This is a genomic window from Streptomyces sp. NPDC046977 (genome assembly GCF_040644455.1).
GTDB lineage: Bacteria > Actinomycetota > Actinomycetes > Streptomycetales > Streptomycetaceae > Actinacidiphila.
This window is the reverse complement of sequence record NZ_JBEYWO010000021.1, coordinates 1-115,343: the sequence shown is the minus strand read 5'-3', so window position 1 is coordinate 115,343 and position 115,343 is coordinate 1. Positions and strand designations below refer to the sequence as shown.

92 protein-coding genes, 2 tRNA genes and 1 pseudogene (1 of these 95 running past the window's edge) are annotated in these 115,343 nt (G+C 72.3%); 37 read left to right on the top strand and 58 right to left on the bottom strand.

Annotated elements, in window-relative coordinates; all coding sequences use genetic code 11:
* Nucleotides 1-906: the 3' portion of an SGNH/GDSL hydrolase family protein gene (locus tag ABZ883_RS28255; protein WP_360911035.1), read on the top strand. 144 nt of this gene lie to the left of the window's left edge; the window shows 906 of its 1,050 coding nt (coding positions 145-1,050); its start codon lies beyond the left edge, outside the window; it ends in the stop codon at nucleotides 904-906.
* A 33-nt stretch (nucleotides 907-939) separates the two neighbouring features.
* Here ABZ883_RS28255 and ABZ883_RS28250 read toward each other — a convergent pair whose 3' ends face one another.
* Nucleotides 940-1,350, bottom strand: a complete 411-nt coding sequence (locus tag ABZ883_RS28250) for a VOC family protein (RefSeq protein ID WP_360910910.1) — start codon at nucleotides 1,348-1,350, stop codon at nucleotides 940-942.
* A 22-nt stretch (nucleotides 1,351-1,372) separates the two neighbouring features.
* A complete protein-coding gene (locus ABZ883_RS28245) occupies nucleotides 1,373-1,789 on the bottom strand; it encodes a helix-turn-helix transcriptional regulator (protein ID WP_360910908.1) in 417 nt (138 codons plus the stop codon).
* 149 nt (nucleotides 1,790-1,938) lie between these two features.
* Between ABZ883_RS28245 and ABZ883_RS28240 the strand changes: the two genes are divergently transcribed.
* Both ABZ883_RS28240 and ABZ883_RS28235 read left to right on the top strand, forming a co-directional pair.
* Nucleotides 1,939-3,159 (top strand): acetyl-CoA C-acetyltransferase, encoded by a 1,221-nt coding sequence (locus ABZ883_RS28240; protein ID WP_360910906.1) that lies wholly within the window; start codon nucleotides 1,939-1,941, stop codon nucleotides 3,157-3,159.
* A gap of 229 nt (nucleotides 3,160-3,388) precedes the next feature.
* A complete protein-coding gene (locus ABZ883_RS28235) occupies nucleotides 3,389-4,198 on the top strand; it encodes a hypothetical protein (protein WP_360911033.1) in 810 nt (269 codons plus the stop codon).
* A 13-nt stretch (nucleotides 4,199-4,211) separates the two neighbouring features.
* On the opposite strand, the gene ABZ883_RS28230 is transcribed toward ABZ883_RS28235, so the two are convergent.
* Nucleotides 4,212-4,535, bottom strand: a complete 324-nt coding sequence (locus tag ABZ883_RS28230) for a hypothetical protein (protein WP_360910904.1) — start codon at nucleotides 4,533-4,535, stop codon at nucleotides 4,212-4,214.
* A 106-nt stretch (nucleotides 4,536-4,641) separates the two neighbouring features.
* Here ABZ883_RS28230 and ABZ883_RS28225 point away from each other — a divergent pair, with 106 nt between their 5' ends.
* On the top strand, nucleotides 4,642-4,872 hold the full coding sequence (locus tag ABZ883_RS28225) for a DUF4287 domain-containing protein (RefSeq protein WP_360910902.1): 231 nt from the start codon (nucleotides 4,642-4,644) through the stop codon (nucleotides 4,870-4,872).
* Nucleotides 4,873-4,961: 89 nt separating this feature from the next.
* On the opposite strand, the gene ABZ883_RS28220 is transcribed toward ABZ883_RS28225, so the two are convergent.
* The 8 genes from ABZ883_RS28220 to ABZ883_RS28185 all read right to left on the bottom strand — a co-directional run bounded on the left by ABZ883_RS28220 (nucleotide 4,962) and on the right by ABZ883_RS28185 (nucleotide 16,845).
* On the bottom strand, nucleotides 4,962-5,819 hold the full coding sequence (locus ABZ883_RS28220) for a Bax inhibitor-1/YccA family protein (protein ID WP_360910900.1): 858 nt from the start codon (nucleotides 5,817-5,819) through the stop codon (nucleotides 4,962-4,964).
* Between the two features lie 250 nt (nucleotides 5,820-6,069).
* Nucleotides 6,070-7,356 (bottom strand): alkaline phosphatase, encoded by a 1,287-nt coding sequence (locus tag ABZ883_RS28215; RefSeq protein ID WP_360910899.1) that lies wholly within the window; start codon nucleotides 7,354-7,356, stop codon nucleotides 6,070-6,072.
* 307 nt (nucleotides 7,357-7,663) lie between these two features.
* Nucleotides 7,664-9,826: a VCBS repeat-containing protein gene (locus ABZ883_RS28210; protein WP_360910897.1), complete on the bottom strand. Its 2,163-nt coding sequence runs from the start codon at nucleotides 9,824-9,826 to the stop codon at nucleotides 7,664-7,666.
* An 81-nt stretch (nucleotides 9,827-9,907) separates the two neighbouring features.
* Nucleotides 9,908-10,963: an NlpC/P60 family protein gene (locus ABZ883_RS28205; protein WP_360910896.1), complete on the bottom strand. Its 1,056-nt coding sequence runs from the start codon at nucleotides 10,961-10,963 to the stop codon at nucleotides 9,908-9,910.
* A 34-nt stretch (nucleotides 10,964-10,997) separates the two neighbouring features.
* The gene (locus tag ABZ883_RS28200) at nucleotides 10,998-11,480 is read right to left on the bottom strand and encodes a poly-gamma-glutamate biosynthesis protein PgsC/CapC (RefSeq protein WP_360910894.1); all 483 of its coding nucleotides are present in this window, start codon (nucleotides 11,478-11,480) and stop codon (nucleotides 10,998-11,000) included.
* Nucleotides 11,477-13,066, bottom strand: coding sequence for a poly-gamma-glutamate synthase PgsB (gene pgsB, locus ABZ883_RS28195; protein ID WP_360910892.1), 1,590 nt, complete (start codon nucleotides 13,064-13,066; stop codon nucleotides 11,477-11,479). Before pgsB ends, ABZ883_RS28200 begins: the two co-directional genes overlap by 4 nt.
* 6 nt (nucleotides 13,067-13,072) lie before the next feature.
* Nucleotides 13,073-15,385 (bottom strand): HAMP domain-containing protein, encoded by a 2,313-nt coding sequence (locus tag ABZ883_RS28190; protein WP_360911031.1) that lies wholly within the window; start codon nucleotides 15,383-15,385, stop codon nucleotides 13,073-13,075.
* Nucleotides 15,386-15,642: 257 nt separating this feature from the next.
* Nucleotides 15,643-16,845 carry a CapA family protein gene (locus ABZ883_RS28185; RefSeq protein WP_360910890.1) on the bottom strand — a complete coding sequence of 401 codons (1,203 nt, stop codon included), beginning with the start codon at nucleotides 16,843-16,845 and terminating at the stop codon, nucleotides 15,643-15,645.
* Between the two features lie 62 nt (nucleotides 16,846-16,907).
* Between ABZ883_RS28185 and ABZ883_RS28180 the strand changes: the two genes are divergently transcribed.
* The 3 genes from ABZ883_RS28180 to ABZ883_RS28170 all read left to right on the top strand — a co-directional run bounded on the left by ABZ883_RS28180 (nucleotide 16,908) and on the right by ABZ883_RS28170 (nucleotide 21,682).
* A complete protein-coding gene (locus ABZ883_RS28180; protein ID WP_360910888.1) occupies nucleotides 16,908-17,837 on the top strand; it encodes a hypothetical protein in 930 nt (309 codons plus the stop codon).
* Between the two features lie 390 nt (nucleotides 17,838-18,227).
* Nucleotides 18,228-19,922, top strand: coding sequence for an LCP family protein (locus ABZ883_RS28175; protein ID WP_360910886.1), 1,695 nt, complete (start codon nucleotides 18,228-18,230; stop codon nucleotides 19,920-19,922).
* Nucleotides 19,919-21,682 carry an LCP family protein gene (locus tag ABZ883_RS28170; RefSeq protein WP_360910884.1) on the top strand — a complete coding sequence of 588 codons (1,764 nt, stop codon included), beginning with the start codon at nucleotides 19,919-19,921 and terminating at the stop codon, nucleotides 21,680-21,682. Before ABZ883_RS28175 ends, ABZ883_RS28170 begins: the two co-directional genes overlap by 4 nt.
* A 117-nt stretch (nucleotides 21,683-21,799) precedes the next feature.
* On the opposite strand, the gene ABZ883_RS28165 is transcribed toward ABZ883_RS28170, so the two are convergent.
* Together ABZ883_RS28165 and ABZ883_RS28160 are read right to left on the bottom strand one after the other, a co-directional pair.
* Nucleotides 21,800-22,495, bottom strand: coding sequence for a type 1 glutamine amidotransferase domain-containing protein (locus ABZ883_RS28165; protein WP_360910882.1), 696 nt, complete (start codon nucleotides 22,493-22,495; stop codon nucleotides 21,800-21,802).
* A 433-nt stretch (nucleotides 22,496-22,928) separates the two neighbouring features.
* Nucleotides 22,929-23,014: transfer RNA gene (locus ABZ883_RS28160), tRNA-Leu, on the bottom strand.
* A gap of 400 nt (nucleotides 23,015-23,414) precedes the next feature.
* Here ABZ883_RS28160 and ABZ883_RS28155 point away from each other — a divergent pair.
* On the top strand, nucleotides 23,415-24,155 hold the full coding sequence (locus tag ABZ883_RS28155; protein WP_360911029.1) for an ABC transporter ATP-binding protein: 741 nt from the start codon (nucleotides 23,415-23,417) through the stop codon (nucleotides 24,153-24,155).
* A 41-nt stretch (nucleotides 24,156-24,196) separates the two neighbouring features.
* Nucleotides 24,197-26,698, top strand: a complete 2,502-nt coding sequence (locus tag ABZ883_RS28150) for an FtsX-like permease family protein (protein WP_360910880.1) — start codon at nucleotides 24,197-24,199, stop codon at nucleotides 26,696-26,698.
* Nucleotides 26,699-26,756: 58 nt separating this feature from the next.
* Here the strand turns inward: ABZ883_RS28150 and ABZ883_RS28145 are convergent, their stop codons facing one another.
* From ABZ883_RS28145 to ABZ883_RS28065, 17 genes and pseudogenes are all read right to left on the bottom strand, one after another.
* Complete coding sequence (locus ABZ883_RS28145) at nucleotides 26,757-28,082, bottom strand: class I SAM-dependent methyltransferase (RefSeq protein WP_360910878.1); 1,326 nt, start codon at nucleotides 28,080-28,082, stop codon at nucleotides 26,757-26,759.
* A gap of 218 nt (nucleotides 28,083-28,300) precedes the next feature.
* Entirely contained in the window at nucleotides 28,301-29,674 is a 1,374-nt protein-coding gene (locus ABZ883_RS28140) for an NAD(P)/FAD-dependent oxidoreductase (RefSeq protein WP_360910876.1), read from the bottom strand.
* A 364-nt stretch (nucleotides 29,675-30,038) separates the two neighbouring features.
* Nucleotides 30,039-30,980, bottom strand: coding sequence for a Ppx/GppA phosphatase family protein (locus tag ABZ883_RS28135; protein WP_360910874.1), 942 nt, complete (start codon nucleotides 30,978-30,980; stop codon nucleotides 30,039-30,041).
* Nucleotides 30,977-31,513 carry a DUF501 domain-containing protein gene (locus ABZ883_RS28130; protein ID WP_360910872.1) on the bottom strand — a complete coding sequence of 179 codons (537 nt, stop codon included), beginning with the start codon at nucleotides 31,511-31,513 and terminating at the stop codon, nucleotides 30,977-30,979. The genes ABZ883_RS28135 and ABZ883_RS28130 overlap by 4 nt, the downstream gene beginning before the upstream one ends.
* A 17-nt stretch (nucleotides 31,514-31,530) precedes the next feature.
* Complete coding sequence (locus tag ABZ883_RS28125; protein WP_360910870.1) at nucleotides 31,531-32,046, bottom strand: septum formation initiator family protein; 516 nt, start codon at nucleotides 32,044-32,046, stop codon at nucleotides 31,531-31,533.
* 121 nt (nucleotides 32,047-32,167) lie between these two features.
* Nucleotides 32,168-33,448 (bottom strand): phosphopyruvate hydratase, encoded by a 1,281-nt coding sequence (eno, locus tag ABZ883_RS28120; RefSeq protein ID WP_360910868.1) that lies wholly within the window; start codon nucleotides 33,446-33,448, stop codon nucleotides 32,168-32,170.
* Nucleotides 33,449-33,665: 217 nt separating this feature from the next.
* The gene (locus tag ABZ883_RS28115; RefSeq protein ID WP_360910866.1) at nucleotides 33,666-34,715 is read right to left on the bottom strand and encodes a transglycosylase family protein; all 1,050 of its coding nucleotides are present in this window, start codon (nucleotides 34,713-34,715) and stop codon (nucleotides 33,666-33,668) included.
* Nucleotides 34,716-34,831: 116 nt separating this feature from the next.
* A complete protein-coding gene (locus tag ABZ883_RS28110; RefSeq protein ID WP_360910864.1) occupies nucleotides 34,832-36,082 on the bottom strand; it encodes a cytochrome P450 in 1,251 nt (416 codons plus the stop codon).
* Nucleotides 36,075-36,776 (bottom strand): endonuclease V, encoded by a 702-nt coding sequence (locus ABZ883_RS28105; protein WP_360910861.1) that lies wholly within the window; start codon nucleotides 36,774-36,776, stop codon nucleotides 36,075-36,077. Before ABZ883_RS28105 ends, ABZ883_RS28110 begins: the two co-directional genes overlap by 8 nt.
* A 30-nt stretch (nucleotides 36,777-36,806) precedes the next feature.
* Nucleotides 36,807-37,289 carry a DUF6479 family protein gene (locus ABZ883_RS28100; RefSeq protein WP_360910860.1) on the bottom strand — a complete coding sequence of 161 codons (483 nt, stop codon included), beginning with the start codon at nucleotides 37,287-37,289 and terminating at the stop codon, nucleotides 36,807-36,809.
* A gap of 617 nt (nucleotides 37,290-37,906) precedes the next feature.
* Nucleotides 37,907-38,899 carry a nucleoside triphosphate pyrophosphohydrolase gene (locus ABZ883_RS28095; RefSeq protein ID WP_360910858.1) on the bottom strand — a complete coding sequence of 331 codons (993 nt, stop codon included), beginning with the start codon at nucleotides 38,897-38,899 and terminating at the stop codon, nucleotides 37,907-37,909.
* 29 nt (nucleotides 38,900-38,928) lie between these two features.
* Nucleotides 38,929-39,570, bottom strand: a complete 642-nt coding sequence (locus ABZ883_RS28090; RefSeq protein ID WP_360910856.1) for a SurA N-terminal domain-containing protein — start codon at nucleotides 39,568-39,570, stop codon at nucleotides 38,929-38,931.
* A gap of 116 nt (nucleotides 39,571-39,686) precedes the next feature.
* Complete coding sequence (locus ABZ883_RS28085) at nucleotides 39,687-39,881, bottom strand: excalibur calcium-binding domain-containing protein (protein ID WP_360911027.1); 195 nt, start codon at nucleotides 39,879-39,881, stop codon at nucleotides 39,687-39,689.
* A gap of 18 nt (nucleotides 39,882-39,899) precedes the next feature.
* A pseudogene (locus ABZ883_RS28080) lies at nucleotides 39,900-40,496 on the bottom strand (HNH endonuclease family protein); the annotation flags it as partial.
* Nucleotides 40,497-40,658: 162 nt separating this feature from the next.
* Nucleotides 40,659-41,492, bottom strand: a complete 834-nt coding sequence (locus ABZ883_RS28075) for a glycoside hydrolase domain-containing protein (protein ID WP_360910854.1) — start codon at nucleotides 41,490-41,492, stop codon at nucleotides 40,659-40,661.
* Nucleotides 41,493-41,610: 118 nt separating this feature from the next.
* On the bottom strand, nucleotides 41,611-43,356 hold the full coding sequence (locus ABZ883_RS28070) for an insulinase family protein (RefSeq protein ID WP_360910851.1): 1,746 nt from the start codon (nucleotides 43,354-43,356) through the stop codon (nucleotides 41,611-41,613).
* 27 nt (nucleotides 43,357-43,383) lie between these two features.
* Nucleotides 43,384-44,334 carry a hypothetical protein gene (locus tag ABZ883_RS28065; protein WP_360910849.1) on the bottom strand — a complete coding sequence of 317 codons (951 nt, stop codon included), beginning with the start codon at nucleotides 44,332-44,334 and terminating at the stop codon, nucleotides 43,384-43,386.
* A 181-nt stretch (nucleotides 44,335-44,515) separates the two neighbouring features.
* Between ABZ883_RS28065 and ABZ883_RS28060 the strand changes: the two genes are divergently transcribed.
* Complete coding sequence (locus ABZ883_RS28060; protein WP_360910847.1) at nucleotides 44,516-44,959, top strand: hypothetical protein; 444 nt, start codon at nucleotides 44,516-44,518, stop codon at nucleotides 44,957-44,959.
* A 22-nt stretch (nucleotides 44,960-44,981) separates the two neighbouring features.
* Here ABZ883_RS28060 and ABZ883_RS28055 read toward each other — a convergent pair whose 3' ends face one another.
* The gene (locus ABZ883_RS28055; protein ID WP_360910845.1) at nucleotides 44,982-45,722 is read right to left on the bottom strand and encodes a hypothetical protein; all 741 of its coding nucleotides are present in this window, start codon (nucleotides 45,720-45,722) and stop codon (nucleotides 44,982-44,984) included.
* Nucleotides 45,723-46,087: 365 nt separating this feature from the next.
* Here ABZ883_RS28055 and ABZ883_RS28050 point away from each other — a divergent pair, with 365 nt between their 5' ends.
* The 7 genes from ABZ883_RS28050 to ABZ883_RS28020 all read left to right on the top strand — a co-directional run bounded on the left by ABZ883_RS28050 (nucleotide 46,088) and on the right by ABZ883_RS28020 (nucleotide 56,387).
* On the top strand, nucleotides 46,088-48,109 hold the full coding sequence (locus ABZ883_RS28050; protein WP_360910843.1) for an N-6 DNA methylase: 2,022 nt from the start codon (nucleotides 46,088-46,090) through the stop codon (nucleotides 48,107-48,109).
* A gap of 97 nt (nucleotides 48,110-48,206) precedes the next feature.
* Entirely contained in the window at nucleotides 48,207-48,749 is a 543-nt protein-coding gene (locus tag ABZ883_RS28045) for a hypothetical protein (RefSeq protein ID WP_360910841.1), read from the top strand.
* On the top strand, nucleotides 48,746-50,284 hold the full coding sequence (locus ABZ883_RS28040) for a serine/threonine-protein kinase (RefSeq protein ID WP_360910839.1): 1,539 nt from the start codon (nucleotides 48,746-48,748) through the stop codon (nucleotides 50,282-50,284). Before ABZ883_RS28045 ends, ABZ883_RS28040 begins: the two co-directional genes overlap by 4 nt.
* A gap of 133 nt (nucleotides 50,285-50,417) precedes the next feature.
* Nucleotides 50,418-51,689 (top strand): hypothetical protein, encoded by a 1,272-nt coding sequence (locus ABZ883_RS28035; RefSeq protein WP_360910837.1) that lies wholly within the window; start codon nucleotides 50,418-50,420, stop codon nucleotides 51,687-51,689.
* A complete protein-coding gene (locus ABZ883_RS28030; protein ID WP_360910835.1) occupies nucleotides 51,686-53,902 on the top strand; it encodes a polysaccharide pyruvyl transferase family protein in 2,217 nt (738 codons plus the stop codon). The genes ABZ883_RS28035 and ABZ883_RS28030 overlap by 4 nt, the downstream gene beginning before the upstream one ends.
* A gap of 161 nt (nucleotides 53,903-54,063) precedes the next feature.
* A complete protein-coding gene (locus ABZ883_RS28025) occupies nucleotides 54,064-55,029 on the top strand; it encodes a glycosyltransferase family 2 protein (protein ID WP_360910833.1) in 966 nt (321 codons plus the stop codon).
* Between the two features lie 2 nt (nucleotides 55,030-55,031).
* On the top strand, nucleotides 55,032-56,387 hold the full coding sequence (locus ABZ883_RS28020; RefSeq protein WP_360910831.1) for a polysialyltransferase family glycosyltransferase: 1,356 nt from the start codon (nucleotides 55,032-55,034) through the stop codon (nucleotides 56,385-56,387).
* A gap of 67 nt (nucleotides 56,388-56,454) precedes the next feature.
* Here ABZ883_RS28020 and ABZ883_RS28015 read toward each other — a convergent pair whose 3' ends face one another.
* From ABZ883_RS28015 to ABZ883_RS28000, 4 genes are all read right to left on the bottom strand, one after another.
* On the bottom strand, nucleotides 56,455-57,540 hold the full coding sequence (locus tag ABZ883_RS28015) for an acyltransferase (RefSeq protein WP_360910829.1): 1,086 nt from the start codon (nucleotides 57,538-57,540) through the stop codon (nucleotides 56,455-56,457).
* A gap of 153 nt (nucleotides 57,541-57,693) precedes the next feature.
* The gene (mfd, locus tag ABZ883_RS28010) at nucleotides 57,694-61,242 is read right to left on the bottom strand and encodes a transcription-repair coupling factor (protein ID WP_360910827.1); all 3,549 of its coding nucleotides are present in this window, start codon (nucleotides 61,240-61,242) and stop codon (nucleotides 57,694-57,696) included.
* A gap of 639 nt (nucleotides 61,243-61,881) precedes the next feature.
* Complete coding sequence (locus tag ABZ883_RS28005; RefSeq protein ID WP_360910825.1) at nucleotides 61,882-64,461, bottom strand: FtsX-like permease family protein; 2,580 nt, start codon at nucleotides 64,459-64,461, stop codon at nucleotides 61,882-61,884.
* Nucleotides 64,458-65,246: an ABC transporter ATP-binding protein gene (locus ABZ883_RS28000; protein ID WP_360910823.1), complete on the bottom strand. Its 789-nt coding sequence runs from the start codon at nucleotides 65,244-65,246 to the stop codon at nucleotides 64,458-64,460. The genes ABZ883_RS28005 and ABZ883_RS28000 overlap by 4 nt, the downstream gene beginning before the upstream one ends.
* A gap of 372 nt (nucleotides 65,247-65,618) precedes the next feature.
* Here ABZ883_RS28000 and ABZ883_RS27995 point away from each other — a divergent pair, with 372 nt between their 5' ends.
* Nucleotides 65,619-67,094, top strand: coding sequence for an MFS transporter (locus ABZ883_RS27995; protein WP_360910821.1), 1,476 nt, complete (start codon nucleotides 65,619-65,621; stop codon nucleotides 67,092-67,094).
* 10 nt (nucleotides 67,095-67,104) lie between these two features.
* Here ABZ883_RS27995 and ABZ883_RS27990 read toward each other — a convergent pair whose 3' ends face one another.
* The 3 genes from ABZ883_RS27990 to ABZ883_RS27980 form a co-directional block, all read right to left on the bottom strand.
* Nucleotides 67,105-68,076 (bottom strand): cellulose-binding protein, encoded by a 972-nt coding sequence (locus ABZ883_RS27990; RefSeq protein ID WP_360910819.1) that lies wholly within the window; start codon nucleotides 68,074-68,076, stop codon nucleotides 67,105-67,107.
* 77 nt (nucleotides 68,077-68,153) lie between these two features.
* Nucleotides 68,154-70,361: an SUKH-4 family immunity protein gene (locus ABZ883_RS27985; RefSeq protein ID WP_360910817.1), complete on the bottom strand. Its 2,208-nt coding sequence runs from the start codon at nucleotides 70,359-70,361 to the stop codon at nucleotides 68,154-68,156.
* A gap of 7 nt (nucleotides 70,362-70,368) precedes the next feature.
* Nucleotides 70,369-71,364 (bottom strand): HNH endonuclease, encoded by a 996-nt coding sequence (locus ABZ883_RS27980; RefSeq protein WP_360910815.1) that lies wholly within the window; start codon nucleotides 71,362-71,364, stop codon nucleotides 70,369-70,371.
* A 400-nt stretch (nucleotides 71,365-71,764) separates the two neighbouring features.
* Between ABZ883_RS27980 and ABZ883_RS27975 the strand changes: the two genes are divergently transcribed.
* Both ABZ883_RS27975 and ABZ883_RS27970 read left to right on the top strand, forming a co-directional pair.
* Nucleotides 71,765-72,259: a YwqJ-related putative deaminase gene (locus tag ABZ883_RS27975; RefSeq protein ID WP_360910813.1), complete on the top strand. Its 495-nt coding sequence runs from the start codon at nucleotides 71,765-71,767 to the stop codon at nucleotides 72,257-72,259.
* A gap of 2 nt (nucleotides 72,260-72,261) precedes the next feature.
* The gene (locus ABZ883_RS27970; protein ID WP_360910811.1) at nucleotides 72,262-72,768 is read left to right on the top strand and encodes an SUKH-3 domain-containing protein; all 507 of its coding nucleotides are present in this window, start codon (nucleotides 72,262-72,264) and stop codon (nucleotides 72,766-72,768) included.
* Nucleotides 72,769-73,324: 556 nt separating this feature from the next.
* Here the strand turns inward: ABZ883_RS27970 and ABZ883_RS27965 are convergent.
* On the bottom strand, nucleotides 73,325-74,644 hold the full coding sequence (locus ABZ883_RS27965) for a histidine kinase (RefSeq protein WP_360910809.1): 1,320 nt from the start codon (nucleotides 74,642-74,644) through the stop codon (nucleotides 73,325-73,327).
* A 175-nt stretch (nucleotides 74,645-74,819) separates the two neighbouring features.
* On the opposite strand from ABZ883_RS27965, the gene ppc reads away from it, so the two are divergent.
* Nucleotides 74,820-77,543, top strand: coding sequence for a phosphoenolpyruvate carboxylase (ppc, locus tag ABZ883_RS27960; RefSeq protein ID WP_360910807.1), 2,724 nt, complete (start codon nucleotides 74,820-74,822; stop codon nucleotides 77,541-77,543).
* A gap of 75 nt (nucleotides 77,544-77,618) precedes the next feature.
* Here the strand turns inward: ppc and ABZ883_RS27955 are convergent, their stop codons facing one another.
* Both ABZ883_RS27955 and ABZ883_RS27950 read right to left on the bottom strand, forming a co-directional pair.
* Nucleotides 77,619-78,221, bottom strand: a complete 603-nt coding sequence (locus tag ABZ883_RS27955) for a TetR/AcrR family transcriptional regulator (protein WP_360911025.1) — start codon at nucleotides 78,219-78,221, stop codon at nucleotides 77,619-77,621.
* Nucleotides 78,222-78,300: 79 nt separating this feature from the next.
* The gene (locus ABZ883_RS27950) at nucleotides 78,301-79,290 is read right to left on the bottom strand and encodes a fatty acid desaturase (protein WP_360910805.1); all 990 of its coding nucleotides are present in this window, start codon (nucleotides 79,288-79,290) and stop codon (nucleotides 78,301-78,303) included.
* A gap of 246 nt (nucleotides 79,291-79,536) precedes the next feature.
* On the opposite strand from ABZ883_RS27950, the gene ABZ883_RS27945 reads away from it, so the two are divergent.
* The 6 genes from ABZ883_RS27945 to ABZ883_RS27920 all read left to right on the top strand — a co-directional run bounded on the left by ABZ883_RS27945 (nucleotide 79,537) and on the right by ABZ883_RS27920 (nucleotide 84,289).
* A tRNA-Gln gene (locus tag ABZ883_RS27945) sits at nucleotides 79,537-79,607 on the top strand.
* Between the two features lie 105 nt (nucleotides 79,608-79,712).
* Entirely contained in the window at nucleotides 79,713-81,152 is a 1,440-nt protein-coding gene (gene glmU / locus ABZ883_RS27940; RefSeq protein WP_360910802.1) for a bifunctional UDP-N-acetylglucosamine diphosphorylase/glucosamine-1-phosphate N-acetyltransferase GlmU, read from the top strand.
* Between the two features lie 139 nt (nucleotides 81,153-81,291).
* Nucleotides 81,292-82,269 carry a ribose-phosphate diphosphokinase gene (locus ABZ883_RS27935; protein ID WP_360910800.1) on the top strand — a complete coding sequence of 326 codons (978 nt, stop codon included), beginning with the start codon at nucleotides 81,292-81,294 and terminating at the stop codon, nucleotides 82,267-82,269.
* Between the two features lie 189 nt (nucleotides 82,270-82,458).
* Nucleotides 82,459-83,070 carry a 50S ribosomal protein L25/general stress protein Ctc gene (locus ABZ883_RS27930; RefSeq protein WP_360910798.1) on the top strand — a complete coding sequence of 204 codons (612 nt, stop codon included), beginning with the start codon at nucleotides 82,459-82,461 and terminating at the stop codon, nucleotides 83,068-83,070.
* Between the two features lie 86 nt (nucleotides 83,071-83,156).
* The gene (pth, locus tag ABZ883_RS27925) at nucleotides 83,157-83,744 is read left to right on the top strand and encodes an aminoacyl-tRNA hydrolase (protein WP_360910796.1); all 588 of its coding nucleotides are present in this window, start codon (nucleotides 83,157-83,159) and stop codon (nucleotides 83,742-83,744) included.
* A gap of 50 nt (nucleotides 83,745-83,794) precedes the next feature.
* Entirely contained in the window at nucleotides 83,795-84,289 is a 495-nt protein-coding gene (locus ABZ883_RS27920) for a hypothetical protein (protein ID WP_360910794.1), read from the top strand.
* 31 nt (nucleotides 84,290-84,320) lie between these two features.
* On the opposite strand, the gene ABZ883_RS27915 is transcribed toward ABZ883_RS27920, so the two are convergent.
* Nucleotides 84,321-84,686 carry a VOC family protein gene (locus ABZ883_RS27915; RefSeq protein ID WP_360911023.1) on the bottom strand — a complete coding sequence of 122 codons (366 nt, stop codon included), beginning with the start codon at nucleotides 84,684-84,686 and terminating at the stop codon, nucleotides 84,321-84,323.
* A gap of 5 nt (nucleotides 84,687-84,691) precedes the next feature.
* Nucleotides 84,692-85,513: a trans-aconitate 2-methyltransferase gene (locus tag ABZ883_RS27910; RefSeq protein ID WP_360910792.1), complete on the bottom strand. Its 822-nt coding sequence runs from the start codon at nucleotides 85,511-85,513 to the stop codon at nucleotides 84,692-84,694.
* Nucleotides 85,514-85,634: 121 nt separating this feature from the next.
* Between ABZ883_RS27910 and ABZ883_RS27905 the strand changes: the two genes are divergently transcribed.
* Both ABZ883_RS27905 and ABZ883_RS27900 read left to right on the top strand, forming a co-directional pair.
* Nucleotides 85,635-86,132 carry a MarR family transcriptional regulator gene (locus ABZ883_RS27905; protein WP_360910790.1) on the top strand — a complete coding sequence of 166 codons (498 nt, stop codon included), beginning with the start codon at nucleotides 85,635-85,637 and terminating at the stop codon, nucleotides 86,130-86,132.
* Nucleotides 86,133-86,372: 240 nt separating this feature from the next.
* Nucleotides 86,373-87,440, top strand: a complete 1,068-nt coding sequence (locus tag ABZ883_RS27900) for an SH3 domain-containing protein (RefSeq protein WP_360910788.1) — start codon at nucleotides 86,373-86,375, stop codon at nucleotides 87,438-87,440.
* 61 nt (nucleotides 87,441-87,501) lie between these two features.
* Here ABZ883_RS27900 and ABZ883_RS27895 read toward each other — a convergent pair whose 3' ends face one another.
* The 7 genes from ABZ883_RS27895 to ABZ883_RS27865 all read right to left on the bottom strand — a co-directional run bounded on the left by ABZ883_RS27895 (nucleotide 87,502) and on the right by ABZ883_RS27865 (nucleotide 96,901).
* Nucleotides 87,502-88,308 carry a response regulator transcription factor gene (locus tag ABZ883_RS27895; protein ID WP_360910786.1) on the bottom strand — a complete coding sequence of 269 codons (807 nt, stop codon included), beginning with the start codon at nucleotides 88,306-88,308 and terminating at the stop codon, nucleotides 87,502-87,504.
* Between the two features lie 298 nt (nucleotides 88,309-88,606).
* On the bottom strand, nucleotides 88,607-89,755 hold the full coding sequence (gene galK, locus ABZ883_RS27890) for a galactokinase (RefSeq protein WP_360910784.1): 1,149 nt from the start codon (nucleotides 89,753-89,755) through the stop codon (nucleotides 88,607-88,609).
* 7 nt (nucleotides 89,756-89,762) lie between these two features.
* Nucleotides 89,763-90,767 (bottom strand): UDP-glucose 4-epimerase GalE, encoded by a 1,005-nt coding sequence (gene galE, locus ABZ883_RS27885; RefSeq protein ID WP_360910782.1) that lies wholly within the window; start codon nucleotides 90,765-90,767, stop codon nucleotides 89,763-89,765.
* A gap of 82 nt (nucleotides 90,768-90,849) precedes the next feature.
* Complete coding sequence (gene galT, locus ABZ883_RS27880; protein WP_360910780.1) at nucleotides 90,850-91,896, bottom strand: galactose-1-phosphate uridylyltransferase; 1,047 nt, start codon at nucleotides 91,894-91,896, stop codon at nucleotides 90,850-90,852.
* A gap of 488 nt (nucleotides 91,897-92,384) precedes the next feature.
* Nucleotides 92,385-93,119, bottom strand: a complete 735-nt coding sequence (locus ABZ883_RS27875) for a LuxR C-terminal-related transcriptional regulator (RefSeq protein ID WP_360910778.1) — start codon at nucleotides 93,117-93,119, stop codon at nucleotides 92,385-92,387.
* A 283-nt stretch (nucleotides 93,120-93,402) separates the two neighbouring features.
* Complete coding sequence (locus ABZ883_RS27870; RefSeq protein WP_360910776.1) at nucleotides 93,403-94,974, bottom strand: PQQ-binding-like beta-propeller repeat protein; 1,572 nt, start codon at nucleotides 94,972-94,974, stop codon at nucleotides 93,403-93,405.
* Nucleotides 94,975-95,104: 130 nt separating this feature from the next.
* Nucleotides 95,105-96,901 carry an ABC-F family ATP-binding cassette domain-containing protein gene (locus ABZ883_RS27865; protein ID WP_360910774.1) on the bottom strand — a complete coding sequence of 599 codons (1,797 nt, stop codon included), beginning with the start codon at nucleotides 96,899-96,901 and terminating at the stop codon, nucleotides 95,105-95,107.
* 125 nt (nucleotides 96,902-97,026) lie between these two features.
* On the opposite strand from ABZ883_RS27865, the gene ABZ883_RS27860 reads away from it, so the two are divergent.
* Nucleotides 97,027-97,221 (top strand): hypothetical protein, encoded by a 195-nt coding sequence (locus ABZ883_RS27860; RefSeq protein WP_360910772.1) that lies wholly within the window; start codon nucleotides 97,027-97,029, stop codon nucleotides 97,219-97,221.
* A gap of 12 nt (nucleotides 97,222-97,233) precedes the next feature.
* Here ABZ883_RS27860 and ABZ883_RS27855 read toward each other — a convergent pair whose 3' ends face one another.
* The 7 genes from ABZ883_RS27855 to rsmI form a co-directional block, all read right to left on the bottom strand.
* Complete coding sequence (locus tag ABZ883_RS27855; protein WP_360910770.1) at nucleotides 97,234-98,553, bottom strand: acyltransferase; 1,320 nt, start codon at nucleotides 98,551-98,553, stop codon at nucleotides 97,234-97,236.
* A gap of 82 nt (nucleotides 98,554-98,635) precedes the next feature.
* A complete protein-coding gene (locus tag ABZ883_RS27850) occupies nucleotides 98,636-99,550 on the bottom strand; it encodes a 4-(cytidine 5'-diphospho)-2-C-methyl-D-erythritol kinase (RefSeq protein WP_360910768.1) in 915 nt (304 codons plus the stop codon).
* A gap of 64 nt (nucleotides 99,551-99,614) precedes the next feature.
* Entirely contained in the window at nucleotides 99,615-100,487 is an 873-nt protein-coding gene (gene rsmA / locus ABZ883_RS27845) for a 16S rRNA (adenine(1518)-N(6)/adenine(1519)-N(6))-dimethyltransferase RsmA (RefSeq protein WP_360910765.1), read from the bottom strand.
* A gap of 611 nt (nucleotides 100,488-101,098) precedes the next feature.
* On the bottom strand, nucleotides 101,099-102,286 hold the full coding sequence (locus ABZ883_RS27840) for a ubiquitin-like domain-containing protein (protein ID WP_360911021.1): 1,188 nt from the start codon (nucleotides 102,284-102,286) through the stop codon (nucleotides 101,099-101,101).
* 135 nt (nucleotides 102,287-102,421) lie between these two features.
* Entirely contained in the window at nucleotides 102,422-103,327 is a 906-nt protein-coding gene (locus ABZ883_RS27835; protein ID WP_360910763.1) for a TatD family hydrolase, read from the bottom strand.
* A 30-nt stretch (nucleotides 103,328-103,357) separates the two neighbouring features.
* Complete coding sequence (locus tag ABZ883_RS27830) at nucleotides 103,358-103,759, bottom strand: hypothetical protein (protein WP_360910761.1); 402 nt, start codon at nucleotides 103,757-103,759, stop codon at nucleotides 103,358-103,360.
* Nucleotides 103,760-103,949: 190 nt separating this feature from the next.
* Entirely contained in the window at nucleotides 103,950-104,840 is an 891-nt protein-coding gene (gene rsmI, locus ABZ883_RS27825) for a 16S rRNA (cytidine(1402)-2'-O)-methyltransferase (protein ID WP_360910758.1), read from the bottom strand.
* Between the two features lie 91 nt (nucleotides 104,841-104,931).
* Here rsmI and ABZ883_RS27820 point away from each other — a divergent pair, with 91 nt between their 5' ends.
* The gene (locus ABZ883_RS27820; protein ID WP_360910756.1) at nucleotides 104,932-106,647 is read left to right on the top strand and encodes a phospholipid carrier-dependent glycosyltransferase; all 1,716 of its coding nucleotides are present in this window, start codon (nucleotides 104,932-104,934) and stop codon (nucleotides 106,645-106,647) included.
* A 13-nt stretch (nucleotides 106,648-106,660) separates the two neighbouring features.
* On the opposite strand, the gene ABZ883_RS27815 is transcribed toward ABZ883_RS27820, so the two are convergent.
* Nucleotides 106,661-108,301 (bottom strand): S8 family peptidase, encoded by a 1,641-nt coding sequence (locus ABZ883_RS27815; RefSeq protein ID WP_360910754.1) that lies wholly within the window; start codon nucleotides 108,299-108,301, stop codon nucleotides 106,661-106,663.
* A gap of 242 nt (nucleotides 108,302-108,543) precedes the next feature.
* Here ABZ883_RS27815 and ABZ883_RS27810 point away from each other — a divergent pair, with 242 nt between their 5' ends.
* From ABZ883_RS27810 to ABZ883_RS27785, 6 genes are all read left to right on the top strand, one after another.
* Nucleotides 108,544-110,952 carry a SpoIIE family protein phosphatase gene (locus ABZ883_RS27810; protein ID WP_360910752.1) on the top strand — a complete coding sequence of 803 codons (2,409 nt, stop codon included), beginning with the start codon at nucleotides 108,544-108,546 and terminating at the stop codon, nucleotides 110,950-110,952.
* Nucleotides 110,953-111,085: 133 nt separating this feature from the next.
* Nucleotides 111,086-112,708 carry a penicillin-binding transpeptidase domain-containing protein gene (locus ABZ883_RS27805; protein ID WP_360910750.1) on the top strand — a complete coding sequence of 541 codons (1,623 nt, stop codon included), beginning with the start codon at nucleotides 111,086-111,088 and terminating at the stop codon, nucleotides 112,706-112,708.
* 42 nt (nucleotides 112,709-112,750) lie between these two features.
* Entirely contained in the window at nucleotides 112,751-113,236 is a 486-nt protein-coding gene (locus ABZ883_RS27800) for a YbaK/EbsC family protein (protein ID WP_360910748.1), read from the top strand.
* The gene (locus ABZ883_RS27795; protein ID WP_360910747.1) at nucleotides 113,233-114,075 is read left to right on the top strand and encodes a DMT family transporter; all 843 of its coding nucleotides are present in this window, start codon (nucleotides 113,233-113,235) and stop codon (nucleotides 114,073-114,075) included. Before ABZ883_RS27800 ends, ABZ883_RS27795 begins: the two co-directional genes overlap by 4 nt.
* Nucleotides 114,076-114,276: 201 nt before the next feature.
* Nucleotides 114,277-114,948 (top strand): DUF4097 family beta strand repeat-containing protein, encoded by a 672-nt coding sequence (locus ABZ883_RS27790; protein ID WP_360910745.1) that lies wholly within the window; start codon nucleotides 114,277-114,279, stop codon nucleotides 114,946-114,948.
* A gap of 15 nt (nucleotides 114,949-114,963) precedes the next feature.
* Nucleotides 114,964-115,343: ATP-binding cassette domain-containing protein (locus ABZ883_RS27785; RefSeq protein WP_360910743.1), on the top strand; the 380-nt coding region annotated here is incomplete at its 3' end.

The following is a 115,343-nucleotide window of genomic DNA, read 5'->3' as shown; positions in this document are numbered from 1 at the left end:
GGCGGCCACTACGGCGCCGCCTTCGCGCTGAGCAGCGGCGAACGGCCCATCGTGCTCGCCCTCACGGGTGATTCGACGGCGGCGGGCCAGGGTGTCCACCGGGCGAGCCAGACGATCGGGGCGCTGCTGGCGTCCGGGCTGGCCGCGGTGGCGGAACGGCCGGTGCGGCTGGTCAATGTGGCCAACCCCGGTGCGAAGTCCGACGACCTGGCCCGCCAGGTCGATCTGCTGCTGGCGCAGGACGCGGGCCCGCCGCCCGACCTGTGCGTGGTGATGATCGGCGCGAACGACGTGACGCGGCGGATGCCGCTGGCGGTCTCGGTGCGGATGCTGTCCGACGCGGTGGGGCGGCTGCGCGAGGCGGGCGTCGAGGTGATCGTGGGCACCTGTCCCGACCTCGGCTCGGTCGAGCCGGTCTACCAGCCGCTGCGCTGGATCGCCCGGCGCCTGAGCCGGCAGCTCGCCGCCGCGCAGACCATCGCGGTGGTCGGTGTCGGCGGCCGTACGGTGTCGCTGGGCGACCTGCTGGGCCCCGAGTTCGAGTCGCGGCCGCGCGAGATGTTCGGCCCGGACAACTACCACCCGTCGGCGGAGGGGTACGCGACAGCCGCCATGGCGATGCTGCCGACCCTCTGCGCGGCGCTCGGGCTGTGGCCCGAGGAGGACGAGCGTCCCGACGCCCGCCGCGGCGAGGGCTTCATGCCCGTCGCCCAGGCTGCCGCCGAGGCGGCCGGCGAGGCCGGCACCGAGGTCGCCGCCGCCTCCGGCAGCGTCTCCGGGCCCCGCGGCCGCTGGGCCCTCATCAAGCGCCGCCGTCGCCGCCGGCTGCCCGACACCACCGATCCCACGCTCGCCGCCGAGGCGGCCGAAGCCGCCGCGGCGGCGGCCGAGGCCGCCCAGAACTGACGCCCGCCCCGCGCGGGCGCCTCCCGGGGCGCCTCAGCGGGGCTGGTTGAAGCGCAGAAGGTTGCCCGAGGGGTCGCGGAAGGCGCAGTCGCGGACGCCGTAGGGCTGGTCCATGGGCTCCTGGAGGACCTCGGCGCCCGCGGCGCTGATGCGTTCGAAGGTCGCGTCGCAGTCGGGGGTGGTGAAGATGACGCCGCGGAGCATGCCCTTGGCCATCAGCTCGGACATGGCCTGCTTGTCGGCGGGCGAGGCGTTGGGATTGGCGAGCGGCGACTCCAGGACGATGGAGACGTCCGGCTGCGCCGGGGAGCCGACGGTGACCCAGCGCATGCCCTCGAAGCCGACGTCGTTGCGGACCTCCAGGCCCAGGACGTCGCGGTAGAAGGCGAGTGCCTTGTCGTGGTCGTCGACGGCGATGAAGCACTGTGAGAGCGAGATGTCCATGGCCCTCACGCTAGGGCCTGTCTCACGCCGAGGCGCTGCCCGCCGCCGGGTTCCTGACGGGGCGGGTGAACATCTTGGCCACGCACGCCGGGATCGGCGCGCCCTGCGCGTGGTCGCGGGCGCGGTAGGCGCTCGGGGTCTCGCCGACGAGTTCCGTGAAGCGGGAGCTGAAGGAGCCCAGCGAGGTGCAGCCGACGGCGAAGCAGACCTCGGTGACCGACAGGTCCCCGCGGCGCAGCAGCGCCTTGGCGCGCTCGATCCGGCGGGTCATGAGGTAGCTGTACGGCGTCTCGCCGAACGCGGCCCGGAAGCTGCGGGCGAAGTGGCCGGTCGACATCAGGGCCCCGCGGGCCAGTGCGGGGACGTCCAGGGGGTCGGCGTAGTCCCGGTCCATCGCGTCCCGCGCCTGCCGCAGCCGTACCAGGTCCTCGGAGTTCACCCCGACAGCATCGCATGCGCGCCGCGGGCTAAGCGGGCGCTCAGAAAGAGGCCCGGGTCACAGCGCACAAGACGTGACTGGGTGCTCTACGTACAGGTAACTTCCCCAGGAGTACAGCCGTTCCGACGCCGCCTCGACGAGGAGTCGCGATGCCCGAAGCCGTGATCGTCTCTGCCGCCCGCTCCCCCATCGGCCGGGCCGTGAAGGGGTCCATGAAGGACCTCCGCCCCGACGACCTCACCGCCACCATCATCCAGGCGGCGCTGGCCAAGGTCCCGCAGCTCGACCCGCGGGACATCGACGACCTGATGCTCGGCTGCGGTCTGCCCGGCGGCGAGCAGGGCCACAACCTGGGCCGGATCGTGGCCGTGCAGATGGGCATGGACCACCTGCCGGGCTGCACCGTGACCCGCTACTGCTCCTCCTCGCTGCAGACGACCCGGATGGCGCTGCACGCCATCAAGGCGGGCGAGGGCGACGTCTTCATCTCGGCGGGTGTCGAGACGGTGTCCCGCTTCGTCAAGGGCAGCTCCGACGGCATGCCCGGCACCCACAACCCGCACTTCGCGGAGGCCGAGGCACGTACCGCGGCCCGCGCCGAGCAGGGCGGCGGCGAGTGGCACGACCCGCGTGAGGACGGCCTGGTCCCGGACGCGTACATCGCGATGGGCCAGACCGCGGAGAACCTGGCCGCGCTGAAGGGCATCACCCGCGCCGAGCAGGACGAGTTCGGCGTGCGCTCGCAGAACCTGGCCGAGGAGGCCATCAAGAAGGGCTTCTGGGAGCGCGAGATCACGCCCGTGACGCTGCCCGACGGCACCGTGGTCTCCAAGGACGACGGCCCGCGCGCCGGCGTCACCCTGGAGGGCGTGCAGGGCCTGAAGCCGGTCTTCCGGCCCGACGGCACCGTCACCGCCGGCAACTGCTGCCCGCTGAACGACGGCGCGGCCGCGCTGGTCGTCATGAGCGACACCAAGGCCCGCGAGCTCGGCATCACCCCGCTCGCCCGCGTGGTGTCCACCGGTGTGTCCGCCCTGTCCCCGGAGATCATGGGCCACGGCCCGGTCGAGGCCTCCCGCCAGGCGCTCAAGCGGGCCGGGATGACCATCGGCGACATCGACCTGGTCGAGATGAACGAGGCCTTCGCCGCGCAGGTCATCCCGTCCTACCGGGACCTGGGCGTCGACATCGACCGCCTGAACGTCAACGGCGGCGCGATCGCGGTCGGCCACCCCTTCGGCATGACCGGCGCCCGCATCACCACGACGCTGATCAACTCGCTGCAGTGGCACGACAAGCAGTTCGGCCTGGAGACGATGTGCGTCGGCGGCGGCCAGGGCATGGCCATGGTCATCGAACGCCTGTCGTAATGCCTGTGTGCGTGTCCTAAGTCGCAATCGAACCGCCCCCGGGATGTGACCTTGCCCCGGGGGCGGTCGTTTGCCCAGGTCAGGAGTGCATCACTCGACCGGCTCAAGACTTTGGACCTGCCCATATCGTGACGTTCCGCACTGCAAAGGCCATGGATTTGAGTGCACAGTGGTGTGTACAGGGGGCCAGGCTCGGGAAAGCACAGTCGGGAGTACGCCAGTGAGCGCCATGTTCCTCGTCCTGCTGACGGGTGCGGCAACCGCCGTGGCCGCCGGCTCCGCCGCGCTGTTCGCCACGCGCGGCGTTCGTCGTGACGTCGCCGCCCTGCGCGCGGACCTGGCGGCGGCCACGGCCGCACATGCCGCCGTGCCGGCCGCGCGCGCGGCCGCGGAGACCCCCGGCGTCGAGGCCATACGCACCGCTGTCGCGGACGCCCTCGCCGACGAGCGCGAGCGGGAGCTCGCCGAGGCGCGGGCCTTCTGGGCAGCCCAGGAGGCACCCCTGGCCTACGGCGCCGGCGAGGCGGGCGACGCCGTCGCCGACGCCCAGCTCGACGTCCAGATCTTCGGCGGCACCGGCGCCGCCCCGGGCACCGCGGGCTCGGACTACGAGGTCCTGCCGTACGGCCCGTTCCTGCCCCGCCAGGCGGACCTGACCGGGCTGGAGCCCGGCCCCGTCGGCCCGGTGCCCTTCCGGCACCCCTCCGACCCGGACTTCGCCGTCCCGGCCCCGGTCGTGGCCAACCAGGAGCAGACCGCCGAGCGCCTCGGCGAACTCGCCGACCTGCGGATGCCGCTGGCCGACGTACGCCCCGGCCCGCTCGGCACGCTGGACGTGTACGTCTTCGCCGACGGCACCACGCTCTGCATGACCCCGGGCGACCGCGAGACCGCGGACCGGCTCTGCGACGCCCTGGACCGCGGCGAGTCCCCGGTCCTGCTGGGCGGCTCCGCGGTGGCCGGCGGCTACGCGCTCACCTTCACCTTCGGCGAGGAGTCGGTGTACGTCCTGGCCGACCGGGTGGTCGCCTCCCTCTGACCGGGACAAGCCGCTACAGGCCGCAGCGCGAGGCCGTGTCCCGGATCAGGGACACGGCCTCGTCGCGTACCGCGGCCAGGTCAGGGTGCGGCTCCAGCGCCGCGGCCAGTTCGTGGGCGGCCACCGCGATCTGGTCGCCGACGGCGAAGACGCCGTCGTCCGGCATCAGCAGCGGTTCCCGCCCGGGGAACTCGATCCGCTGCGCCCGCACGGCCAGTTCCCGGGCCAGCGCGAGTCCCGCGGCCGCCACCTCGCCGCGCAGTCTGCTCTGCGGCAGGGAGCGGTAACGTCCGGCCAGGGCCCCGGCGGTCTCACGAAGCGTCGTACAGTCCAGCACGGCCGGGAGCCTACCGGTACGTACACAGAACCGACGCGTCGCACTGTTGCCATCGGGAGAAGCCTCAGGCACGGTGGGGTGACCGGAACGCATACCGGAGGCGCCGATGTCCCAGACCTTCTCTGAAGAGACCCACCGGAACCTGCTCTCCCACATCCCCCACTGCACCGGCCGCGAGATCGGCGAATGGCTTCGCACGGTCGACGAGGGCCCCGCCTTCCTCCGCTTCGACGAGAAAGTCAGCTGGCTCCGCAGCGAGCACGAGCTGTCCTACGGGCACGCCAAGGCGATCGTCCACGAGTACGACCTGAGGCGCGCCGCCCGGAGGCTCGGCTAGCGGCCTCCCCGCGCATGCGAACGGGCCCCGAAAGGCATTGCCTCCGGGGCCCGTTGAATGCCCGCCCGGCCGGACGGGCGTCGTTCGCGTCAGTCGTCGCCGCGCAGGATGGCGATGAGGCGCAGCAGCTCCAGGTAGATCCAGATGAGGGAGAGGGTCAGGCCGAAGGCCGCCCACCACGCCTCGTTGGCCGGGGCGCCGTAGCGCACGCCGTCCTCGATCTCCTTGAAGTTGAGCGAGAGGAAGAAGGCGCCGAGCAGCACGCCGATGACGCCGACCGCGATGCCGAGGCCGCCGCTGCGCAGGCCCAGCCCGTCACCGCCGCCGATCGCGGCGGCGATCAGGTTGATGACGATCAGGATGAGGAAGCCGACGGCGATCCCCATACCGATGCGGTAGTAACGCCGGGTGACCCGGATGAGCCGGGTGCGGTACGCCACGAGCATGCCGGCGAAGACCGCCATGGTGCCCAGCACCGCCTGCACGGGGGCGCCGCTCCAGACCGTGTTGTACATCTCGCTGATGATGCCGAGCGCGATGCCCTCGAACGCCGCGTAGCCCAGGATGAGGCCCGGGACCGGACGGCGCTTGAACATCTGGATCACATAGAGGACGAAGGCCACCAGGCCGGCGCCGCCCGCGAGGGTCCAGCTGCCCGGGCTGACCGGCAGGACGAACCACGCCAGCAGCGCGCCGACCACGACCGTGCCCAGGGTGATCGCCGTCTTGGAGACGACGTCGTCCATCGTCATCCGCCCGGTCTGCACCGGGGCGGCGGGCGGGGCCTGGTAGGTCGCCGTGTCGTACGGGTTGGTCCCGGCGTACGGGTTCCCGCCCGCGTACGGGCTGCCCTGCGGCTGCGTCTGCGGCTGCGCACCGCCGAAGCCCGCGTAACCCTCCCCGCGGGAGAACCCCCGCCGGGAGAAGACCGGGTTGCTGCTCCTCATCTGTCACTCCTCCATGCCGTGCGATACGGCTTCGCACCCAGAGTAATGGCATGGCAAAGCGGGCGGTCTAGTCCTCAAGGAGGATCTTCTTCCGTTCTTCACCCCGATGCCGCTCTGGGGGACGGGCCGGACGGGTGAACCGCGCGCCGCGACGACAGCGGAGCCCCGGGGCGTGATCGCCCCGGGGCTCCGGTGGGGGCGCGTCAGCGCGTCAGCGCGTCAGCGCGTCAGCCGCCCGGGTGCGCGTCGCTCAGCGGCGCGTCAGGGCCTGGCGCAGCACGTCGTAGACGTAGGTGTTGGCGTGCTTGCCGGTGAAGCGGTCGGACAGCGGGCCGGCCGCGGTCACGGGCACGTCCACACCGGTGTGACCGGAGGTGGTCCAGTCCATGTAGAAGGTCTTCTCGCTGCCGCGGATGCTGAACGGACCGTCCTCGGCGGAGATGGCGTCGCCGGACTCGTCGGCGGCGTCGGCCTCCTCGACGGCCAGGCCGCCGGTCTCGTGGTCGCCGGTGACGACCAGCAGGGTGTCGGAGTGGGTGGCGACGTACGCACGGGCCACGGCCACGGCCTTCTCCAGCTCCTGCATGGACTGCAGGGTGCGGGTGGCGTTGTTGGAGTGCGCGAACTCGTCGGTGCCCTCCTCCTCGACCATGAGGAAGAAGCCCTTCTTGTTCTTGTCCAGCGTGCTCAGGGCCTTGCTGGTCATCGTGGACAGACCGACGACCGGGCTGTACACGTCGCCCTGGCCCTCGGGACGCTGCTGGAACATCTCCTCGTTGGCGAAGAGGCCGAGCAGCTTGCCGCCCTTGGCGCGGCTGAGCTGGTCCGCGCTGCTGACGTAGGAGTAACCGGCCTTCTGGGCCTTCTTGATGAGGTCGCCCTTGGTGCCCTTGCTCGCCTCGGACGTGTCCTCGGCGGGCTTGTCCTTGAACGCGCCGGCGTTGCTCGCGGGCAGCCACCAGTCCTCGCCACCGCCCAGGATGACGTCGGGCTTGCTGACCTCGATGTACTGGCGCGCGATCTCGTCCTGCGCCGAACGGTTGGCGGTGTTCGAGAAGAACGCCGCCGGCGAGGCGTCGGTGACCTGCGCGGTGGTGACCAGGCCGGTGGCCTTGCCGGCCGCCTTGGCCTGCTGGCCGAGGGTGGCCAGCGGGTTGCCGTCCACGTCGACGCTGATCGCGCCGTTGTAGGTCTTCTCACCCGTGGCCCACGCGGTCGCCGCGGCGGCCGAGTCGGTGATGACGGCCTTCGGGTCGTCCGGCTCGGTGGTCAGCTGGCCCGAGACGGGGAGCTTGTCCATGGCGAGCTGGCCGTTCAGGCCCGTGAAGTGCAGGCGGGCGGCCTGGCGCAGGGCCGGGCCCATGCCGTCGCCGTTGATGAAGATGACGTTCTTGGCGGTCGGGGTCTTGGCCTTCGCCTGCGGCGCCGTGGCGGAAGCGCCCAGCGTCGGGTTGACCACCATCGTCACGACCGCGGCGGCTATGGCCGCGACTGCGGGAGCGGCGAACCGCCGGGCCCTACGAGCATCCAGGGACACAACGTCCTCCGTTGTAGTTCTTGCCCATTACTTGACCGCGACCATAGGAGTCCCGGGGGGAAGATTGACCAAGGGAACATGTCCAGTGCGCAACGGAACCTTCAGGTAACGGTAAAGACGCACGTCGCACTTGTCCGTACAGGTCGCAAAGCGACGTCAGTCGGACGGCGCGCACCGCCCTGCTCCTCAAGGGCTTTTGAGGCGGATCCGGAGCCGCGGCCGAACCGGCTGCGCGCAGTGAAAACGCGCGAACCGGCGGGGGCGTCGTCGCGACGCCCCCGCCGGTTCGTGATGCGCGGTCGCCCGGTCAGGCGAGGGAGGCCCAGCTCTTCCAGTACGTCGCGTCCCCGGCCTGGACCCGGTTCTTGAAGGTGCCGGTCCCCGTACCCGCGTTGAGCCACAGCTTGTTCGAAGTGTCGCGGGACACAAGGTCGTTGCGGCCGTCGCCGTTGAAGTCCCCGGCGCCGATGACGTCCTTGTAGGTGCCGCCCCAGGCCTTGAACAGCAGGACGCGGTCCTTGAGGGTGCCTCCGCGGACCCCGGTGTAGCGGTAGAGGTTGCCGGACTTGTCGAGGGCGAGCACGTCGCCGATGCCGTCGCCGGTCAGGTCGCCGGCCCCGATGACGCGCTTGTAGGCCCTCCAGTCCGAGCGGATCCGCTTGCGCGCCAGGAACCCGTCGGTGCCGTTGTGCGCGTAGAGGTACAGGTCGCCGGTGGCAGCGTCGCGGGCCAGCAGGTCCGGGCGGCCGTCGCCGGTCTGGTCGCCGCTGGAGAGCAGCGTGTCGTAGCCGCTCCAGTTCTGCGCCAGACGCCGGTACGCCGAGTCGGGCGCGGGCAGTCCACCGCACACGAGCGTGTAGAGGCGGGCCTCACCGCCGGGCATCCGTACGACGAGGTCGTTGCAGCGGTCGCCGTCGAAGTCGCCGAAGGGGACGGCCCTGGTGCTGTCCGCCCAGCCACCCGTCTGGTAGGTGCGGACCGGGTTGGTCGCGTCCTGGGTGAACTGGTTCATCATGCCGCTGGCGCTGAGGCCCACGATGTCGGAACGGGTGGTGTCGGCGTAGTCGTGCCACTTCGGCAACGCCCTGGTCGCCGTGGTCGCGGTGAACGCCGAGCGCTTGGAGCCGTCGTCGGCCGACTGCGTCCAGACCGCCGCCGGCAGGCCGTGGTCGTCGGTCGCGACCCGGCCCGCGCTGGTTGTCCCGTTCTGCTGGGTGTTGAGGGTGACGGGCTTCGACGCGGCGCCGCCCGCCAGGGTCTGCGTGACGAAGTCGCGGCGGACCGTGCGGCTCGATTCGAATCGCCGCTGCGTGTAGGTGACGACGACCTGGCCGTTCGCGGTCTGCGTGGCGCTGACCGAGTCGGGCTCGGCATAGGGGGTCAGCCGCTGCGGGGCGCCCCACGTGGAGCGGGACGCGAGACGGGTGGCGACGTACGGACCGCCGACGGCGGTGACATCGCCGTTCGGGGCCGTCAGCAGCTCCGCGGGGGTCGAGGAGTCCGCGCCGATCCCGATGGGCTGGGCCTGGCCCCAGTCCTTGGCTCCGGCGGGCTTGCGCGCGTAGCCGCCGTGGGAGAGCAGGTGGAATCCGCCCTGCGGATGGGCGGCCAGCGTGACGTGCCGGGGCTGCGCGCCCAGCTGCGGCAGGGCGCGCGGCGCGGTCCAGGAGGCGGCACCGGCAGGCTTCTCCAGGAACCTGTAGTACCACTGGTACGCCGTCGGGTCGTCGTCGACGCCGTCGCCCCGGTAGGAGCTGTCGCCGCCCCAGATCAGGGCCTGGGAACCGTCGGCGGCCACGGCCAGGCGCAGGTCCCGGAGTACGTAGTCGTAGGTGTTGTCCGGGCGGACGATCGGGTCCGGGAGCCGGTCGAGGGTCACCGGAGCGGACCAGGCCCCGCGCGCGGCGGACCGCTCCACGACGGTCAGCCTGCGCTCGGTGTCCATCCAGGCCACGACCTGGCGGCCCGCCGCGCCGGCGGCGATCGTGAGGGGAGTGGAGGACTGCTCGAATCCACGGGTCGCCGGCGTACCCGTCGCGACGTCCTCGGTGGCGGCGAAGGCGGTGGCGTCGGGAGCCAGCCGGGACATCCGCAGTGCGCTGTGCACGCCGTCCGCGGCCGCCGTCCACCACAGGAGGGCGACGGCACCGTCGTCCGTACGCCGCAGGACCGCGCCGGGCGCGGCCGCGGCCGATCGCCAGGTGGTACCGCCCGCGGCCCTGACCGCCAGCACCGTCCCGCCGTTCTGCGTGAACAGCCCCACGAGGGTGCCGTTGCGGGCCGACTTCAGGTCGATCACCTTGGTGACGCCGGGCAGTTCCTTCGGGGCGGCCCACGGGCCGATCCCGGCAGGGACGGCGGCGGCCGCCGTGGTCTGTGCCGTCGCCGTCGCCGTGACCGGCACGCCGGCGGCCAGCACGAGCACGGGAATGAGCGCGCTCTTCAGGAGCGCGCGGGTACGCATGGTCATGTGAATGCCCCCCCGGGCTTCGTGTGTCCGAACGTGATGCGATGCGGACGGCCGCGGTACCGCGGCCGTCCGACGTGGCCGTCAAAGACGCTTGGCGCTCCGCAGCAACTGGGCGTAGAAGCCATTGCCGTCGATGCGGGACGCGCCGCCCTTGTCGCCCATGGTCGGCCCGTTGACCTCTTTCCGGCTCGAGACGAAGACCCGGTGGCCGTCGGTGTCCAGGCCGAGGTAGAGGGCGACGTGGTCGATGTGGTCGCCGGTGCGGTGGTCCATCTTGAAGAACAGCAGGTCGCCCGGCTGGAGGACGTCGATGTTGTCCGGCCGGACGTACCAGGGCGCGGGGCCCTGGATCTTGATGATGTCGACACCGACCTTGGAACGGGCCATGCCGTTGGCACTGCGGGGCAGCCCGTCCCCGAGCGTGTTGGTGGCCATCAGCGGGTACCGGCCGCGGTAGCCCCACACCATGCGCATGAAGCCGGAGCAGTCCAGCGACCGCAGGCGCTCCGGGTGCGCGGGCATCGTGGTGCCGTCGCGGAACGTGTACGACTGGCCGAGGTAGTCGTAGAAGTCGTTCTGCTCAAGGCGGTCCACGCCGTCTTCCTTGAACGGACCGAAGAAGGCGTCACCGGCGTACTGGAGTCCCTCGGAGTCCTTCTTGACCGGCGCGCCCTCCACGTACTGGAAGGCGAACGCGAAGATGTCGTCCTCCTTGCTCCCGTAGAACTCCTTGAACCAGTCCTTGAACCACTGCTCCTTCTCGGCGCCCTTGGTCCACGGCTCCGGCATCAGGCGCACCCAGTCGTCGGTGACGACGCGGGACGTGGTGTTGGCGGGTTCGCTGAAGGTCCGCGAGGCCCCCTTGAGCGTGGCGGTGCGGGCGCCGTCGGTGAAGGTGGCGATGACCGCTCCGCTCGCGTCGCGCAGGACGGAGCGCGCCGGGTCGTTCAGCCGCTCCCACGTCTGCTGACCCGTGGACTGCTTGCCGGCCACCTGCACGCCGTCGGTGACGGCCAGCACCTTCGGAACCTTCGCCTGCTCGTCCTGGCGCAGCTCATAGGTGAAATAGGCGCTGCCCGCGAGCAGCGCCAGCACCGTCACCCCGTGGAGGACGGCGCGGCCTTTGCGCTTCGGCATGATGGAACTCCAGGTGTGCGTGCGTGCGAGGGGATCAGGCGGTGGGGAGCGCGCCGAGCAGGATGCCGGCGGTGAGGACCACATAGGTGGCCAGCGTCACCGAACCGGTGGACAGCAGCGTCGCGCCCTTGGGCTGGCGCACCAGCTGGTAGCCGATCAGGCCCGGAACGATGAAGCCGAGCGTCTGGTTCGCGTACAGCAGCGGGAACTCCATCTGCAGCACGATGATCACGGTCGCCTGGATCAGCACACCGGTGAGGACGACAGCCGCGAACAGCCTCTTCCCGTACAGGATCACAAAACGCTGGAGCAGCAGCGTGGTGAGGTAGGTCAGCACGGTCACCCCGACGACGAGCGCGGCGCGCTGCAGGTCCTCGATCAGGGTGAGCGCGATCCAGCCCGGCGTGATCATGCCGCCGGGCGACAGGTTGGTGGTCAGGTAGCACATGAGCGAGAACATCAGGCCCAGGCCGATGCCGATCGCGGCGATCTCGGGGGTGAGGACGGACGGAATCAACGGGGCTCTCCTGGGCTGTGCCACTGCGGGTTGTCGTCGGCCGGTGGGGCGGGAGGAACACGGGGCTCGAACATCCCCCGGGCCGGGGGACGGACGGCGCGTGGGGCGGGATCCGGGGCGTCGTCCGCGACGGCCGCGGCACCGTGGCGCGTCTCGGGCGCCGGTGCGGCGTCGTTGCCGTCGGCCGTCGGCCAGGCTTCGGGGCGCCGGTTGGTGACGTCGCGCTGTACGGGGATCTGCGCGACGAGTTGCTGCGGCCCGTAGCGGGCCTCGTACGCCGGCGAGTACCCCTGGTAGGGGTCGAGGTGCGGGGCGTACATCTGTGCCGTGTCCGCGGTGCCGGGCGTTGCCGCCGGCAGCTGCCCGGGGTGGGTCGGGGCGGCGGTCTCCGTCGTGTCCGGGGTCTCGTCGGTCGGCAGTTCCGCGAGGTGCTCCAGGAAGATCTCTCCCTGGCCGTGGATGTTGCCGATGGCGACCAGTGAGGAGTCGGGTCCGAGCAGTTCGAGCATCCGCGCCATGAACTCCGCCGGGTCGCGGCGGTCGCCGCCGAGGTCGACGGCGCGGGAGCGGTACTCCGCGGGAATGGCGTCGATGGCGGACTTGGCCGGATGGCCGATCACGAAGACGTGCTCGGGGTCGAGCTCGGGGATGATCTCGCCCATCTGACCGTTGCGCTCGACCCGGTCGGGACGGCAGTTGATCACCACGTTCAGCGGGCGGTGGATCGCGCCGAGGTCGAGGAGCTGGTTGATGTTCATCAGCGTCGACTCGGGGTCGTTGGCGGCGAAGACGTTGGCGAAGCGCAGCTTCTTGCCGTCGGGGGTGAGGTGGCGCTCGACGGACAGCACGCCCGGGTCCGGCGGGGCGTCGTACATGCCCCGCAGGGCGGTCTCGCGATCGACTCCGAGCAGTTCGGCGACCGTGAGCGCGATGGCGACGTTCTCCTTGAAGGTGAACCAGCTGAAGCCGCGCAGCTCCTCGTCCGTGACCATCTCGGGGTCGGCGTAGATCAGCTTGCAGTCCCGGGCGTCAGCCTCCTCCTGGAGGATGGCGAAACGTTCCTTCTCGGCGGTGACACAGATGCCCCCGTACGGCATGGACCGGCACAGCGAACGTGCCACGTCGTCGAGGGTCGGACCCATCTCCGCCAGGTGGTCCTCACGCACGTTGCACAGCACGCCGATGGTGGACCGGATCAGCTTGGACTGGTTGATCTCCTGCAGGGCGGGCATCACCGCCATGCACTCGATGACCAGGGCATCCGGGTTGTAGGCGGCCGCCCGGCGCACGATGCCGATCTGCTCGACGACGTTGGCGATGCCGAACTTGCGGTAGACCGGCTCCTCGGTCGCGTCGGGGTGGATGAAACGGGCGGCGGTGCCGGTCGTCTTGGCGACGGTGACGAGGTCCCCACCGCGCAGCGCGCCGGCGCACAGCCGGGTGATCGACGACTTGCCGCGGATGCCGTTGACGAGCACCCGGGTCGGGATGTTGTTCAGGTTGGTGAAGTGCCGCCGCTGTTCCACGATGCCCGCCACGAGCAGGATCGCGCAGCACACCAGCAGCACGGTGTAGAGGAAGAGCACCAGTGATCAGTTCCTTACGTACTGCTGTTCCTGCGGACCGTGGGGATCCTGCGGACCCGACGGCCCCCGGGCGGGCTCGGACATGACGGGGTTCGCCGCACCCGGCGTGCGCGGCGGGTTCTGCCGGCGCCGGTCCTGCAGTTGCTGGCGGATGAGTTCCAGCGAGCGGGTGACCGCGCCGACCTCGTCGTGGTGCCGTGGGAAGAGCACGGTCTTGCGGTCACCGTCGGCCAGGGCCTCCGCCTGGTCGGCGAGGTGGCGCAGCGGGCGGACGACCACGATGTACATCCAGCCCAGGCAGGCGGCCGCCGCGGCCGCGCCCAGCAGCCCGGCGAGCACGGTCCGGTTCTGCCGGTCGTACTGCGGGATCGCGAGGCGGTCGGCGGGCTGCCAGCTCACCACGCTCCAGCCGAGCGGCTTGGCCGGTCCGCCGCCCGCGAACGGGGCCGCGGCCGCGATCTGCACGCCGTCGTGCCGGTAGAGGACACCGCTGGCGTGGGCGGACTTGCCGACCCTCTGCCCGCTGGCGGACACCAGGTCCTTCAGCCGCTCGTCGGGCAGCTGCTGAAAGGCGCGGTAACCCGTGTTGCCGGCGATCACGCGGCCCTTGTCGTCCACGAGGCGCACCACGCCGAGGCCCGGCCGCTTGAGCAGGGAGTTGAGGAAGTCGATGCGGAACTCGCCGATCAGCGCCGCGCCGTGCCGGCCCGGGAGGTCCGCGGTGCCCACCACGACGGGTTCCTTCCCGCCCTGGCCGAGCAGCCGGATGGGGTCGGCGGCAGCCGGCTTGGGACCGGCCTCACGCGGTGCCTCACCGGCCTGGGCCACCACCTTGCCGGCGGCGTCGACCACGTACAGCGAGCGGTAGCGCAGGTGCTGGTTGATGGTGCTCTGGAGCACCTTGGTCATGCCGGCGGGCTCGGTGCGGTCGCCGATCAGGCCCGCCACGGACTCCAGGTCCGCGTCGCCCTCGTTGAGCGCCCGGCGTACCCGGTCGGAGAGCGTGTTGGTGCGTTCGCGCTGGTCGTTGACGAGCTGCTGCGGGACGACGGCCGTGTCGTCGGCCCGGTTGAGCAGGAGCAGCAGCGGCGCGGACCACACGAGCAGCAGGACGGCGCAGACGGCCAGCAGCGCCCGGCTGCCGATGCGCCGCAGTCCCCGGGGCCGCTGCGCGGAATCGACGGGCCCGGCCGGCTCGCCGAGCAACTGGCGCCGCAGCCGCTCCAGTGCGGCACCGATGCGCCGGGTCTCACCGTGGCCGGGGACGGCGACGGGACGCGTCATGTCCCCGCGGGAGAGCCGCCGGGACTCCAGGAACAGGCGGATCAAGGGGCGCTGGACGGTACCGAGGAGGACGGCGATGGCAAGGCCGCCGATCGCGAGCAGCAGGCCGCCCGCCACCAGGCCGAAGACCGGCGATATGGCGAGGGTGGGGTCCACGTCGACCGTCACCATGGCGACGACCGTCAGTCCCAGGCCCGACGCCGTGGTGGCCTCACCGGGCTCGGGGCCGGTCAGCGTGGCGTACCCGGCGACGGGGCGCGCACTGAGGCCCCCGCCGACCAGGCTGCCGCTGACGCCCCGGTATCCGCCGGAGCCGGGCTCCTTGCTGCTGCGCGGGTCCTGCTCGGCCAGGCGGGCGGCGCGCTTGGCGAAACCCTTCAGCTGCTTGCGGGCCGCGTCGACCTCCACGCGGTCCCGCTCCGTCAGCACCTGCTCCGGCTCGGGGATGCCGTCGCTGCTGAGGATCGCGCCGTCGTGGTCGACGACGGCGATGGAGCGGAAGTGGCCGAGGCTGATGCCGGGGAACTTCAGTGCGTTGGAGGCCACGAGAAGTTCCTGCGGCTTGCCGGGCCACGACAGAAGCGCGAAGGACAGCAGACGGATCTCGCCGTTCTGCAGCCGGATCATCCGCGGGTCCAGTCCCCCCTCGTCGCCGAGGGAGGAGCGGTCGAGCACGGGCAGCGGCACGGTCTCGCCGCGCGCCGCGAGCAGCTTTCCGGAGCGGATCTCGATGACCGCGGTTCCCAGCCACTTCTGGTACGTGTTGCCGAGTTCGTCGAGCACCGTGTCGGCCGACACCGGTTCCCCCGCGCTGAAGAGCGTGGCCGAGCGCGAGAGGTCGGTGACGGACTCGTCGACGGAAGCGCGCAGCGCGGTCGCGCCGTCCTCGGCGAAGTGCTGCTGCGAGATCTGCACGGCCTTGGGCACACCGGCGTTGTCGATCCGGCCCAGGACGAGAGCGGTGAGTGCGGCCAGCAACAGCAGCAGCACGGTGAGGACCGCGATCGGAGGACGAATGCCTCCGAGCAGCGACATGTCGGCGCGGCGGCGGGATCGGTGCCGCCGCGCCGGGGGCGAAGACGCCAAGGAACGGTCCTCTCGGGCTCTTGCAGGGTGATGAGTGGGCACGTGGAGCCGGTGCGCGGCCTACGTACGCGCCGGATCTGCGGAGGGTGGGTCACGCATCCGGAGTACTGACCAGTGAGCCGGGCGCACAGTTGTGCGGGCAGTGCGTGACGTGGGCCACACGCGACGACCGCCGCGAGGCGGCGGACGTGCGCGGGACCGGACTGTCAGGGCAGGGGTGTCAGGGGCTTCAGGCCGTCCTTGCCCGCTCCTCGGTTCAGCATGGTGCCCTCGGTGCGCTCGAAGGCGAGCCGCAGTCGCGCCCGCTCCTGGTCGGGCAGGTCACCGCTGCGGAGCGCGCGCGCCACGTCGAGCAGCCGGTAGTCCTTGACGTCGTCGTCGCCGACCGCGACCGGCGCCCCGTTGTCGGTGGCCTCGGGGTCCGGCGGGATCTCCACCACGGTCGGCTCGAAGCGCGGCGTGACCTCCCACTTGCCGCCCCTCTCGGTGAACGTGAACCAGCCGATCACGCCCTCCTCGGTGAGCCCCGTCGGTGTGTCGTGCCGCGCGACCTGGTTGCCCAGTCCGTAGGCGATCCAGGTGCCGTCGACCTTCTCCATCGGCTGCACGACGTGCGCGTGATGGCCGACGACCAGGTTGATCCCGGTCTTCCGGGCGATGTCCCGGGCGAACGTGAGCTGCGGGGTCGTCGGGTTCGGCTGGTTCTCACGCCCCCAGTGGATCGACAGGATGACGACCTCGGCACCCGCCTTGCGGGCCCGCGCCTCGGCGGCCTTGATCCGGCCGAGGTCGGTCAGGTTGACCACCCACGGCTTGCCCTTGGGTATCTCGTGGTCGTTGAAGCCGTACGCGAAGGAGATCTGCGCCACCTTGACGCCCTTGACGTCCATGATCAGCGGCGTGAGGGAGTCCTGCTCCGTGCGGAAGGAGCCGGTGTGCTTGACGCCCGCGGCGTCCAGCGTGTCCAGGGTGTTCTTGACGCCCTCGTACCCGTGGTCGAGGGAGTGGTTGGAAGCGGTGGAGCAGGTGTCGTACCCGAGATCCTTGATCGTCGTGGCGATCTGCGGCGGCACGACGAAGTTGGGGTAGCTCTCGAAGGGGCCCTTGGGCTCGCCGATCACCGGCTCGAGGTGGCAGATCGCCAGGTCCGCCTTGCTGATCACCGGCTTGACGCCCGCCATCAGGGGCCCGAAGTCCAGACCGTCCACCCCCTTGCCGGTCTTCAGGGCGTCCTTGTGGCCCTGGTCGATGAGCTGCGGATGCAGCAGGATGTCCCCGGCCGCGGCAACGGTGAACGTGCGCCCGTCGCCCTTCGCGGCGGCGTCGTCGCCGAGAGGGCCGCATCCCGTGAGGGAGGCGGCGAGGGCGGCGGAAGCCAGCAGGGCTGGCAAGGTGCTGCGTTTCTTCACCGGGATATCTTCATACAACCATGAGAGCCAATCGCTCCCCGAGCATAACGATCGCGACAATCGTGCTGACCGTCGCGAGTCTCGCAGCCGTCCTCGGCATCGTCCTCCTGTCGTCGTCCGACGGGAACGCGAACGCCGGACGAACCGGTCGCCACACCGAGGGTGTGGACCTGCTCCAGCAGGTCGCCGACTACACCAGCCGGTTCGGCCCCGACGACGGCTACCGGCCGCCCACCAAGGAGGACCGTACGGGCATCGCCGGGGCCGTGGGCCTCCTGCTGGACGGGCGCCGGACCGATGCGGAGAAGCAGCTCTCCCAGTTCGACTTCACCGTCACCACCGTCCGGGACCGGGTCTCCGGACATCACTACGCCGTGGTGGCCGACCGCACGGAGTCCGCCGTGACACCGCGCGGCTGGGGGCGGGTCTACCTGGACCTCGACTCCCGCCCCCGCTGGTCCGTGCAGGTCCCGCACCCCGTCGCGGACCGAGGCACCGAGGAACTGGGCGTCCGCGTCCTGCGCGGCGCACCGGGTGGCGTCCTCGTCGTCGCGGGCGCCCACCGCGCCTCGGGGCAGGGCGACGCGGCGGATGTCGCCCATCGCAGGGACACGGTCTTCCACGCCGTCTGCGCCGAGCTCGCCCGGCACAAGCTGCCCGCGATCCAGGTCCACGGCTTCGCCCGTTCCTCCGCGCCCGGCTACGACGTCATCGCCTCGACGGCGGGCGCCCCACTCGGCCGGCCGGAGGCCCGCCGGCTCGCGGACGCCCTGGCCGATCGCGACTTCCACGTCTGCCGGGCCTGGAGCCGCCACTGCCCGCTGGAAGGCACGGAGAACATGCAGGGGCAGGCGGCCGACGAGGAGCACGTGCCGTTCCTGCACGTCGAGTTCGCGCCCGCACTGCGCGGGGACGGGCCGGAGGCCGAGCGGGCGGCGGCCGCGGTCACCGTGGTCACACGCGGCTGGGCCGGCGGCGGCACCTCGGGCTGAGCCGGTACGCCGCCCGTCGCGGAACACCGCGACCGTCCGGGCTGGCCGGGCGGATCGGCGCCCGCGTGCGCGGGTGAACGGAAGGGCTCGCCGCGGGCCCGTGACCCATTGCGCGGGCCGCACCGCGGTTCTCCCTGTCCCGCACGGTGGCTCCGCGGGTGATGCCCCGATGTCAACCAATCGTAAAAATGGTGAATGTGACCGCCCGCACGGGCACGAAAATTTGCCACTGGAGACTCAGGACGCTCAACTATGCAGCTAATGTGAGCGATCCGTACCGACTCCTGACCCGGGACGACCGCATCGCGTCGGCCGCACCATCTCGCACGGCTGACGACGGAGCGCCGCGGGGCGGGCTCGGCGTGAACCCGACGGAGGACCCGAGCGACCGTGGACACGCAAGGCCGTAGGAACACAGACCCGGCGGACCAATGGGTTCTCGATCCCGCAACCGGCACCTATCAGCTGCGGTTGGACCCTGAAACCGCCCCGCCGCCCGCCGTCCCCGCACAAGGCGGCCGACGCGAGCGCAGGGAGCAGCAACAGGCGGTCCCGCCGCGGCAGCGCTCAGCCGCGACGAGCACCCCCGCAACGGGCAGCAGCCGGCGGCGCGGCAGGACTTCCCGCGGGAAGAAGGCCGGCAAAGGGAAGAAAGCCCTCGTGTGGACCGCTGGTGCGCTCGGGTTCGTGCTCGTCGCGGGCAGTTTGGGCGGTTACCTCTATTACCAGCACCTGAACAGCAACATCACCGCGGTCGATGTCGGCAATGCGGGCAGCACGAACACCACCACGCACAATGCGGCGGTCAACATCCTGGTGATCGGCAGCGACAGCCGAGTCGGCCTCAAGGGCAAGTACGGGGACGCCAACAGCGTCGGTCACGCCGACACGACCATCCTCTTCCACGTGGCGAAGGACAGGTCGAACGCCACCGCGGTGAGCATCCCCCGCGACATGATCACCGCCATACCGGACTGCCCGACCAAGCAGAAGGACGGGTCCACCAAGACCGTCCCCGGGACGCCGAAAGCCACGTTCAGCCCCCGCTTCAACGAGAGCCTCGGCCAGGAGGGCCGCGACCCCGGCTGCACCATGCGGACCATCACGCAGCTCACCGGCATCCCGATCAACCACTTCCTCATGGTCAACTTCGAGGCGGTGAAGACCCTGTCCACCGCGGTCGGCGGCGTTCCGGTCTGCCTGGCGAAGCCGATCCACGACACGGACTCCAAGCTCAACCTCCCGAAGGGCCCCGCCCGGGTCGAGGGCGAACAGGCCCTGCAGTTCGTCCGGACCCGCCACTCCCTGCAGTTCGGGAGCGACCTCGACCGCATCAAGCTCCAGCAGCAGTTCCTCGGCTCGATGATCCGGGAGCTGAAGTCCAGCGACACCCTCACCGATCCGACCAAGCTCTTCAAGCTGGCCGAGGCGGCCACCAAGGCGTTGACCGTGGACACCGGGATCGACAGCGTGAAGAAGATCTCCGATCTCGCCAAGGACCTGAGCGCGGTCGATCCCCGGCACATCACCTTCGCCACACTGCCGGTGCTCGACAATCCGGCGGAGGGAAAGTTCCACAAGACGGTGGTGCTGGACGAGACCAAGGCCCCGCAACTGATGTCCATGATCAAGAACGACATATCGCTCACGGACGCCGTCAAGAAGAAGCCCGCCGCGGTGGACGCCAAGCTCCAGGGGACCAAGGCCCAGGCCGCGGACGTCCGGGTCCTCGTCCACAACGGTGGCGGCCCGCAGGGCGCGGCCCAGGCAACCCTCGAGTGGCTGCAGAACGAGAAGGGTGTCAGCCGTTCCACCAATGGCGGCAACGCGCCCTCCGGCAAGCAGGAGCGGACGACGCTGGTCTACGCGCCCAACCAGGCGGACCAGGCACGCGCCCTCGCGGCGATGATGGGCCTGCCCGCCTCGGCGCTGAAGCCCGGCGCGACCGATGCCGAACCCAAGGCCACCATGACATTGACCCTCGGCGAGGACTTCAAGAGCCCGGGTGTCCCGCTCACGGCTCCGACCAAGGCCCCCGAGGGTGTCCAGCAGGCGCACGCCAGTGACAATGTGTGCGTCAAATGAGCGCCGCCGGGGGGAAGTTCACGCCTGGTGACGAGCGCCGGAGAAACCGCGGCCGGCGGGGGGCGGCCGCGGCACGGGACCTCGGCTGGGACGACAGTCTCTACGAGGACGACGGGGACGGCGGGAAGAACGGCGAGGACGGCGAGGGCGGCCGGCACGCCGGGACGGGCGCATCACCGGCCCGGGTGCCCTCGCCGCGCGACGGCGGCGACTCCCGCCGCCCGGCCGGCCGTCGCCCTCGCAGCCGGGGACGACGGATCGCCAAAGGAGTGGCCATCGGCCTCTCCCTGCTGGTGCTCGGCACCGCCGGCGCCGGCTGGGGCTACTACCAGCACCTGAACGGCAACATCCGCAAGGGCGAGCGCAGCAGCGGCGACAGCAAGGTGGCCAGGTCGAAGACCGATTCCCAGGGCCGGGCGCCGCTCAATATCCTGCTCCTGGGGTCGGACAGCCGCAGCAGCGAGGAGAACATCGACCTCGGCGGCCATCGAGAGGGCAAGAACGATCCGCCGCTGGCCGATGTGCAGATGCTCCTGCATGTCTCCGCGGACCGTCGGAGCGCCTCGGTGATGAGCATTCCCCGCGACACCAGGGTGGACATTCCGCGCTGCGTCGACCCCGACTCCGGCCGTGTCTACGAGCCGGTCAACACCATCATCAACGCGAGCCTGGCGCGCGGCGGACCGGGCTGCACGCTCGCCACGTGGCAGAACCTCACGCACATCTACATCGACCACTGGATGATGGTGGACTTCAGCGGCGTCGTGGACCTCACCACGCAGATCGGCGGAGTCGACGTGTGCGTCGAGAAGCCGGTGTGGGACCGCCCGACGAGGCGGATCCCGCGGGGCGGTTCCGGTCTCAAGCTGACCACGGCCGGCCATCACGTCATCAAGGGCAAGCAGGCGCTGCAATGGCTCCGCACCCGTGACGCCTTCGGCAGTGATCTCGGCCGGGCGTCGGCCCAGCACATGTACATGAACTCCATGATGCGCCAGATGAAGAGCCAGAACCTGTTCGGCAATCCCGGAAGGCTCACGGGGCTCGCGGAAACGGCGACCAAGGCGCTGAAGGTCTCCGCCGAGATCGGCTCGGTCGACAAGCTCTACGGCATGGCCATGGAGCTCAAGGACATCCCCGTCGACCGGATCACCACGACGACGATGCCCCGCATCCCGGATCCGCAGAACTCCAACCACCTGTTGCCGGCACCGGGTGACGCGGAGCGGCTCTTCACCATGATCCGTAACGACATCGCGCTCGACTCGCACGGAGGCAAGGCCGGGAACACGCCCAAGCCGCAGCGGTCCGGGCCGGCGGCCACCCCCGCGGCCACCATCCCGGTCACCGTGCTGAACGGAACGGCGGGAACGGACGGGGTGGCCGTGTCGCAGCGGGCCACCGGGATCGCGAACGCCCTCAAGGCGAAGGGCTTCGCCCAGGCGCGTCCCGGGCAGCAGCAACAACCGAGCACCGCCACGGTGGTGAGCTACCCCGCGAAGGACGGGCAGCAGGGCAAGGCCGACGCCCTGGCCGTGGCCGGGGCCCTCGGCATCCCTGCCGCCGCCGTGAAGGCCTCCTCGTCGGTCCCGGGCATCAGCCTGGTCGTCGGCGCCGACTGGAAGGAAGGCACCGACTACGCCAAGACCTTGCCGAGCGCGGGTTCCGTGCCCGAGAGCGCGGACGTGCAGAACGGCGCGCAGGACGCCTGCATGCCGATCTACTACCCGTACTACCTGATGACACCCGCCAGGCCCTGACGCCCGAGGTGGGACGGCGAGGGGGACGGCCCCTGCGCGACGATCGCGCAGGGGCCGTTCCCATGCGGCGGCCGGGGGGTGACCGGCCCTCCGGGACGGCTTCGCCGCGAATTCAACTCACTTGAGGACCTCCAGCAGCCGGTCGGCCAGCACCCCGGCGGAGTGGGGGTTCTGGCCGGTCACCAGATTGCGGTCCTCGACCATGTACGGCTCCCAGACCGGGCCCCGGCTGTACTCGACACCGACCTGCTCCTTGAGGGCCGTCTCCAGCAGCCACGTCGCCCGGGGGGCGAGCCCGACGGCTTCCTCCTCCTCGTTGGTGAAGCCGGTGACCCGGTAGCCCTTGAAGGGCGATGTGCCGTGGATACGGGTGGCCAGCAGCGAGGCGGGGGCGTGGCACACAATGAACAGCGGCTTGCCGGAGGCGAGTTGCGCCGTCAGCAGCCGGCCGACGTCGGCGTCCCACGCCAGGTCCGCCATCGGGCCGTGGCCGCCCGGCAGGTACACCGCGTCGTAGTCCTCCAGCCGGACGTCCGACAGCGCCAGCGGCCGCCGCATCACCTCCGCGGAACGGATGATCTCCTCCAGCTCCAGGGCACCGTCCTCGCCACCCGCCATGGAGGGGCGCAGGCTCATCATGTCGACGCTCGGGACGACACCGCCCGGCGTCGCCACGACCACACTGTGACCGGCTTCCGTGACCTTCTTGTACGGCACCGCGAACTCCTCGGCCCAGTAACCGGTCGCATGCCGGGTGCCGTCCTTGAGCACCCAGTACGTCGCTCCGCTCACGATGAAAAGCACTGTCGCCATCGGGTCCACCTCCTGGCTCGCCCCCTACCCAAAAGCGTAGAGAAGCGTGCAAAACGGCGCATGCGCGGAGCTGTCTGACGTCCCTGTCACCCGAACGGCCGCTCTCCGCGTGCACACCCGGCGCGGGCGGCTCACGATGGCCACGGCAGAGGGCGGCGCCACGGAACCCGCCGGCCTCATGGCCATGGGCAGGCCCCCGCCGCGCACCACCGCGGCGGGGGCTGCTCCTCGGAACGGCAGAAGCCCGCACCGGGCGTCACACCCACGTCCGGCGGCAGCGCCGCGCGACGCGCGCACCACGTGGTTGCCGGCGCGCCCCGTCACCGAAGGCCGACATGGGGGCTTGCACCCGGTACGGGTCGATATCGCCCAACTCGACCGTGCGGGGAGCGCGTCCGCGACACAGGCCGCAGGTCGGCGCCGCGGGGAGTGGTGGTGCCCGGAACCGGACTCGAACCGGTACGCCCGCAAGGGGCAGCGAGGTTTAAGCTCGCCGTGTCTGCATTCCACCATCCGGGCGGGGCGGCGCCAGAGCGCAGCACGAGCCTATCCGGGAAGGTGGGTGGGAAGCGGCCCGGGATTCGTCATGTTGTCTGATTCTATTGCTCCCTGACGGATCATCAGATGACCTCGGACGCAGCGAAACCACAGGCCCGGGGCGGTACCCGGCGTGTTCGGCGTCCCCTGCATATGACGCGAAATAGTTCCGCCGCAGGACGGGCGCATCGGGGTGGGTGTCATCCCCTGGTATGACCCGGGGGTCCCCGGATACCTCTTGCGACTGCCCCAGGAACCAGGTCAGGGACGGATTACCGCGGACGTTCGCGCCGGGACGATGGACGGAGTCCGCACCACCTCCCCCAGCGTTTCCCGACAGGAGCAGCCTGCCGTGACCACCACCACCGCACCCCCGACCGCCATGGCCACGGCCGCGCGGGCCACCGACCTGAGCAAGGTGTACGGCGAGGGCGAGACCCGTGTGGTCGCGCTCGACGCGGTCTCCGTGGAGTTCCGCAGCGGTGAGTTCACCGCGATCATGGGCCCCTCGGGCTCGGGCAAGTCCACGCTGATGCACTGCATGGCGGGTCTGGACACGGTCTCGTCGGGCTCGGCGCGGATCGGCGACACCGAGCTGGCCTCGCTGAAGGACAAGCAGCTCACCACGTTGCGCCGCGACAAGATCGGCTTCATCTTCCAGGCGTTCAACCTGCTGCCCACGCTCACCGCGGCCGAGAACATCACGCTGCCGATGGACATCGCCGGCCGCAAGGCCGACCAGCAGTGGCTGGGCCGGGTCGTGGAGACCGTGGGCCTCGGCGACCGCCTCAAACACCGGCCGTCGCAGCTGTCCGGTGGTCAGCAGCAGCGCGTCGCGGTCGCGCGGGCGCTGGCGAGCCGGCCCGCGATCATCTTCGCGGACGAGCCGACCGGCAACCTCGACTCCCGTTCCGGCGCGGAGATCCTGGGCTTCCTCCGCAACTCCGTGCGGGAGCTGGGCCAGACGGTCGTCATGGTCACCCACGACCCGGTCGCCGCCTCCTACGCCGACCGCGTCGTCTTCCTGGCCGACGGCCGCATCGTCGACGAGCTGCACGGCCCGACCGCGGACTCGGTGCTGGAGCGCATGAAGCGCTTCGACGCCAAGGGCCGTACGAGCTGACCGTCCGACGCCACCGAGACCACCGAGAGACCACGCCTGCCATGTTCCGTACCGCCCTGCGCAACGTCCTCGCGCACAAGGCCAGACTGCTGATGACCGTGCTCGCCGTGATGCTCGGCGTGTCCTTCGTCTCCGGCACCCTGGTCTTCACCGACTCCATCGGCGACGCCCTCCGCAAGGCGTCCTCCAGGAGCTACGCCGACGTGTCGGTCGCCGTCACCTACGGGGACCCCGACCACCGGCTCCCCCAGCGGCTGGTGGACGAGATCGCCGGCCTGCCCGGCGCCGAGTCCACGACCGCGACCGTGACCGGCTTCACCGCTCTCGCCGACAAGGAGGGCCGGCTGGTCGGCGACGGCTGGTCCACCCGCGGCGGCAACTACGCCGGGGCGAACCGCTATCCGATACGCGAGGGGCGCGCCCCGTCCCACTCCTCCGAGGTCGCCCTGGACGCCAGGACGGCCGAGCGGACGGGCTACGGCGTCGGTGACACCGTCCGGATGTCCATCGACGGCCCCGTGATGCGGCAGAAGGTGACCGGCGTCTTCACCACCGACGACGGCAACGTCGCGGCGGGCGGCAGCCTGGTGCTCTTCGACACCGCCACGGCCCAGAAGCTCTTCGGCACGCCGGGCACGTTCGAGGAGATCGACGTCAAGGCGGCGCCCGGCACCGCGCAGGCCACGCTGAGGTCCGCGATCGAGAAGCTGCTGCCGCGGTACGCCAAGGACGCCACGGCGACCACCGGGCAGCAACTGGCGGACGACGAGGCACGGCAGATCGCGGCCGACCTCAGCAACTTCAACACCACGCTGCTCAGCTTCGCCGGCATCGCGCTCTTCGTCGGCATCTTCATCATCGCCAACACCTTCACGATGCTCGTCGCCCAGCGCACCAAGGAGCTGGCGCTGCTGCGCGCGGTCGGCGCCAGCCGCCGGCAGGTGACGCGGTCGGTGCTGGTCGAGGCCCTCGTAGTGGGCGCGGTGGCCGGGGTGACCGGGTTCCTGCTGGGCATCGGCATCGCGGCCGTCATGCGGGCGGTGCTCGGCTCGGCCGGGGCGGAACTGCCCGCCGGCCCGCTGTCGGTGCAGCCGGGCACCGCGGGCGCGGCGCTCGCGGTCGGTGTCGGCATCACCATGCTCGCCGCGTGGCTGCCGGCCCGCCGCGCCGCCAAGATCCCCCCGGTCGCGGCGATGAGCAGCGTGCACGCCCCGGCCACCGTCAAGGGCCTGCTGCTGCGCAACACGTTCGGCGCGCTGCTGTCGGCGGCCGGTGTCGTCCTGGTGCTGGCCGGCTCGGGCATGAAGAACGACGGCAACATGGTGCTCGGCGGCGGCGCGGGACTGCTGCTGATCGGGGTGTTCGTGCTCACCCCGCTGCTGTCCCGGCCGGTGGTCGCGGCGGCCGCGCCGCTGCTGCGGCCCTTCGGTGTCACGGGCAAGCTCGCGCGGCAGAACTCGGTGCGCAACCCCCGGCGCACCGCCGCCACCGCTTCCGCCCTGATGATCGGGCTGACCCTGATCACCGCCCTCACGGTGGTGGCCATCTCGGTGAAGACCACGGTGGACGAGCTGGCGGCCGCCCATCTGAGGGCCGACTACCAGATCACCATGGCCACCGGCCAGAACCTCTCCCCCGAGGTGGCGAAGCAGATCGCGGGCACCGAGGGCGTCAGCGACTCCAGCGCCGTGCGCGACGCGCACACCGAACTGGACGGCGAGGACGAGTGGGTCACCGGTGTCGACACGCCGCAGATCGAGCGGCTGCTCGCCCTGGACTTCACCCACGGCTCCCTGGCCGCGGCGCACGGCGACTCCGTGGTCGTGGACTCCGACACCGTGAAGCGGCGCGGCTGGCACGCCGGGCAGAGCCTGCCCGTGCGCTACGACGACGGCACCAAGGGGCGGTTGACGATCGGCGGCGTCTTCGTGGGCGGTGACCTCATCAACGGCGTGATCATGGACAACGCCACGGTGACCCCGCACACCCCGGAGGCCGAGGACATGCGGGTGCTGGTGAAGATGGCCGGCGGCCCCTCCGAGGCCCACCAGGACGCGCTGGTGAAGGCGCTCGGCGAGAACCCGGTCCTCAAGGTGCAGGACAAGGCCGACATCTCCCGGGAGCTCAGCGCCACGATCGACCTGATGCTGAACATCCTCTACGGGCTGCTCGCGATGGCGGTGCTGGTCGCCGTGCTGGGTGTGATCAACACGCTGGCGATGTCGGTCTTCGAGCGCAAGCACGAGATCGGCATGCTGCGGGCGATCGGCCTGGACCGTACCGCGGTCAAGCGGATGATCCGGCTGGAGTCCCTGGTGATCTCGCTCTTCGGCGCGGTGCTCGGCCTGGGCCTGGGAGTCTTCCTCGCCTGGGCGGTCGGCGGACTGATCAGGCCGAACCTGCCGAGCTACGCGCTGGTGCTGCCCTGGGACCGGATCGGGGTCTTCCTCGCGATGGCCGCCGTGGTGGGCATGCTGGCGGCGCTGTGGCCGGCCCGGCGGGCGGCCCGGCTGAACATGCTGGAGTCCATCAAGGCCGAGTGACGGGCCGGCCGGGACGGAAGAGCGGGGCGGGGGCCGCGGCGGCCCCCGCCCCGCCGTGTCACGCCGTCCCCGCGGAGCCCAGCCAGGCGGAGCGGGTCGGCGGCATCCCGGAGCCGCCCGACTCCCGGGCGCGCACCGCGAGGATCTGGTTGACCCCGATGCGGTTGTGCTCAAAGGCCAGCGCGGAGGCCGCCATGTACAGCCGCCACACCCGGGCCCGCCCGGCGCCCGCGAGGCGCACGGCCTCGCCCCAGTGCGCCTCCAGGTTGCCGACCCACTCGCGCAGCGTCAGGGCGTAGTGCTCCCGGATCGCCTCCACGTCGCGGACCTCCAGCCCCGCCTCCTCCAGCCGGGAGACGGTGGCGCCGACGGGGGCCAGTTCCCCGTCGGGGAAGACGTACCGGTCGATGAACTCGTCGACGTGGTAGGCGTCCTCGTTCTCCCACGGGCGGCGGGCGATCTGGTGGTTGAGCAGCCGGCCGCCGGGCCGCAGCAGCCCGTACAGCACGCCCGCGTACTGGAGGTAGCGCTCGCGGCCCACGTGCTCGGCCATGCCGATCGACGAAATGGCGTCGTACGGGCCGTCGTCGACCGCCCGGTAGTCCTGCACGCGGATCTCGACGCGGTCGGTGAGCCCCGCCTCGGCGACCCGCTTGCGGGCGTAGGCGGCCTGCTCGGTGGAGAGGGTGACGCCGGTGGCGTGCACCCCGTACCGCTCGGTGGCGTGCATGACCATCGAGCCCCAGCCGCAGCCGACGTCCAGCAGCCGCTGTCCGGCCTTGAGGTCCAGCTTGCGGCAGATGAGGTCGAGCTTGGCCTCCTGGGCGTCCTCCAGGGTCGCGTCGGGCCGCTCCCAGTAGGCGCAGGAGTAGACCATGGACGGGCCGAGCACGAGCTCGTAGAAGTCGTTGCCGACGTCGTAGTGGTGGCTGATGGCCTGCCGGTCGCGGACCGGGCTGTGCAGGACGCCGCCGCGCCTGCGGACCTCCTCCGGCGGCGGGGGCGGCGGCAGTCCCGGGCCCGCGAGCGAGAGCACCTCGCGGGCGATCAGCGCGGTCGCCGGGTCCCGGAGCCGGGCCAGCAGCCGGCGGTGGGCCGGCTCGTCCTCCTCGGGCGGGCGGTTCCAGACGACGCCGGACAGCCGGTGCAGCGCGTCGTACAGGTCGCCGTCCACGTCCAGTTCACCGGCCACCCACGCGCGCACCAGTCCCAGCTCGCCGGGCTTGAACAGCATCCGGCGCAGCGCCCTGCGGTGCCTCACGACCAGGGCCGGCGCGTCCGGGGGCCCGGTCTCGCTGCCGTCCCACGCGCGGATGCGCAAGGGGAAGGGAACGCCGAGCGCCTGCTTGGCGAGAGCGGTCAGTCGTCCGGCCGTATCGGCCATGGCGCGTACCTCCGTGCCTCCATGAAGACGGGTCCACTGCGCAGCAAAAAACCAATGGTGACTACAACCACATTCCCGGGACCGTTGTTCCTCTCCTACCCATCTCATGTTTGGTGTCCGCACGGCCAGGACACGGGCATGCCGAAGGGCGCCCGCCCCACGGATGGCGGACGCCCTTCGGCTGCAACGGGTGAACGGGCCCTGCGGCCCGCCGGCGGCTAGGCCTTCGCCTTGGCCGGGGAGGCCTCGGCCGGGACCACGGGCGCCGGCACGGGCTTGGCGGCCTCGTAGAACTCCTCGCGGGGGTTCTCGATGGCGCCCAGCGAGACGACCTCGCGCTTGAGGAAGACCGCCAGCGTCCAGTCCGCGAGGACCCGGATCTTGCGGTTGAACGTCGGCACCGCCATGCCGTGGTAGCCACGGTGCATGTACCAGGCCAGGCGGCCCTTGAACTTCAGCTTCATCTTGCCGAAGCGGACCAGGGCGACACCCTTGTGCAGGCCGAGGCCGGCGACGGCGCCCTTGTTGGCGTGCTTGTACTCCTGCTGCGGGAAGCCCCGCATGCCGGAGACCACGTTGTCGCCGAGGACCTTGGCCTGGCGCAGCGCGTGCTGGGCGTTGGGCGGGCACCAGGCACCGGGGCCGGAGGCCAGGTCGGGGACCTGGGCGTTGTCGCCGGCGGACCAGATGTAGTCGGTGCCCTGGACCTGGAGGGTCGGGGCGGTGTCGACGTGGCCGCGCGGGCCGAGCGGCAGGCCGTACTTGGCCAGGACCGGGTTGGGCTTGACGCCGGCGGTCCACACGATGGTGGAGGCGTCGACCTCCAGGCCGTTGGCGAGCACCACGTGCTTGTCGACACAGGACTTCATCGACGTGCTCAGGTAGACCTCGATGCCGCGCTCGCGCAGGTGCTCCAGACCCCACGTGCCCAGCTCCGGGCCGACCTCGGGGAGGATCTTGTCGGCGGCGTCGACCAGGATGAAGCGCATGTCCTCGCGCTTGACGTTCGCGTAGTACTTGGCCGCGTCGCGGGCCATGTCCTCGACCTCGCCGATCGTCTCGGCACCGGCGAAGCCGCCGCCGACGAAGACGAACGTGAGGGCCCTGCGGCGGACGTCCTCGTCCGTCGTGGAGGCGGCCTTGTCGAGCTGCTCCAGCACGTGGTTGCGCAGGCCGATGGCCTCCTCGACGCCCTTCATGCCGATGCCGTTCTCGGCCAGGCCGGGGATCGGGAAGGTGCGGGAGACGGCGCCGAGCGCGACGACCAGGTAGTCGAAGGGCAGTTCGTAGGACTCGCCCACGAGCGGTTCGACGACCGCGACCTTGCGGTCCTGGTCGATGGTGGTGACCCGGCCGGTCAGAACCTCCGCCTGGGGGAGAACGCGGCGCAGCGGCACCACGACATGGCGGGGGGAGATGCTGCCGGCCGCGGCCTCCGGCAGGAAGGGCTGGTACGTCATGTACGAACGCGGGTCGACGACCGTGACGGTCGCCTCCGCGTAGCGCATCTTCTTGAGGATGCGCCGGGCCGCGTACAGGCCGACGTACCCACCGCCTACTACGAGGATCCTGGGACGCTCCGTGGTGCTCATGCTTCGAGTATTCACCACGGCCCGGGGGGTACCTCGTGAGCCCCTTCACAAGGTTTCCGGTGCCCTCTGCTACACTGCGCCGCTTCGTGATCAGGACCACAGCCACCGGGGGGAACCCGGTGCCGGTCACAGGCGTTGAGCGCCCGGCCCCACCAGCGACGATCGGCATCCGGGGGGCCCGCACCACGCCCCCGCAACATGGGTGAAACACAAGCCCGTCAAGGGCTTTGGGGGTCCCCGGGGGGCCTCACCCCGGGCAGTTGGGCCGTCCGGCGGGAACTTTCATGTGAAGAAATTCACGAACCTTCTTCCGCAGGCGTGTCGGGCCCGCCGCGGGGGCCCGCTCACCTGACAAGCGCCCTGCTCAGGCGATGCTCCAGGCGATCCCGTCGAGGATGTCGTGCTCGCTCACCACGACCTCCGCGGCACCCGTCCGCTCCATGATCCGCAGCAGCACGAGCGCCCCCGCGCCGATCACGTCGACCCGCCCCGGATGCAGCACCGGGATCGCCGCGCGCTCGGCGTGCGTGGCCGCCAGCAGCCGGGCGGTGACCTCGCGGACCTGCTCCACCGGGATGCGGGCGTGGTGGATCGCGGCCGGGTCGTACTCCGCGAGGCCCAGCGCGATCGCGGCGACGGAGGTCACCGAACCGGCGAGCCCGACGAGCGTGCGCGCCTCGCGCAGCGGCACGGTGCTCTCCGCCAGGTCCAGCGCGGCGTCGATGTCCCGCGTCATGGCGGCGATCGCCTCGGGCGTCGGCGGGTCGGTCACGACGCCGTCGTCCACCAGGTGCCGCTCGGTCATCCGCACGCAGCCGACGTCGACCGAGCGGGCCGCGGTGACCTCGGTGTCGCCGACGACGAACTCCGTGGAGCCGCCGCCGATGTCGGTGACGAGGAAGGGGCGCTCCAGATCGGCGCGGCCGGCCAGTTCACGGGTGGCGCCGGTGAAGGAGAACTCGGCCTCCTGGTCGCCGCTGATCACCTCGGGCTCCACACCGAGGATGTCCACCACACCGCGCACGAAGTCCTCGCGGTTGGAGGCGTCGCGGGAGGCGGAGGTGGCCACGAAGCGGATCGCGTCGGCGCCCAGTTCGCGGATGACGCCGGCGTACGCGCGGCAGGCCGCGAAGGTGCGCTCCAGTGCCTCGGGGGCGAGCCGGCCGGTGCGGTCGACGCCCTGTCCGAGCCGGACGATGGTCATCCGGCGGTCCAGGTCCTTGATGGCGCCGGTCGCGGGGTCCGCGTCGGCCACCAGCAGGCGGATCGAGTTGGTGCCGCAGTCGACGGCGGCGACGCGGGTCACTTGTCGTCCCCCTTCGCGGCGCAGGGGTCGGCGCACGGGCCCTTGCGCCACCACTCCGGCAGCAGCGCGAGGGCCTCGTCGCCGAGCGGGTTGACCCCGGGACCGGCGGCCAGGGAGTGGCCGACCAGCACGTGCAGGCACTTGACCCGGTCCGGCATGCCGCCCGCGCTGGGGAAGCCCTCCAGCACCTCGATCGCGTCGCGGCGGGCGAGGTAGTCCTCGTGCGCGGCCCGGTAGCCGGCGGCGAGCTCGTCGTCCTCGGCGAGACGGGCGGTCATGTCCTTCATGACCCCCTCGGCCTCCAGGGTGCCGATCGCGGACGCGGCGCGCGGGCAGGTCAGGTAGTACAGCGTCGGGAACGGCGTGCCGTCCTCCAGCCGCGGCGCCGTCTCGACGACGTCCGGATTGCCGCAGGGGCAGCGGTGCGCGACGGCCCGCAGACCGCGCGGGACGCGGCCCAACTGCTCGCGGACGGCGGCGACATCGCGCTCCGTCGGCGGGGCGTGCTCGGTGGAGGGCGGGGGCGTTTCCATGCCTGGGTGTGTCTCTTTCAGCGGTGTGCGGGGGCGGCGGCGTCGGCGTGGTCGACGCCGTCCCACAGGTTGGCGTACCAGGGGCGGCGGGCGGCGTTGTCGCTGTCGCCGCGGCGCGGGCCGGCGGCCTCGTCACCCCGTGCGGCGGCCCCGGAGGGAGTGACCACCGTATACGCCGTCTCGCCGGGCAGGACGTAGTGGAGCCGGGTGCGGGCCTGCGTCTTGACGTACTCGGGGTCCTGCCAGCGCGCCTTCTCCTCGCGCAGTTCCTCGACCCGCTTGCGGGCCTGTTCGGCCTGCTTGCGCTGGTCGGCGATCTGCGAGCGCTGGGCGACGTACTGGCGCGTGGGGTAGGCGAGGGCGACCACCAACGCGCACACCACGAGGGCGAGCAGCGCGGCCCGGCCGGTCAGCCGGTTGCGGCCGCGCGGCAGTACGGGCCGCCGCGGGCGTCCGGTCGCGCGGTAGACGCGGGCCTGCGCCTGTGCCCCGAGGGCACGGATGCGCGTCGCGGTGGAGAAGCGATCCGGCACGTGCACCTCCGGTGGGGGGGTTCGCGTTCGTCATTGCCTCGGGGGACCGGTGGACCAGTGGACCGGTGCCCGGGAACCGCTGCCGCCCGCCGCGGGCGCGACGGGCGGCAGCGGTGAGGCGTCAGCCCTTGAAGCGCGGGAACGCCGAGCGGCCGGCGTACACGGCCGCGTCGTCGAGGATCTCCTCGATGCGCAGGAGCTGGTTGTACTTGGCGACGCGCTCGCTGCGGGCGGGGGCGCCGGTCTTGATCTGGCCGCAGTTGGTGGCGACGGCGAGGTCGGCGATGGTGACGTCCTCGGTCTCGCCGGAGCGGTGCGACATCATGCACTTGTAGCCGTTGCGCTGCGCCAGCTCGACCGCGTCCAGGGTCTCGGTCAGCGAGCCGATCTGGTTGACCTTGACCAGCAGGGCGTTGGCGGTGTTGTTGTCGATGCCGCGCTGGAGGCGCTCGGGGTTGGTGACGAACAGGTCGTCGCCGACGAGCTGGACCTTGTCACCGAGCTGGTCGGTGATGGTCTTCCAGCCGTCCCAGTCCTCCTCGTTCAGCGGGTCCTCGATGGAGATCAGCGGGTACGCCGCGACCAGCTCGGCGTAGTACGCGGTCATCTCGGCCGCCGACAGGGACTTGCCCTCGAAGGAGTAGCTGCCGTCCTTGTAGAACTCGGAGGCGGCCACGTCGAGCGCCAGCGCGATGTCCTGGCCCGGCTGGTAGCCGGCCTTCTTGATGGCCTCGACGATCAGGTCGAGGGCGTCGCGGTTGCTCGGCAGGTTCGGGGCGAAGCCGCCCTCGTCGCCGAGGCCGGTGGACAGGCCGCGCTCCTTCAGGACGCCCTTGAGGGTGTGGTAGACCTCGGCACCCCAGCGCAGGGCCTCGGAGAAGGACTCCGCGCCGATCGGGGCGATCATGAACTCCTGGATGTCCACGTTGGAGTCGGCGTGCGAGCCGCCGTTCAGGATGTTCATCATCGGGACCGGCAGCACGTGGGCGTTCGGGCCGCCGAGGTAGCGGAAGAGCGGGAGGTCGGAGGCCTCGGACGCGGCGTGGGCCACGGCCAGCGAGACACCGAGGATGGCGTTGGCGCCGAGGGAGGACTTGTCCGGGGTGGCGTCCAGGTCGAACATCGCCTGGTCGATCAGCCGCTGCTCGGTGGCGTCGTAGCCGACCAGCTCCGGGCCGATCTGCTCGATGACGGCGAGCACCGCCTTCTCCACACCCTTGCCCAGGTAACGGCTCTTGTCACCGTCACGGAGCTCAAGGGCCTCGAACGCTCCGGTGGACGCTCCGGAGGGCACGGCTGCACGGCCCGTGCTGCCGTCGTCGAGGCCGACCTCGACCTCCACGGTGGGGTTGCCTCGCGAGTCGAGGATTTCCCGGGCTACGACGACGTCGATCGACGGCACGTGAGTCTCCTTCTGATGTCTCTTCGTTTCGGGCATGAGCCTAACCGACCCGAAAAGCCCCGTCCGGGCACGCTCCGGGGAAGTCCGCACCGGACCGCGAACGGAAGGGGGCACCGAGAAGAACGATCGGGGACGGACGCCCGCCGACCGGCACGGACACGCGGACACGGACCGCCGCGCACGGGCGCCCCTGCCGGGCGCCCGCGGCGGCACCGGGTCAGCGGCGGCCGAGCTCCAGGGTCTCGCCGGCCACGATCCGGTCCGGGTTGTCGCCGATGACGTCCTTGTTGGCGGCGTACAGCCCGCGCCAGCCGCCCGGCAGGCCCTGCTCCATGGCGATCCCGCACAGCGAGTCGCCCTCCTGCACCACGTATCGGCCGTCGCCGGTGTCCTTGGTGGAGGTGTCCTTCGCCGCGCCGCGGTCCGAGCCGCGGTCCGAGCGCTCGTCCGCGCCGCGCGTGGTGTCGCGGGAGATGGCGCCCCAGGCGGCGTCGCCCTCGACGATCTGCGGCGGCACCGAGGTCACGCCGTGGCTGCCGCTGCCGGTGCCCGTCGTGCGGCCGGACAGCCGCGGGGTGGTGTCGGCCTCGGGCTTGCGGTGCTTGCCCGGGGTCTTGGCGGCCGTGCCGGTGGAGGTCTCCGGGTCGGGCGTGGCGGTGGAGCCGGGGACGGCGGTCGAGTCGTCGCCGCTGTCGGAGGACCCGGCGGTCGCGTCCGTGCCGGAGTCCGTGCCGGTTCCGGTGCCCGTGCCGTCGGAGGAGCCGTCGGTGCCGGCGTCCTCGTGGTCCGAGCCGGTGTCCGTCCCGGAGTCGCTGCCGTTCTCGTCGCCGTTGCTGTTGCCGTTGTTGCCCTTGCCGTCGGAGTTGCCGCCGAGGAGGTCCTGCAGCACCTCGCCCAGGCCGCCCTGGTCGGCGCAGCCGGACCAGGCGTCGGGGCCGAGTACGGAGAGGATCTTCTCCGCGACGGTTATCTGCTCATTGCGGCTGGCGAGGTCGGGGCGCTCGGCATAGACCGTGCCGCCGTACTGCTGCCAGGTCTCCTCGGTGATCTGCAGGCCGCCGTAGAACCCGTTGCCGGTGTTCGAGCTCCACAGGCCGCCGCTCTCGCACGCGGCCACCGCGTTCCAGCTGGTGCCGGCGTCCGCGGCGCTCGCGCCGCTCGCTGCGAAGAGGGGGAGCGTGAGGCCCGCCCCGGTCGCCGCGACCGCAACCATGGCGGTCGGGGCCTGACGCGGCTTGCGGTGTCGGCCGTTCCCGGACTTCAGCATGCGCTATCGCCTTTCACATTCGAATATCGCGATGGCGCCTGACCGTAGTGGCCTTGGCCCATGCATCACAAGTCGATGTCTCGCGGATCACGTGAAGATCACGTCGTGACGCTCAGTCAGTCACGTTCCGGTGTGAAGGAGACGGGCAATGCGCGCAGACCGCGCATGATGAGCCCGCCGCGCCAGCGCAGTTCCGCGGGATCCGCGGCGAGCCGCAGGTCGGGCAGCCGGGTCAGCAGCGTGGCGAGCGCGGACTGCGCCTCCAGCCGGGCCAGGGGCGCACCCAGACAGTAGTGGATGCCGTGGCCGTAGCCGAGGTGCTGGTTGTCCCTGCGTGAAAGATCCAGTGTGTCCGGCTCGTTGAAGCGCGCGGGGTCGCGGTCGGCGGCGGCGAGCACCACCAGGACGGGGTCCCCGGTCGCGATGTCCCGGCCGCCGACAGTCAGCGGTTCGGTCGCGAAACGCCAGGTCGCCAGCTCCACCGGCCCGTCGTAGCGCAGGAGTTCCTCGACGGCCGTGCCGAGCAGCCCGTTGTCGCCGCCGACCAGCGCGTCCTGCAGCTGACGGCGCGGACCGGGGTTGCGCAGCAGCGTGTACATCCCGTTGCCGATGAGGTTGACGGTCGTCTCGAACCCCGCGAAGAGCAGGATGAACGCCATCGCGGCGGCCTCGTTCTCCGTGAGGTGCTCGCCGTGGTCACTGGCCCGGATCAGACCGGAGATCAGGTCGTCGCCGAGGTCCGCCCGCTTGCGGTGGATCAGCTCCAGCAAATATCCGCGCATTTTCTTCACCGACCGGCCGACCCCGCCGCGGGGACCCCCGCCGTGCCGGATCATCATCCCGGCCCAGTCGCGGAAGTCGTCCTGGTCCTCGGCGGGGACGCCGAGCAGGTCGCAGATCGCGTAGATCGGCAGCGGAAAGGCGAACTCATGGATGAGATCGGCCTCCCCCTTCGCCGCGAAACCGTCGATGAGCCGGTCGGTCAGCTCCTGCACCCGCGGGGCGAACTCGGCGACCCGGCGCGGGGTGAAGGCCTTGGAGACCAGCCGGCGCAGCCGGGTGTGGTCCGGCGGGTCGATGTTGAGCAGGTGCGTCATCAGGTCGGCGCTGCGCTCGCCCGGGATGCCCACCTTCCCCTTGGCGTGGGCGCGTTCGGAGTGGTGGACCGGGTTCTTGCTGAGCCGCGGGTCGGCCAGCGCCTGCCGCGCGTCCGCGTACCGGGTCACCAGCCAGGCGTCCACACCGCTGGGCAGCGTGGTGCGGTGCACCGGCGCGTGCTCGCGCAGCCAGGCGTACGCGGGGTACGGATCGGTGGCGAACTGCCAGGTGAACAGCTCGGGGGGCTCAGGGGTCACGCTGTCATGCACCCCATGACGTTAGCCGCTCCCGGCTGAGCCGGTCGGCCAGCCGGGTCGTCTCCGGCAGGCGGTAGGAGGGGGAGAGCGCCAGGACATGGCGGCACGCGGTGTCCAGGTCGATGCCGTGGCCGGTCGACACGTACACCGGCCGGACCCCGCTCCGGGTGCGCAGCGCCCGGCCCACCGTCTCGCCCGCGTCGACCAGCGGCGCCGACGCCCCGCGTTCCTCCCCGAGCGCCGCCGCGTCGTACGTGCCGACGAACGGGGTCTTCGCCACCCCGGCGGCCGGCAGCCCGGTGACCACCCCCAGATGGCAGGCCAGACCGAAGCGACGCGGGTGCGCCAGCCCCTGCCCGTCGCAGAGCAGCAGGTCGGGCGTGACGGTCAGGCCCCGCAGGGCCTCGATCAGCACGGGAAGCTCCCGGAACGCGAAGAGCCCGGGCACGTAGGGGAAGCCCGCCCGGGCCGTCGCGGTGGCCCGGTCGACGGGGGCGAGCGTGGCCGCGTCGACCACGACGACGGCGGCGGCCACGATGTCGTCCGCGGCACCGTGGCCCCCGCCGTACGCGACATCCAGCCCCGCGACGTACCGCGGCCGCTGCGGGCCGGGCCCGCGGTGGTCGGCCAGCGGCCGGAGCCGGTCCTGAAGGGCGAGGGCCCCTGCCTCGTCGTGCGGCCACGCGTGCGGGACGTCTATACGCATGACCGCGAGACTACGGCCGGGGCCGCCGGATCAGGGCTCTCTGCCCCGCTGGTCCCTGCCGTCGCCGTTGGCTGGCCCCGCGCCCCGGTCCGGCCCGGGCGCCCGGTTCCGGCTCGCGGCGTGGGCCTTGGGGACCGGCACGCCCTCCGGCGGGTCGGCGACCCCGTGGGAGCCCCAGTTGCCGAAGCCCTTGAGGGAGTGCGGAAGGTGACGGATGCCGTCCTGCGGCCACTCGTCGTAGTCGCGCCACTCGGTCAGGGGGTGCCGCTCACCGTCCTGGTGACCGGGGCCGTGGTCGGCCGGGGTCTCGCGGCCGTACTCCTGGCGCGTGTGCCACGCCCCGCCACGGGGCTGCGGCCGCTGCTCGGGAGGAGGCTCCTTGGACCGGTGGTAGAGGCCGATCGAGACGGCCCCGATCAGCAGGCCGACGAGGAAGATGCCCACGACCAGCGGGGCGATACCGACGAGGTAGTCGTGCGGCACGGCCAGCTGGATCTGCTCCAGTGCTCGCATGCCACCCATTTACCCTATTCGCCCGGTTTCACTCCCCGCCCTCCCGCCCGTGTGCCCGGCAAGGTCCGGGCGCCCCGACGCCAGTTGTTGGGGGGCCGGGTGCGGGCCCTCCGGGGCTGCCATTCTGGACAGCACATTTAGGTGCCTCAGGCACCCTCGGCTGCGCACTCCGGGTTGTGCACCCAAATATGCTCCACAGTCCAGAACGCCACCCTCCCCCAGCTACCGCTGGGAGGTGCCCCCACCTCCCCCGCCCCCTCCGTCTCGTCCCGCGCCTGATCCCCGGTGGGTGGTCAGAGACGGCACCGTGCTCGGGCACCCGTAGGCGCAGCGCCGGCCAAGTGCGCAGCCGTCACCGCCCACAGACACCCCACCGGCCGTCAGTCGCCCCAACGACCCCGGGAGGGGGTGCGCCGGGGTCCGCCCGCAGGCGACGAGCGGCGACCGCAGCACACAAATTGCTGGGGTAACCCGCGAGCGCCGTGGGGGTCCCCCCGGCCGAAGGTTGGGGGAGGACTCCGGAGCGGCGCCGACCCCCACAACGCACGCAGCGCGGGGCCCGCACTTACCGCGCCGGGCACTCGGGCGGGAGGGCGGGGAAAAACCCAAGAAAAAACCTAGGCGGTACGGGCGCGCTCCGCCGCGAGGATCGCGTCACGGTACCGGCGGGCGGCAGCCCGCAAGGCCGACTCGGGGTCGATCCCCGCCCCCTGCGCGGCCAGCGCCAACGCCAACAGCCGATCACCGGTGCCCGTGTCCGCCGCGTCCGCGTCCGGCACCGGCACGTCCAGGCCCGCCCGTTCCGCGCGAGCGCCGAGCTTGGCCGCCAGGGCCAGGGCGGGCTGGCCGAGCGGGACACCCTCCGTGACGGAGGTGCGCTGCTTCTCCTGCTCCTTCATCCGCAGCCAGTGGGCCTGGACCTCCTCCGGCGTCTCGGCGGTGTCGTCGCCGAAGACGTGCGGGTGGCGGTGGACGAGTTTGTCGACGATGGTCGCGGCGACGTCGTCGATGGAGAACGGCTCCTCGGGGTCGTCCTGGGCGATGCGGGCGTGGAAGACCACCTGGAGCAGCACGTCGCCGAGTTCCTCGCGCAGCGCGTCCCGGTCGCCCTCCTCGGCCGCCTCGACGAGTTCGTAGATCTCCTCGATGCCGTACTTCACCAGCTCCTGGCTGGTCTGCACGCTGCTCCAGGGGCATTCGCGGCGGATCCGGTCCATCACCTGGACCAGGTCGAGCAGCCGGGCGCCGGGCAGGTCGTACGAGCCGGGCAGCAGTTCCAGGTCGGGCATGTCCACCCGGCCCGAGCCACCGAGCCGGGCCAGTTCGTCGGTGACGGCCGCGTCGCCGTCGCCGCCGGTGAGGTAGACCACCGTGCGGCCGCCCCCGGTGAGGTCCACCAGGTCGCGGCCGGTGGGGGCGGCGTGCTCCACCGCGACGCCGGCCTCGCGCAGGTAGGGCAGCTGCGGGTGCCCGGGGTCGGGGCAGACGACCCGGTCGGCACCGCGCAGCAGCTCCCACGCCGGCCAGGACAGCAGGCCGGGGGCGACACGGTGGGTGGTGGTCAGCAGTACCAGGCGGCCCGGGCGGGCGGAGTCATCGGAGTGGTCCACCCGTCGAAACTACCTCGCCCGGGTGCGGCTCAGGCACCGGCCTCGGGGGCGCTCACCTCGGACAGCCACGGGTCCTTGGTGGTGTCGAGGGTGAGCTTCTGCGCGTTCCACTTGCCGTAGCGCGGGTTCACGTCGATGTCGAGCCGGTCGGCCGTGCGGCGCAGCACCGTGAGCAGGGTGGTCTGGCCCTCGGGGCTCTGCACGTTCGCGCCGTAGTGGGCGGCGACCTTCTGCATGAGCAGGTCGGTGCGGATGCTCTCGTCGATGTCGGCGGGGATCATCGCGTACGTCTGGAGGACCTGCGCCTCCAGTTGCTGCTTGCCGCCGGCCTGCATCTCGGCGGCGCGGCGGGCCTGCTGCACCTCGCGCGGGGTGACGGAGACCCCGGCGTCCTTGGCGGCGCGCTCGATGACGCGGGCCTGGACGAGGCTGTGCACGGTGTTGCGCTGGAGGTCGCTGCTGGCCTCGATGAGCTGGTCGGCCTGCGGCGACTTCTCCTGGGCGGCGCGTACTGCCGCGACCCTCGCCTGCACCGTGTTCACGGTGATCTGCCGGCCGCCGACGACGGCCGCGGCACCGGCGTGCGGTGTTCCGCAGGAGGTCAGGAGTGGCGCGGAGAACAGCACGGCGGCGGTGGCGAGGGCGGAGAGCGCAGTCCTGCGGCGGAGCATTTTGCCTCCCGGCAAGGGATCGGGCGACGGTGCACGATCTGGCAGATGCAGTGATCGAGGATATTGAGCGGGGGCCCGCAATATCCAGCACTCTGCACAAACGATGCCGGTGCCGGTCAGGTGTCGCAGGCGACTCCGTCGCCGTCGCGGTCCAGGGCGCCCGAGTAGCCGGGGTCGCCGCGGTGGAGCGGGGCGGCGCCCGCCTTCCGGGCCGCGGCGCAGTTCGGGTACGTGGTGGCGCCCGAACCGGGCTGGTCATCGCCGTTGCCGCCGTTGCCGCCGTCCTTGCCGGAGGGGGCCGCGGCGGGCACGTCGGGCTTGCCGGAGCCGGGCAGCGGCTCGTCCGGGCAGCTGCGCAGGACCTCGGTCATCGCGTCCTTCTCGGCGGCGGTGACCCACAGGCCGTACTTCTTCTTCACCGCCACCTGGCGGGCGACGTAGGGGCAGCGGAACGCCTTGTTGGGCGGCAGCCAGGTCGCCGCGTCGCCGTCGCCCTTGCCGCGGTTGGCGGGGCCGTCGACGGCGAGCAGGTTGAGCGGGTCGTTGGCGACCTGTATCCGCTTGTCGCGGTCCCAGTACTTGGCACCCTTCTGCCAGGCGTCGCTGAGCGCCACGACATGGTCGATGTCGACCGTGCTGCGGCCGCGGGTGAAGCTGATCCCCTTGCCGGTGTACGGGTCGTCGAGGCGGCCGGACGTGACGATGCAGTCGCCGCCGTTGTCGGACCGGAAGGACTCGCCGGTCAGGTCGCGCTGCAGTATGTCGTCGCGGGTGTCGCAGCCGTTGTGGTCGGTGTCCACCCAGGAGCTGCCGAACTGGTCGCGTGCGTAGCCGGTCTTGGGTGCGCGGCCCTTGACCGTCAGGTCGCCGACCGCCTTGAGTGCCGAGCCCGCGGGCGCCGGCGCGTCGCTGCCCTGTCCCGCGATGTCGTCGCCCGTGCAGCCGGCGGCGCCGAGGAGCACCGCGAGCAGCGCCGCTGCCGTTACCGCCGTTGAACCCGCCCTGGTTGTGACCACCTTGGCACTGTAGGGGGTGGGGGGCGCGGACCGGCAGGGGGCCTTCCGGTCCGCGGTCCGCGCCCCCGGCGGTCAGCCGGTGACGGCGACCGGGGCGTCCCAGTCGCTGCGGTCCACCGTGAGGGTCCAACCGCCGCGGGTCTCCTTGCTGTTGACCATGTACTGGTGGCCGCGGCGGTGCCCGGTCCACAGCGTCTTGGAGAACGGCCAGTCGGCGGTCGTCGTCTTCACCTGGTCCCACAGGGCGTACCAGAGGGCGTCGGGGAGCTCGGTGCGGTCCTTGGCACCTGCCACGGCGGCGGCGCTGCTGCTCTTGAAGCCGTAGAAGCCGGCCCAGTAGTTCTTGGCGTGGACGGTCTTGTCCCAGGCGCGGATGTACGTGAGCACCGCGGTGTTGCAGGCGGTGTTCGTGATGTCGTAGGACTCCATGTCCAGGTAGAGGGTGCTGCCGGTCTTCATGCCGAGCGCCGAGGCCTTCGCCACGGCGTCCGCGCCGTCGGTGGCGCCGAGCGAGGCGGCCGTGGCGGCGGTCAGCTTCTCCGGGTTGCGGCTGGTCTGGCACGGCGGCTGCGCGCCGACGTACAGCGGGATCAGCTTCCAGCCGGACGCGCTCACGGCCTTGACCCAGGACGCGGTCAGGTTCGGCTGCGCGCAGCCGCGGTTCTTGCCGCCCACGTAGACGGCGGCGGCGCCGTAGAAGTTGGCGGACTTCCACGCCTTCATCGCCGCCGAGGAGGGCGCGGTGCAGGTGTCGAACGCCCGGCCCGTATACACCTTGGGCGCGGGTCGGGACACGGTGGTCGCCATCGAGGCCTCCGCCGCGACTCCGGCGCCCGCCAGCACGGCGACACCCGCCACCGCCCAGGCGATGTAACGACGCTTCTTCGACATCCGGTGACCGGACATCCCCACCCCATTCGTTGTTGACTGCTCGATGACATGCGGAGTCACCGGCCGCCCCGCCGGGCCGCGCTCCGTCCGCCGTCGGCGGGTGCGCGGGCCTCCGTGGGCGGGGCGGCCGGCATCATATCCGTCGCGTGGTGCGCCGACGGATCCGCAGGACGGGCCAGAGCAGCAGTGCGCTGACGGCCCACAGGAACACCGCGACAGTGATCCACTCGCCGGTGCCGGTCTCCGGGTCGTCGGCGCCGAAGACCGTGTACGCGAGGGCCACAAAGGCGAAGAAGCCGCCCAGCAGCCCGAAGAGGACCATCGCCACCGACTGGAGCCCGGTGCGCCGGGTGCGGGCGGCACCCGCCGGCGTGACGGCAGGAGCGGAGTCGCCGGTCCCGGCCGCCTCCCGTCGCGGTGGCGGCTGCCGGGGCGGCATCTGCACCACCGCCGCCGGTGGCACCGCGGCGTCGATGACGGCGACGGTGTGCGCGTCGATGCCGTACGGGCCCGGTTCCACCTCGACCGTGATGCCGTCGGTGCCGATGAGCCGGCGGCCGCCGTCCGGCCAGCTCAGCATGGCGGCGCAGGAACGGTAGAGCACGGTCACCGCACGTTCTGTCCCGGCGGTCCCGGCGGCAGGGCGTTCCGTCAGGCTGACGCCGTCGTCGCCCACGACCAACTCCGGGGCGTCCTTGCGGTTCTGGGTGAAACGCCGCCCGGTGACCGCGTACGGCGACCTGACCGGCGCCGCCGTGTACCCGGCCCAGTCCGCCGAGTGCCGCGCGGGCACCTGCATGAGGGCGGTTCCCTCGGCCTCCAGGGCCACCGCGTGCAGATGTGCGGGCGCGGTCGCCCACAGTTCGGAACGCAGTTCCTCCGACGTGCGCGGGAGGTGTCCGGCGAGCAGTTCCTCGGCCATGCCGGGCAGCCGGCGCACCACCGCGTCGTGTGCGGTCAGGGCCGCGTCGGCGCGGCCGCGCACCGCGTCGAGGTCGGCCTGGGCTATCCGGCCCGCCCGCAGTCCCGCGAGGACGTCGACGAATCCGCCGAGGACCGCGTCCTGCTTGGCGGGCAGGGCGTCCGCGAAGGCGGTCACCAGGGCGAACCCGTCGCGGCGCGAGGTGTGGTCGGCCGCCGTGGTGTACGAGTAGCCGCCCTCCTGCCGCAGGGCGCGGGACAGTTCGCGCTCGAGGACGGCCGCGTACAGCCGGGCGGCGGTGGTGTCGGTGACCACGGCGTCCATCAGGACCCCGCCGGTCCCGTCGGAGAAGTAGGCCGGAGCGACGGGCAGTGCGGAGGTCACCGCCGGCATCGGCCTGCGGTCCCCGCCGGGCAGTTCGAGCGACAGTCCGGCGGGCAGCCGCTCGCCGGCGATCCACAGCGTGGCGTTGCCCCGGGTGAACCAGGTCCGCGCCCACTGCCACACGTCCTGGGCACTCGCGTTCCGCACACCCCACTCGGGGTAGCTGACCAGGCCGTACCCCTGCGCTCCGTAACGCCACAGCGGGAGCTGGCCGGGTTCGCGGCGCGACTCCTCGGTCCGCAGGATCTCCTTCTCCGTCTCCAGCCGGTCCATGGGCAGGTCGACGAGGGAGGCGCAGACACCGGTGAGGTGGGCGACGATCTCGTGCTCGGCGCCTTCCGCGTGGAAGTGGGTGAACGCCGCCTTGGTCGCCCCGTTGAAGTGGTAGTCGGCCAGGCCCTGGCGGTGCAGGGCCAGATGCTCGGTCAGGTGCGTCAGGCCCGCCCGCCCGAGCGTCTCGTCGGCGGCACCGACACGGAAGACCAGCCCCGCGCGCATCGGCCCGGCGGCGTAGGTGAAGAGGGTGGGTATGCCGTCGACCTCGGTGTGGTGGACGGCGGCCTGCTGGTTCATCTCAGGTCTCTGTTCGGCATGGGCGGGTCATCCTCTGGCGAGAACCGCGTTGCGGTGTCGGACGTAGACGTCGGCGGGCTCACCGAGGTAGCTCCACGGGAACTCGGATGCCAGGTTGCCCAGCGCGCGGAAGTGGGCGGCGGCCCGGGCGGTGTCGCCGATCAGTGAGAACAGGGCCGCGAAGGAGCCCTGGACGACGACCCACCCGTGGTCGCGCCGGAACCGCGGATGGGACACGGACCGCTCGGCGGCCTCGATGAGTTCGGGGTGGACGTGCGGCCGGCGCAGGTACTCGGCCCGGTCGCGGTCGGAGTCCAGAGCGCTCCAGTGCTCGAGGTGTGCCTCGGCCACCAGCCCCGCGTTCAGCGTCGCTTCGGGGGCGCCCTGCATGCACTCCCGGGCGAACGCGTGGGCGGCCTCCCAGCTCCCGCTCCACTTGGGGCACAGCTGCTGGAGGAGCCGTGCCTGGCCCGTGAAGTGGTGCGGGTGGTACCTCGCCAGCCGTTCGTAGCGGCGGCGTGCCTCGTTCTGCCCGAGCTGGAGTCCTCTGGCCGTGTTGAGCCGCTCCGCCCAGGCCGTGCCGCAGGACGGGTCGAGGGCGGTGGCCCGGATCAGCAGTTGTTCCGCCGTCCGCAGGTGTGCGTGAAACGCCGCGAACTGCTCCCTGCTCACGCTCTGCGCCCGCTTGGCGGTCCGGATCTCCCAGCCGAGTTGGACTTCACGGGCACCGAGGACGGTGAGGGCGAAGACGTCCTCCGGAGCCGCCGCGACCATCGTGCGCAGGACGTGCTCGACGCCCGGCACTTCGGCCACGGTGCGGACGGCGTAGGCGCGGCCGGTCCCCTCGGGCAGCCCGTGGACATACCCGCGCAGCGCCTCCATGTCGGCAGCGGCGGCTGCCTGGCGGAGCCACGCGACTTCGGGATGGGCGGACGCCTCCTCGAAATCCGGGGGAGGCAGGGAAGAAACAAGCGACATACGCGGATCCTAAGCGAACCTTGCGGGAATCGACCGACCGGGAAATCGGCCGCACCCCACCCGACTTGACGTGAATTTGATTGTCTCCATACCGGACCATCGGCTTCCGTCCACGAAAACCGCATAATCTCCGTCCGGCACTCGCCGCACACAGCCCGTCCCCCTCGCCAGGAAGTCAGCCATGGCACTCAACGCCCGCCGCAATCGCCAACTGCTCGAAGCCCTCGCCCCCTTGCTCCTCCAGGGCGAGCAGGTGGAGCTGACCTCGCTGGCCGCTGTCGGCACGGTCTCGGTCCGCAAGCAGGTCCTCACCGCCGCAGTGGTCGGTGTGCTCAGCGCCGGCACGGTGATGGCCACGGTCACCCCCCGCCCCCTGTACATCGCGCTGACCGACCGCCGCGTGCTCTTCTTCGACGGAAATCGGGGCGGCAAGCCGGGCAAGCTCATGCTGAATCTGCCCCGGCCCTACGTGTCCGCGGGCAATTCGAAGAAGGCATTTCTCGGCCTCCAATACGCCACCCGCCTCTCGGTGACCGGCCAGGAACAGGGTCTCAAGGTGACCTTCCCCGTGCAGCACCGGTCGGACGGTCCCCGGTTCGCCTCGGCCTTTCCGGTGACGCACTGACGCAATTCCCGGCGGCGGCCGGTCAGTTGCCCATCTTGTCGATGTCGACGACGTCCTTGGCGGCGGGCACCTCGACGGCCGCCGCCTTGTCGAAGTCGGTGAAGCGCACGGTGCCGGGCTCCTTGCCGCCCTTGGTGACGACCTTGAGGATGTAGGGCTTGCCCTGGGTGGCCACGTAGGCGGTGATCGTCTCGGCACCGTCCTTGCCGGTGATCGGCAGGGCGGGGATGCCGTCGACGGTGGTGGGCTTGCCCTTGGTTCCGTCGTCGTCGCCGTCCTCCTCCTTGTCGAGTTCGGTGAGGAACGCCTTCAGGTCGCAGGCCTGGAGGAACTCCTTGGAGTCCGGGCCGGAGGCGCTCGTCTTCATCCAGCGCTTCCCGATGACGCTCTGGGCGGCCTTGCCGTCCGAGCCCTGGGACGACCAGAAGGCGTCGTCGCCCTTCATGTAGAGGAAGGCGCCGGACTTCAGCAGGCGGACGTTGCCGCCCTCCATCGTGAGGTTGCCCTGGCAGTCGCCGGTGCGGGTCATGGTCATGTGGTACTTCATCGGCTGCCCGTCGGTGATGCCGTCGAGGTCGACGGTCATCGCGGAGGCGGACTTCATGGCGGCCAGGGCCTTGGTCCCGATCTCGGCGGCGGGCCGGTCGGCCAGGGCTGTCGACGCGGGCTCGGCCTTGCCGACGCCGAGCGGGCCGCAGGCGGCGAGGGCGAGGGCGGCGGTGGAGCAGCCGAGCGCGGTGAGGGCAACGCGGACGGTGGTCATGTGGGTCTCCCCTGGGTGAGTCGCGCGGGCGTGGTCGGCCCGTCTTCTTCCGGTCGCCACAGCCGCCGGCGCCGAAGGAGGCGTCCTGGGCGGTGAGCGTCGCGCCGGCGGTGCCGCCGGCGTTGTCGTTCGCGCAGATCGGGATCGAGTTCACGGAGTGCCCGCGCCCCCCCTGACCGCTCGTACGGCGGCGGTCGCAGTTGCGGGCACTCCGTGAACCGATGGGTCAATCACAGCATGTCCTGTGAACCGAGTCAACATGGATTCTCGATTCACGTGACTTCACGCTGTGAAGGGTCGGAACGAGCGTTCATCGGTATGCTCGGGGCCACCATCGAGACCCGCGTGGGAGGGGATCCAGCCAGGTGCCGGAGAACGCAGCAGAAGTTACCGCCGCCGGCATCGCGCGACTGGCCGGTGTGGGACGCGCCGCCGTGAGCAACTGGCGCCGCCGGCACGCCGACTTCCCCAAACCGGTGGGCGGCACCGACACCAGCCCGGCCTTCGCCCTCGCCGAGGTCGAGCAGTGGCTGCGCGACCAGGGCAAACTCGCCGAGGTCCCGCTGCGTGAACGCGTCTGGCAGCGCGCCGAGGCCCACCCCGCGGGCGCCGCGACCGCCCTGCGGCAGGCGGGTGCCGTCCTGCTGCTCGTCCGTGACGACCCCGGTGCATGGCGGCACCCGGAGCCCGACGCGCTCGCCCGCGCCGCACGGGAGCTGCTGGAGCGGCGCTTCGGCGGGCGCTTCCCCCTGGGGGCGCCGGTGGACCCGGCCCTGCTGCGCGGCGCGGCCGGCCTCGCCGCCGAACTGGGCCCGCGCCAGGCCTACGAGTTCCTGCTCGGCCGCCACCTGGACGCCAACCCGCGGCAGTACACACTCACCCCGGCCGCCCCCGCCGAACTGATGGCGGCGCTCGCCGGACCCGCCCGCAGCGTGCTGGACCCCGCCTGCGGCACCGGCACGCTGCTGCGCGCCGCGGAGGCGCCCCACGAGGTGCGCGGGCAGGAGGCCGACCCCGACCTCGCCGCGCTCGCCGCGCTGCGGCTGGCCCTGCACGCCGACCCCGCGGCCGAGGTCGAGGTGGCCGCCGGGGACAGCCTCCGCGAGGACGCCTTCCCGGGCCTCGCCGCCGACGCCGTGCTGTGCCACCCGCCCTTCAACGAGCGCAACTGGGGCCACGAGGACCTGGCCTACGACCCCCGCTGGGAGTACGGCTTCCCGGCCCGCACCGAGTCCGAACTCGCCTGGGTGCAGCACTGCCTGGCCCGCGTGCGCGACGGCGGCACCGTGGTGCTCCTGATGCCGCCGGCCGCCGCGTCCCGCCGCTCCGGGCGCCGGGTCCGTGCCGACCTGCTGCGGCGCGGCGCGCTGCGCGCCGTGATCGCGCTGCCCGCGGGCGCCGCGCCCCCGTACGGCATCCCGCTGCACCTGTGGGTCCTGCGCAGGCCGCGGGACGGCGCCCCGCCGTCGCCGCACCTGCTGCTGGTCGACACCGCGCAGGCACAGGGCGGGGCGGCACCCGGCGGCGAGAAGGTGCCCTGGCAGACGGTGCGCGCCACCGTGCTGGACGCGTGGACCGCCTTCGACCGGCACGGGGCGGCCGGCCCGGGCGCCGACCGGCCGGGCGTCAGCCGCGCCCTGCCGGTCATCGACCTCCTCGACGACGACGTGGACCTGGCCCCCGCGCGCCATCTCCCGCCCCCGGCCGCCGGTGCCGGCGCGTCCGAACTCACCGATGTACGGGACCTGCTGACGGCCACCTTGCGCCGCACCTGCGAACTCGCCCCGGAACCCGCCCGGTCCGCGCCGCCCGCCCGGTGGCCGCTGACCACGGTCGGCGAACTGGCCCGGGCCGGCGCCCTGGTGCTGCGCGCGGGCGGCCAGGGCAGCTCCGGCCCCGGCGGGGGCCCCGCCGTGCTCACCGAGCACGACGTCCTGGCGGGCACCGGCCCGACCGGCACCCTGCCCGAGGGCCCGCGGGAGGACGTGCCGGTGCTGGTCGAGGAGGGCGACGTGGTCGTCCCGGTCCTGGGCCGCGGCGCGGCCGCGCGGGTCGTCGACGCCGCCACCGCGGGCGCCGCCCTCGGCCGCAACCTGCACCTGCTGCGCCCCGACCCCGCCGCCGTGGACCCGTGGTTCCTCGCCGGCTTCCTGCGCGGCACCGCCAACAACCGCCAGGCCAGCAGTTACGCGTCCACCGCGACCCGGCTCGACGTGCGCAGGCTCCAGGTCCCCCGGCTGCCACCGGCCGACCAGCGGCGCTACGGGGAGCGCTTCCGGACGCTGGCCGTCTTCGAGGAGACGCTGCGCCTGGCCGGGCAGTTGGGGGAGCAACTGGTGCAGGGTCTGTACGACGGCTTGACGGACGGCACCGTACGGCCCGAATAGTTGGGGGATCGGGTGAACGAGTGCCCGCTGCTGCCGATACGCTCGCGATGCCACCCGCAGCTGTCCCGTACGCATGTCCAGGAATCCAGGAGCAGTGTTGAACGGCCCCGGCCCGGTCCCGCCGCCCCCTGCCGCGCAGTCCGGGGGCACCGCAGTGGCGCTGCGTGCCACTTTCCTCGTGCTGACGGCGCTGAGCTGCGGTTTCCTGTCCTGCCTGCCGCTGCTGCACCTCGCGGTGCAGCGCCGCAGGGCACTGGACTGGGTGCTGTTCTGGACCGGTACGGCGGTGACCGTCGCGGCCTTCGCCACCATCGGCACGCTGCCGGAGTCGAACCACTGGACGGACGCGGCGCTGATCGTCGTCATCTGCATGGTCCCGCTGGTCGGCGTCCACTACCTCGTGGCCGACATGGCCCTGCACCGCAAGCAGGCGCTGCCCGGGTACCCGCCGTACGCGGCGACGGTCCCCTACCCCCCGCAGCAGCCGGGGCCCGGCGGCTACAACCCGTACAGCTCCGTCCCCACGCCCCCGCCGGCGCAGCAGCCGCCGGTCGCGCCGCACCCGCCGCGCCTCAACCAGGTGCGCGCCGAACTGGACGAACTCAGTGACCTGCTGCGCAAGCAGGAGGACCAGGGGTGAACGGACGGATCGTCGCCGGCCGTTACGAGCTGGCCACGGTCCTCGGCCAGGGCGGCATGGGCCAGGTGTGGACCGCGTACGACCGCCGGCTGGACCGGCGGGTCGCGGTCAAGCTGCTGCGCCCCGACAAGGTCGCGGGCGCGGCCGACGCCGAGGAGCTGCGCCGGCGGTTCCTGCGCGAGTGCCGGGTCACCGCCCAGGTCGACCACCCCGGTCTGGTCACCGTCCACGACGCCGGCAGCGACACCGACGAGCTCTACTTCGTCATGCAGTACGTGGAGGGCGCCGACCTCGCCGACCACCTCGCCGAGCACGACCCGTACCCCTGGCCGTGGGCGGTCGCCGTCGCCGCGCAGTTGTGCGCGGTGCTGTCGGCCGTGCACGCGGTGCCGATCGTGCACCGCGACCTCAAACCGCGCAATGTGATGGTGCGCCCGGACGGCTCGGTCGTCGTCCTGGACCTGGGCGTCGCCTCCGTCCTGGACACCGACACGACACGTCTCACCCACACCGGCACGCCCATCGGCACCCCCGCCTACATGGCCCCGGAACAGGCGATGAGCGGCGCCGTGGGGCCGCGCACCGACCTGTACGCGCTCGGAGTGCTGCTGCACGAACTCCTCAGCGGCACGGTGCCCTTCGCCGGGTCCACCGCCCTCGGCGTGCTCCACCGCCATCTGTACGAACAGCCGGTCCCGCTGCGCCAGGTCCGCCCGGAGGTGCCCGAGCCGCTGGAGGCGCTGGTGCTGCGGCTGCTCGCCAAGGACCCCCAGCACCGCCCGGCGGACGCGCAGGAGACCTACCGCCAGCTCGCGCCGCTGCTGCCGGTACCCGGCTCCGCCCACCACAGCCCCGGCCCGATGGACCCCACCCGCCCCTTCCTGCGCCCGCACGCGCCCTGGCCGGACCGGGCGGCGGTGCCGCCGCAGCCCTCCGCGGTGCCGCCCGTGCCCGCGGCGGCCCCGGCGACCGGCGCGCACGGCATCGCCGAGGCGGTCGACGAGGTCAAACGGCTGCTGGACGCGGGCCGCATCACGCAGGCCGTCGACATCCTGGGCGGCGTGCTGCCCGCCGCGGCCGAGAAGCACGGCGCGCACTCCCCCGTCGTACGCATGCTGCGCAAGCAGTACGCGGCCACGCTGATGGAGGACGGCCAGTACCGCCGCGCGCTGCCGGAGTTGCGCCGGCTCGCGGACGAGCTCGCCGCGGAGTCGGGTCCCTCGGGGCGGCAGTCGCTCCAGTACCGCTACGAGGCGGCGCAGTGCCTGGAGCAGCTCGGCGAGGCCCCCGCGGCGCTGGCCGAGTACCGCGCGCTGCTGCCCTCCTTCGAGCAGTACCGCGCGACCGACCCGGAGCTGCCGCTGGAGGTGCGGCGGCGCATCGGCCACCTGCTGCTGTCGATGGGCGACCGGATCGGCGCCCACGACGTGCTGTCCCGGCTGCTCTACGACTCCGACCGCGTGCACGGCCCACGCCACCCGCTCTCGGTGGAGCTGCGGCGGACGCTCAGCTGGCTGGGCCAGGTCGGCCGATGAGAGCGCCGCGCGCCCCCGGACGGGGTGAGCGCCGACTGGCGAGGGAATCTTGGCCAAAGGTTCACCTGGATGTTGCTCGCACAATGGAGTGGTGGGGCACAGTCGGCGCTCGATCACAGAACGGTGAAATCACATGACCAACGCGTTGGCGGGGTTGTTCAAGTCGAGGCACAAGGACGCCGCCAGGTCCGAATTGCTCGGCCGGAGCGTGCGGTCGTGCGCGCAGTACCTCGCCGAACACGGAGAGCCGCAGAGCCGGCAGCAGGCCCGGCTCGCCGCCGCCGTCGGCACTCTGGTCACGGCGCACAGCGCCCAGGTCACCGACGGCGCTCCCACCGATGAGGCCTTCGACGCGCTGCTGCGGACCGGATCCCGCGCCCTCGAGGTCGGCACCCCCCACGCGCTGCGGCTCGCCCTGGATCTCGGGGAGTCGGCCACCACGCTGCGGCGGCGCTCCAAGGGAGCCTGGCTGCTGCTCGGCCGCGCCCTGGACGGCCTGGGCCGCGGCGACGAGGCGATCACCGCGTACGAGTCGCACCTCGGCCTGCAGACCAATCCCGGAGCAGCCCCCGACGTCACCAGACGCGTGCGGACCCTGAGGGAGCAGCGGGCCTGTCTGGACGAGGCGGCCGGCCTGCTCCCCGGTGAGGACGCCGCCGCGCTGCGGGAGTCCCGCCCCGTACCGGAGGCGCAGTCGGACCTCGCGGCGTACACACGGTCCCGCATCGCCTCGCACGGTGCGGACGACCCCTCGGTGCGGCGTCTGGCGGAGCTGTACGCCACGCATCGACGCCTCACCGAGCGGGGCAGGGTCTCCGACCCGCTGCTCGCCGGCGCGCAGCCCTTGGACGTCACCGGGCTGCGCCGGCTGGTCGCGGGGCGGACCGTGTGCGTGGTCGCGGGTGCCAAGGAGGTGGCCGCGAGCGGCCTGGGGGCCGGCATCGACGGCTATGACCTGGTCGTCCGTTGCGACGGCCTGCGACTGCGGGCCGAAGGCACCGGCAGCCGGACCGACCTGCACGCCGTCACCCTGCGGGGCGACGCACCGTGGGACGCCCCGGCCTGGCAGGACCGCACGGGCATCCGGTTGGTGTACGGCGACTCACCGGGCGACTGGCGCCGGGCGAGCAGGCAGCGCCTCGTCCCGGGGGCGCAGGAGCACTTCGGGGACGTCTCCTTGCGCCGGCCCCTCGGCGACCCCGCGCTGCTGGGCGAGTCCGGCTGGGGCGGTGAGACCACCACCGCGTTCACGACGATCCGGCTGCTGGACTTCCTCGACGTCAGTCCGCGCCTGGATCTCATCGGCCTCGGGCTGCCCGGCCAGCTGCGGCCGAAGGAGAAGGAGTGGGTCACGGCCCACGCGACGAATGTGGACGACAGCAAGATGAGGATCGCCCTGCGATGACCCGATCCGCCGACGACAGGCGCACGGTGACCGGCAAGCGCCGGATCGCCTTCGCCGTGCACACCGACAGCGACCGGCTGCCCGGCCTCTCCCTGCTGGTGCGCAGCCTGGCCCTGACCAATCCGGACGTGTGCGAGGACCTCGTCGTCCTGCACCCCGGGCTGCCCGACAGCGCCTTCGACGCGGTGCGCCGGCTGCATCCGCGGGTACTGCCACGCGTCGCGAAGAGCCGCATGGACGTCTTCCGGCTGCGCGAGTACGACACCGTGGTCGCCCTCGGCCCGGACATGGTCGTCCTGGGTGACATCGGTGAGCTGCTGCGCATACGGACGGGGGTGGCAGCGAGCCCGCAGCCCGGTCCCGGTTCGCGGTCCGCGCAGGACCGGGCGGTCCTGCGGGACGGGCTCCTGGTGATCCAGAACGCGGACGTCGAGGAGTCGGTCGCGGACCGGCTCGCCGAGTCCGCCGCGGAGGACGCCGATCTGCGCCCCGCGCTCGCCGACGTCCTCGTCCCGGTCGGATCGCGCTACGACTTCCTCGCCCAGCGGCTGTACGACGACATCACCGTGCCGGACACCGTCACGGTCCTGCGTTTCGCGGACGGCTCCGACGTACCCGACGGCTCTCCCGCCGCCGAGGCCCGGCGCCGTTTCGACATGGACGACGAGGCCTTCCGCTCGGCCTACTGCGCCCTGCCGGGTGGCAAGCACCCCGAGCTGCTCGTGCACTGCGCCGTGCCGCTGCTCGAAACCCGCGTCAGCCTGGACCTGGCCCGTTCCGTCGCCGACGTGTACCGCCAGCAGGGCCGCTACGACGAGGCCGTCGCCCTGCTCGGTCCCGTCGTGGGGGACCGTCCGGACGCGCCGCGCTGCCACGAGACGCTGGGTGTCTGCCTGATGGCGGTCTCCCGCTACGACGAGGCCGAGACCCACCTGCTGCTGGCCTCGGCGTCGCCCGACGCCGCTCCGCGCGCGTTCGCCCAGCTCGCCCGCCTGGCGTGGCTGCGCGGGCAGGAGGACGCCGCGCACGCCTACGCGCGGGAAGGCCTCGACGCTGACCCGACCGACATCGGCTGCCGCAGCTGGTACGTGCGGACCCTCCCCGGCGCCGCGCCGGAGAGCACGGACACCTTCGCACCCGCAGAGCAACTGGCCCACGTGGCGCTGTTCGCCGACGGCAACGAGAACGCCGGCGACAAGGTGCTGCCCGAGGCCGTGCGCATGTGCTTCGACACCGATCCGCACCGCTGGTACGGGCAGCCGGTGCACCGGCTGGTCGACGACGCGGCGGTGGAGCAGTTGAACGCCCGGCGCGGGGTGATCGTGGGCGGCGGCGGCCTCTTCCTGCCGGACACCTCCCCGAACGGCAACAGCCACTGGCAGTGGAACATCCCCGACGAGGCCCTGGAGCGGATCACCGCACCGCTGGCGATCTTCGCTGTGGGCTACAACGTGTTCGACGGGCAGAACTACCGCCGGCAGCGCTTCGCCGAGAGCCTGCGGGCGCTGGTGGAGCGTTCGGCGTTCTTCGGACTGCGCAATCACGGGTCCGTCGAACGGGTCCGCGAACTGCTCCCCGCCGATCTGCGGGAACGCGTGCGCTACCAGCCGTGTCCGACCACGGTGGCACGTCACCTCGTGAAGGACTGGCAGGATCCGGCCGAACGCACCGACACGGTGCTGGTCAACTGCGCGTTCGACCGTGCCGGACTGCGCTTCGGCCACGACTACGGACACTTCCTCGCGCAGATGGCCGACGCGCTGCGCCGTCTCGGCGAGCGCGCGGACGTCCGGTACGCGGCCCACATGCCCGCCGACGAGAGGTTCGTGCACGACCTGCGCCGGGAGCACGGGCTGACGCTTCCCGTCGAGCCGCTGTACATCATGACCAATGACGAGATCCGCGACATCTACCGGCGGACGAAACTCGTGATCGGCATGCGCGGCCACGCGGGGATGATCCCCTTCGGCTGCGGGACGCCGATCATCAGCCTCGTGTCCCACCCCAAGCTCGCGTACTTCCTCCTGGACATCGAGCGCCCCGACTGGGGCCTGTCGGTGCACGACCGCGACCTCGGGTCACGACTCGCCGAGCGGGCCGCCGGTATGCTCGACGACCACGCCGCGAGCGTGGCCGATGTCCACAACCGGCAGGAATTCCTGTGGAAGATCACCCGCGCCAATCTGGACGAGCTCCGCGGGATCCTCGCCTGACCACCGCCGTAACGCCCGCCGCGACCCGTGTCGCGGCGGGCGCGTAACCAAGAGTTCAACTGTGGTACGTCCCGACTTCACCATGGTGCAGGCGGGGCGACACCCCCCCTGCCGAGGGTTGGGCTCTTCTCGTATTCTGCCGCCGAACGTGAGAGGCCCGCGTGCCGAAACTTTCCGTTGTCGTACCTATGCACAACGTGGAGGCATTTGCCGAGAGCACACTGAGAAGTCTCGCCTTCAACGCCGATCCCGACTTCGAATTCGTGCTCATCGACGACTGCTCGACGGACTCCACACCGAAGATCATGGACAAGTGGGCGGAAAAGCTCCCCCATTCCGTGGTCGTACGCCACGAGAAGAATGTAGGCATTGCGGCGGCGAGGAACAGCGGCATCGAGGCCGCCACGGGTGACTACCTCACGTTCCTCGACGGCGACGACTGGTACGGGCCGGGCCATCTGCAGGAGCTCGTCCGCGCCGTGATCGAGCTGGACTGCGACTTCGCCCGCACCGACCACGTGCAGGCCACCGGCACGGAGCGGGTGATCCGCCGGGCGCCGGCCAGGCTGCGCAACGCGGTGATGGACCCTCGCGACGGCATCGCGCCGGCCGAGATGGAGACCATGGTCGACTACCCCTTCGTCTGGGCCGGCATCTACCGCCGGAACCTCTTCGAGAACGGGGAGATGCGGTACGCCACGGAGCTGCGCACGGCCGAGGACCGGCTGTGGATATGGCGGCTGCACCTGCGGGCCAAGTCGTACGCGTCCCTCGGGCTGCACGGGGTGTTCTATCGGCGCGGAGTCGCCACGTCCCTCACCCAGATCAAGGACGACCGCCAGCTGGACTTCATACCCGCGTACGACTCCCTGCTCCGCTACGTGCAGGCGGACGAGGAGTCCGAGCGGTTCATGCCCAAGGCGGTGCGGACCTACTGCGCGATGATCGCCTTCCACATCGCCAAGGCGAAGGAGTACGAGCCCTCCGCCGCCCAGCGCCTGCGCCGCGAGTCGGCCGCCGCGCTGCGCCGCATGCCCGAGAAGGTGCTCGAGGAGACCCTCGCGTCGATCGACAGGAACCGGAGCAGGCTGCTCGGCCGCCTGCTCGACGGGCGGAAGGCTGCCTGACCATGGCTCACACGACACAGATCTTCCAGGTCTCGACGCTCTACGGCGCCGCGACCCTCGCCGCGTCCCTCGACGCCGGTCAGTTCGGACCCCGCTCCGACGCCCGGCGGATCCTGCTGGTCTCCAACAACGCCGGCGTGCCCGAGGCGGCGCTGCGCCTGGACGAGATGCACGGCTACTCACGCATAGCCGCCCGCTTCGACTCGGTGATCAGCTGGAACGAGGCCATCAGCCCGCACCACCCCAGCGCCTGGGGTCCCCGGCCCAACGACACCGCCATGTGGCAGAAGGCGTTGCGCCTCGCGTGGGGCATCGACCCGCGCGACCGGATCGATCTCGCCGTGGAATCCATCCAGGTGAACCCGGCCCGGGCGCTGACCGCGATCTTCTCCGAGAGCGCGGTGCACGTCTACGCGGACGGCCTCATGAGCTACGGCCCGACGCGCGACAAGCTGCCGTTGACCATAGCCCGCCGGATCGGCCGGCTGCTGCACCTCGACCTGATACCCGGGCTGCGGCCCCTGCTGCTGTCCGAGTTCGGCGTCGAACCGGAGATCGTCCCGGACGAGGCGTTCCGTCGCGTCCTCGACGAGATCGCGGGCGACGCCGCGGACGACGCGGACCTGGCACCGGTCCTCGCGGAGAAGCCCACGGCGGTGCTTCTGGGACAGTACCTCGCGGCGCTGAACATCCTGACCGCCGAGGAGGAGGAGCAGCTGCACGTACGGATGCTGACCGGCGCCGCGCGCGCGGGTCACCGTTCCGTGGTGTTCAAGCCCCACCCGACGGCCCCCGCCACCTATTCGACGGCGCTCGCCAAGGCGGCCGCGGAGGCGGGCGTCCGCCTCACGGTCCTGGACAGCCCGCTGCTGGCGGAGACGCTGTACCGGCACTGCCGTCCCGAACTCGTCGTCGGCTGCTTCTCCACCGCGATGGTCACCGCGGCGGCCTACTACGAGGTCCCCGTCGCCCGCGTCGGCACCGCCCTCGTCCTGAAGCGCCTCAAGCCGTACGAGAACAGCAACCGGATGCCCCTGGTGATCATCGACCACATGGTCCGGGACCTGGAGCGGAAGCAGACCCCGGCGCTCGTGGGCGAGGCGCCCGCGTCGCTGTCGCCCATGGTGCGGGCGATGGGCTACTGCATGCAGCCCAAGACGTACCGCCACCTGCAGGGCGAGGCAGCCGAGTGGCTGGCCGCACACCGGGAGTCCGTGCCCGGGTACTACTTCCCCGAGCTCCGGCTCGCCGAGCTGGAACTGCCCGGCAGCAGCCCGCAGACCCGGGCCAAGCACCAGGTGCGGCGGGTGAAGCGGCTGGTCCGCAGGACCGTCCTGCGGGGCGCCGGGAAGAAGTGACCACTCCGGGCCGGTGAGCGCCCGGTGACCGCGGGGGGCCCGTGCTTCGGCACGGGCCCCCTTCGCGTCATCCCAGCCAGCGGCGCAGCCGCAGCCGCTCCCACAGCAGGCTGGCGGCGAAGGACAGCACAGCCGTCGCCACGGCCAGGGCGGTGATCGTGCCGGCGGCGCCGAGCCAGCCCGCGTGCGCCGAGACGATGTGCGGGGCGATGGCCTGCAGGAACATCAGGTGCACGAGATACGCGCCGAAGGCGGCCCCGCCGAGTTTCGTCAGCAGGGGACGGTAGCGCTCGGGAATGCTGATCCGATTGAGGCCCATCAGGACGGCGCACGCCAGGAAGGGCACGAACACACCCGCGTACGGCGACGGGAAGTGCACGTAGTGCTCGTACGCCACCACCGCGGCCCACGCGCAGCCGCCGAACGCCAGCCACGCCAGCCGCCGCCCGCGGCCCGCGGTACTGGGAAGGGCGAGAACGATCGCGCCGCCCACCGCGTACGCGACCTGGTACATGCCGAACTTCCACGAGAAGCCCGGCAGGTGCAGGTGGAACATCTTGCCGATGTCGCCGATGAGGCCCGGCGCGACGGCGAGCGCGACGAATGCGGCGCCCAGCCCCCAGGGCCGCTTCCCGGCCTTGGCCAGGGCCGCGATCGACAGCAGCAGGATCACCGGCACATAGGCGTACAGGTACCAGAGGTGGAACGCGGGCCTGATCGAGCCGAAGAGCGACTCGTAACCGAGCCGCCACATCGGGCGCGCTCCCGGGTTGTCGATGTGGTCCCACACCACGTACGCCGCGGTCCACACGGCCATCGGCACGAGGATGCGCACCAGACGGTCACGGACCTGGCGGCCGTCCCTGGGCGCGGCGCCGACCAGGACGACCCAGCCCGCCATCGCGAAGAACAGCGGGACGGCGCAGCGGGTGAGCCCGTCCGCCACGAGCGCCGTCCAGTACACCGGGCGGCCGCCGGAAGGGCTCTGGCCGACGGCGTCCAGGAGGCGGGCCGCCGAGTGACAGAGGATGACACCGACCGAGCCCAGCACGCGGAGCAGGTCGATGTCGTAGCGGTGCTCGCGCTTACGGGCGCCCTCAACGGGTTCCGCGGCGGCCGGCGCGGCGGCGGGCAGGGCGCCGGGGGCGGGCACGGTGGGGGATATCGGCTGGGGGGGAATCGCTGTTCACCTCTGTCACGGTGACCGACAGGTTTCGGATCAGCCGCTCAGGCTACCCAGCGAGCGCGAACATGGGACACATGGAGAAGAATTGTTGGTGAATTTTTCCCCCGAGGCCGCGTGGCGTCAGCTGCCGAGCACCGCCGTCAGCAACTCCGCCGTCCACGTGAGCAGTTCACGCCCGACGACCGGCTTGCCGCCGATACGTGCCGTGCTCGGGCGGGGGACGAGGATCTGCTTGGTGCCGGCCTTGACGACCGTGCGCGGGTAGAGCCGGTTCAGCCGCAGCTCCTGGGACTCGCGCAACTCGACCGGCGAGAAGCGCACGTTGGAACCCTGCAGCGTGATGTCGGCGACACCGACCTTGCGGGCCAGCAGCCGCAGCCCGGCGACCAGCAGCAGATTCTCCACCGGCTCCGGCAGCTTGCCGTAACGGTCGGTGAGCTCCTCGCGGACGGCCTTGATGTCCTCGTCGGAATTGACGGAGGCGATCGCGCGGTAGGCCTGCAGGCGCAGCCGCTCGCCGGGCGCGTAGTCGTGCGGCACGTGCGCGTCGACCGGCAGCTCGATCTTGACCTCCAGCGGGGCCTCCTCGGCCTCGCCGCCGCCCTCCTCCAGCGCGGCCCGGTAGTCGGCGACGGCCTCGCCGACCATGCGGATGTACAGGTCGAAGCCGACACCGGCGATGTGGCCGGACTGCTCGCCGCCGAGCAGGTTGCCCGCGCCGCGGATCTCCAGGTCCTTCATCGCCACGTACATGCCCGCGCCCATCTCGGTGTGCTGGGCGATGGTCGCCAGCCGCTCGTGCGCGGTCTCGGTGAGCGGCTTCTCCGGCGGGTACAGGAAGTACGCGTAGCCCCGCTCGCGGCTGCGGCCGACCCGGCCGCGCAACTGGTGCAGCTGGGACAGGCCGAAGGTGTCGCCGCGCTCCACGATCAGGGTGTTGGCGTTGGAGATGTCGATGCCGGACTCGACGATCGTCGTGGAGACCAGCACGTCGAACTTCTTCTCCCAGAAGTCGACGACGACCTGCTCCAGCTGCGACTCGCCCATCTGCCCGTGCGCGGTGGCGATCCTCGCCTCGGGGATCAGGTCGCGCAGGCGCGCCGCGGCCTTGTCGATGCTCTCCACCCGGTTGTGGATGTAGAAGGCCTGGCCCTCGCGCAGCAGCTCGCGCCGGATCGCCGCGGCGATCTGCCGGTCCTCGTACGGCCCGACGAAGGTCAGCACCGGGTGCCGCTCCTCCGGCGGGGTGGTGATCGTGGACATCTCGCGGATGCCGGTGACCGCCATCTCCAGGGTGCGCGGGATGGGGGTGGCGGACATGGTCAGCACGTCGACGTTGGCCCGCAGCTTCTTCAGCTGCTCCTTGTGCTCCACGCCGAAGCGCTGCTCCTCGTCCACGATCACCAGGCCGAGGTCCTTGAACTTCGTCTCGGACGAGAACAGCCGGTGCGTGCCGATGACCACGTCCACCGAGCCCTCGCGCAGGCCCTCCAGGACCGCCTTGGCCTCGCTGTCGCTCTGGAACCGGGACAGCGCCTTCACCACGACCGGGAACTGCGAGTAGCGCTCGGAGAAGGTCCCGAAGTGCTGCTGCACCAGCAGCGTCGTCGGCACCAGGACGGCCACCTGCTTGCCGTCCTGGACGGCCTTGAAGGCCGCCCGCACCGCGATCTCGGTCTTGCCGTAGCCGACGTCGCCGCAGATCAGCCGGTCCATCGGGACCGACTTCTCCATGTCCTCCTTGACCTCGGCGATCGTCGTGAGCTGGTCGGGGGTCTCCGCGTACGGGAACGCGTCCTCCAGCTCCCGCTGCCAGGGGGTGTCCGGCGCGAAGGTGTGGCCGGGGGCGGCCATGCGCGCCGAGTACAGCCGGATCAGGTCGGCGGCGATCTCCTTGACCGCCTTCTTGGCGCGCGCCTTGGTCTTCGTCCAGTCCGCGCCGCCCAGGCGGTGCAGCGAGGGCGCCTCGCCGCCGACGTACTTGGTGATCTGCTCCAGCTGATCGGTCGGCACGAACAGCCGGTCGCCCGGCTGGCCCTTCTTCGCCGGCGCGTACTCCACCACCAGGTACTCGCGGGTGGCGCCCTGCACGGTGCGCTGCACCATCTCCACGTAGCGGCCGACACCGTGCTGCTCGTGCACGATGAAGTCGCCCGCCTGCAGGGTCAGCGGGTCGATGGTCTTGCGCCGCCGGGACGGCATGCGGCCCATGTCCTTGGTGGACGAGCGCTGGCCCGACAGGTCGGTCTCGGTGAGGACGGCGATCCTCAGCGCGGGATCCACGAAACCGCTCTCGATCGAGCCGCAGGCGACATGGACCACGGCGGGCTCCACCGGCCCGGACAGCTCGGTGTCGAGCCGGGCGGCGATGCCCTCGTTGCCGAGCACCTCCACGATGCGGGCGGCCGGGCCGTGGCCCTCGGTCACGTAGACCGTGCGCCAGCCCTCGGCGAGCCAGCCCTTGGTGTCGGCCAGCGCGCGGGCGGTGTCGCCGCGGTAGACCTCGGGGGCGTGCATGCCCAGCTTCAGGGTGTCGGCCTCACCGTCGAGGGCGTCCTCGTCGGCGCCGAAGGGGCTCACCGACCACCACGGGGTGCCGAGCTCCCGGGCCCGGTCGCGGACGTCGGCGATGCCCCACAGCGAGGCCGCGCCCAGGTCGATCGGCGCCTCGCCGCCGCCCGCGGACGCCGCCCACGAGGCCTCCAGGAACTCCCGGCTGGTCGCCACGAGGTCCGCGGCACGGGCCCGCACCCGCTCCGGGTCGCAGACCACCGCCATCGCCCCGGCCGGGAGCACGTCCAGCATCAGTTCCATGTCGTCCACCAGCACCGGGGCGAGGGACTCCATGCCCTCCACCGCGATGCCCTGGGCGATCTTGTCCAGCAGCTCCCGCAACTGCGGGTGCTCCTCGGCGAGCTCCGCCGCCCTGGCCCGCACCTCGTCCGTGAGCAGCAGCTCCCGGCAGGGCGGCGCCCACAGACCGTGCTCGGCGACCTCCAGCGACCGCTGGTCGGCCACCTTGAAGTAGCGGATCTCCTCGACGTCGTCGCCCCAGAACTCGATCCGGAGCGGATGCTCCTCGGTCGGCGGGAAGACGTCCAGGATGCCGCCGCGCACCGCGAACTCGCCGCGCTTCTCCACCAGCTCCACACGGGCGTACGCGGCGGCCGCGAGGCCGTCCACGATCGCGTTCAGATCGGCGGTCTGCCCGCTGCGCAGCGCCACGGGGACCAGATCGCCCAGGCCCTTGACCTGCGGCTGCAGCACCGAACGGATCGGGGCGACCACGACCCGCACGGGACCGGCGGCCGGATCGTCCGCGCTGGGGTGCGCCAGCCGGCGCAGCACCGCCAGCCGGCGGCCGACGGTGTCCGAGCGCGGCGACAGCCGTTCGTGCGGCAGCGTCTCCCATGCGGGGTACTCCACGACGGAGTCGGCGGGCAGCAGTGACCGCAGGGCCGCCGTCAGGTCCTCGGCCTCGCGGCCGGTGGCCGTCACCGCCAGCACGGTGCGGCCCGTACGGGCCGCCAGCGCGGCCAGCGCCAGCGGGCGCGCCGCCGGCGGGCCCACGAGGTCGACGTGCGGGCGGTTGCCGTCGGCTGCGGCACGGACCGCCTCCGCGAGCGCGGGGTCGTCCACGACGACGTCGAGCAGACCGTTGAGGCTCATGTGGCTTTCCGTCCCAGAGGCAGACAGGCGGGGCAACGCGAACAGCCCGACGCGTGGGAACGGGCCGGGGTGTCCCAGCGTACGACGCTTCGCTGACACCCGGTGCCGCCTCCCTTCGGGGGGCGCCCCTTTCCCCACCCGCCCGCCCGTGTGCCCCATGAAGTCAGGTACCCCGACGCAAGTTGTTGGGGGCCGGGTGCGGGGCCTCCGGGGCTGCCATTCTGGACAGCACATTTAGGTGCCTCAGGCACCCGCCTTGAGCACTCCGGGTCATGCACCCAAATATGCTCCACAGTCCAGAACGCCACCCCTACGACCCCGCCCCCTCCGTCTCGTCACGCGCCTGATCCCCGGTGGGTGGGTGAGAAGGCGGTCCGGGGTTGCCGCAAGTGCCCTCTGACCTCCCACCGGCCGTAAGCCGCCCCAACAGCCCCGGGAGGGGGTGCGCCGGGGTCCGCCCGCAGGGGACGAGCGGTGACCGCGGTACACGAATTGCAGGGGGAAACCGCGAGCCCCGAGGACGGACTCCGGAGCGGCGCCGACCCCCACAACGCACGCAGCGCGGGGCCCGCACTTACCGTGCCGGGCACACGGGTGGGGGGGCGGGGTAACCCCGCCCCCCCACATCGTGGCGCCACGCTAATCGGTCGCGATCGCCGTCAGGACGTTCATGCGGGCCGCCCGGAACGCCGGCACCAGTGCCGCGACGAGGCCGACGAAGGCGGAGCCGATGAAGACCGTGATGATCGTCGGCCAGGGGATCTCGAGGATGCCGAGGCCCTGGAGGGCGAGCAGCTTCTGTGCCGTTGCGCCCCAGCTCATGCCCAGGCCGAGGCCGAGGATCGCGCCGAAGAGGGCGATGACGACGGACTCCAGGCGGATCATGCGGCGCAGTTGCCGGCGGGACATGCCGATCGCCCGCATGAGGCCGATCTCCCGGGTGCGTTCGACGACGGACAGGGCGAGCGTGTTCACGACGCCCAGGATCGCGACGATGATCGCGAGCGCGAGCAGGCCGTAGATCAGGTTGAGCAGCTGGCCGATCTGGTCCTTGAGCAGTTGCTTGTAGTCGGCCTGGTTGCGGACCTGGACCTGCGGGAAGTCGTGCAGGGCCTTCTTGAGTCCGGCGTACGCGGCGTCCTGCTGCCCGTCCTTGGCGGCCGCGAACATGATGTCGTTGATCGGCATCCGGTCGGTGGGGATGTAGTGGGCCGCGGTGGTGATGTTGGTGTACATCGCGCCGCCGTCGAAGGCGGTGTCCTTGGTCGTGATCGCGGTGACCTTCAGCTTCGCGGTTTCGCCCGCGGTGAAGCGGACGGTGAGGGTGTCGCCGAGGGTGACGTGGTGCTTGTCGGCGAAGTCCTCGCCGACGGACATCGCGTCGGTGCCGTAGGCGGCGGAGAGTTCGCCGGCGACGGTCTTGACCTGGAGGTCCTGGGCGTAGGTGGGGTCGGCGGCGGAGATGCTGGTGTCGGAGACGGCGCCGTCGGGGGTGGTGATCCTCGCGTCGAGGGACTTGTAGTCCGTGACGTGCGCGAGGTCGGGCGCGGCCTTGATGGCCTTCTCGATCTGCGGGGTGATGGGCTGGCCGCTGTCGGAGGCGATGATGAAGTCCGCTCCGACCGACTTGTCGAGCTGGTCGCTGGCCGAGGCCACCATGGAGGAGCCGACCACGGACAGGCCCGCGACGAGGGCGAGTCCGATCATGAGGGCGGCGGCGGTGGCGCCGGTGCGGCGGGGGTTGCGGAGCGCGTTGCGCTCGGCGAGGCGGCCGACGGGGCCGAAGACCCGCAGGACGCCGGCGCTGATGACGCGGACGACGAAGCCGGCGAGCAGCGGCCCGACGACGACGAAGCCGACCAGGGTGAGCAGGACGCCGAGGCCGAGGAGGGCCGAGCCGTCGGTGGCCTGGGTGGCCCGCGAGGCGGCCACGAGGGCGCCGGCGCCGGCCAGTGTGAGGACCACGCCGATGACGGCCCGCACCGTGCCGGCCCGCCCGTCGGCGGGGAGGCCGGCGTCGCGGAGGGCGGCCATCGGGGAGACCTTGCCGGCCCGGCGGGCGGGCAGGTAGGCGGCGAGCACGGTGACGACGACACCGAGGACCAGGCCGGCGACGGGCGTGCTGGCCTTGACGGTCAGCGAGGAGGTGTCGAGGTTCATGCCCATGCTGCCCATGAGCTTCATCAGCAGCACGGCGAGCCCGACGCCGCCCCCGATGCCGAGGACGGAGCCGACGACGCCGAGCAGCAGCGCCTCGATGAGCACCGAGCGGTTGACCTGGCGGCGGCTGGCGCCGATGGCCCGCATGAGGCCGATCTCGCGGGTGCGCTGGGCGACCAGCATGGAGAAGGTGTTGACGATCAGGAAGACGCCGACGAGGACGGCGATCCCGGCGAAGCCGAGCATCGCGTACTTGATGACGTCGAGGAAGCCGGCGATGTCCTTCTTGTTCTCGGCGGTCCACTCGGCCTGGGTCTGGATCTTGTAGCCGCCGGAGGTGCCGAGCGCGGCGACGACGTTCTTCTTGAGCTGGTCGTCGCTGACGCCGGGGGCGGCGGTCAGGCCGACGCTGCTGAAGACGTCCTTGGCGCCGAGGATCTTTGTCTGGGTGGTGGCGGTGTCGAAGTAGAAGACGGCCGCACCGGGGTTGGTGACCTTGAAGGTGACGATGCCGGTGATCCGGGCACGGAACTCGCCGGGTATGGCGATGACGCGGATCTCGTCGCCGATCTTCAGGTGGTGCTTGTCGGCGGTGTCGGCGTCGACCATGGCCTCGGTGGGGCCGCGCGGGGCGTTGCCGGAGGTGAGGTCGACCGAACGTTCCTCGGTGGAGTCCCAGTTGGTGGCGATGGTGGGGGCGCCGGAGGTGGGACTGAGGCTGTCGTTGGAGCTGTCGGTGACGGTCAGGGTCTGGCTGCCGGCCTCGCCGGTCGCCTCCTTGACGCCGTCGACGGTCCTGAGCCGTTCGGCCACGGAGGCCGGCACGGTGGCGGCCTTCGCCGTCATCTGCATGCCGTCGTTGCCGGGCGCGCTCTTGGGCGTGACGGTGACGTCGGAGGCGGTGGCCGCGAAGAGCTTGTCGAAAGTGGAGGTCATCGTGTCGGTGAAGACGAGCGTGCCGCAGACGAAGCCCACCGACAGCAGGACGGCGATGGCGGAGAGCGCCATGCGGCCCTTGTGCGCGACGAAGTTGCGCAGGGAGGTCTTGAGGACGGTCACGACGTCCTCCCGCGGGCGTCGAAGTCCTTCATGCGCTCCAGGACGGAGTCGGCGGTCGGGTCGCGCATCTCGTCGACGATCCGGCCGTCGGCGAGGTAGAGCACGCGGTCGGCGTAGGAGGCGGCGACCGGGTCGTGGGTCACCATCACGATGGTCTGGCCGAGTTCGTCGACCGAGCGGCGCAGGAAGCCGAGGATCTCGGCGCCCGCGCGGGAGTCGAGGTTGCCGGTGGGCTCGTCGCCGAAGATGATCTCGGGGCGGGCGGCGAGCGCGCGGGCCACGGCGACGCGCTGCTGCTGGCCGCCGGAGAGCTGTCCGGGCCGGTGCTTGAGGCGGCCGGCCAGGCCGACGGTCTCCACGACGCGCTGCAGCCACTCGGGGTCGGCCTTGCGGCCGGCGATGTCCATGGGCAGCGTGATGTTCTCGGCCGCGTTGAGGGTCGGCAGCAGGTTGAAGGCCTGGAAGATGAAGCCGATCTTGTCCCGGCGCAACTGCGTGAGCTTCTTGTCCTTGAGACCGGTGATCTCGGTGTCACCGACGAGGATCCGCCCCTCGGTGACGGTGTCGAGGCCGGCGAGGCAGTGCATCAGGGTCGACTTGCCGGAGCCGGACGGCCCCATGATCGCGGTGAAGCGACCGCGCTCGATGTCGACGTCGACCGCGTCGAGGGCCACGACCCGGGTCTCGCCGGAACCGTACGCCTTGGTCACACCGCGGGCGCTGGCGGCAACAGCCGTACGTTCTCCGCTGCCCCCGGACTTGGGAATCGATACTGCCGTTGTCACTGTCTGTCCTGCTTTCCTGGTGGATGTCCTGGCTGGTGCGGACGTGCGCCATCGCCTCTACAGACTGGCTGCGGGGACGGGGCCCGGACGATGGTGCGGGTCTCCGTATCGACCCGGGGGTTAGCCCCACCGAGAAGGCTAGGGAGCCCGGGAGGGGTGCCTCGTCCTCCGCCGGTACGAACCGGGGGTAGGAGAAAACTCGGTACGCCCCCTAGGGGGACTGCATCTTTCGGGTGACCCGGCTCGGGGTCGATGCTGCACCCTCCCGCGGCGGGAGGCTCAAGCCCGGGTGTCCGGCCTGCGAGAACCCCCTGTGCGGCACCCGTACGGACATGAAAAAGTGTGTCGTACACAGATCCAGGGGGTTCTCCCGTGCAGGGCACCGATCAGACCACGACCACGGCGGCCGTGGCCGCGCCGCCGGTCCGCCGCGGGCCGGTGGTGGCCGCGCTGATGCTGGCGATGGCGCTGGCGGCCATGGACTCGACGATCATCTCCACCGCCGTCCCGCAGATCGTCGGCGAACTCGGCGGCTTCTCCGTCTTCTCCTGGCTCTTCTCCGGCTACCTGCTCGCGGTCACGGTGACCCTGCCGGTCTACGGCAAGCTCGCCGACACCTTCGGCCGCAAGCCGGTGCTGCTCGTCGGCATCGCGATCTTCCTGCTGGGGTCGCTGCTCTGCGCGGGCTCGTGGAACATGGCCGGACTGATCGCCTTCCGCATCGTGCAGGGGCTCGGCGGCGGCGCCATCCAAGGCACGGTGCAGACCGTGGCGGCCGATCTGTACGGGCTCAAGGAGCGCGGCCGCATCCAGGCGGCGATCTCGACGGTGTGGGCGGTCTCCGCCGTCGTCGGCCCGCTGTGCGGCGGGCTGCTGTCGGGCTACGCCAGCTGGCGCTGGATCTTCCTGATCAACCTGCCCATCGGGGCGGTCGCGCTCTTCCTCATCTCCCGCCACCTGCGCGAGTCGGTCGCCCGCCGCACCCGGCACCGCGTCGACTGGCCCGGCGCGCTCGGCCTGTTCCTCTCCGGAGGCCTGCTCATCAGCGGCCTCGTCCAGGGCGGCCCGCTCCGGCCCTGGCTGCTCGGCGGCAGCGTCGTCCTGGGCGTCGCGACCTATCTGGTCGAGCGCCGCGCGGCAGAGCCGATCATCCCCGGCTGGGTCTGGCGGCGGCGCGCCATCGTCGCGGTCAACCTCGCGCTCGGCATGCTCGGCGTGCTGATGGTGGCGCCGACGGTCTTCCTGCCGACGTACGCGCAGACCGTGCTCGGCCTCGGGCCGATCCAGGCCGGTTTCGTGCTGTCGGTGATGACCATCAGCTGGCCGCTGTCGGCCGCCCTGAGCAACCGCGTCTATCTGCGCATCGGGTTCCGCGACACCGCCGCGCTCGGCATGGCGGCGGCCGTCGTCGTGCTCGTCGCGCTGGTGATGCTCCCGTACGCCGGCCCGGCCTGGCAGCCCACGCTCGTCATGCTGCTGCTGGGCGCGGCCCTCGGCCTGTTCCAGCTGCCGCTGATCGTCGGCGTGCAGTCCACGGTGCCCTGGCGCGAGCGCGCCACCGCGACCTCGTCGATCCTCTTCTGCCGCCAGGTGGGGCAGAGCGTCGGGGCCGCCGTCTTCGGCGCCGTCGCCAACGCGACCCTCGCCTCGCGCCTGCACGGCTCCGGGACCGACCTCGACGCGGTCACCGGCGCCGCGCACCTGAGCGAGCCGGTCCGGCGCGCGGTCGCCGCCGCGGTCAACCACGTCTACGCGGGTGCGGCGCTGGCCGCGGTGCTGGCGCTGCTCGCCGTGCTCCTGGTGGCCCCGCGCCGCTTCCCGGTGCTGGAGGAGGATCCGCAGCCGTAGTCCCGCGGGACTAGGGCTCCTGCGTCCCCTCGGCGTCCTCGGGGGTCGCCGGGGGCGGCACGTCCCCGGTGGGGGCCTCCCCTGCGTCGTCGGCGGCATCCGCGTCGGGGGCCTCGCCGCCGGTGAGGGCGACCAGGCTGCTGCGGACGTGCGCCAGGTGCTCGCGGATCTCGTCGCGGCGGACCTCGTGCTGGCGCAGTTCGCGCTCGGCGGCCAGCCGGATGCGCTCCTCGCGGACGCGGGCCTGGGCGAGCAGTTCGGCCGCGGCCGCCTCGGCGTCCTGCTCACGGCGGCGGGCGGCCTCCTCGGTGGCGGCCAGGGCGCGGCGGGCCTCCTCGACCATGTTCTCGGCGTAGTGGGTGAGTTCGGCTAGGCGCGCGTCCAGGCCGGCCTCGCGCTCGGCGAGTTCGTGCTCCTGGGCGTCGCGCCGCTCGCGCCGCTCCTTCTCCTGTGCGGCGAAGGCGCGTTCGGTGTCCCGGCGCAGCGCGTCGAGGCGCCGCGCGGCGTCGTCGCGCAGGTGGGCGGCCTCGCGCCGGGCCGTGCCGACGAGCTCGGAGGCGCTGGAGCGGGCCTCGTCGAGGGTGGCGGAGGCCTGGACGTCGGCACGGGTACGGCGGGCCTGCGCGGCGGCACGGGACTCGTCCAGCAGGGTGCGCCGGGCGGCCTCGGCGGCGTCGTGCGCCGTGCGGGCCTCCTCCTCGGCGCGGTCGCGCACGGAGGCGGCCTCCTCCTCCACCAGGCGCAGCAATTCCTGGGCACCGCCGCCGAGCGACTCGAAGGTGGGCGGGGCGAGGCCGGCGACGACGTCGCGCAGGGCGGCGCACTCGGCGTCCATCTCGTTGGCGAGGACGGTGAGCCGTGCGGCACGCTCCCAGGCGGCGTCGCGATCCTCGGACAACTCCTCCAGGAAGCGGTCCACCTGGTCGGTGCGGTAGCCGCGGCCGCGGCCCGTGGCGAAGCCGTAGGGGTATGCCGTACTCATACCCCCATATTCATGGGTTTGCCCTATCTGCACATCATGCGACACTCCGGCCGCGTACGACCGGAGTGCCGACGCGACTACAGCATCCCGTCCCACATCTGTTCGATCAGCACGGACCACCAGTGCTCGGGCGACGCCACGGCCGCCGGGTCCAGCGCGGCGATCTGCGCCTGGAAGTCCACCGTCCAGCGGCCCGCCTGGTCCGGCGTCAGCCCCAGCCGCCAGCGCCACATCTTGCCCAGCAGCGCCAGGCAGCGGACGAACTCCGGCAGGCTGGAGTTGACGAACTGCGGCGCCACCGCCGCGCCGCCCGGCCCTGCCTCCATCGGGACCGCGACGATGTGCGCCGTGCCGTACTGCACGCACAACTGGCGGCCGAAGTCGTTGCCCATGACCAGGTACGAACCGGCGTCCGGCGCCGGCTGCACACCGCGCTCGGCGGCCAGCTCGGCCAGCGTCGGCACCGGGCGCCCCGGCTGGGCCTGCGCCCAGAAGAACGGCCCGAAGTCCACCGGCAGCCCGGACCACGTCAGGGTCTGCGCCACGATGTCCGGCACGCCCTGCCGGGCGACCGCGCGCTGGTCGAAACGGAAGACGCCCTGCGGCCCGAAGGACTGGGCGAGCTCGTGCCCGATCGCGTCCAGCGGGATCGCGGGCACCCGCTGGATCTGGTGCGGCTCCGGCATCGGCACGCGGTGCGGGCGGCCGGGCGCCGGCGCGCTCGCCACCTGGTGCAGCTCGCCCAGATGCGTCAGCAGGTGCTCCACGCCCGCACGGCGGCCGGCCCGGTCCTTTCCGTACGGCGCCGTGCTGCTGATCCGCACCTGCGGCCAGGTCTCCCGGATCATGCGGGCGCAGTAACCGCCGGGCAGGTCGCACGACTCCAGTTCGGTGTGCAGCTCCAGCACCGCCTGCGGCGGCACGCCAAGGGCGCGCAGCTCGTGCAGGACCTGCCACTCCGGGTGCGGGGTGCCCGGCGCGGAGCGGCGGATGAGCTGCTGCTCTGAACCGTCCTGCGCGCGGTAGCGGAGCACCGCCATGTAGCCCGGTCCGATGGTGGGCACGCCCGCCGGCGGCTGTGGCTGCGGCGGCGCCGGGGGCTGCGGATAGCCGTACGCGGCCGGGGGCGGCGGCGGGGCCACCGGCACGGGCCCGGGTGCGGGCGGCGGCGGGGGCGGGCCGTCGGGGCGCGACAGCATCGTCGCCGCGTGGTGCACGTCCGCGGGCGGGGGCCCCGGCACGGGCGGAGGCGGCGGCTGGTTCGCGGGCAGGGCCTGCACCAGCTGCGTCGGCACGTAGCCCGCGCCCGGGGTCCCGGGCACGCCCGGACCGGGCGGCGGCGGAGGCGGGGGCGGCGGTCCGGCCTTGGCGGTCTCCGCGCCGGCCAGGTCCGCGGCGCCCTGCCGCCGCGCCCCGGCACCCGGCACCCCGGGCGGGGGCGGCGGGCCGTCGGGGCGCGACAGCATCGTCGCGGCACGGTGCACGTCGGCGGGCGGGGGCCCCGGCACGGGCGGAGGGGGCGGCGGCGTCGCCGCCGCGCCGCCCGGGTAGCCGTAGCCGCCGGGCGGCAGCGGCGTACCGGTCTCCGGCACCCCGGGCAGCCGCTCGGTGCTGGCCTCGGCGCTGTTCCTGGGCGGCGGCGTGTGCGCGTCGTCGGAGTCGGTGATCGGCGGCGCGTAGACCGTCGCGGGCGGCGGCACCGCCCGGCCCGCGTCGCCGTTGTTGGTGTCCCGCCAGGTCGAGGGCGGCGGTGTCGGGGACCGGTCGTACGGCAGCGGCATCGCCGGCGTCGGCGTGGGGACGAAGGGCGGCGGCGGCCCGTCGAAGGGCGAGGGAGCACCGCCGGCCGACCCCGCGTCCGCCACCGTGACGGCGTCGGAGGGCTCCGGCGCGGCGGGCTGCCGGTGGTCCGGGATGCCCAGCCGGTCGGCCGCGTCCTGGAGCCACTGCGGCGGGCTGAGCAGGAAGGAGGTCGCCCCCAGGTCGAGCCGTTTCGGCGGCTCCGGCACGGCGTCGGCGACGACGGCGCCCCCGTACGCCTCCTCCCAGTGCCGGATGATCTCGCCGACCGGCAGCGCCGGCCACAGCGTGGTCTCCCCGCTGTCCTTGGCGATGACGAGGCGGGCCTCGCCGTCGTCGCCCGTGGGCCCCCCTTCGCGCGGCTCGGACCAGACCACGAAGCCCTGGCCGAACTCGCGCACCTGCACCTCGCGGACGAGGTACGCCGGGACGCCGGCGTTGATCCACCGCTCGGCGCGCTCCTGCGCCTCCGCGAACGTCACCATCCCCGTCTCACCCCTCCACCGGGACGGCGCGGGCGAAGCCGCCGTCCACCATCAGGTTCGCGACCGTGTCCAGCTCCGGCGGATCGCCGGCGAGCGCGGCGAGGAAGGCGTCGAAGTCCTCGCCGCAGGGCAGCAGCAGCGCGGCGACCCGCTCCTCGGTGGAGGCGAAGGCGCCGTCGGTGTCCCGGACGTCGTCGTAGGGGCACAGCCACATCGAGCCGAGGTCGGCGCCGCGCGCCTTGACCGCGAGCACCCCGCCCTGCACATAGGCGATCGCGAGGTAGTCCTTGGTGAGGTGGTCGCGCAGGCACTTGTTGACGTAGACGAGGTCGTTGACCGCCGACTCCTCGCGCACCGTGAAGAAGGGCTGGTCGACCAGGAGTCCCAGCAGGGGCAGCAGGGCGACGCCGCGCGGGGCGCAGCCGCCGGCGGCCTTGAGGAAGCTGCGGTACGCGCCGGGCAGCCGGTAGCCGAGCTCCTCCTCGACATCGCGCACCTGCTGCTCGGAGACGGCCGCCGCGTCGCGCCGTCCCGTGCCCACGGCGAAGTGCGCGGGACGGGTGTCCTGGAGCGGTCGCGTGCCCCGCTTGCCGTGGTCCGCCGAAGCGGTGGTGGCGAGGCCGCCGTGGTGCCGCAGCAGCGACTTGACCTCGGCGGGGATCAGTTCCAGGCGGCGCGAGCCGGCGACATGGTGCCACGTCCAGCCGTGCGGGGTGGCGACCGGCGACAGGCTGCCCCACAACTCGTGACCGGCGGCGTGCTGGGCAGCGTTGGCCGACACGTGGTCGGTGAGCCGCAGTTCGTCGATGCCGAAGCCGTCCGGTGGCTCGGCGATCTCGGCGGCGGCACGGGCGAAGGGCGCGAAGTCGGGGAAGCCGTGGTCGTCCACGCGGACGCCCTGCGGATGGCGGGCGCGGCGCACCGGGTCGGGAAAGTGCACGATCTGACCGGCGTAGGCCGCGTTCGGTGGCGCGGCCCGGTGCCCGAGCCGACCTGTCGTCATTGCGGATGCCCCCATGCTGGATCTGTTGTTGGGCACAGCCTAGGGGGTGGGGCAACAGGGGCTTCGGCTGGTTCCGGTCACTGCCGCGCACCGGATGCCCGTCGCTGCGACCTCGCGAACTCCCCCTCGGCCGACCGTACTTGATCACGAATCGGCGGCCATGACGCCCCCCGCATCCGACCCGGCGCTACTATCCGTACAACCAGTGGCCAACACCAGGACGGCCGGGAGGCGGTGGCACATCGGACTGCGACACCCATCTCGTCCCAGTGTCGTGACATCCGGCACAAAGTAAACCTCTCACCTCACAACCGACTTCCGTAACGCGCGATGAATTGGCAGTCTTACGCGGATAAGGGGGACGTCCTTCTCGAAGGACGGATCGGAGGGTCAAAGGAACATGCTGACGAGAGGAGCCGCGGACCCGCGGCTGACCTGGGGAAGTGAGGAAGCGCCACCCCCGCCGGTGCTGCGCCACCGCCGCGACGGCATCCTGCCGGCGGTCGCCGCGGCGCTGTCGGTCAAGGACGAGGTGCTCACCTGCACCGGGAGCAAGGGCGACCAGCCGCCCGCACTGCACCCCCTGGTCCAGGACGCCCTCGACACCCTGCCGGTCGCACAGCGTGAGCGGTTCACCGGGCGGTGCCCGGAACCCGTCCTGCTGTCCCGCTGGCTCACCGAGGCCGACACGGGGCGCAGCAAGCGCGCCGCGCGCAAGCCGTTCACCCACGCCGACGCCCGCAAGGCACTCAAGGGCGCGAAACTGACGGCCCGTCATATACGCGAGGACGGCGACCCCGAGCACGGCGGCTACGCACCGCCGTGCCGCTCCTGCCTTCCACTGCTGGAGCACTTCGGGGTGCAGGCCTTCGACCCGGGGAGCGAAACCGAGTGAACGTGAGCGACGCCCTCAACGCCCGGACCACCTCGACGCGCTTCCCCGTCGGCGTCGACGCCGCGCTGCGCGCCGCGGGATGGCAGCCCGGCCAGTGGGACATCCGCCGGGCCGAGGTCTGGGCCGACACCCTGCGCGCCCACGTCTCCCCCGGCGGCCACCGGCACAGCGTCTTCCCCGCCGCCGTCGAGGCCTGGGCCGAGTTCGGCGGCCTCACCGTCCCCGCGGTCTCCGCCCCCGGCCGCCCCCAGGTCGCCCCGAGCGGAGTCGTCATCGACCCCCTCCAGGGCCTCCACCTCGCCCGCACCTGGGGCGATCTGGGCTCCGCCCTCGACACGGAGGTAGCACCCCTGGGGGTGGAGTCCACGGGGCAGGGGCACCTGGCGATCGACGCGCTGGGGCGGGTGTACTGCGTGGACCACACCGGGGACTATTACGTGGGCCCGACGATTGACGCTGCGCTGTGCACCGTCCTGGCAGGCCTGCGCCCCCACCGCCTCACGGTCTGACGCCCTGGGCTTTTTCCCCGCCCTCCCTCCCGTGTGCCCGGCGCGGTAAGTGCGGGCCCCGCTCTGTTCGTCGTTGGGGGTCGGTGCCGCGCCGGGGTACGTCCTCAGCGCTCGCGGGTTACCCCCACATCGTCCGGCATCGACCACGCCGTCACCGCTCGTCGCTTCCGGGCGCACCCCGCCACACCCCCTCCCGGGCCGGCTGGGGCGACTGACGGCCGGTGGGGTGTCTGTGGGCGGTGACGGCTGCGCACTTGGACGGCGCTGCGTCAACGGGTGCCCGAGCACGGTGGCGCCTCACACCACCCACCGGGGATCAGGCGCATGGCGAAACGGAGGGGGCGGGGTTGGAGGGGTGGCGTTCTGGACTGTGGAGCATATTTGGGTGCATGACCCGGAGTGCTCAAGGCGGGTGCCTGAGGCACCTAAATGTGCTGTCCAGAATGGCAGCCCCGGAGGCCCCGAACCCGGCCCCCACACAACTCGCGTCGGGGTACCTGACTTCACAGGGCACACGGGCGGGAGGGCGGGGAAAAACCCAGGCACAGCGAAAGCGTCAGGTCGGGAGGAGGGCCGAGACGCGAAAGCCCCCTTCCGGGGTGGTGCCCGCGGCGAAGCCGCCCCCCAGGGCGGCCACCCGCTCCCGCATGCCGATGAGCCCGTTCCCCCCGCTCGGCAGAGCCAACCGCGGTGCCCCGCCCGACGGCCCGTTCTGCACGAGGACGGCGACCTCCGCCTCGCGGTACGCCAGGCGGATGCGGGCGCGGGCGCCCGGTGCGTGCTTGTGGACGTTGGTGAGCGCTTCCTGCACCACGCGGTAGACCGTGGCCTCCACGCGCGCGGCGAGCCGCCGTTGCGCCCCTTCGACGGTGTACTCCACGTGCATGCCGGCCGCCCGCGACTCCTCGACGAGGGCGTGGAGTTCCGCGAGGCAGGGCCCGGAGTCGTCGGGCTCGCCGGCGGGCGTGGGGGAGTCCGCGGGGGCGGGCTCCACGGGCACGGTGACAGCCGGCACAGCCGGCCCGGCCGGCACGGCCGGCCCCGCCCGCAGGACGCCCAGCATCTCGCGGAGCTCGTTGAGCGCCTGGCGTCCCATGTCGCCGAGGAGCTGCGCGCTGGCCGAGGCCTTCTCGGGGTCCTTGACGGCGATCGCCTGGAGCGCCGCCGCGTGGACGACCATGAGGCTCACGCGGTGGGCGACCACGTCGTGCATCTCGCGGGCGATGCGGGTGCGCTCCTCCATGCGGGCCCGTTCGGCCCGCTCGGACGCCTTCTCCGCCAGCAGCGACAACTCCCGTTCCAGGCCGTCCGCCCGCTCGCGCAGCGACTCCACGAGCCGCCGCCGGGCGCCGGCGTAGAGCCCGAGCAGTACGGGGGGCGCGGTCACGCCGAGCGCCGCGAGCACGGAGGTGAGGGCGACCGCGGCGAGCGGTGCGTGGTAGGTGCCGGAGCTGAGGTCGCCGTGCATCTGGAGGAAGGTGACGATCAGCGTGCCGAGCATGGTCATGCCGGACAGCACGGCGATGATGCGCCGGGGCACGTCGGAGGCGGCCAGGGTGTAGAGGCCGACGACGCTGAGCAGGATGCCCATCTGGGCGGGCGTGATCGCGATGGACACGAGGACCACCGCCACCGGCCAGCGCCGGCGCAGCACCAGCAGGGAGCCGGCCAGCAGCCCGAAGACGCCCGCGACGACCGGGGACACGCCGGTCTTCTCCGCGAAGGCCACGCCCTCGACGAGGCACTCCAGCGCGGACACGGCGGCCAGCACCACGTCGAGGACCATGCCGCGCCGCCGGGCCCACCACCACGGCCCGGCGGCCCCCCGGCTCCGTCCTCCAGCTCCGTCCGGTACGTACTCCCCCGTCGTACTCATACGGCCCAGCCTAGACGCGGCGCTGTCCGCCTGGCGGTCAGCCCCGGTCGCGGGCGGACGGCCCTTCTATCCTGGTGGCGTCGGACAGCGCGGTCCGCCCCCCGGACGACCCGCCAAGCGGGGCGCCCTTGCGTTTCTTGCCGCGATCCATACCACTGCACTAGGAGCCGCACCTGTGAGCAGCGCCGACAACACGACCGAGAGCGCACCCCTGCGCGCGGACATCCGCCGCCTGGGGGACCTCCTCGGCGGGACGCTCGTACGGCAGGAAGGCCAGGAACTCCTCGACCTCGTGGAGAAGGTGCGGGCGCTGACCCGCAGCGACGGCGAGGCCGCCGCCGCCCTTCTCGGCGACACGGATCTGCAGACCGCCGCCAAACTGGTGCGCGCCTTCTCCACCTACTTCCATCTCGCCAATGTCACCGAGCAGGTGCACCGCGGCCGTGAGCTGCGGACCCGGCGGGCCACCGACGGGAGCCTGCTGGCCCGTACCGCGGACCTGCTGAAGGACGCCGATCCCGACCACCTGCGCCAGTCCGTGCGCAACCTCAATGTGCGGCCGGTCTTCACCGCCCACCCGACCGAGGCGGCCCGCCGCAGCGTGCTCAACAAGCTGCGCCGCATCGCCGCCCTGCTGGACAAGCCGCAGGACACCGACCGCCGCAGGACCGATGTGCGGCTGGCGGAGAACATCGACCTGCTGTGGCAGACCGACGAGCTGCGCGTGGTGCGTCCCGAGCCCGCGGACGAGGCGCGCAACGCCATCTACTACCTGGACGAGCTGCACACCCGCGCCGTGGGCGACGTGCTGGAGGACCTGGCCGCCGAGCTGGAGCGGGTGGGGGTGCCGCTGCCGCCGGAGACCCGCCCGCTGACCTTCGGCACGTGGATCGGCGGCGACCGCGACGGCAACCCGAACGTCACGCCGCAGGTCACCTGGGACGTGCTGATCCTCCAGCACGAGCACGGCATCACCGACGCGCTGGAGCTCGTGGACGACCTGCGGGCGATGCTGTCGAACTCGATCCGCAACTCCGGGGCCAGCCCGGAGCTGCTGGCCGATCTGGAGGAGGACCTCAAGCGGCTTCCGGGGATCAGCCCGCGCTACCGGCGGCTGAACGCGGAGGAGCCGTACCGGCTCAAGGCCACCTGCATCCGGCAGAAGCTGCTCAACACGCGCGAGCGGCTGGCCACCGGCACCCCGCACGTCCCCGGCAAGGACTACCTGGGCACCTCCGAGCTGGTGGCCGACCTGCGCCTGATCCAGGAGTCGCTGCGCGCCAACCGCGGCGAGCTGATCGCCGACGGCCGTCTGGACCGCACCATCCGCACGCTGTCGGCCTTCGGCCTGCAGCTGGCCACGATGGACGTGCGCGAGCACGCGGACGCCCACCACCACGCCCTCGGCCAGCTCTTCGACCGCCTCGGCGAGGAGTCCTGGCGGTACGCGGACATGCCGCGCGAGTACCGGCGCAAGCTGCTCGCCAAGGAGCTGCGCTCGCGCCGTCCGCTGGCGCCCACCCCCGCGCCGCTGGACGCGGACGGGGCGAAGACGCTGGGCGTCTTCCACACCATCGCCGAGGCCTTCGAGCGCTTCGGGCCCGAGGTCGTGGAGTCGTACATCATCTCGATGTGCCTCGGCTCGGACGACGTGTTCGCGGCGGCGGTGCTCGCGCGCGAGGCCGGGCTGATCGACCTGCACGGGGACGTCGCCAGGATCGGCATCGTGCCGCTGCTGGAGACCACCGACGAGCTGAAGGTCGCCGACAGGCTGCTCGACGAGATGCTCTCCGACCCCTCGTACCGCAAGCTCGTCTCGCTGCGCGGGGACGTGCAGGAGGTCATGCTCGGCTACAGCGACAGCTCGAAGTTCGGCGGCATCACCACCTCGCAGTGGGAGATCCACCGCGCGCAGCGGCGGCTGCGCGACGTGGCGCACCGGCACGGGGTGCGGCTGCGGCTGTTCCACGGCCGCGGCGGCACGGTGGGCCGGGGCGGCGGCCCCACCCACGACGCGATCCTGGCGCAGCCGTGGGGCACGCTGGAGGGCGAGATCAAGGTGACCGAGCAGGGCGAGGTCATCTCCGACAAGTACCTCATCCCGTCGCTGGCCCGGGAGAACCTGGAGCTGACGGTGGCGGCCACGTTGCAGGCCTCGGCCCTGCACACGGCGCCTCGGCAGTCCGACGCGGCGCTGTCCCGCTGGGACGCGGCCATGGACGTGGTCTCCGACGCCGCGCACGCGGCCTACCGGCGGCTGGTGGAGGACCCGGACCTGCCGGCGTACTTCTTCGCCTCCACACCGGTCGACCAGCTCGCGGAGCTGCACCTGGGATCCCGGCCGTCGCGCCGCCCGGACAGCGGCGCGGGCCTGGACGGCCTGCGGGCGATCCCGTGGGTGTTCGGCTGGACGCAGTCGCGGCAGATCGTGCCCGGCTGGTTCGGCGTCGGCTCGGGGCTGAAGGCGGCCCGGGAGGCGGGCCGTGAGGCGGACATCGCCGAGGCGTACGAGCGGTGGCACTTCTTCCGCAACTTCCTGTCCAACGTCGAGATGACGCTGGCCAAGACGGACCTGCGGATCGCCCGGCACTACGTGGACACCCTGGTGCCGGACGAGCTCAAGCACGTCTTCGACGTCATCACGGCGGAGCACGAGCTGACGGTCGCCGAGGTGCTGCGGATCACCGGTGAGGCGGAGCTGCTGGACGCGCAGCCGGCGCTGCGGCAGACCTTCCACATCCGGGACGCCTACCTGGACCCGATCTCCTACCTCCAGGTGGCGCTGCTGCACCGGCAGCGGGAGGCCGCCGCCCGCGGCGAGGAGCCCGATCCGCTGCTGGCCCGGGCGCTGCTGCTGACCGTCAACGGTGTGGCGGCCGGTCTGCGCAACACCGGCTGATCCGTCCCGTACGGCGAAGGCGCCGCCCCCGTCCGGGGTGCGGCGCCTTCGGCGTGCCGGGACCGCTTGCGTGGTTCAGTTCTTGCGGTGGCCGATCAGCCGGGGCCTGGGCTCCAGGCCGGACAGCCCGTTCCAGGAGAGGTTGACCAGGTGCGCGGCGACCTCGGCCTTCTTCGGCTTCTGGGCGTCCAGCCACCACTGCCCGGTGAGCGCGACCATGCCGACCAGCGCCTGCGCGTACATCGGGGCGAGCTTGGGGTCGAAGCCCCGCTGCTTGAACTCCATGCCCAGGATGTCCTCCACCTGGGTGGCGATGTCGCTGATCAGCGAGGCGAAGGTGCCCGTGGACTGCGCGACCGGGGAGTCCCGGACGAGGATCCGGAAGCCGTCGGTGAACTGCTCGATGTAGTCCAGGAGGGCGAAGGCGGCCTGTTCCAGCAGTTCGCGCGGATGGCCACCGGTGAGCGCCCCGGTGACCATGTCCAGCAGCTGGCGCATCTCGCGGTCCACGACGACGGCGTAGAGGCCCTCCTTGCCGCCGAAGTGCTCGTACACCACGGGCTTGGACACGCCCGCCTTGTGCGCGATCTCCTCGACGGAGGTGGCCTCGAAGCCTCGTTCGGCGAAGAGCGTGCGGCCCACGTCGAGGAGTTGCTCGCGGCGCTCCTTGCCCGTCATGCGCACCCGGCGGGTACGCCGGGAGGACGTGGCCGCCTCGCTTCCTCTGCTGCTACTGCTGCCGTCGCTCACCCGTCAATCATGCCGCTTCGCTGACACTTTCCTTACGGCGGGCCGCGATACGGTCGGCGGTCGGCCAGCGCACGTCCGTGGCCCAGCCGAGCAGCTCCATCCAGCGGATGATGCGGGCACTGGAGTCGATCTGGCCGCGCAGCACGCCGTGCCGGGCGCTGGTCGGGTCGGCGTGGTGCAGGTTGTGCCAGGACTCGCCGCAGGACAGGACGGCCAGCCACCAGACGTTGCCGGACTTGTCGCGGGAGCGGAAGGGGCGCTTGCCGACCGCGTGGCAGATCGAGTTGATCGACCACGTGACGTGGTGCAGCAGCGCGACGCGGACCAGGGAGCCCCAGAAGAAGGCGGTGAGGGCGCCGGTCCACGACATGGTGGCCAGACCGCCGACGAGCGGGGGCAGCCCCAGCGAGACGGTCGTCCAGAGCCAGAAGTCGCGGCTCACGCGCCGGATCGCCGGGTCCTTGACCAGGTCCGGGGCGTACTTCTGCTGCGGGGTCTGCTCCTCGTCGAAGAGCCAGCCCATGTGCGCCCACCACAGACCCTTCAGCAGGGCCGGCAGGGTCTCCCCGTAGCGCCAGGGGCTGTGCGGGTCGCCCTCGGCGTCGGAGAACTTGTGGTGCTTGCGGTGGTCGGCGACCCAGCGGACGACCGGGCCCTCGACGGCCATGGAGCCCGCGATCGCCAGGGCGATCTTGAGCGGGCGGTTGGCCTTGAACGAGCCGTGGGTGAAGTGCCGGTGGAAGCCGATGGTGATGCCGTGGCAGCCCAGGAAGTACATCCCGACCATCAGGCCGAGATCGAGCCAGCTCAGGCCCCAGCCCCACGCGAGCGGGATCGCCGCGACGAGTGCGAGGAAGGGGATGCCGATGAAGAGCCCGAGGGTGATCTGCTCGAGGGACCCTTTCCGGTCCGCGCCGAGGGTGGCTCGGGGAGTCGAGGTGTCGTCGCCGGACCCGGGTTCCGGGGACTCGGTGATCACGTCGGTCTGTGTGGTCATGGGGGTCCCTCACGATGTCGGGAAGCTACGCAACCGTAACCTACGGTGCCGTAGTTCCGGCAACTCCACGTGACGGCCGAACCGAGCGCGCGTGTCGACCGGAATACGGCTCTTGGCACATGTACCCACGATCGGGGAAGGAGAAGTGCCGATCTTTGTCGTCGCATTGGGGGGCCTCGGTGCGGCATAGTGGGGGAGGCCGAACGGGCACCTCCGCGGAGGCGTCCGGTACGACGGCATGTGCCATCCGCTGTGGTGTAACGGCAGCACTGAGGGTTTTGGTCCCTTAAGTCCGGGTTCGAATCCTGGCAGCGGAGCGCCTCTCCCGGGTTGTCCCCGGTTTTCGGGCCTTCCCCGCCGGGCGCCCGTTACGCCCCGGTATCCTGCGGGTGTCTGTCACCCCACGCCGAGGAGCCCGTTCCGTGAGCGCCCACCGCCCGGCTGCCGTCATCGTCCTTGCCGCGGGTGAGGGCACCCGCATGAAGTCGGCAACCCCCAAAGTCCTGCACGCGATCAGTGGCCGCTCCCTGGTGGGGCACGTCGTCGCCGCCGCGAACGCCCTGGACCCCGAGCACCTGCTCGTCGTCGTGGGCCACGCCCGGGACCGGGTGACCGCGCACCTGGGCGAGATCGACCCGTCGATCCGCACCGCGATCCAGCACGAGCAGAACGGCACCGGCCACGCGGTCCGCGTCGGTCTCGCGGAACTCCCCGAGCTCAGCGGCACGGTGGTGATCGCCGCCGGCGACACCCCGCTGCTCACCCCGGACACGCTGCGCTCCCTGGTCGCCGCGCACGCCGCCGACGACAACGCCGTGACCGTGCTGACCGCCGAGGTCCCCGACCCGACGGGCTACGGCCGCATCGTGCGCGGCGGCGACGGCTCGGTGCTGGCGATCGTGGAGCAGAAGGACGCCGACGACGAGCAGCGCGCCATCCGCGAGATCAACTCCGGGGTGTTCGCGTTCGACGCGGCGCTGCTGGCGCAGACGCTGGCCAAGGTGACCACGGACAACGCCCAGGGCGAGGAGTACCTGACCGACACCCTCGGCATCCTGCGCGAGACCGGCCACCGCGTCGGCGCCTGCGTGGCCGCCGACCACCGCGAGATCGCCGGGATCAACAACCGCGTGCAGCTCGCCGAAGCCCGCCGGCTGCTCAACGACCGCCTGCTGGAACGGGCGATGCTCGAAGGCGCGACCATCATGGACCCGGCCTCCACGTGGGTGGACGTCACGGTGGAGTTCGAGCCCGACACCGTCGTGCTGCCGAACACCCAGCTGTACGGCGCCACCCGGCTCGCCGCGGGCGCCGAGGTGGGCCCCAACTGCACCCTGACCGACACCGTCGTCGGCCCCGGTGCCCGCGTGGTCAACGCGGTCTGCGACAGCGCCGAGATCGGCGAGGCGGCGAGCGTGGGCCCGTACGCCTACCTGCGTCCCGGCACGCGGCTTGGCCTGAAGTCCAAGGCCGGCACGTATGTGGAGATGAAGAACGCCACGGTCGGCGAGGGCACCAAGGTGCCGCATCTGTCGTACGTCGGCGACGCGACCATCGGCGAGTACACCAACATCGGCGCGGCCAGCGTGTTCGTGAACTACGACGGACAGACCAAGCACCACACCACCATCGGCTCCCACTGCCGCACCGGCTCGGACAACATGTTCGTGGCGCCCGTCACAGTCGGGGACGGCGCGTACACCGCCGCGGGCTCGGTCATCACCAAGGACGTGCCCGCCGGTTCGCTCGCCGTCGCGCGCGGTCAGCAGCGCAACATCGAGGGCTGGGTGGCCCGGAAGCGCCCGGGCAGCGCCGCGGCGCACGCCGCCGAACGCGCCCAGCAGGACGAGCGGGACGTCTAGCCGGACCCGGGGCGGGCCGGAAGAGGCCATTCTCACGTGCGCGGCCACCTCCAGCAGCGCGTACCGTGTGAGGTGCACACAATTCCGCCGGCTTGCCGATCGTGGGCGAAGCTGCGTTGAACATCAAGGAGACGGTGCAGTGACCGGGATCAAGACGACCGGTGAGAAGAAGCTGATGCTCTTCTCCGGCCGCGCACACCCCGAGCTCGCGGAGGAGGTGGCACGCGAGCTGGGCGTTTCCCTTGTGCCGACCAAGGCCTTCGACTTCGCGAACGGTGAGATCTACGTCCGTTTCGAGGAGTCGGCGCGCGGCTCGGACGCCTTCGTCATCCAGAGCCACACCGCTCCGATCAACAAGTGGATCATGGAGCAACTCATCATGATCGACGCGCTGAAGCGGGCCTCCGCCAAGCGCATCACCGTGGTCGTGCCCTTCTACGGCTACGCCCGGCAGGACAAGAAGCACCGCGGCCGCGAGCCCATCTCGGCGCGGCTCGTCGCGGACATACTGAAGACCGCCGGTGCCGACCGCATCCTCACCGTCGACCTGCACACGGACCAGATCCAGGGCTTCTTCGACGGGCCGGTGGACCACCTGTTCGCGCTGCCGCTGCTGGCCGACTACGTGGGCGCCAAGGTCGACCGCTCCAAGCTCACCGTGGTCTCCCCCGACGCCGGCCGCGTGCGGGTGGCCGACCGCTGGTGCGACCGGCTCGGCGCCCCGCTGGCGATCGTCCACAAGCGGCGCGACCCGGACGTCGCCAACCAGGTCACCGTGCACGAGGTGGTCGGTGATGTGCGCGGCCGCATCTGCGTCCTGGTGGACGACATGATCGACACCGGTGGCACCATCTGCGCGGCGGCGGACGCCCTGTTCGCCAACGGCGCCGAGGACGTCATCGTGACCGCGACCCACGGTGTGCTCTCCGGCCCGGCCGCGGACCGGCTGAAGAACTCCAAGGTCAGCGAGTTCGTCTTCACGGACACGCTGCCGACGCCGGGCGAGCTGGAACTCGACAAGATCACCGTGCTGTCGATCGCGCCGACCCTCGCCAACGCGGTCCGCGAGGTCTTCGAGGACGGTTCCGTGACGAGCCTCTTCGAGGACGCGAACTGATCACCCGCTGATCGATTTCCGGGGCGGCCTCCCCGCCGGGTAGACTCACCGAGTTGCTCGGCGAGGGAGGCCGCTGCCGTTTCCGGCGGTGGACTCCGTTATCGACGCGCTCCTCGTAAGTGGAACGGCCCGTCGTGGGCTGGGCGACCAGACAGAAGTCCCGTCGTCACTACGAGGAGTGTGATCCCCATGTCCGAGGTGAAGATCGCCGCCCAGCTGCGCAACGAGTTCGGCAAGGGCGCCGCCCGCCGGATCCGCCGCGCGAACCAGGTCCCCGGTGTCATCTACGGCCACGGCCAGGAGCCCAAGCACGTCTCCATGCCGGGCCACGAGCTGCTGCTCGCGCTGCGCACCCCGAACGTCCTGATCAGCCTGGACATCGAGGGTGACGGCAAGGAGCTCGTCATCCCCAAGGCCGTCACCCGCGACCCGCTGAAGGGCTTCCTGGAGCACGTCGACCTGCTCGCGGTCAAGCGCGGCGAGAAGGTCACCGTCGAGATCGTGGTCAGCACCGAGGGCGAGCTCGCCCCCGGCGGCAACCTGCTGGAGCACGTCCTCAACGCGCTGCCGGTCGAGGCCGAGGCGACCCACATCCCCGACGGCGTGACCGTTTCCGTCGAGGGCCTGGAGGCCGGTACCTCCATCCTCGCCAAGGACATCCCGCTCCCCAAGGGCACCACCCTGGCCGTGGAGGAGGACACCGTCGTCCTCCAGGTCGTCGCGGCGCAGGCCGAGGCCCCCGCCGAGGGTGAGGGCGAGGAGGGCGAGGGCGCCGAGGGTGCCGAGGCCGCGGCCGAGTAACCAGCGGCACGCAGCACGCTTTTCACGACCGCCGTCCCGCTCCGCCAGGAGCGGGACGGCGGTCCTGTTGAATGGACGCCATGAGCATGAGCGCAGCGGAAAGCGCCCCCGCGGGGCCCTGGCTGGTGGCCGGACTGGGCAACCCCGGACCGGAGTACGCCGGCAACCGGCACAACATCGGCTTCATGGTGGCCGATCTGCTCGCCGACCGGATCGGCGGGCGCTTCAAGACCCACAAGAGCCGCTCGCAGGTGGTCGAGGGGCGCGTCAGCGGCCACCGGGTGGTCCTGGCCAAGCCGATGACGTACATGAACCTCTCGGGCGGGCCGGTGACCGCGCTGCGCGACTTCTACAAGGTGCCGCTCGGCAACATCATCGCCGTCCACGACGAACTGGACATCGACTACGCGACGCTGCGGCTGAAGCAGGGCGGCGGCGACAACGGGCACAACGGGCTGAAGTCGATCACCAAGTCGCTCGGCCCCGACTATCTGCGGGTGCGCTGCGGCATCGGGCGCCCGCCGGGCCGGATGCAGGTGGCGGACTTCGTGCTCAAGGACTTCTCCGGCACGGAGCGCAAGGAGCTGGACTGGTTCGTGGACCGCGCGGCCGACGCCGTGGAGGCGTTGATCTGCGAGGGCCTGGAGCGGGCGCAGGGCACCTACAACAGCTGACCCACCTGCGAGGTTGACCCAGGGCCAGGCGATGGCCAAGGATCGCCCGCATGGCCAAACGGAGTCTTGCCCGCCGCACTGCCGAGAGCACGTGGGGTCTGCTGCTGGTCGCGCGGATCGTGGTGCTGAGCGCACTGGTCCTGCTGATCCTCGCGGCCGGGGTGTGGACCTCGTGGAAGACCGCGCAGCACGCGATGCTCACCAAGGGGCGCGAGCGGGGGACGATGACCGTCTCCGCGTGCGCCACCGACACCTGCACGGGGCCCTTCGTGCCGGACGGCCTCGGCTCCATCCGGGCGAAGGTGACGATCGACAAGGCGGTCACGCACCGTGTCGGCGAACGGCTGCCGGTCGCCGTCGAGCCCGGCACCGACACGGTGGTGCGCGTCGGCACGGCCGGCGTGCTGCACACCTGGATCCCGTTCGGGGGCGCCCTGTTGCTGGCGGCACTGGTGCTGGCGGGCGGGCTGCGGTGGACCCGTACCGCCTGGGTGGCGGGGATCGCCGGGGCGGCGCTGCTGGGGGCGGCGTTCCTCACGCTGTAGGCCCGCCGCCCTCGCGGTCGGCAGTCCGCGCTCAGGCCGGGTCGGGCTCCAGGAACTCCAGGCGGTTGCCGACCGGGTCCTCGGAGTAGAAGCGGCGGTGGCCCGGCAGGTCGTCGTCCCAGACGACCTTCGCCCCCCGGGACTCCAGCAGCTCCGCGTACGCGCGGATGTCCCGGACGCGCAGGCCCGGGTGGGCCTTGCGGGCGGGGCGGAAGTCCTCCTCCACCCCGATGTGCACCTGGGCGGCGCCGGAGGCGAACCAGCATCCGCCGCGGGCGGCGAGCACGGGCGGCTTGGGCACCTCGGTCATGCCGAGGACGCCGGCGTAGTAGGCGCGCAGCCGCTCCTCGGTGCCGGGCGGCGCCGCGAGCTGGACATGGTCGAGCGCGGCTATCACGGCGGTCACCGGGCCTTTCGCGCGATGGCGAAGATCCGCCGGAACGGGAAGACGGTGCCGTGCGGGCCCGTGGGGTAGGCCTTGCGCAGCAGATCGCGGTACTGGCCGAGGAACTCCGCGGCGGCCGCGGGATCGTCGGCCAGTTCCGTGAGCACGGGGCGCAGGGCGGTGCCCTTGGTCCATTCCAGGACCGGGTCCTCGCCCTGGAGCAACTGGACGTAGGTGGTCTCCCAGACGTCGACGTCCACGTCGATGTCCGGGATGTCGATGAGGCGTTCCAGGTAGGCGGCCGGTTCGAGGATGTGGACGTAGCGGCGGCCGTGGCCGTCGCCGAGCCGGTGGCGCCAGGCCGGGGAGTCGCACAGTTCGCCCAGCAGCGCGTGGCTGGGGGAGGTGAAGTTGCCCGGCACCTGGAAGGCGAGCACCCCGCCGGGCACCAGGTGCGCGGTCCATTCGGGGAAGCGTTCCGCGTGGCCCTCGACCCACTGGAGGGCGGCGTTGGAGACGATCAGGTCGTAGTCCTCGCCGGGCACCCAGTGGGCGGCGTCGGCGGCCCGGAAGTCCAGGCTGCCGCCCCCGGGGGTGGGGCCCGCGTGGGCCTGCGCGGCCTGGAGCATCTCGGCGGAGCTGTCGAAGCCGGTGACGCGCGCGGTGGGCCAGCGGTCGGCGAGCAGGGCCGTGACGTTGCCCGGGCCGCAGCCGATGTCGGCGATGCGCGGGGACGCGCCGGGGAGCTCCGGTATCCGGGCCAGCAGGTCGTGGAAGGGACGCGTCCTGTGGGTGGAGTGCCGGAGGTACTGCTGCGGGTCCCACGATGCTGCTGGCATGTCTCGAACTCCCTGACGAAAGGTGGATCTCTTCCTGCCGCCGACCTTGCCCACAAGGTTGCGGACCTAATCTCTTGATGTCAAGAGACTTCATGTCGACAGAACCACTACACTGATCCCCATGGAGGACGAGGTCGACCGGCTGGTCGCGGCGTGGCGCCGGGAGCGCCCTGACCTCGACGTCGAACCGCTCGAGGTGCTCAGCCGGGTCAGCCGGCTGGCCCGGCACCTGGACCGGGCCCGCCGCCTGGCGTTCTCCGAGCACGGCCTGGAGCCCTGGGAGTTCGACGTCCTCACGTCGCTGCGCCGCGCGGGCGCGCCCTATCAGCTCTCCCCCGGGCAATTGCTCACCCAGACGCTGGTGACATCGGGCACGATGACCAACCGTATCGACCGGCTCACGAAGAAGGGTCTGGTGGAACGGCTCCCCGACCCCTCGGACCGGCGCGGTGTCCTCGTACGGCTCACCCCGGAGGGCCGCGACCGGGCCGACCAGGCCCTGGCGGGCCTGCTGGCACAGGAACGGGCGATCCTCGGCGAACTCTCCGACCGCCAGCGCGGGGAACTCGCCGGTCTTCTGCGCCAGTTGACGGCGCCTTTCGACAACATCCCGAGCTGAGGCCGATTACGCGGCGTAATCGGCCGCGGAAGATCACAAACGACCACGCTCTGCCACCGGTTGCGTACCCAAAGTGGCAGATTTAGCGTGATCTACGTGAACGCCGCATAAAGGCCCGGATGGCCACCTTTGCGGCTGCCGGCGCACCCGAGCACCGGCGCCATTTTTTGACAGGCGCCGAGCCGCGCCGGCTTCCAATCCCTGGGCCCTCTCGGGTCCCGCTCCACCTTGGAGATGCAGATGACTCTGCACACCCGCGCAAGCAAGATGGCCGCGACAGCGGTGACCGGCGCCTTGGCCGGCACCCTTGCCTTTGCCACGATGGGCACCGCGTTCGCCAACGAGACGGTTGCACCCGGCGCGCCGAAGGCCGCGCCGGCTCCCTCGGGGAACACGGAAAGCGTGGGCGCCGGCGAGGACCTCCCGGACCTGTCCGGTGAGATCGCGTCCGCATCGGCAGCCCTCCCCAACAACGCCCTCTACCAGGGCCGTGTCATCGCCCGCATCGGTCTCCGCGTCCGCAGCGGCCCGGGCACGCAGTTCAGCTCGGTGGGCGTGCTCCCGTACAACTCCCTGGTCTCGATTGTCTGCAAGACCAATGGCCAGGACATCGGTGGCAACCCGCGTTGGTACCGCCTGGCCCAGAACCTCTACGCATGGTCGGCCGGGCGCTACATCGCCAACGTCGGCCCGTCGCCGCGCGTCTGCGCCGCCAATGAACTCAGCGGTGGCGGCGGCGTCGGCGGCATTGGCGGCGGTGGCATCGGCGGTATCGGTGGCATCGGCGGGGGCGGTATCGGCGGTATCGGCGGCGGTGGCATCGGCGGGGGTGGCGGTGGCTGCTACGGCGGCGGCGGGGGCGGTGGCGGCGGAGGCCGCGACGACGGCCGCGGTGGCGGTGGCGGCCGCGGCGACGGCGGAGGCCGTGGCGGTGAAGGCGGCGGTCGCGGCGGTGAAGGCGGCGGTCGTGGCGGTGAAGGCGGCGGCGGTGGCGGCGGCAGCCGTGGCTTCAGCGTGAGCGACTACGGCGACAACGGTGGCGGCCGTGGCGGCGGCGGCGGTCGCGGTGGCGACGGCGGCGGCCGCGGCAACTACGGCGGCGGCGGTGGCGGCGGCAACTACGGCGGCGGCGGTGGCTGCGGTGGCGGTGGCGGTGGCCGCGACGACGGCCGTGGCGGCGGCGGCAACTACGGCGGCGGTGGTGGTCGCGGTGGCGAAGGCGGCGGTCGCGGTGGCGAAGGCGGCGGCCGTGGCGGCCGTGGCGGCGACGGCGGTGGCCGTGGCGGTGAAGGCGGCGGCGGTCGCTAGGACATCGCGGTGACGCGGCGGCCCGCTCTCCCGGTTCCGGGGAGGGCGGGCCGCCGTCGTGTCACGCCGGGGCCGCCGAGCCCACCCGGCCGCCGTCGCCCTCCACGGGGGGCACCCCGGCCCGCCGGGCCAGTGCCACGGCAGCCAGCGTCGAGTGGACGCCCAACTTGCCGAGCACGTTCTGCATATGGGTGCGGACCGTGTGCGGGGACAGGTACAGCCGCTCGGCCACCGCCTTGCGTCCCAGCCCCGCCACCATGCAGCGCAGAACCTCCTGCTCGCGCGGGGTGAGCGACTCCACCAGCTGCTCGCTCTCGGTGCGGTGCCGGCGCGCGGCGGTCAACTCCCGCAGCACACCGGTGAGCAGGGCGGGCGGCAGATGGGTCTCGTCCCGCAGCACCCCGCGCATGACGGCCAGCAGCCGCGACAGCGAACAGTCCTTGGCCACCCAGCCCGACGCACCGGCCTGCAGCGCGCGGGCGGCACGGCGGGCGTCGTCACGTTCGGCGAGCACCACCGTGCGGGTGGCGGGGTGTTCGCTCCTGACGCGTTCCACCAGGGCGATGCCGTCGACACCGGCCGGCGTGCCGCCGGCCGCGGCGGGCGCGCCGGAGGCCGAAGCGGCGGCGGTGTCCACGGCGTTGAGCGTGCGCACGCCCGCCGCGCCGGCGGCCGACCCGAGGTCGGCGTCCACCAGCAGTACGTCGTAGCGGCGGCCGTCGGCCGCCGCGCGTTCCAGGCAGCGCTGGGCGGCGGCCCCGCTGCCGGCCGCCGACACGTCCACATCGGGTTCCGCGGCCAGGGCCGCGGCAAGCGACTCGGCGAAGATGCGGTGGTCGTCCACGACGAGAACACGGATTCGTCCCACGGGCCCCACTCCCGGCATTAGGCGTTCCCCCCAACGGACGAGGTTGAGGTGCACCGAGGCCCGGCACCTGGAGCGGACGCCGCATGCCGCCGGGCTAGCCGTCGTCCTCCGCCAGGTGCCGAACCCTTGTGTCTCGCCCCCTGATGCCGCCGGCCCCCACCGGCGCTGTTCAAGAGCGTAGGGGCAGGAGCAGACAAAGGCGCCGGAATGGAAAAACTGGGCGGGCGGAGTTGCCGGCCCGGGTACGCGGGTGTGGCCCCCGGTGCACGGCGTGGCCCGTGCGCCGGGGGCCGTCGCGCTACGAGAGCCGCCGCGCTCCCGCCGAGGGCACCGCCGTGAAGACCCGGGGCTCGCGGTACCCGGCGTCGGCGAAGGCGGCCACGACCGACTCGGCGACCTTCTCCGCGGCCGCCTCCTCGACCAGCACGATGGCCGAGCCGCCGAAGCCGCCGCCCGTCATGCGGGCGCCGAGCGCCCCTGCCCCGGTGCCCGCGGAGACCACGAGGTCGAGTTCGGGGCAGGAGACGCGGAAGTCGTCGCGGAGCGAGGCGTGCCCCTCGGTCAGCACGGGACCGATGGCGCGGGCGTCGCCCGCCTCCAGCAGTTCGACGACCCGCTCCACGCGGCGGTCCTCGGTCACCACATGCCGTACCAGCGGGAGCAGTTCGGGCTCGCCGGCCAGTTGCTCCAGGGCCGCGTCGAGACCGTCGACCGGGATGTCGCGCAGGGCGTCGACGCCGAGCACGGCGGCCGCCTGCTCGCAGCCGGCCCGGCGCTTGCCGTACTCGCCCTCGCTGTGGGCGTGCGTGACCCGGGTGTCCACGACGAGCAGCCGCAGGCCCTGCGCGGCCATGTCGAACGGGATCTGACGCTGCGACAGGTCGCGGGTGTCCAGCCACAGCGCGTGGCCCTCGGTGCAGCACGCGGAGGCCGTCTGGTCCATGATCCCGGTGGGGGCGCCCACGTAGACGTTCTCGGCGCGCTGGCACAGCCGGGCCAGCCGCCAGGGCTCAAGTCCCAGCCCGTACAGCTCGTTGAGCGCGACGGCCGTCACCACCTCCAGCGCCGCCGACGACGACAGCCCCGCGCCGGTGGGAACGGTGCTCTCGAAGTGGATGTCGGCGCCGGTGATCACGTGGCCGGCGTCGCGCAGCGCCCACACCACCCCGGCGGGGTAGTCGGCCCAGCCCGCGCCGCCACCGGGCTCCAGTTCGTCCACGTGGAGTTCGACCACGCCGCCGTCGACATCGGGCGACGCGCTGTGCAGCCGCAGCCGGCCGTCGGCGCGGCGGGCGACGGCCGCGACGGTGGTGTGCGGCAGCGCGAAGGGCATCACGAAGCCGTCGTTGTAGTCGGTGTGCTCGCCGATGAGGTTGACCCGCCCGGGGGCGGCCCACACGCCCTCGGGCCCGGTGCCGTACGTCGTTCGGAAGGCGTCCGCTGTCACTGTCGTTCTACTCCCGGTTCTGCAGGGCCTGCGTGAAGGTCCAGGCGTCGCGGACGATCTCCGCGAGGTCGGTGCGCGAGGGCCGCCAGCCCAGCCGCTCCTTGGCGCGCTCGGCGGAGGCGACGAGGACGGCGGGGTCGCCGGCCCGGCGCGCGGCGACGACCTCGGGGACGGGGTGGCCGGTGACCTGCCGGACGGTCTCGATCACCTCGCGCACCGAGAAGCCGTTGCCGTTGCCCAGGTTGCAGATCAGGTGCTCGCCCGGGGTGGCGGCGTCGACGGCGAGCAGGTGCGCCTCGGCGAGGTCGGCGACGTGGATGTAGTCGCGGATGCAGGTGCCGTCGGGCGTCGGGTAGTCGTCGCCGAAGACCGAGATGGCCTCGCGGCGGCCCTGGGCGACCTGGAGGACCAGCGGGATCAGGTGCGACTCGGGGTCGTGCCGCTCGCCGAACTCGCCGTACGCGCCGGCCACGTTGAAGTAGCGCAGGGACACCGCGGCCAGGCCGTGCGCGACCGCCTCGCTGGTGATCATGTGGTCCACGGCGAGCTTGGACGCGCCGTACGGGTTGGTCGGCAGCGTCGGGTCGTCCTCGGTGATGGGGACGGACTTCGGCTCGCCGTAGGTGGCCGCGGTGGAGGAGAAGACCAGCCGGCGGACCCCCGCCTCGCGCATGGCGCCCAGCAGTTCCAGGGTGCCCGCGACGTTGTTGCGCCAGTACTTCTCCGGGTTGACCACGGACTCGCCGACCTGCGAGCTGGCCGCGAAGTGCAGCACGGCGTCGTACGAGGAGTCGAGCACCTTGCCGGCGTCCTGGACGCGGCCCTCGACGAACGTCGCGCCGCCGGGCACGCCGGCCCGGAAGCCGGTGGACAGGTCGTCCAGCACGGTGACCTGGTGCCCGGCCTCCAGCAGATGGGCCGCCACGACACTGCCGACGTAACCGGCGCCACCGGTCACCAGGACCTTCTTGCCGCCGGTCCGGGGGGCGCCGGCGCTCGGGGTGTTGCTCACGGGGTCACAGCCTTTCTGAGGTCCGTCTCGGGGCAACCGTAGTGGGGACGGGCGAAGGCCCGCGCGCGTGCCGGTGACGGCCTCACGGGGTGGCGACCTCACGCAGCCGGGCCGCGGCGGCCTCCGGCGGCACGTCGTTGATGAAGACGCTCATGCCGGACTCCGAGCCCGCCAGGAACTTCAGCTTCCCCTTGGTGCGGCGGATCGTGAACAGCTCCAGGTGCAGCGCGAACTCCCTGCGCAACGGGCTGCTGAAGGGGGCCTGGTGCCAGCCCGAGATGTACGGGGTCGGCGGCTCCTCCGGGCCGAAGATCCGGTCGAAGCGGCGCAGCAGTTCCAGGTAGACCTCCGGGAACTCGGCGCGCGCCTCCTCGTCCAGCCCGAGCAGGTCGGGGACCCGGCGGCGCGGGTAGAGGTGCACCTCGTACGGCCAGTGGGCGGCGTAGGGGACGAACGCGGTCCAGTGTTCACTCTCAAGGACGATCCGAGAACCGTCCTCGCGCTCGCGCTCCACAAGGTCGTCGAAGAGGTTGCGGCCGCCGGTGGCCTCGCTGTGCCGCTCCAGCGAGCGCAGCATCAGCTCGGTGCGCGGGGTGGCGAAGGGGTAGCCGTAGATCTGGCCGTGCGGGTGGCCGAGGGTGACGCCGATCTCCTCGCCGCGGTTCTCGAAGCAGTAGACCTGCTCGACCCCCGGGAGCTGGGACAGCTCCCGGGTGCGGTCGGTCCAGGCGTCGAGCACCAGCCGCGCCCGCTCGGGGCTCAGCCCGGCGAAGGACTGGTCGTGGTGGTCGGTGAAGACGACCACCTCGCACCGGCCGTGTTCTCCGGAGAGTGAGGGAAAGCGGTTCTCGAAGACGGCGACCTCGTAGTGGTCGTCGGGGATCTCGGTGAGATGGCCGTCCCGCGTGGGACACAGCGGGCACTGGTCCGCGGGCGGGTGGTACGTGCGGGCCTGGCGGTGCGAGGCGATGGCGACGGAGTCGCCCAGCAGAGCGTCGTGACGGATCTCGGAGACCGAGGACACCGGGTCGAGCGGGCGCCGGTCGACGGCGTCGTGCACCGCGTCGTCACGGGTGTCGTAGTAGATCAGCTCGCGCCCGTCGGCGAGCCGGGTCGATGTCTTCTTCACCCTGCGGGCTCCTCACACACACCCCAACCAACAGAACCGAACACAATGAACCACAATGAAACAGGAACGTCAACGAAGGCGGCGCCACAGGGAGTGATCACCACATGAATCAGGAGGGGGCGGGGCCCATGACAGGGCCCGACAGGGCCCTCCTCGCGGCACGGCGCGTTTCGAGGACGCCACGACTTCACCGCGCGTGACGGTCCCGCGGGGCCGCGATGGCGGCATGCGCAGTCCGCGTGTCCAGGACGCGGCATCAACGCGGCGGTCGGCCTCGACCAGGCCGCCGGACCGGCGGTGGCCGCCTGCCGGGCGCAGACAGGACCGGGACGCGTGCCGGCGCCGCGCGGCACAGCAGGAAACCACCCGGCACCGCGAGCCCTCAACGGCGCGGCGGGCGGGGATCGCCCCCGTTCACGGCGGCGAGGCAGTCACACGCCCTTCGGGCGCACGCACGGGACGTGCCGTGCCGAGCGCCAGCGCGCGGCTCAGCCCGCCGCCTCCCCCGCCGTCCCCGGAGGAGACGCCTGCGGAGGAATCAGGGCCCCGCCCGGAGGGCGGTGCGTGACGCGGTCGAGCAGTCCGGTGCGGGCGGCCAGCGCGGCCGCCTCCAGCCGCGACCCGACCCCGAGCTTCATCAGCACCCGCTGCACATGCGTACGGGCGGTACTCGGCGCGATCGCCATCCCCGCGGCGATCAGCCGGGTGTCCTCCCCCTCCGCGACCCGCATCAGCACCTCGACCTCGCGCGGGGTGAGCATCTGCAGCAGCCGGGTGCCCTCGTCGTCCGGCTCCACCACGGGGTTGAGCAGTTCCGCGAAGGCCCCCTGGAGCAGGGCGGGGGCCACGGCGACCTCGCCCGCGCGGGCCTTGGCCATCGCCCGTTCGACGCCCTCGATCCGCTCGTCGTGCCGGACGTAGCCCGAGGCGCCGGCGGCGAACGCGGCCGCTATCCCCCGCGGGTTGGGCACCGGGCCCAGGACCAGCACGGCCACCCCCGGCCGCTCCCGCTTGATCCGCGCGACGGCGTCGAAGGCGCCCGGCTCGGCCGGGGCGGCGGTTCCGATCAGGCACACCTCGGGTGCCCGGCTCAGGACCAGATCGGCCGCGCCCGAGGCGGGCGCGGCCGCGGCGAGCACCCGGTGCCCGCGCAGTTTCAGTGCCGAGGCGAGCGCCTCGGCCAGCAGACGATGGTCGTCGACGACGACGAGCCGTACGCCCATGGGCGTCCCCCTCATCCCCCCATGGACCGGTGCGGGCCTGCCCACCGAGTCCAAGCCGGTCCCCCCTCACATGCCGTAGCGCGGCCACCGCCCGGCGTCCCACGCGTGCCCCCACCGTGGCCCACCGTGGGCCCGGTCATGCCCGGGAAGGTACACGCTTGTTCGACGCGGCGCGCCCCCTACCGGCCAGAAGCCTCCAGCAATTCCGAAATGACCGGTCTTCCTGGCCGCTTCTCACCCGAAACAGCTCGTTCCGTACCGTACATACCCGGAAACCGACCGCTCAGCCGAAGGCCGCGATCGCCTTGCCGGTGAGCGTGGGGTTGGCGGAGATGCTGGCGGGGTTGACGAAGAAGTGGTCCTTGTAGATCCAGTAGAAGGAGCTGCCGTCCAGGAACTGGTTCTCCAGCTCCTTGCCGCCGGCGGGGAGTTCCATGAAGTCCGCCGTCGTGCGCGTGCCGGGGTCGAGGGCGATCAGCCGGCCGGGCTTGTCGTACGTGTTGCGCTGATAGCCGATCACCTTGCCGTCCCGCATTCCGACGATCTTCACCTCGCGCTCCTCGGCGGGCTCCGCCAGCCACTTCGGCTTGCCGGTCCTCAGGTCGAGCGCCGCGATCTCGTTGGTCTGCCCGTAGGAGTCGCCGGTACCGGCATGGCTCCGGGTGGGCAGGTAGATCGTGGTGCCGTCGATCGCGAAGTTCGTGCAGTGCGCCTCGCCGTTGGGCGGGCAGGTGACCGCGTACGTGCCCTGGTAGCCGCCGGCGCCCAGGGAGATGCGGCTCTTCATCCTGCCGTCCTCCAGGTACGCCAGATCGGTCATCAGGCCGCTCGCGCCGGCCGACAGCCCGACCACGACCGGGTCGGTGGACAGGATGTTCTGCACGTCGCTGCCGGTGGGCACCTGCCAGGACCACTGCTTGCGGCCGCTCTCGCTCAGCCCCTGGACGTACATGTCGCCGTTCCAGCCGCCGCACTGGACGACGGCGACCAGCTTCGCACCGCCCTTGTAGCCCTTGTCGTTGCAGTCGGAACCGGTCTTCGGGGTCCACAGGACCTCACCGGTGCCGATCCGGTAGCCGACCGAGCCGCCGAGCCACGCCAGGGCGGCGGTGTCACCGGTGACGGCCACCTGCGTGTAGTCGTGCGAGGTCTGGCCGTTCTGGTCCGGCAGTTGCTTGGCCCACAGCTTGGCGCCCTTGGCGATGTCGATCGCCATCACCTCGCCGCAGTCCGTGCCGTACGTGACGACCACGCGGTCCCCGGACGCCTCGCGCGAGGCCGGGCAGGACTCGCCGGACAGCGGGACCGACCAGTTCTCCTTGCCGGTGTCGATGTCGAAGGAGCGCACCGCGTCCGGTGTCGTCTTCACCACCGCGTTGCCGGTGAACCAGGCGTCGGGAATCGCCGCCAGGATCTCCGACTTGGGCGGACGCGCACCGTTCTTGTCCCACAGCGCCCTCGCCCGGATCACCCCGCCGTCGCGCCCGCCGCCGCCGCCCTCGCCGCGGCTCGGCGACGGCGTACCGGGCCGGTCCGGGCCGCCCGAGGTGAACGCCACGAACACACCGCCGCCGACGACGAGCACCGCCGCGACCGCCGCCGCGACGACGGCCACCAGCCTTCCGCTGCCCCTGCGGGGCGGCTGCGGGGGCGGCGGGAACTGCGGGTAGCCGTACGGCGGAAGGGGCTGGGTCGGGGCCTGCGCGTACGGATTGGGGCCGTACGCGCCCGGACCCGGAGGAGGCGGCGGGACCGGGGCGGCGTACGGATTGGGCTGCGGCGGCGGGTAACCGTACTGAGGCGGCTGCGGCCCGAATCCGGGCTGGTCGCCGGGCGGGGGCGGCGGCTGCGACATCAGCGGGCACCTTTCGGGCACAGGCGTGCGAGGGCGGGCGGTGACCCTCTTTGTACCACCGGTGACACACCGTTCCGAGCCCGCGCCCGGCGACCGTTACGGCACTGCTACACCCCTGCCCGGCAGGTGGCTACGCCTCCGCCTCGTCGGCCAACTCCAGCCAGCGCATCTCCAGTTCCTCGCGCTCCGTGCCCAGCGAGCGCAGCTCCATGTCGAGTTCGGCGACCTTCTCGAAGTTCGTCGCGTTCTCGGCGATGGCCGCGTGCAGCTTGGACTCCCGCTCGCTGACCTTGTCCAACTGCCGCTCGATGCGCTGCAGTTCCTTCTTGGCGGCCCGGCTGTCGCCGCCGCCCTTGGGCTTGGCCGGGGCGGGCGCGGGGGCCGCGGCCTCCACCACGGCGCGGCGCCGCTCCAGGTACTCGTCGATGCCGCGCGGCAGCATGCGCAGCGTCGCGTCGCCGAGCAGGGCGAAGGTGCGGTCGGTGGTCCGCTCCAGGAAGAAGCGGTCGTGGGAGATGACGACCATCGAGCCCGGCCAGCCGTCGAGCAGGTCCTCCAGCTGGGTCAGCGTCTCGATGTCCAGGTCGTTGGTGGGCTCGTCGAGGAAGAGCACGTTCGGCTCGTCCATCAGCAGGCGCAGCAACTGGAGCCTGCGGCGCTCACCGCCGGACAGGTCGCCGACCGGCGTCCACTGCTTCTCGTTGGTGAAGCCGAACTTCTCGCAGAGCTGACCTGCCGTCAGTTCACGGCCCTTGCCGAGGTCCACACGGCCGCGCACGGACTCCACGGCCTGGAGCACACGGATCGCCGGGTCGAGTTCGGCGACCTCCTGCGACAGATAGGCCAGGCGCACGGTCCTGCCCACCGCGACCTTGCCGGCCGCGGGCTGCTTCTCGCCGTCGCTCGCGGCGGCCTCGGCCAGCGCCCGCAGCAGCGAGGTCTTGCCCGCGCCGTTGACGCCGACCAGGCCCACCCGGTCACCGGGGCCGAGCTGCCAGGTCAGGTGCTTGAGCAGCACCTTGGGACCGGCCTGCACGGTCACGTTCTCCAGGTCGAAGACCGTCTTGCCCAGCCGGGTCGTGGCGAACTTCATCAGCTCCGCGTTGTCGCGCGGCGGCGGCACGTCGGCGATCAGCTCGTTGGCCGCCTCGATGCGGAAGCGCGGCTTGCTGGTGCGCGCCGGGGCGCCGCGGCGCAGCCACGCCAGCTCCTTGCGCATCAGGTTCTGCCGCTTGACCTCCTCGGTCGCGGCGATCCGCTCGCGCTCGGCGCGGGCGAAGACGTAGTCGCTGTAGCCGCCCTCGTAGTCGTGGACGTCACCGCGCTGCACGTCCCACATCCGCGTGCACACCTGGTCGAGGAACCAGCGGTCGTGGGTGACGCACACCAGCGCGGAACGGCGCGCCCGCAGATGGCCCGCCAGCCACGAGATGCCCTCGACGTCGAGGTGGTTGGTGGGCTCGTCGAGCACGATCAGGTCCTGCTCTTCGATCAGCAGCTTCGCCAGCGCGATACGCCGCCGCTCGCCGCCGGAGAGCGGCCCGATCACGGTCTCCAGGCCCTGCGGGAAACCGGGCAGGTCCAGCCCGCCGAACAGGCCGGTCAGCACGTCCCGGATCTTCGCGTCCCCGGCCCAGTCGTGGTCGGGCCGGTCCCCGAGCACCTCGTGGCGGACGGTCGCCGCCGGGTCCAGGCTGTCGTGCTGGGTCAGCACGCCCAGCCGCAGCCCGGAGGTGTGCGTCACGCGCCCGCTGTCCGGGCCCTCCAGCTTGGCCAGCATCCGGATCAGGGTCGTCTTGCCGTCCCCGTTGCGGCCGACGACCCCGATGCGGTCGCCCTCCGATACGCCGAGCGAGATCGCGTCCAGCAGGGTGCGGGTGCCGTACACCTTGCTGACGGACTCGACGTTGACCAGATTGACGGCCATGGGACTCCTGTCGGTACGAAAGAACGACCTCCCAGGGTAGTGCTGCCGCATGTCGCCCCGGATACGCCCATCGGGCTCCGGCACCCTCCCGCGCGGCGCGGCCCCCGGTCTGTACCGTTTCTCCCATGGAGACGTATCCGCCCGCCGAGGCCCGCGACCAGCCCGGGCGGCTCGTCGGCCCAGAACCCCGGCGCCCGCGTGACGCGGCGGACGTGAAGGAAGCAGCGGCCCGCGAAGCGGCTCCCACCGGCCCCTCGATGACCCATGACGCCTTCATGGCCGCGCTGGAGGACGAGGACCGCGAGGCGGAGTCCTCGTGACCCGTCCGCCGTTCACAGGTTGGGCCGGCTCCGGCCCGCGCGGGCGACCAGGGCCCAGCCGGTGGCGGCCATGAGGACGGCGGCGGGGGCCGTGAGGCGGACGGCGATCAGGACGGCGGAGTGCCCGTCGAGGAGGCCGCCGAAGCCGACCGCGGACAGGCCGAGCACGCCGAGGAGGGCGAGGGCGACGCCCAGGGCGGCACCGGGGGCGGCGAGCGGTCCGGGAGCCGCGACGGGACGCGGGGCGGGCGGGCGTTCGGCGCGGCGGAAGACCGCGACCAGGGCGGCGGTCAGCGCCGCCGCCGCGGCGATCCGCAGCGGCACCTGGGCCCACCAGGCCGCGGACGCCGGGACGGGCAGGTCACTGCCGAGGGCGATCAGCGCACCGTAGACCGCGAGCATCGCCGTGAGGTGCCACAGGAAGGCGGTCATGGCGACGCCGTTCGCGGCGACCACGCCCCGCCACACCCGCGGCCGGCGCAGCCACCGCCCGGCGGGTCCGCGCAGCAGCTCGACGGCTCCGACGAGCCACACGCCGTGGCAGAGCAGCGCGAGCGTGGGCGGCGCCATGTTGGAGATCCGCTCGCCGGGCATCCCGACCATGGACAGCGGATACGGGCCGAGGGCCACCAGCGCCGTCGCCGCCACCAGTCCGCCCGCGGCCATCACGCCCGCCACCGCGGGCCCCCGCAGCCGGCCGTCCGCCCGCAGGAAGCCCAGCTGGTGCACCGCCAGCCACACGAAGGCGAAGTTCAGGAACGGTACGAAGGGCACCCCGGCGGCGAAGCGCAGCACGTCCACCGCCGCGGCCGCGCCGCACAGGGCGGCGAACGCGCCCCACCCGTACCGCTCGTGCAGCCGCAGCAGCGGCGGCGTGAAGGCCGCCATCCCGAGGTAGACCCCGATGAACCACAGCGGCTGCGCCACCAGCCGCGCCGCGGCGTCCGGTACGGGCAGCAGCAGCGCCGCCGCGCCCCAGACGACGGTGAAGACCGCCGTCGGCAGCATCAGCCGGTGCAACCGGGCGCGCAGGAACGCCGCGTAGCCGCCGCCCGCGCGCACCACCGAGCGGTACGACAGCGCGTGCGAGAAGCCCCCGACGAAGAAGAAGACCGGCATGACCTGGAGCACCCAGGTCAGCGGCTGGAGCACGGGGCGCACGGCCAGCAGGTTGCCGACCTCGATGCCGCCGCCGTCGCCGGTGCTCACCGCGGCCATCAGCCAGTGCCCCAGCACGACCGTGGCCAGCGACGCCACCCTCAGGAAGTCCACGTACCGGTCCCGGCTCGCGGGCGTGGCCGCGGCCAGTGCCGCGGCGTTCGTCTCCACCATGCGGCCACGATGCCGCCGGACCACCCGGGCCCGGCAGCGCCGGACTACTCAACTCCCGTACAGAGAGGGTGAGTACGCGTACCTACGACTGCCGGACGACGGTCGCGCCCTCGGCCGGGCCGGTGGTGACGCGGACCTCGCGGCAGGTGCCGGACGCGGTGAGCGCGGCGGCGACGGCCTGCGCGGACTCGGCGTCCTTGGCGAGGAACGCGCAGGTGGGACCCGAACCGGAGACGAGACCGGCCAGCGCCCCCGCCTCGGTGCCGGCGGCCAGGGTGGCCGCGAGCGAGGGGCGCAGGGACACCGCGGCGGCCTGGAGGTCGTTGGCGAGCGAGGCGGCGAGCGCGACGGGGTCGCCGGTGCGCAGCGCGTCCAGCAGGGCCGGAGCGGGCTCGGGGTCCGGCACCGCGGCGTCGCCGCGCAGGCGGTCGCACTCGCCGTACACGGCCGGGGTCGACAGGCCGCCGTCGGCGACCGCGAAGACCCAGTGGAAGACCCCGCCCACCGGCAGCGCGGTGAGCAGCTCGCCGCGGCCACGGCCCAGCGCGGCGCCGCCGACCAGGCTGAACGGCACGTCGCTGCCGAGCTCCGCGCAGATCTCCAGCAGCTCCTCGCGGCCGGCCCCGGTCCCCCACAGCGCGTCGCACGCGAGCAGGGCCGCGGCACCGTCGGCACTGCCGCCCGCCATGCCGCCCGCGACGGGGATGTCCTTGCGGATGTGGATGTGCACGTCCGGCGTCACACCGTCGTGCCGTGCGGCCAGCGCGATCGCCGCACGGGCGGCGAGGTTGCTCGCGTCGGCCGGCACCTGGTCCGCGTCCCGGCCCTCGACGGTGACCCGCAGCTCGCCGGCCGGGGTGACGGTGACCTCGTCGTACAGGCCCACGGCCAGGAAGACATTGGCCAGGTCGTGGAACCCGTCCGGGCGCGGACCGCCCACCGCGAGCTGGACGTTGACCTTGGCGGGCACGCGGACGGTCACGGATCGGCTGGTCACGGGCGTGGTTCTCCTCGGGGAACGGGACGGGGCCGCACGGCGGCGGCCCCCATTGTGCCTGCTGCTACCGCCGGGCGCCGCGCTCGGCGATCGCCGCGAACTCCTCCACCGTCAGCGACTCCCCGCGCGCCTGCGGCGACACCCCGGCGGCCACGAGGACCTCCTCGGCGGCCGTCGCCGAGCCGGCCCAGCCGGCCAGCGCGGCCCGCAGGGTCTTGCGGCGCTGCGCGAAGGCGGCGTCCACGACAGCGAAGACCTGCTCGCGCGTCGCGGTCGTCCTCAGCGGCTCGGCGCGGCGCACGAGCGAGACCAGACCGGAGTCGACGTTCGGCGCGGGCCAGAACACATTGCGGCCGATCGCGCCGGCCCGCTTCACCTCGGCGTACCAGGCGGCCTTGACCGACGGCACCCCGTAGACCTTCGAGCCGGGCCGCGCGGCGAGGCGGTCGGCGACCTCCGCCTGCACCATCACCAGCGTCCGGTCGATGGTGGGGAAGCCGGCGAGCATGTGCAGCAGCACCGGCACGGCCACGTTGTACGGCAGGTTCGCCACCAGCGCGGTCGGCGGCGGCCCGGGCAGCTCCGCCACCCGCAGCGCGTCGTTGTGCACGAGCGTGAAGCGGTCCGCGCGGCCGGGCAGGCGAGCGGCGACGGTGTCCGGGAGCGCCGCGGCGAGCACGTCGTCGATCTCCACGGCCGTCACGCGGTCCGCCGCCTCCAGCAGCGCCAGCGTCAGTGAGCCCAGTCCCGGCCCGACCTCCACCACGACGTCCTCCGGACGCACACCCGCGGTCCGGACGATGCGGCGGACCGTGTTCGCGTCGATCACGAAGTTCTGGCCGCGCTGCTTGGTGGGGCGTACGCCCAGGGTGGCGGCCAGGGCCCGCACGTCTCCGGGGCCCAGCAGTGCGTCGTCCTGGTGGTCGGTCTCACTCACGGCTCCAGGGTATCCGTGTGTGCCCAGGCCTTTCCCCGCCCGCCCTCCCGTGTGCCCGGCAAGGTCACGCGCCCCGACGCAAGTCGTTGGGGGCCGGGTGCGGGGCCTCCGGGGCTGCCATTCTGGACAGCACATTTAGGTGCCTCAGGCACTTTCCGCTGCGTACCCCGGGTTGTGCACCCAAATATGCTCCACAGTCCAGAACGCCACCCCTACGACCCCGCCCCCTCCGTCTCGTCATGCGCCTGATCCCCGGTGGGTGGGTGAGAAGGCCGTCCGGGGTTACCGCAAGTGCCCTCTGAACCCCCCACCGGCCGTAAGCCGCCCCAAACCGGCCCGGGAGGGGGTGTGGCGGGGTGCGCCCGTGGGGGCACCTCCCAGCGGTAGCTGGGGGAGACGAGCGGTGACCGCGGTACACGAATCGCGGGGGTAGCCCGCGAGCGCTGTGGGGGTCCCCCCGGCCGAAGGCTGGGGGAGTACCCCGGCGCGGCACCGACCCCACAGGCAACAGAGCGGGGCCCGCACTTACCGCGCCGGGCTGGGGGCACCCCCGGCCGAAGGTTGGGGGAGGGCGGGAGGGCGGGGAAAAGAACCTCCCCCCACAGACCGCGTCAGCGGTAGAGCTTGCGCCCGCACACCGGCCACGGCGTCGCCCCCCGCTGAATGAAAAGCCGCTTCGCCCGGTACGTCTGCTCCTTCGCCGGCGCGTCCTGCGGCCGCCCGCTCCCACCGAGCGCACGCCACGTACGGCGGTCGAACTGGTAGAGGCCGCCGTAGGTGCCGCTGGAGTCGACGGCGTTGGCGCGGCCGCCGGCCTCGCACTTGCCCAGGGCGTCCCAGTTGAGGTGGTCCGCGCCCGCGACGGAGTCCGGCAGGCGCTTGGTGCCGACGCGGACGATCTCCCGGACCGGGTCGCGCACCAGTTCCTCGGCGACGGGCACCGGTTTCTGCCGGACGCCGTTGATCGTGCGGTACGAGTACGTGACGCGCCGGAGTCCGTTGCGGCCCCGCTCGTCGACGGCCGTGGTGCCCTGGAAGAGCTGGGGGTCCTCGCGCCGCACGACCTCGTAGGGGATCGGCTGCTCGCGGGTCTCCTCGCGGCCGCGGATGCGCAGGACGGAGACGGTCTGGCCGTCGCGGGGGAAGCTGTCGGGGGCGACGGAGGTGGTGTCCTCGCCGCTCAGCCGGATGCCCGCGTCGCGCACGGCCTCGCCGATGGTGGCGGCGTTGGTCTGGACGGTGCGCTCCTTGCCGTCCACGAGGAACGTCAGCTGCCGCTCGGTGCGTACGTTCAGGGCCAGGCCGCGGCGCCCGATCGGCTCGGAGCGGGAGGTGGAGACGTACGCGCCGTCCGCGCGCACACCGAGCCGGCCGAGGGCCTCGTCGACGGTGCGGGCGGTGGTCCACAGCCGCTTCGGGCGGCCGTCCAGGGTGAGCGTGACGGGGCGGCCGTAGCGGACGGCGATGCTGTCCCCGTCGTGGAGTTCGGCGTGCCGGCCGGGGGCGACGATGTCGTGGTCGCCGACCCGGACGCCCTGGCGGCGCAGCAGTTCCCCGACGTCCCCGGCGTAGGTGTGCAGGGTGCGCACCTGGCCGTCGACGGAGAGCTGGACCGCCTTGCCGCCCGTCACGTAGGCGCCGGTGCCGCCGGCGAGCACGGCGACCACCAGCGCGCGCGGCAGCAGCCTGGCCAGCGCGTCGGGGCGCTCGGCCGCGCGCCGCCTGCGGGCTTCCGCGCGTGCGGCGACGCGGGCTGCCGCACGGCCGCCCACGGCGGGCGCCGGGCGCTGCAGCGGCAGTCCGCTGCCGTACAGCCCGGCTTCGGCATACGAATGACTCACGACGTACCTCCGGCGGGTCCGGTCGGAACCGAACCGGGACCTTAGCCGAACTTCGTCGCTATCCGTGGCTGCGCCGTCACCCCGTGTCGCGGATCAGTACCCGAACGCGCGCGCCGTGTTGGCGCCGATCGCCGCCGCGACCTCGTCCTCTGCCGCCTTCCGCGCCTCCGCGATCGCCCGCACCGTGATCGGAACGAGATACGGAGCGTTAGGCCGACCGCGGTACGGCACCGGGGTCAGGAAGGGGGCGTCGGTCTCGACCAGGAGGAGCTCGGCCGGGGCGACGGCCGCCGCGTCGCGCAGGTTCTGGGCGGACTTGTAGGTGATGGTGCCGGCGAAGGACAGGTAGTAGCCCTTGTCCGCGCAGGTCCGGGCCATTTCCGCGTCGCCGGAGTAGCAGTGGAAGACCACGGTGTCCGGGGCGCCCTCCTCGTCGAGGATGCGCAGGACGTCGGCGTGCGCCTCGCGGTCGTGGATGACCAGGGCCTTGCCGTGGCGTTTGGCCATGTCGATGTGGCGGCGGAAGGAGTAGTGCTGGACGTCGACGCCCTCGGGTCCGGTGCGGAAGTAGTCCAGGCCGGTCTCGCCGACGGCGCGCACCTGCGGCAGAGCGGCCAGGGCGTCGATCTCGGCGAGCGCGGCGTCCAGCGCGGCGGTGCCGCCCGCCTCGCGGGCGCCCTGGCGGGACCACCCGTCAGGATCGCCCTGGACGATCCTGGGGGCCTCGTTGGGGTGCAGGGCGACGGCCGCCCAGACATTGTCGTACGCCGCGGCCGTACGGGCCGCCCAGTGGGAACCGTTCACGTCGCAGCCGACCTGCACGACGGTGGTGACACCGACGGAGGCCGCCTTGGCCAGCGCGTCCTCGACGCTGCCCTCCTGCATGTCGAGGTGGGTGTGGGAGTCCGCCACCGGGACCGCGAGCGGTTCGGGGAGGGGAGGGGCGGCGGACGCGTCCTTGCGCTGGTCCTTCTGCGGGCGTTCGGGCTTCTGGGGCATGCCCCAGATCCTAGGCGGCGGCCGTGGCGGCTACGCCTGGTCCCTCCTGCGGTGCAGCAGGTGCAGCGGCGACCAGTGCCGGCCGCGGCGTTCGGCGCCGCCCTCGACGGGGGCGACGGCCGCGACGGGGCGCCGGGGGGCGGCGCAGGGAAGGGGGCCGGCCGTCGCGGTGCTGGACCACGTACCGGTCACATCGGACACCTGCCCGGCCCGCATGATGCGGACCTTGTGGCCCTCGCACTCGACGCACGTGGGGCGGGTCAGCGGGGACGGCACCCGCTTGCCCTCGACCATGTACCAGACGAGTTCGCGGCCCTGGGCGTCGACATGGTGCTCTATCTCGTACGCCTGCTCCCAGCCGCGACCGCAGCTGATGCAGACGAAGGCGTACGCCTCACGAACCGTGCCATCGGTTCCGATGGTCTCGCTCATGGCAGCTCCTGTTGCCCTCCGGACGAGGCGTCCGGAGCGGGACTTCCCACTACAGAGAACGCCCACGAAGGCGCCGGTGACAGCGGGGGTGCCCTTTCTTGGGTCAGTTTTGGGGTGTATGTGGCACAAGGCCGCAGGACGCCCCGCAAGCTTTCCCTGTCCCACGATAGGACTTTGCGAAGAGCCGCGTTTAGGCGTTTGTGGGCGGGTTCGTCTCCGCGTGCTTGGCGGACACCACGGCGTCGAAGACCTCGCGCTTGGGCAGCCCCGCGTCGGCCGCGACGGCGGCGATCGCCTCCTTGCGCCGCTCCCCCGCCTCCTCGCGCGCCCGTACGCGGCGTACCAGTTCGGCCGGGTCCAGCTCCTGCGGGCCGGTCTCCGGGGCGCCCTCGACGACGATCGTGATCTCCCCGCGCACGCCGTCGGCGGCCCAGGCCGCCAGTTCCTTCAGCGGCCCGCGGCGGACCTCCTCGTACGTCTTGGTCAGCTCGCGGCAGACGGCGGCGCGGCGGTCCGCGCCGAAGACCTCGGCCATCGCGTTCAGGGTCTCGGCGAGGCGGTGCGGTGCCTCGAACCAGACCAGCGTGCGCCGCTCGGCCGCGGTCTCGGCCAGCCGGGCCCGGCGCTCGCCGGCCTTGCGGGGCGGGAAGCCCTCGAAGCAGAAGCGGTCGACGGGCAGGCCGCTGAGCGCGAGCGCGGTGAGCACGGCGGACGGGCCGGGCACCGCGGTGACCCGAAGGTCCCGCTCGACGGCGGCGGCCACCAGCCGGTAGCCCGGGTCGGACACCGAGGGCATCCCCGCGTCGGTCACCAGCAGCACGCGGGACCCGTCCTCCAGGGCGCGGACCAGTTCCGGGGTGCGGGCCGACTCGTTGCCCTCGAAGTACGACACGACCCGCGCGGTGGTCGTCACGCCGAGCGACTGGGTGAGCCGGCGCAGCCGCCGGGTGTCCTCGGCGGCGATGACGTCCGCGGCGGCCAGCTCGGCCGACAGCCGGGGCGGGGCGTCGGCGATGTCACCGATGGGGGTGCCCGCGAGCACGAGTACGCCTGCGTCCGCCGGTCCGGTCGAAGTGGTCACCGCCCCAGTCTCCCACCCGGTCGGACCCGGCCGGACCCTCGGATGGCCCGGTCCTCAGCGCATCCACAAGCCGCTTCCCTACGATGGCCCGGTGACGAGTGACACCGCTACGCAGGCATCTCCGGCCGAGGACTCCGGGAACGCCTCCCCCGAGCCGGCGGAGCAGGACTCCTGGCAGCGGCGGCTGCGCCGCTTCGGCCATGTGGACCGTCCGCGCACGAGCCTGCGCGACCGGCTGGTGCCGCCGTTCCCCGAGCCGGGGACGCGCGCCTGGTCGGCACTGGGGGTCGGCCCGGTGCTCGCGAACCGGCTGGCCCGCTGGTCGGCCTGGGGCGGCCCGCTGCTGGTGGCGCTCTTCGCGGGGATCATGCGGTTCTGGAACCTGGGCAGCCCGCGCGCGGTGATATTCGACGAGACGTACTACGCCAAGGACGCCTGGTCGCTGCTGCAGTACGGCTACGAGGGCAGCTGGCCCGACAAGGCCAACGACCAGATCCTCTCCCGGCCGCCGACGATCCCGTTGTCGGAGGCGCCGTCCTACGTCGTCCACCCGCCCGTCGGCAAGTGGGTCATCGCCTCCGGTGAGTGGATCTTCGGGCTGAACCCGTTCGGCTGGCGGTTCGCGATGGCCGTCCTGGGCACCTTGTCGGTGCTGATGCTGTGCCGCATCGGGCGGCGGCTGTTCCGCTCCACCGCGCTGGGCTGCCTGGCCGGCGGCCTGATGGCGGTGGACGGCCTGCACTTCGTGATGAGCCGCACGGCCCTGCTGGACCTCGTCGTCATGTTCTGGGTGCTGGCCGCCTTCGGCTGCCTGCTCATCGACCGCGACAAGGCCCGCGCCCGCCTCGCGGCGGCGCTGCCCGAAGGGCGCCCGGACGACCACGTCGCGTCCTTCGCGTGGCTGGGGGTGCGGCCGTGGCGGATCGCGGCCGCGATCTGCCTGGGCCTGGCCATCGGCACCAAGTGGAACGGCCTGTACGTCCTGGCCGCCTTCGGCGTCCTCACCGTCCTGTGGGACGCCGGAGCCCGCCGGGTCGCCGGTGCCCGCCACCCGTGGCTGACCGCGTTCTGGCTGGACGGCCTGTGGGCGGGCTTCTCCATGGTGGCCGTCGCCATCGGCACCTACCTGGTGTCCTGGCTCGGCTGGTTCACCACCGACAAGGGCTACGACCGGACCTGGGCCAAGGGCGACGGCGGCTTCCTCTCCGACGCCTGGGCGGCCCTGCGCAGCCTGTGGCACTACGAGACGCAGGTCTACGACTTCCACGTCAACCTGCACTCGCCGCACACCTACCAGTCCAATCCCTGGAGCTGGCTGGTGCTGGGCCGGCCCGTCTCGTACTTCTACGAGTCCCCGAAGGAAGGCCAGGACGGCTGCACCGCGGTGGGCGGCTGCGCCCGCGAGGTGCTGGGCATCGGCACGCCCGCGCTGTGGTGGGCCGCGTGCTTCGCCCTGCTGTACGTGCTCTACCGCTGGGCCTTCCGCCGCGACTGGCGGGCCGGGGCCGTCGCGTGCGGCGTGGCGGCCGGCTACCTGCCCTGGTTCCTCTACCAGGACCGCACGATCTTCCTCTTCTACGCGGTCGTCTTCCTGCCCTTCCTGTGCCTGGCCCTCGCGATGATGCTGGGCGCGGTCCTCGGCCCGCCGGGGGCGGGCGAGCAGCGCCGCATGTGGGGCGCGGTGGGCGCGGGCACGGTCGTGCTGCTGATCGTCTTCAACTTCGTCTACTTCTGGCCGCTCTACACCGGCCAGACGATCCCGATGGACGCCTGGCGGCACCGGATGTGGTTCGACACCTGGATCTGACCCGCCGGCGCGGTCAGCAGCCGGGGCCGCCGAGCCAGGGCCCGAGGTCGCGGACGGTGTCCTCGACGAGGGCGGCGACGAACTCCCCGACGGGGTCGGTGCCGTCGTCGGCATCGCCCGAACGGCCCGGGCGGACGGCGGTGAAGGTGTCCATGGGCGCGGTGGCCGTGTTCTCGCCGTCCCGCCCGCCCCGGCCGTCGCCGCCGCCCGGGCCGTCCGTGACGTTCTGGCCGTTCTGGCCGTCCTGGTCCTTCCGGCCGTTCTGGCCCGTGGTCCCGTTCGTGCCCTGCTGCGGGCCGGCGGGGCGCTGCGCGGCCGTGCCGGAGGGGACGCGAGGCGCGGCGGCGGACCCGGCCCCGCAGTCCAGGCCGGCGCGGTCGGTGCGTACGAGGCCGTAGCGCACGCCCCGGCCGGTGGCGGGGATGGGCTGGGAGCACGCGCCGAGCCGGGCCAGGGTCTGCCCGGGGGCGTCGGTGCACACGCCGGTGCTGCGGCACAGGGCGGCGGTCGCGCTGACGAAGCCGGTGGCCATGCTCGTGCCGGACAGCGCCTGGTAGGCGTTGTGCGGATAGGTCGAGACGATGTCGACGCCCGGGGCGGCGATGTCCACCGAGTCGCCGCGGTTGGAGAAGTACGCCAGGGAGTTGTCGGGACCGGTCGCGGCGACCGAGATGACCTCGGGGTAGCCGGACGGGTACTCCCTCGCCGTGGTGCCGTCGTTCCCGGCGGCACCGACGAGGGTCACCCCGGAGGCGGCGGCGATCTCCACGGCCGCGTGCAGCAGCGGGCTGTCGTCGGCGGAGGTGAGGCTCATGTTGACGACGCCGATGTTGTGCGTGGCGGCGTTGGCCGCCACCCACAGCAGGCCCTCGGCGACCTGGGAGACGGAGCCGGTCCCGTCGTCGTCGAGGACCTTGACGTTCCACAGGCGGGTGCCCATGGCCTCGCTGGCGACGCCGATGCCGTTGTCGGTGACGGCGCCGATGATCCCGGCCAGGTGGGTGCCGTGGCCGTAGTGGTCGTCCACGGTGGGGCTGCCGGAGAAGTTGACCGCCCCGGCGACGACGCCCGCCAGGTCCTCGTGCCGCGTGTCGATGCCGGTGTCCAGTACGGCCACGGCCACGTCGTTGCGGGCACCGCAGGTGGGGGCCTTGACGGCGAACAGGCCCCACTGGAGCTCGGGCGTGTAGTAGGGATCGTTCGGCACACACGCGCCCGGCACGCCGGCGTAGGGCACGCGGTCCTTGCCGGGCAGGACGTGCTCCTTGCCGTTGCCGGGCGAAGGCCGCTGCGCGCCGGTCCCGCCGCCGGGCTTCAGCGGCGGGAGCACCGCGACCCGCCCGGCGCGCTCGGGCGCGTGCACGATCCCGTCCCGGACGACGGCGCTGACCAGGCGGTTCGCGCGGAGGGCGGCGGCCTGCGCCGCGGTCGCGCGGATGGTGTAGGCCTTCAGCGTGCGGCCGGCGGCGGCGACGTCGTAGACCCGGCCGACGGTGGCGTGGTGCGGGCGGGCGTGCTCGGCGGCCACGGTGCGGACGTCGCCCGCCGAGTCCTTGAGCATCACGATCCACTGCGCGGCCGGGCCCTCCGCCGCACTCGCCGCACCCGGCACGAACGCCGAGAGCAGCGCGCTCACCATCAGGGGGGCCGCCACGTCCGCCCCACGTGCCCACGTCAAAGACCGCCTGGTCCTCATGCGTACTCCCGTCACACCGGCGCGCCCCTCGCGCGTCCACCGAGACCGGGAACGTACGACAATCGGACTGTCTTACTGATTTCCCACACCGGTAGCGGGCCCCCGCCCACCCCGGCGGGTCAGCGCCGGGCCGTTTTGCGGCGTCACCGCCGCCGCCCTAGCGTGGAAACGCGCTCACCCCCCACGGGGAAACACCTCATATGACCAGCCCCGACGACAAGGCAATCGATGCGGCCGCTGCCGACGCCGGCGGCGGTACGGCGCTGGCGGTGGTCGACGGGGCGGGGCGCCTGACCCGGTGGACCGACAGCGCGAGACGACTGCTGGGCTACCGGGCGGAAGAGGTGCTCAGCACCCCGGCCGCCGGCCTGCTGGCCGCGGCGGCCGAGTTGCCGAACGGCTTCACCGGCGCGTGGTCGGGGACGGTCGGGCTGCGGCACCGCGACGGCGCGCCGTTCCCGATGGGGCTGCGGGTCTCCGCGCTGCCGGGGCTCGACGGCGAAATGGACTGGCTGGTCTCGATGGCGCCGCCGGACGCCGCCGTGCTGGAGGCGGTCGGCGAGGCCTGCCCCTTCCCGATGGCCGTCTGGGACGGCGACCTGCGGATGACCTGGCTCAACGACGCCCTGGCGCAGGCCTACGGCATGCCCCGCGAGTTGCGTCTCGGACGCCGGCTGAACGAGTCGCCGCTGTACCGCAACACCCGGGAGGTCACCCGGCTGCTGCGGAAGGTGCTCAACACCGGGGTCCCGGAGATCGACCACGAGCTGGAGCAGCTGGACCACTACCGCCACCGCGCCTACGCCCTGTCGGTGTTCCCCGTCGCCAACGCCCGTGACGGCCGGCCGGGGGTGTGCTCCCTCAATGTGGACGTCACCAGCAGCCGGCGGACCCGGGAGCGGATGACCCTGCTGAGCCGGGCGAGCCGCCGCATCGGCGCGCACCTGGACGTCATGCAGACCGCGCAGGACCTGGCCGACGTGCTGGTGCCGGTGCTCGCGGACTACGTCACCGTCGACCTGGCGGAGTCCGTCGAGCTCGGCGACGCCCCGCTCGCCCGGCTCGGCTCGTCGCACGGGGACGTCCCGGCGTTCTTCCGCGCCGGCCAGATGTCGATCCACGACGACTTCCGGGAGTCCCTCTGGCCGCGTGGCAGCGCCGTCTTCGTCCCGCCGGACTCGCCCTTCATCGAGGTCCTGTCCTCGGGCCGGTCCCATCTGGAGACCGTCCTGGAGACGGGTCCCGGCAACTGGCTCGACCATGACCCGCGGCGGCGGGAGCGCATCCTGACCCTGGGCATGCACACGTTGCTGATCCTGCCCATCCACGCCCGCGACGAGATCCTGGGCATCGCGGTGATGGTCCGCACCGAGAACCCGCTGCCCTTCGACGAGAACGACCGGACGCTCGCCGAGGAACTGGTCAGCCGGGCGGCACTGAGCCTGGACAACGCCCGCCGCTACACCCGCGAGCACACCGCGGCCCTGGCCCTGCAGCGGGACCTGCTGCCGAGCGACCCCAACGGCGGGAACGCCGTGGACGTGGTGTCGCGCTACCTGCCCTCGGACGCGGAGGGCGGCGTCGGCGGCGACTGGTTCGACGTGATCCCGGTGTCCGGCGCCCGGGTGGCGCTGGTGGTCGGGGACGTCGTCGGGCACGGCATCAACGCGGCGGCGACCATGGGGCGGCTGCGCACCGCCGTGATCACCCTCGCCGCCCTGGACCAGCCGCCCGACGAACTGCTGAGGAACCTCGACGAGCTGTACGTGCGCCTCACCGAGGAGTCCGACGGCCGGGCGCTGCCCACCGCGCTCATGGGGGCGACCTGCCTGTACATGGTCTACGACCCGGTGACCCGGTGCTGTGTCTCGGCGCGGGCCGGCCATCCGCCGCCCGCGTTCATCGACCCGGCGACGGGCGAGGTGTCCTATCTCGACATCCCCTCCGGGGCGCCGCTGGGCATCGGCACCCGGTCGTTCCAGCCGGTGACGCACCACGTGCCCGAGGGCAGCGTCCTCGTCCTGTACACCGACGGCCTGGTCGAGACCCGCGAGCACGACATCGACCACGGTCTGGAGCAATTGCGCCTGGCGCTCACCCAGCCGCCGGGGACCGGGCTGGAGGAGCTGACCGCCAGGGCGGTGGGCACGCTCGGCGACCACCGCCAGGACGACGACGTGGCGGTGCTGCTCGCCCGCACCCGGTCGCTGTGCCCCAGCCGGTTCGCGACCTGGGAGGTGCCGCGGGAGGCCGCGGCGGTCGCGGGCCTGCGTGCCGCGGCTGTGCGGACCCTCACCGCCTGGGGCCTGGAGCGCCTGGTGCCCGCCGCGGAGCAGATCGTCGGCGAACTGCTCGCCAACGCGGTGCTGCACGGGGCGGTGCCGATACGGCTGCGGCTGATCCGCGACCGGGTGCTGGTCGTCGAGGTCTTCGACAACGGGTGCTCGATGCCGCGCCAGCACAAGTCGTCGTCGGCCGACGAGGCCGGGCGGGGCGTGGCCCTCGCCGCGGCGCTGTCCTCACGCTTCGGGGTCCGCTCCTTCCCGGAGGGCAAAAGCGTGTGGGCGGAGCTGGAACTGCCTGCCGGCTACACCGGTCCGCCGTGCTGACACCGCCCCCGGGCGGGGCCGGGGACGCGAAGCTGTGACCGATAAACGCCCCGGTTGTCACCCGTGCAGCGTAGAGTGCGCTTGCTGCACAGATTTTTGAACGCGTTCAGGAGGATCACGGGGAGGGTCGGCCATGCGCCGAGGCGTCAAGGTGGGGATCATCAGCACGGTGTTCGCGGGGATGGTGGGGGCCGCGAGCTACGGTGCGTACAACGTCTATCAGGGGTTGAACGGCGACGGCGGAGGCTTCACCGCCCAGGCCGCGCCCGTGGAGACGGGGCCGCCGAGCGCGGCCGAGGTGGAGAAGACGGCGAACGCCTTCCTCGCGGCCTGGGCCAAGGGCGACACCACGGCGGCGGGGAGCCTGACCAACGACGCCGCGACGGCGCGGGACGCGCTGGCCGCCTACCGCACCGAGGCCCATGTGACCCGGGTGAAGCTGACGCCCGGCACACCGGCGGACCGCGTGGTGCCGTTCAACGTCGTCGCCACGCTCTCCTACGGCGGCAAGACCTCCACCTGGAAGTACGGCTCCTCGCTCACGGTCTTCCGCGGCGCGACCACGCACAAGCCGCTGGTGGACTGGCAACCGTCCGTCATGCACCCGAAACTGACGCCCGGTCAGTCGCTGGTCACCGGTGAGGCCGCGTCCCCGCAGGTGATCGTGGTGGACCGTTCCGGCAAGACCCTGAACGCCGCCCAACTCCCGTCCCTCGCCTCCGTGCTGCCGCAGCTGCGCGAGCGGTACGGCAGCAGGCTCAGCGGCGGCAAGCCCGGCATCGAGACCTACGTGAGCGGTCCCGACGGCCCCGGGCAGACCCTGCACACCCTCTCCGCGGGCACCCCCGCCAAGCTGCACACCACGCTCGACGCGGCACTCCAGGCGACCGCGGAGAAGGCCGTCAAGCGCAAGCCCCAGTCGTCGGTCGCCGCGGTGAAGGCGAGCACCGGCGAGATCCTGGCGTTCGCCAACAACCCGGCCACCGACAACAACAACGCCTTCAACGCCCAGGTGGCCCCCGGCTCCACCTTCAAGGTCATCACGGCGACGGCCCTGCTGGAGAAGGGCGTCAGCCCCGGCACCCCGGCGCCGTGCCCGGCCACCGCCAACTACAACAACGGCAAGATGTTCCACAATGTGGAGAGTTCGTCCGACCCCTCCGCGACCTTCCGGCGGGACTTCGCCATCTCCTGCAACACCGGCTTCATCAAGCTCGCGGGCAACCTCAGCGAGTCCTCCGTGCCCGGCGTGGCCCAGCGCTACTACGGCTTCGGCCAGACCTGGAACGTCGGCGTCCCCGCCTGGGACGGCCGCGTGCCCGGCGGCAGCGGCGACGAGATGACCGAGGAGATGATCGGCCAGGGCCAGATCCAGATGAGCCCGCTCAACATGGCCGCCGTGGCCGCGACCGCGGACACCGGCACCTTCCACCAGCCCCGGCTGGTCTCCAAGAGCCTCATCGGCGAACCCCTCGCCAAGGCCGGCAGCTCGCTGCCGTCCGGCGTGCGCAGCAGCCTCAAGTCGATGATGCGGCTCACCGCGTCGAGCGGCACCGCCGCCGGGGCGATGAGCGGCGTCTACGGCGACGTCGGCGCGAAGACCGGCTCCGCGGAGGTCGGCGGCCAGGAGAAGCCGAACGGGTGGTTCCTCGCCTACCGCAACGACGTCGCCGCCGCCGGAATGGTGCTGGAGGGCGGCCACGGCGGCGACTCCGCGGGCCCCATCGTGGCGTCCGTGCTCAAGGCCTCTTCGTGACGGTTTGGCGTACGGCCCCCGCCTCGGGCTAGCGTTCCGGGCATGCCGACCCCAGCCGCCGCCCACCCCCGGTTCGCCGAAGCCCTCGCCGGACTGGGCCTCCAGGTCCCCGTACGCTCCTTCCCGGACGCGACCCGCACCGCGGCCCAGGCCGCGGAGGCGATCGGCTGCGACCTCAGCCAGATCGTCAAGTCCCTGATCTTCCAGGCGGACGGGGCCCCGGTCCTCGTCCTCATGGACGGCGCCTCGCGGGTCGACGTCGACCTGGTCCGCGCCGAACTCGGCGCGGCGGCCGTCCGGCGCGCCGACGCGGACCTGGTGCGCGAGACGACGGGGTACGCCATCGGCGGCGTACCCCCCTTCGGGCACCGCACCCGCACCACGGTCCTCGCCGACCGGGGACTGCTGCGGCACGAGACCGTGTGGGCCGCCGCCGGCACCCCGCACACCGTCTTCCCGATGGCCCCCGGCGACCTCGTCCGGCACGCCGGGGCCACCCTGGCCGACGTCCGCGAACACACCGCGTGACCCCGCTGGTCGCGGCGGCCGTCCTGGTCGCCGCCGTCACGCACGCCTCCTGGAACGCCCTCGCCCACGGCATCTCCGACCGCTTCGCCGCGTTCACCCTCGTCGGCGCGGGCGGCGCGCTGTGCGCCGCGCCCATCGCCGTGTTCGCGCCCCTGCCGGCGTCCGGGGCATGGCCCTGGCTCCTCACCTCGGTGGGGATCCATCTCGCCTACATGTACCTGCTCATGAAGTCCTTCACCCTGGGCGACTTCGGGCAGGTCTACCCCGTGGCCCGCGGCGTCGCCCCCATGGTCGTGACGCTGCTCGCCGCCGTGTTCATCGGCGAGATCCCGGACGCCTGGCAGACCGCCGGCGTCGCCGTCGCCTCCGCGGGACTCGCCGGCGCCGCCCTGTGGGGCATGCGCGGACGCCGCACCGACTGGCGCGCGCTCGGCGCGGCCCTCGGCACCGGCCTCACGATCGCGGCGTACACCGTCGTCGACGGCGTCGGCGTCCGCGCCTCCGGCACCGCCCCCGGGTATGTCGCGTGGCTCCTGCTCCTCCAGGGCCTCCTGCTCACGGGCACCGCATACGCGGTCCGCCGCGCGGCCCTCCTGCCGGAACTCCGCCCCGTCGCCGGGCGCGGCCTGCTCAGCGGCGCCCTGTCCGTCACCGCCTACGGGCTGGTCCTGTGGGCCCAGACCCGAGGCGAACTGGCGCCCATCGCGGCGCTGCGCGAGACGTCCATCATCGCGGGCGCGGTCATCGGGGCGGTGTGCTTCCGCGAACGGCTGGGGCGCCCGAGGATCGTCGCGTCCCTGCTGGTGGTCGCGGGCATCGGCCTGATGCTCCACTCCTGACGCCGGTCCGCGCGGAGCGTTCACTTCTCACCCATTGCAACGCCGATACCGTGCGGACGTTGCATTGAATTTAGATCCATTGCAACAATTTCCCTAACACCACCTGCAATAAAGCCAGTTGGGTGCAACAACTCCATTGCCGGATCCTTGAACGCAACGTAGCGTTTCCAACATCGGAAACAGCGAATCAAGGAGCGCACGATGCGGAAGTTCGACACGCCTGCCCCGGTCTCCGTCGTCCTCGACATCCCGGCGGGACGCATCCGGTTCGTCGCCGCGCACCGGACCGACACCACGGTCGAGATCCTCCCCGCGGACGCCTCGAAGACCCGCGACGTGCGCACGGCGGAGCAGGCCGAGGTCGCCTACGGCGACGGCGTGCTGCGCATCACGGCCCAGGCGGCGAGGAACCGGGTGCTCGGCGCTTCCGGATCCGTCGAAGTGACCGTCCACCTGCCCGCCGGCTCCCACATCGAGGCGAAGGCCGCAAGCGCCGAACTCCGGGGCGTCGGACGGCTCGGTGACGTCGTCCTCGAGGGCCAGCAGGCCGCGGTCGAGCTCGACGAGACCGGAAGCACCCGCCTCTCCGTCCTCGCCGGCGACGTCTCGGTCGGCCGCCTGGGCGGGTCCGCGGAGATCAGCATCCAGCAGGGCGACATCCGCATCGCCGAGGCCGTCCGCGGCACGGTCACCCTGCGCACCGAGCACGGCGGGATCTCGGTCGGCGCCGCCCATGGAGTCTCCGCCTCCCTGGACGCCGGCACCGCCCACGGCCGGATCCACAACACCCTCAAGAACACCGACGGCGCCGCCGCCGGTCTGAACATCCACGCGACCACCGCTTACGGCGACATCACCGCCCGCAGCCTGTAAAGGAGAGCACCCCTCATGACCCACGTGGCCATCGCAGCGAACGGGCTGCGCAAGTCCTACGGCGACAAGACCGTCCTGGACGGCATCGACCTGGCCGTCCCGGAAGGAACGATCTTCGCGCTGCTCGGCCCGAACGGCGCCGGCAAGACGACCACCGTGCAGATCCTCTCCACGCTCATCTCGGCGGACGGCGGACAGGCCCAGGTCGCAGGCCACGACCTGGCCGCCGATCCGCAGGGCGTGCGTGCCGCGATCGGCGTCACCGGGCAGTTCTCCGCTGTCGACGGCCTGATCACCGGCGAGGAGAACATGCTCCTCATGGCCGACCTGCACCACCTGCCCAAGCAGGAAGGACGGCGCACCGCCGCCGAGTTGCTGGAGCGGTTCGACCTCAC

What these genes read in the sequence shown, in the direction of transcription:
- ABZ883_RS27950 (WP_360910805.1), bottom strand. Translation starts at nt 79,290, where the DNA reads ATGACCACACAGACCGACGTGATCACCGAGTCCCCGGAACCCGGGTCC.
- ABZ883_RS27790 (WP_360910745.1), top strand. Translation starts at nt 114,277, where the DNA reads ATGCGGAAGTTCGACACGCCTGCCCCGGTCTCCGTCGTCCTCGACATC.
- ABZ883_RS28020 (WP_360910831.1), top strand. Translation starts at nt 55,032, where the DNA reads ATGGCTCACACGACACAGATCTTCCAGGTCTCGACGCTCTACGGCGCC.
- ABZ883_RS28155 (WP_360911029.1), top strand. Translation starts at nt 23,415, where the DNA reads ATGGCCACGGCCGCGCGGGCCACCGACCTGAGCAAGGTGTACGGCGAG.
- ABZ883_RS28225 (WP_360910902.1), top strand. Translation starts at nt 4,642, where the DNA reads ATGTCCCAGACCTTCTCTGAAGAGACCCACCGGAACCTGCTCTCCCAC.
- ABZ883_RS28170 (WP_360910884.1), top strand. Translation starts at nt 19,919, where the DNA reads ATGAGCGCCGCCGGGGGGAAGTTCACGCCTGGTGACGAGCGCCGGAGA.
- ABZ883_RS27800 (WP_360910748.1), top strand. Translation starts at nt 112,751, where the DNA reads ATGCCGACCCCAGCCGCCGCCCACCCCCGGTTCGCCGAAGCCCTCGCC.
- ABZ883_RS28235 (WP_360911033.1), top strand. Translation starts at nt 3,389, where the DNA reads ATGTTCCTCGTCCTGCTGACGGGTGCGGCAACCGCCGTGGCCGCCGGC.
- ABZ883_RS28165 (WP_360910882.1), bottom strand. Translation starts at nt 22,495, where the DNA reads ATGGCGACAGTGCTTTTCATCGTGAGCGGAGCGACGTACTGGGTGCTC.
- ABZ883_RS28145 (WP_360910878.1), bottom strand. Translation starts at nt 28,082, where the DNA reads ATGGCCGATACGGCCGGACGACTGACCGCTCTCGCCAAGCAGGCGCTC.
- ABZ883_RS28055 (WP_360910845.1), bottom strand. Translation starts at nt 45,722, where the DNA reads ATGACCACCGTCCGCGTTGCCCTCACCGCGCTCGGCTGCTCCACCGCC.
- ABZ883_RS27955 (WP_360911025.1), bottom strand. Translation starts at nt 78,221, where the DNA reads ATGACGGGCAAGGAGCGCCGCGAGCAACTCCTCGACGTGGGCCGCACG.
- ABZ883_RS27910 (WP_360910792.1), bottom strand. Translation starts at nt 85,513, where the DNA reads ATGCCAGCAGCATCGTGGGACCCGCAGCAGTACCTCCGGCACTCCACC.
- ABZ883_RS28090 (WP_360910856.1), bottom strand. Translation starts at nt 39,570, where the DNA reads ATGCTCCGCCGCAGGACTGCGCTCTCCGCCCTCGCCACCGCCGCCGTG.
- ABZ883_RS28240 (WP_360910906.1), top strand. Translation starts at nt 1,939, where the DNA reads ATGCCCGAAGCCGTGATCGTCTCTGCCGCCCGCTCCCCCATCGGCCGG.
- ABZ883_RS28190 (WP_360911031.1), bottom strand. Translation starts at nt 15,385, where the DNA reads ATGTCGCTGCTCGGAGGCATTCGTCCTCCGATCGCGGTCCTCACCGTG.
- ABZ883_RS28130 (WP_360910872.1), bottom strand. Translation starts at nt 31,513, where the DNA reads ATGGAAACGCCCCCGCCCTCCACCGAGCACGCCCCGCCGACGGAGCGC.
- ABZ883_RS27900 (WP_360910788.1), top strand. Translation starts at nt 86,373, where the DNA reads ATGACTCTGCACACCCGCGCAAGCAAGATGGCCGCGACAGCGGTGACC.
- ABZ883_RS27875 (WP_360910778.1), bottom strand. Translation starts at nt 93,119, where the DNA reads ATGGGCGTACGGCTCGTCGTCGTCGACGACCATCGTCTGCTGGCCGAG.
- ABZ883_RS27990 (WP_360910819.1), bottom strand. Translation starts at nt 68,076, where the DNA reads ATGAGTACGGCATACCCCTACGGCTTCGCCACGGGCCGCGGCCGCGGC.
- ABZ883_RS28060 (WP_360910847.1), top strand. Translation starts at nt 44,516, where the DNA reads ATGGCACTCAACGCCCGCCGCAATCGCCAACTGCTCGAAGCCCTCGCC.
- ABZ883_RS27965 (WP_360910809.1), bottom strand. Translation starts at nt 74,644, where the DNA reads ATGAGTACGACGGGGGAGTACGTACCGGACGGAGCTGGAGGACGGAGC.
- ABZ883_RS27975 (WP_360910813.1), top strand. Translation starts at nt 71,765, where the DNA reads ATGCTGACGAGAGGAGCCGCGGACCCGCGGCTGACCTGGGGAAGTGAG.
- ABZ883_RS27920 (WP_360910794.1), top strand. Translation starts at nt 83,795, where the DNA reads ATGGCCAAACGGAGTCTTGCCCGCCGCACTGCCGAGAGCACGTGGGGT.
- ABZ883_RS27855 (WP_360910770.1), bottom strand. Translation starts at nt 98,553, where the DNA reads ATGGTGGAGACGAACGCCGCGGCACTGGCCGCGGCCACGCCCGCGAGC.
- ABZ883_RS27810 (WP_360910752.1), top strand. Translation starts at nt 108,544, where the DNA reads ATGACCAGCCCCGACGACAAGGCAATCGATGCGGCCGCTGCCGACGCC.
- ABZ883_RS28105 (WP_360910861.1), bottom strand. Translation starts at nt 36,776, where the DNA reads ATGCGTATAGACGTCCCGCACGCGTGGCCGCACGACGAGGCAGGGGCC.
- ABZ883_RS27930 (WP_360910798.1), top strand. Translation starts at nt 82,459, where the DNA reads ATGTCCGAGGTGAAGATCGCCGCCCAGCTGCGCAACGAGTTCGGCAAG.
- ABZ883_RS28205 (WP_360910896.1), bottom strand. Translation starts at nt 10,963, where the DNA reads ATGCCGAAGCGCAAAGGCCGCGCCGTCCTCCACGGGGTGACGGTGCTG.
- ABZ883_RS28035 (WP_360910837.1), top strand. Translation starts at nt 50,418, where the DNA reads ATGACCAACGCGTTGGCGGGGTTGTTCAAGTCGAGGCACAAGGACGCC.
- ABZ883_RS28070 (WP_360910851.1), bottom strand. Translation starts at nt 43,356, where the DNA reads ATGAACCAGCAGGCCGCCGTCCACCACACCGAGGTCGACGGCATACCC.
- ABZ883_RS28250 (WP_360910910.1), bottom strand. Translation starts at nt 1,350, where the DNA reads ATGGACATCTCGCTCTCACAGTGCTTCATCGCCGTCGACGACCACGAC.
- ABZ883_RS27805 (WP_360910750.1), top strand. Translation starts at nt 111,086, where the DNA reads ATGCGCCGAGGCGTCAAGGTGGGGATCATCAGCACGGTGTTCGCGGGG.
- ABZ883_RS28150 (WP_360910880.1), top strand. Translation starts at nt 24,197, where the DNA reads ATGTTCCGTACCGCCCTGCGCAACGTCCTCGCGCACAAGGCCAGACTG.
- ABZ883_RS27870 (WP_360910776.1), bottom strand. Translation starts at nt 94,974, where the DNA reads ATGTCGCAGCCGCCGCCCCCGCCCGGCGACCAGCCCGGATTCGGGCCG.
- ABZ883_RS28100 (WP_360910860.1), bottom strand. Translation starts at nt 37,289, where the DNA reads ATGCGAGCACTGGAGCAGATCCAGCTGGCCGTGCCGCACGACTACCTC.
- mfd (WP_360910827.1), bottom strand. Translation starts at nt 61,242, where the DNA reads ATGAGCCTCAACGGTCTGCTCGACGTCGTCGTGGACGACCCCGCGCTC.
- ABZ883_RS28220 (WP_360910900.1), bottom strand. Translation starts at nt 5,819, where the DNA reads ATGAGGAGCAGCAACCCGGTCTTCTCCCGGCGGGGGTTCTCCCGCGGG.
- ABZ883_RS27835 (WP_360910763.1), bottom strand. Translation starts at nt 103,327, where the DNA reads ATGCCCCAGAAGCCCGAACGCCCGCAGAAGGACCAGCGCAAGGACGCG.
- ABZ883_RS28065 (WP_360910849.1), bottom strand. Translation starts at nt 44,334, where the DNA reads ATGTCGCTTGTTTCTTCCCTGCCTCCCCCGGATTTCGAGGAGGCGTCC.
- ABZ883_RS28030 (WP_360910835.1), top strand. Translation starts at nt 51,686, where the DNA reads ATGACCCGATCCGCCGACGACAGGCGCACGGTGACCGGCAAGCGCCGG.
- ABZ883_RS27860 (WP_360910772.1), top strand. Translation starts at nt 97,027, where the DNA reads ATGGAGACGTATCCGCCCGCCGAGGCCCGCGACCAGCCCGGGCGGCTC.
- ABZ883_RS28115 (WP_360910866.1), bottom strand. Translation starts at nt 34,715, where the DNA reads ATGCTGAAGTCCGGGAACGGCCGACACCGCAAGCCGCGTCAGGCCCCG.
- ABZ883_RS28210 (WP_360910897.1), bottom strand. Translation starts at nt 9,826, where the DNA reads ATGACCATGCGTACCCGCGCGCTCCTGAAGAGCGCGCTCATTCCCGTG.
- pth (WP_360910796.1), top strand. Translation starts at nt 83,157, where the DNA reads ATGAGCGCAGCGGAAAGCGCCCCCGCGGGGCCCTGGCTGGTGGCCGGA.
- ABZ883_RS27865 (WP_360910774.1), bottom strand. Translation starts at nt 96,901, where the DNA reads ATGGCCGTCAATCTGGTCAACGTCGAGTCCGTCAGCAAGGTGTACGGC.
- ABZ883_RS28075 (WP_360910854.1), bottom strand. Translation starts at nt 41,492, where the DNA reads ATGTCCGGTCACCGGATGTCGAAGAAGCGTCGTTACATCGCCTGGGCG.
- ABZ883_RS27980 (WP_360910815.1), bottom strand. Translation starts at nt 71,364, where the DNA reads ATGACGACAGGTCGGCTCGGGCACCGGGCCGCGCCACCGAACGCGGCC.
- ABZ883_RS27830 (WP_360910761.1), bottom strand. Translation starts at nt 103,759, where the DNA reads ATGAGCGAGACCATCGGAACCGATGGCACGGTTCGTGAGGCGTACGCC.
- ABZ883_RS28140 (WP_360910876.1), bottom strand. Translation starts at nt 29,674, where the DNA reads ATGAGCACCACGGAGCGTCCCAGGATCCTCGTAGTAGGCGGTGGGTAC.
- ABZ883_RS27905 (WP_360910790.1), top strand. Translation starts at nt 85,635, where the DNA reads ATGGAGGACGAGGTCGACCGGCTGGTCGCGGCGTGGCGCCGGGAGCGC.
- ABZ883_RS27985 (WP_360910817.1), bottom strand. Translation starts at nt 70,361, where the DNA reads ATGGTGACGTTCGCGGAGGCGCAGGAGCGCGCCGAGCGGTGGATCAAC.